The sequence below is a fragment of the Lentibacillus halodurans genome (genome assembly GCF_900112045.1).
Taxonomy (GTDB): Bacteria; Bacillota; Bacilli; order Bacillales; family Amphibacillaceae; genus Lentibacillus; species Lentibacillus halodurans.
Window position 1 is genome coordinate 238,647 of sequence record NZ_FOJW01000002.1, and the last position, 109,772, is coordinate 348,418.

Genomic DNA, 109,772 nt, shown 5'->3' on the forward strand with positions numbered 1-109,772 from the left:
ACATTACAGCCGAAAGGATATTCAAAAACTGATTTGATTGCAGGCTTCTTGAAGAACCATGACAGAATCCATCAACTAAGCACCTATTTCAAGGTTTAGTCATTTATTGGCTAAGCTATTTTTACTGCTTCGTATCTGTTTTTTGCACAAAACAAGCAGGATGTAAACAGTTTTACGTAGAATATTTATAGTGGATAGTCTATTCGAAAATGGGGAGAGGATTATCATGAGATATTATGCTGTTTTTTTGCCAATGAAAGATGTAGAAAAAAGTAAAGAATTCCGGTCACAGCACCTTAAGTTCCTGGAACAAATGAGGCAGGAGAAGAAGGTATTAATGAATGGTAAATTTACAGATGGTTCAGGAGGATTGGTTATTTACGCGGCCGATACTTTAGATCAGGCTGTTTCCTATCTGAAAGAAGATCCTTATATTAAAGAAGGAGCAAGGGACTGGGAAATTCATGAGTGGGCCATGGAGACGAATGCTGAATTTGACTTTTAGGCTGATATGAACGGTCAATCCAACAATCGATACAAAGGGGAGTCAGACATGAAAATAGGCTTTGTCGGACTAGGCATTATGGGGAAACCGATGAGTAAAAATTTACTGAAAGCTGGATATGAATTAGTCATTTCCAGCAGCAAGCCTGAAACCAACAGGGAAATGCGTGAACACGGTGCAGAAGTGGTGGATGCATACATTGACTTAGCTGCTAAAGCGGAAGTTATCATCACGATGCTGCCGAATTCACCCGAAGTGAAAGAAGTTATTTTGGGAGGAGGCGGTTTAATCCATGGTTCGAAACCTGGATCAGTCATCGTTGATATGAGCTCGATTGCACCGATCGTCAGCCAGGAAATTGGTGAAGCACTGAAGAAAAAAGATATCGGATTTCTGGATGCTCCTGTCAGTGGCGGCGAACCCAAAGCCATTGATGGAACGGTTTCAGTGATGGCAGGGGGCGATGAAGAGATTTTTGAAAAGTGTTTGCCAGTTATGGAAGCTATGGCTAGATCGGTTGTCAGAACTGGAGAGGTTGGCTCCGGGAATTCAACGAAGCTTGCTAACCAAATCATCGTTGCACTGAATATTGCAGCTGTTTCAGAAGCATTGGTGCTGACGGAAAAAATGGGCGTTGACAATGAGTTGGTTTATAACGCCATACGGGGCGGCCTTGCCGGCAGTAATGTACTGGATGCGAAAGCGCCGATGATGCTGGAGCGAAACTTTGATCCTGGCTTTAAGATTGACCTTCATCTGAAGGATCTAAATAATGTGATGGAAACTTCCGGTGATATGGATGTCCCGTTGCCATTAACCGCTTCAGTCCGTGAAACATTAAAAGCTTTAAAGGTTGATGGCAATGGTGAGGATGATCATGCTGCGATTGTGAAATATTATGAAAAGCTGGCTAATCTTAATGATTCATCTCAAGGGGTTCGGGATAATCAGGATAGCATGGTTCTCCACCGGGAACAGTAAAACTGAGGGAGGTGAACCATTTGGCTGACAAGAAGAAAAAAGTCAAAGAAAATGTCAATACGGAACTTAACGGTATGGGACTTTACGGAACAACAGGAAACACTGAGGTTGAAGGCTATAGCATGTCAGGTGATATTGAAAACGCCGGAAATCTTGATAAAGGATTTAATAAAGCCGAAAAAGATATGGGGGCAAAGCCATCTTTGAAAGACTCCCCGTAAAAAATCGCTTATGAAAGGCGCATGAAAAGGATACATGCGCCTCCCATCGTTTTTTTAGCCAGCTGCAGAATCTGACTCAATTTGTTGATCCCGCTTTTGTTCAGTCGCATTGATGACAGCCGTCCCTGAAGCATCCCCCGTAATGTTGACTGCTGTTCGGAACATATCCATGAAACGGTCAACACCCGCAATTAATGCAATAGCCTCCAGCGGCAGATTTAATGTTGTCAAAACCAGCGTCAGCATAACCAGGCCTGCCCCCGGTACCCCTGCTGCACCAATTGAACCTAATGTTCCAATCAGAACAACGATCATAATTTGTGTAAAGGTTAATTCAACACCGTAGGCTTGAGCTGTAAAAAGGGTAGCTATACTTAAATAAAGTGATGTTCCATCCATATTAATGGTTGCACCCAAAGGCAAAATAAAGCTAGATATCTTTTTCGATACACCTAAATTATCTTCAGAACATTTGATGGTGACCGGCAGTGTTCCTGAACTGCTTTGTGTGCTGAATGCAACAAGACTTGCCGGTGCAATACCTTTGAAAAACTGAAGCGGATTCATTTTCGCAAATGTCTTGACAGCTATAGAATAAGTGACCAGAGCGTGTATGATACAGGCAATTGCAACGACTGATATTAACTTAATCAGCGGCATTAAAACAGACAGACCGTATTCACCGATGATTGGTGCGAGCAAACCGAATATACCAATCGGAATCAGTTTCATGATGATCCAGGTAATTTTGTACATAATCTCTGCAAATCCTTCAAAGAAGCGTTGTACAGGTTCCGCTTTTTGTCCGACCATCGTAATACCAATACCGATGAAAATGGAAAAGAAGATAATTTGTAAAATATTTGCACTTGATAAACTTTCCATCGGGTTTGTCGGGATAATGTTTAACAATACACTGACCACACCGTCTGTTTCCGTTGCTTCAGGTACTTCCCTTGAAGTGGAAATGTCCACCCCTGTTCCGGGGGAGAACAAAAAGGCAGCAAGCAGCCCGATACTGACGGCAACAAAGGTTGTACTGACATAGTAGAGAAATGTTTTTCCGCCAATTCTTCCCAGTGTTTCCATACTTCCGGTGCTGGCGACACCTGTAATCAGAGATGAAACGATCAAAGGTACAATGATAAATTGAATAAGACGCAGAAATAGGTCACCTAAAGGTTGGACGATTTCAATGCTTGGTCCGAAAATAATTCCGGCCAGGATAGCAATTACAAAAGCAATTAAAATTTGTGACAGCAAGCTAATATTTCTGACCTTCTCAGCCATTGTAAAATTTCCCCCTTAGTAGTGGTAATAAATAAATATGTTGTGTCTATCTAAATGAGAACTATTATAATTCTAATAACTCTATATTATTTGAAAAATGGGGAGAAGGCAAATTTTTTCTGATTTTCTTATTGAATATGTCATGATAGAAGCATCATGAGATCAATTAGAAAGGAGATCATCCTTCCATGAAACTAAGTGTTCTGGATCAGGCACCAATTTCCCGGGGTTTTAGTCCCGAGGAGACATTAAACAACACGCTGAAACTGGCAAAAGTAACTGAAAAATTGGGATATACACGCTATTGGGTGGCAGAGCATCATAATACGAACGGGTTGGCAAGTGTGTCGCCTGAAATCCTGATCGCCCGGATTGCTTCGTATACAAATAAGATCCGTGTCGGGTCCGGCGGGGTGCTGTTACCACAATACAGTCCATATAAGGTAGCAGAAAATTTCAAGCTGCTTGAAGCACTGTTTCCTAGCAGGATTGATTTGGGAATCGGACGTTCTCCCGGAGGTTCACAAGATACACGTATGGCATTGACGGACGGTGCTTATAAGTGTATGAGCGAGTTTCCACGTCAATTACGGGATCTGCAAGGGTTTCTGCACAATTCATTGCCAAAAGATCACGCTTATCGTCTGGTCAAAGCAGCCCCAAGAACCAAAACGGTTCCGCCGATGTGGGTACTCGGGCTGTCCGGAAGAAGTGCTGCAAATGCTGCGGAAATCGGGGCAGGGTTCGTATTTGGCCACTTTATTAACCCGGTCAATGGACAGAAGGCTTTAGAAGCATACAGGAACAGGTTTAAGCCATTCCAACATTTTGAGCAGCCGAAGAGTATCGTCTGTATTTTTGTTGTCTGTGCAGATACCGAAGAAGAGGCAGAAGAACTGGCATTAAGTCAGGACAAGTGGCTGTTGAATGTCGGAAGAGGCTCTGACACGAAGGTTCCATCGATTGAAGAAGTTAAAAAAAGAACGTTTCGGCAGGAAGAACTGGAGGAGATTCATAAAAACCGTAACAGATGTGTGGTCGGCACACCGGATCAAGTCAAACAGGAATTGGAACGGCTAGGTGATGATTACCAGACGGACGAATTTATGGTTATCACGAATATTTATGATTTCGATGCCAAGGTCCATTCATATCGATTACTGGCCGATGTGTTTGATTTAGAATGATTGTACATATAAAAAGGCTGGGATAAAGGAACGTTTATAAAACAACAAATCCGAACAACCAAAGCAAGGGATTACCCCGCTGTGGAAATATACTTGGTGCTCGTCGTGTTGAATGAGATTTCGGAGAATCAGCACTACTCGCAACTCGTAGTTTGCGCTCGTCGCTTTCGCGGGCGGCTAGTGAGCCTCCGCGTGCATTCGCACTGCAGGGTCTCACTTCCTCCCGCTGGCGTCTACGTATATTTCCTCGCTAAAATGGACTATTGGTCGTCTTTTAAGCCCCTTACTTTAGTTATGTCTCAGCCTCTTTAATTTTGTAAACCAAATGACGCCCCAACTGTGACAGCTTCTGCCATATGAAGCGAACACGCAATCCTAATAAATCTTATCCCCGTTAAAAATTGAATTTTTGACGACAACATAATCAACATAACGGATTGCCTGCAATTCTTTGCCTCCTGCATAGGAGATAGCGGACTGCAGATCCTGCTTCATTTCAGTCAGAGTATCTTCCAGTGAACCTTTGTGTTCCACGTACATCTTTTTGCCTTCCACATTCTTCTTTTCACCTTTTTGGAATTCTGAGGCTGAGCCAAAGTATTCTTTATAACGTTTGCCTTCTTGTTCAACTGTTTCGCCCGGTGATTCTTCATGACCGGCGAATAGGGAACCAATCATAACCATCGAAGCACCAAAACGGATTGATTTTGCAATATCACCATGTGTTCGGATGCCACCGTCGGCAATGATCGGTTTGCTTGCTGCTTTGGCACACCATTTGAGCGCAGCCAGCTGCCATCCACCTGTTCCAAAACCTGTTTTAACTTTCGTAATGCATACTTTTCCCGGCCCGATGCCAACTTTTGTCGCATCAGCACCTGCATGTTCCAGCTCTCTTACTGCTTCCGGTGTTCCGACATTTCCTGCGATCACAAATGTCTCAGGCAACTGGTTCTTGATGAACCGGATCATATTGATAACAGAATCAGAGTGGCCATGTGCAATGTCGATGGTAATGAATTCCGGTGTCAGATGTGCATCCGCCAATTGCTCGATAAAGCTGTATTCTTCTTCTTTAACGCCAACACTGATAGAGGCAATCAATCCACGGGCATGCATATCGTTGACAAAACTGAGTCTTGTTTTCGGATCAAAACGGTGCATGATATAGAAATAATTATTTTCTGCCAGATATAGTGCAACCTTCTCGTCGATAATTGTCTGCATATTCGCAGGCACGACAGGCAGGTTGAACGAATACCCGCCTAAAGTAACTGATGTGTCACATTCAGACCTGCTGTTGACAACACACTTGGCTGGTACTAATTGAATATCTTCATAATCAAATACACTTTCCATCGGTTACACCCCTAAAAACGAATGTTAATATTAATTATAAAATAAATGTTCGTCTATCATTCAAGATACATGACTTTTATTTATGTGTCAATCAGCAATTGAAAGAAAGATGCCTATGATAATAAACAGAATATTTTTATATAAATCGGGGTTGTTTTTTTAAATGGACATGCTATAATAGACGGCAATCGAATAGCTGATTTTCATATAATCGCAGGAATAAGGTCTGCAAGTTTCTACCGGTTTACCGTAAATAAACCGACTATGAAAGAAAGCTCGACAAAGGGACGACACTTGTTTGCAAGCGTGTGTCCGCTTTGTGTATTGTTCGGATTTTTCGACCCACAGGACGTGCTAATGCCGGCGTTGCGACAGGACAGGGAAAGCTGTGACAGCGATACATCGCACGAAGAAAAAGTGCTTTCCTTTTTCGAGGACGTCGCGAACTTAGTCGGTGGACGCACAGGACGTGCCAGTGCTCATAATGCGACGGGAGTAGAAAAGCTTTGACAACGATGTGTTGACGAAGAAAAAGGCTTTTCGCGGACCTCGCGTTATAATCGGCTGCCCGAAAAGCAATGCTTTCCTCATAGTTTGAGTGGGAGCTTGTTTTTCGGGTTTTTTATTTCATGAAAGGAGATCAAGATGGAGGCATTAAAACAGACAATTTTATCAGAAGGAAAGGTACTATCCGATTCGGTTATCAAGGTGGATGCGTTCCTGAATCATCAGGTTGATCCAGTTTTAATAAAGGCAATCGGGGAGGAATTTGCCTCTCGTTTTACAGGTGCCGGTATTACGAAAATCCTGACGCTTGAATCATCTGGTATTGCACCGGCTGTTATGGCAGGATTGAGCATGGATGTTCCGGTGATTTTTGCAAGGAAACACAAGTCGCTCACATTGAAGGAAAATCTTTATTCAGCGGATGTTCATTCCTATACAAAAGGACAGACAAATGAAATTTCGGTGTCAAAGGATTACTTGTGCACAGGTGATGTTGTGCTGATTATTGATGACATTATGGCAAATGGACAGGCGGTGCTCGGATTGGTGAATATTGTTCAACAAGCAAATGCTTCCCTGGCAGGTGTTGGGGTTGTGATTGAAAAGGGATTTCAGGAAGGCGGAAGTATGCTACGGGAGCGCGGGATACCTATCGAATCACTGGCGAATATTGCTTCATTGACTGACGGTGTCGTAACGTTTAATGCAGAGGAGGATTCATTACGATGAAAACAGCAGCACTAAGTTTTCAGCATTTGCTTGCCATGTATGCCGGAGCAATTTTAGTACCGCTTATTGTAGGGGAGACACTTGGCTTAACATCGGGACAGTTAACGTATCTTGTTGCGATTGATATCTTCATGTGTGGAGTCGCAACGATATTGCAGATTGTGCGTAATCGGTTCTTCGGGATTGGGCTTCCGGTTGTTTTAGGCTGCACCTTTACAGCAGTTGGCCCCATGATCACAATCGGTGGTGAGTTTGGCATTACGGCCATCTATGGTGCTATTATTGTTTCAGGTGTTTTTGTGCTTTTTATCAGTCGCTTTTTTGGAAAATTGGTGAGGTTTTTCCCGCCGATTGTAACAGGGACGGTGGTTACCATTATCGGTATAACATTGATTCCCACCGCCATCCATAATATGGGCGGGGGAGAAGGTTCCGCCGATTTCGGTTCGATTGCAAATCTTTCGTTAGCATTTGGAACGTTATTGTTTATTATCTTGCTTTACCGATTTACCAAAGGATTCATCCAGTCGATTGCCATTCTGTTTGGTTTGGCTGGCGGTACCATGGCAGCCGTATTTATGGGAAAAGTTGATTTTTCATCAGTTGCGGAGGCATCATACTTTCACATTGCTCAGCCATTATATTTTGGGATGCCGACGTTTGAGTGGTCTGCTATCCTAACAATGATTCTGGTGTCCATGGTATCCCTGGTTGAATCAACAGGTGTGTATTTTGCACTCGGGGATATGACAGAGAAAGATTTACAAGAAAACGATCTGACGAAAGGTTATCGTGCGGAAGGTTTGGCCATTCTGTTTGGCGGCATATTCAATGCATTTCCGTATACAGCTTTTTCACAAAATGTCGGTCTAATGCAAATGACCGGTGTCAAGTCACTCAGGGTTATTATGGTTACGGGACTAATGCTCATGACGCTAGGATTAATTCCCAAGATAGCGGCTGTGACAACAATCATTCCTACTGCGGTGTTGGGTGGCGCCATGATTGCCATGTTCGGGATGGTCATCGCACAGGGTATTAAAATGTTGAGCAGTGTCATCACAAAGTCTGCCGAGAACGCAATGATTGTTGCCTGTTCAGTTGGAATGGGCATGGGTGTGACAGTTGTGCCTGAGCTTTTTAAGCAATTTCCGTCAGGCATTCAGATTTTGACAAGTAATGGCATTGTGGCAGGCAGTGTGACAGCAATTGTCTTGAATATTGTGTTCAATATGACGCCAGTGAAAGCGAAAAAACGAACAACTGTTGTGCACCAGGAAAGTGCCTGATAAGTCAAGGCCAAGTGAGTATGTTTAGATTCAATCGTTTCAATGATTGAAATCGTTATTTGAGGCTGAGATACAATTAAAATTTTCCACGCTATCGACGAACGATGTCAGGGCAGGAAGTGCAGCATTTACTTTTTCAACAGTCACATCTTTATACATGGTTGATACCGACTGCGAACGATTGACAATTTGTCTTGGTGCACCCCTCCTCCAATCAAGATTTTAGTTGCGTGCGATAATCCGGCAGTATACTGCGCTTTCCATGGGCCGGCTTCAGCCTCCTCGGAAAGCAAAGACCTCTTTCCTGCGGGGGTCTTCGGCTCGTGCTCCCGGAAAGGGCTTATATCATTCTCAACAAATTTTCAAACATATCTCAAAAGATAAATCCGAACTGTTCCAATTATAGTGGAATTATCGTTCAGATTTATCTTTGGCTTATATACTTTTTTCCTGCCTTTGTTTTTCTTTGTTTCTGATTCTGGACATCTAATTTCAAATCTTTTTCAAAAAATGTTGATAATCATGCAAGGTTAAGTTCCTTACTGTTTGATGGTTTTGCCAATAATAAGTTGATTATTGAAAGCGTTGTTGTATAATTGGACAAAAATTAGACGGAGGGTTAATAGAATGCTATTTTTAAGCGAAGATAATATTAAGAAAGCTGTCACGATGAAGGATGTAATTGACGCTATTGATAAAACGTACAGTGTTTATGAAGCCGGTCAATTTCAAATGCCGGAACGAATGCAGGTAAAAAATGATGACAATACACTGCTGTTAATGCCTTGTTTCACAGGTGATGCAATTGGAACGAAGCTCGTTACGGTGTTCCCGAATAACCAAACACTTCCGACGTTGCATGGGCTGGTTGTTTTGAATAACAGTGAATCTGGTGAGATTAAAAGTGTTTTAAACGGATCGTTGTTAACCGGCATGCGGACTGGTGCCATTGGCGGCTCTGCCGTTCGTCATTCGGCTGATAAAGGTGCCAGTTCTCTTGCTATTGTTGGAACAGGGGTCCAGGGACTCTACCAGGCAATTGCAGCATGTACGGAAAGACCGATTCAGACGATCAATCTCTTCAATCGTTCACCAAAGAAAATACCTGCCTTCAAGGAATCATTGCAAAAATGGATAGGACCGGACATTTCGATAAAAGCACATGATTTCGTTGAAGAGGCGATCATGGATGTGGATATCGTTATAACGGCTACGACTTCAAACACCCCTGTCCTCCCGAATAATCCAGATCTCCTTAAAAATAAGTTAATTATCGGAGTCGGTTCTTTCCAGCCGACAATGCGTGAATTTCCCGAATCTCTGTACGATATTGCGAAGCATGTAATTGTTGATACGGAACATGCTATCCAAGAATCAGGAGATATTGCTACCCCAATTGAAAAAGGCTGGATTAAAAAAGAATCCATATTGACCATGTCACAACATATACTAAATCATTCACAACTAGCAGCTTATGAAGGAAGGAGTGTTGTGTTTAAAACCACCGGAATGGCGTTATTTGATGTTGTGGTTGCCAATTTGATGTTTCAGAAGGCTCAGGAAAAAGGAGTTGGAACGAAGCTGTCGATGTAGGGTGAATGGTTGATAGTGTTTATGTTTTAGTCATTCTGTCCGGACCGGTTTCACAATAGTTCCCTAATAGTGGAATACGGTTTGATCAAAAATATATACGGCTGTTCAACAGAAACTGATCCTTATAATCCGGAGAAAATATTCAATATAAAAGGCGTCCTTTACGATGGGGCGCTTTTTGCATTTTCGCATTCAACCCGACTTAATAGAGATCGCTTTATAGATCAGATAAAAATATGAATGTAACTTATAAATATACACTTGACATTATATTTATTCATTTTATAATAGGTAGAAATAATATCGTGCGGGAGGTGGAAATGCGTCATGAAAGCAGCTATTGTTGGAGCGACCGGATATGGAGGAGCAGAGCTTATTCGTATTTTACAGCAGCACCCCGAGGTTACCGTCCAGTCATATCATTCATCAAGTCAGTGGGGAGGATCGATTGTAGACAGCTATCCGCATATGCAGGCTGTATCCGGGAAGGAGCTTAAAGCTATTAGCCATGAACAAATTGCACAGGATGCAGACCTTGCCTTTACGGCAACTCCATCCGGGGTCTCATCTAAGCTTGTCCCGGAATTGCTGAAACATGGTATTCGTGTCATTGATTTGTCCGGCGACTTTCGGCTGAAAGATCCCCGGCAGTATGAGGCATGGTATAACAGTAAGGCACCTGATGAAGTAATTCTTGAAGAAGCTGTATACGGACTTGCGGAATGGCTGGATACCGATGTGAGAAATGCACAACTGATTGCCAACCCTGGCTGTTATCCGACGGCAGCATTGCTTGGCCTGGCACCATTAGTTAAACATCTGCCGATTGATCCCGCGTCCATTATCATTGATGCCAAAACCGGTGTCAGCGGCGCTGGAAGAAAGGCTGTGCCAGTAACACACTACACGGAGATGAATGACAATCTGAAAATCTACAAGGTTCTTGAACACCAGCATACCCCCGAAATTGAACAGGTTCTTTCTGGGTGGAATTCCAATGCAGGTACGATAACATTCAGTACACATCTCGTTCCGATGACGAGGGGGATTATGACAACGATTTATATTGATGTACCAGAGAGCATAACGGCAGAGAAGTTATTTGAGTTATATCAGGAGAGTTATAAAGATTGCTATTTTGTTAGAATAAGAAAAAAGGGTACATACCCAAGCACTAAAGAAGTTTATGGCTCGAATTTTTGTGATCTGTCACTGGCATATGATGAACGAACGAACCGGATTATGATCGTATCGGTTATTGATAATCTGGTCAAAGGTGCAGCAGGTCAGGCTGTGCAAAATATGAACCGGATGTTTGGGATTGATGAGAAAACAGGTCTTGACCTGGCACCTGTATATCCATAGCAGGATAAACGAAAGGGGAGAAACAATTGGTGCTGACGACAGAAGGCAGCATTATGAAAATTGACAAAGGGACGATTGTAACACCGGCCGGGTTTCAGGCGGCAGGGATGCACACCGGTATGAAACGGAAACGAAATGATCTTGGCATGATTTATTGTGACGTGCCGGCAAGTGCTGCTGCGTTATATACGCAAAATGTCATCAAGGCAGCACCATTAACGGTTACGAAGGATAGCATTGCTAAAGAAGGAAAACTGCAGGCTGTGATTGTCAACAGCGGCAACGCCAATGCCTGTACAGGAAAACAGGGAGAAAAGGATGCTTATACAATGCGGCGTATCACGGCGGAACAGTTTTCATTACCGGAATATGCTGTGGCAGTCTCTTCAACAGGTATTATAGGTCTTGATATGCCGATGAATAAAATTATTCCGAATATCGAACATCTTCATCCAGAGGCAGGTGAAGAAAACGCATCAGCATTCAATGAAGCGATTTTGACGACAGATACCGTGACAAAATCCATATGCCACCAGATAACAGTCGGCGATAAAACCGTAACCATGGCAGGGTCGGCAAAAGGTTCGGGCATGATTGAGCCGAATATGGGAACGATGCTGGCATTCGTGACAACTGATGCGGCCATTGAACCGGATATGCTTCAGATGGCACTGGAGGATGTAACGGATAAGACGTTCAATTGTATTACGGTTGACGGTGATACTTCGACGAATGACATGGTGCTCGTAATGGCAAGCGGAAAGGCAGGAAATGAAAGTCTGACCCCGGAGCATAATGACTGGGATAAATTTGCCGGGCTGTTAAAACAGACGTGTGAGGATTTAGCGAAAATGATTGCTCGTGATGGTGAAGGTGCCACAAAATTGATTGAAGTTGACGTAACAGGCGCTCGTAATGATGCACAGGCGGTCAAAGTGGCTAAAACAGTTGTCGGTTCCTCGCTGGTCAAAACGGCTGTTTATGGGGCAGACCCAAATTGGGGAAGGCTAATTGCTGCGATTGGCCGCAGCGGGGCAGATATTAATGCTCAAACAATTGATGCATCAATAGGATCCATCCAGCTGTTGCAAAACAGTCAGCCAATGCCATTTTCAGAAGCGGAAGTATCCGATTATCTCATGAATGATGATATCACAATAAAGGTTGATCTGAACGTCGAGAGTGGAGCCGGCAAAGCGTGGGGCTGTGATTTGACATATGATTATGTTCGCATTAATGCCAGCTACCGGACGTGAGGGGGGTGTCATAATGGCTGAAATCGCTGTGATTAAATGCGGCGGCAGTATCGTTGACGGTTTGTCAGAACAATTTTTCCATAACATAGCAACACTGCAGCAAAATGGGGTTAAACCAATTATTGTGCATGGGGGCGGACCTGCGATTCAGAAACTGCTTGATAAACTTGGTGTGCCGTTCACATTCATTAACGGGCTTCGGACGACCTCCGCTGCTGCCATGAATGTCGTTGAGATGGTGCTGTCCGGTCAAATCAATAATACTATCACTCGAAAATTGAATGTGTCCGGCATACAGGCGGTGGGACTTTCCGGTTCTGATGCTAATCTGATCACCGCCGTGCCAAAGAATTTTCAAATATATGGCTATGTTGGTGATGTTGTAGATGTTAATACACTGTTTTTAGAGCGCATACTCGAACAAGAAATCGTACCGGTGATTGCTCCGATTGCTGCTGGCAAAAACGCTGACAGGTATAACGTGAATGCCGATACTGCCGCCGGTGCTATTGCACAGGCTACAGGTGCCGGCAAGCTTATCTTTGTAACAGATGTGCCAGGCATCATCAAAGAAGAGGGATTGCTTCATTCAGCATCAGAAGCTGAAATAGAAGATCTCATTGTCAGAGGGGTCATTCATGGCGGCATGATCCCAAAGGTGAAAGCGGCGATAGCCTGTTTAAATCATAATCTGCATAACGTTATGATCGCCGATGCGAATCAGGTGATCAATGACGCTGGTTTCACCGGAACAATGATTACAAAATCAGGGGAGGCTGTATAACGTGTCAGCACTTTTTCCAACTTATAAGCGATTTGATTTGTCTGCAAAACAGGCATCAGGAACAGTTGTTGAGGATACGGAAGGTAACACTTATCTGGATTTTGGGTCGGGAATTGGTGTCTGTAATCTCGGTCACCGTCATCCGGACGTCCAGCAAGCACTGGAAAATCAGCTGAATCACTACTGGCATGTATCCAACTTATACCATAACCCCATTCAGGAAGAGGTCGCAGATTCCCTCGTTCAGCATAGTGCAGGTGAACATGTGTTTTTCTGTAACAGTGGCACTGAAGCCAATGAAGCTGCGATCAAATTGGCACGCAAGGCAACCGGTAAACATAAAATCATTTCGTTTGAGCAATCGTTTCATGGACGTACGTTAGGGTCTATGGCAGCAACCGGTCAGGAGAAAATTCATTCCGGATTCGGTCCTATGCTTGAGACGTTCAGTTATGTCCCGTTTAACGACAGCAATGCCGTCAAAAAAGCCGTGGACAGTGATACGGCCGCCGTCATGTTGGAATTGATCCAGGGTGAAGGGGGTATTAATATAGCCGATCTCGACTTTGTGCGTGAACTCGCTCATATATGCCAGGAAAGTGATGTGCTGCTGATCGTTGATGAAGTGCAGACGGGTATCGGTCGGACAGGAAAACCATTTGCATACCAGCATTACGGGATCACCCCGGATATTATCACATCAGCTAAAGGACTTGCCAATGGTATTCCAGTTGGAGCCATGATCGCGAAACAGACACTGCGTGATGTTTTGGGGCCCGGAAGCCATGCTGCAACTTTCGGGGGAAATCCCCTTGCTATGGCCGCGGCTCAGGCTGTGTTAAAGCATGTTTCTCAGGATGAATTTTTACAAGAGGTGACGGAGAAAGGCATGTATTTGCTGGCAACCCTGAATGAATCAGTTGGGCAGCTCCCGGTTGTCTCGTCCGTTCGCGGCACAGGATTGATGCTAGGGATTGAATGCAGCCAGGATGTGACTCCGGTTATTGAATTACTCCTTGATAAAGGACTGCTTGTCTTAAGTGCCGGCCCTAATGTCATCCGTCTTTTACCGCCGCTGACTGTGAGTAAAAAGGAGATGGATGCGGCTGTACAATTGATTCGTGAAGTACTGACTGATGAGAAAGCATATATCTCATAAGTACGACTGGGAAAAGAGGTTGGGAGATAACTAAAGTAAAGGGGATTAAAAGACGGCCCAAATAGTCCATTTTAGCAATGTATATTTCTGCAGAAGGGTATACCTTGCTTTGTTTGTCCGATTTTTGTTTTATAAACATTCTTTTGTCCCAGCCTCCTTTTGGTTATTAAATTAATGATAGGGTGTTTTTAGTTAAAGTGACCTAATATAAGAACAACCCAATCAAAAGCCCGGCAACAGACAAGATAATAATTGACGACCATTGCCACTATTTTGCCTATTGTAAAGTAATTCCAACTTAAACATGATTAGCGCGATTAAGCAATATTGCTTTCCAAATTTGTTTTACCTTCTTATGCAACAATTCATTACATCATGTCACTTTTGTTGTATCTGTTGTACTGTGAAATTCCAGTCGCACATCAGGATTCATCAATAACCACCTATATACAGAATTCCAACTATTATAAGGTTTTTACAGATGTTTTGTTGCACATACTAGGATCAGATGATACGAGAAGAGGGAAAAACAGATGTATCAGGATATATTAAACAGTACTGCACATCGTGATTGCCCGCTGCCTCAAGATCCGTGGATTATGATGCAGCAGTGGGATCATTTATTGTTCATACATCGTCCTATCCAGCCGCATGTGCTTGAGGAGTACCTTCCGCAGGGACTTGTACTGGATACGTTTAATAGTAAAGCATGGATCAGCATCATTCCCTTTAAGGTCAGTAAAATACGCTTGCGCAAAATGCCACTCTTCCCTTTTATAGGCTCTTTCTTACAAATAAATGTCCGGACATATGTAAAGCGAAATGGTATAAAAGGTGTTTACTTTTTTAGTGTGGATGAAAATCAACTGCTCATGATTCTAGGTTCAAAAGTAGCAACATTGCCATCTTATTATGCAGACATGTCAATGAAAAGGCGAAATGGTTATATTTGTGTTGACAGTGAACGACGTGGAAAGACTGCTGGAATCCTGAGAGCAAGGTATGAGCCAACCGGTGAATTTTTCCATCCAGAAAAAGGCAGCCTTGAGTATTGGCTGATCGAGCGGTATTTTCTATGGACATACCGGAATGGTTCACTTTATCGGGGAGTAATTCACCATAAACAATGGACTGTCAAAAAGGCGGCAGTGAATATGGAGCAGTCATTGACAACATTATGGCCCAATAACTTTTTAAATTCGGGTTTTCTTGCACACTATGCATTATCCCAAATTGCTTTGATTTGGTTGATCCGAAGAGAAATGATCTAAAAGGTTTTTCCGGAACAAATTTCTATTCCTGCATTGTCCCCAATCCTCCCACTTTCGGATTATCCTGTTGTTTTATGGGCAATTTATGTATTAAATATTCCCATAATTCATAAATTTAATCGTAGGACTTCTTTTAGTCGTGAACTTTATTCTGAAAAGAGTGGTGAAATTGATGGGCACTGATACAGTCATTTGCCGGTGTGAAGAAGTTATGCGAAGTGAGGTTGTTCGTGAACTTGAACATGGAGCTGTCACATCAAAGGCATTGAAACTAAAAACAAGGGTTGGGATGGGGGTATGTCAGGGAAGAATATGTCGTCCACTTCTGGAGCAAGTCATTTCGTTTTATACAGGAGGAACAAGGCTTCCGAGCCCAGATTTGAAGAGTCATCATCCAGTCCGTCCACTCAGTGTGATTGAATTAGCTGAAACTGGAAAGGATCTATGATAATGCGAATAAATGAGCATCCGATACTTGGAAAACAGGATAAGGACGCTGTCACGATCACGTATAACGGTCTCAATTATGAGGCGTATGAAGGAGAGTCAATTGCGGCGGCATTGCTTGCTCATAATATTCGTATTTTACGTTACTCGGAAAAATGTCATGAACCACGCGGAATTTACTGCGGGATCGGCCATTGTTATGAATGTCGCGTAATGGTTGATGGTGAAAGAAGTGTCAGGGCATGTATTACCAATGTAAAAGATGGGATGCACATCCGATACCAAACCGGAGAATTCTTATGACATATGATTTGGTGGTGATTGGTGCAGGACCTGCCGGTATGAGTGCGGCGATTAAGGCTGCATCATATGGTGCAGATGTGGCAATGGTCGATGAAAATCCGGTGGCAGGCGGCAAATTATTAGGGCAATTACATGAAGAACCGCAGTTGGGCTGGTGGATTGGCAGTAAAATTGCCCGGGAAATAGCGGCATCAGCTCAAAAGCTGGATATTGAATTTTTTCCTGAAAAAATTGTCTGGGGGATTTTTCCGCATTGGAAAGTAATGCTGCATAACGGGGAAGAACTGCAGGCCGATAATGTGCTGATTGCAACGGGAGCGGCGGAAAAAGCAATACCTATCCCTGGATGGACGAAACCGGGCGTCATGGCGATCGGGGCGGCACAGACATTGACAAATTACTACCGTGTCAAACCAGGTAATAAAGTTGCAATAATTGGTGTTGACCCCTTGTCACTGGCTGTTGCGCATGAATTAAGTATGGCAGGGGTAACGGTAGCAGGTATTTTTGCTGCTCCATCGAATGAGTTTACTTCCGATCAATCTGCACCAATACATGTAATTGAAGTTTTGTCCCGTATGTCGCATCTTGCACCAAACAGAATGTTGAAGATCGCAGGAAAAATGCTGAAAAATCCATTTATGAAAAATATTGCTGCCAAGTTTTATCCGGGTTTTGGCATGAATGTTTGGGGGATCCCGCTTTACCTTAAAAAAACTGTCCTGACCATCGAGGGTGTTGAGCAGGTTGAACAGATTAAGACAGTCAAAACTGATCAGGAAGGGCAACCCAAAAGAGAGAGTACAAAAACAGTTGATGTGGACTGTGTATGCATTTCAGGAGGCCTTTATCCATTATCAGAACTGGTGGCTGCAGTTGGATGTGAATTTGTATGTATTGAAGAATTGGGAGGGCATATTCCGCTGCACAGTCCGGAAATGGAAACGACACGGGATGGTATTTTTGTAGCAGGCAACATTACCGGGATTGAAGGCGCCAAGGTTGCGATGGCACAGGGGGAGCTTGCCGGAACAACAATCATTGCAAGACTGGGGCTTCTGGAGAACAGTCGGGAATCTATTAAAATAGCACAGGACAAAGTGGAAGCTGCCAGACAGCATGCTCTGATTAAATTTCGGCAAAACATTGAGTATGGCAGGGAAAAGTCGGCACAATTATGGTATGCACATAAGAACAAATGATGGGGGTGGTTGGTTGAACACAGCGGATGCGGTCGTCATCGGCGGTGGTGTCATTGGAACATCGATTGCTTACCGTTTGGCGGAATATAGAAAAGTGGTCCTGATCGAGCAAGGCGAGATTGGTGCGCAAACATCCGGTTCATGTGATAAAGCCATTTTTCTGCAATCCAAGAAACCCGGATTTCCAATTAAACTGGCAAAGGCGAGCCGAGAAATCTATGAAAACCTGGAAGAAGAACTGGGCATGTCCATCGAATTCAAGACAAACGGCGGTATGATTGTTATGGAGTCGGAAGCGCATATGGAGGCCATGAAAAAGTTTGTGAAAGAGCGGCGTAAAGCTGGAATGGATGTAAGATTGTTAGATCGTCAAGAAGTACACGCATGGCAGCCAAGTCTATCATCTCATATCATTGGTGCATCCTGGTGTTCTCAAGATGCAGAAGTGAATCCATTATTATTGAGCCAGGCGTTTGCACGAGCGGCTAAACGGCGTGGCGTCGAGATGCGGACACACACAGAAGTAATCGATATTCTGTGCGAACATCAAAAAGTGGTGGGGGTACAGACTTCGCATGGACATATTGCTACTGGGACCGTTGTCAATGCAGCAGGGCCATTTGCTTCCAAAATTGCCGAAATGGCGGGGGTTGGCCTCACCATTATGCCGCGACGTGGTGCAATTCTTATTACGGAAAAAATGAATCCCATGATTCATGGAAATATACTATGTTCCCAATATATAGCTGCTAAGCATGCTGCCAGTGATACGTATGATATGCCTTCTTATGGCATAGGTCTGTCTTTAGGGCAGACCGCCAGTGGAAATCTATTAATCGGAGGCAGCCGGGAATTTAAAGGGTTTGATAAATCTGTTGGACCTGAAGTGCTTTCGGCAATCGCCAAACATGCAAGCCGAATAGCACCAGTGTTACACAACGTAAAGGTTATCCGTTCCATGGTCGGGTTCAGGCCTTTTACCGGTGACGGCCTGCCGATAATCGATCAAGCAAAGGAAGTGGAAGGGTTTATTATAGCAGCGGGTCATGAAGGGGATGGCATTGCACTTGCGCCGATTACTGGTCATTTGGTTGCAGGTTTACTAGAAAACCAGGAGCAATATCAAGATTTATTAAAGCCTTTACGTCTGGATCGTCTGCAGGCAGTATAGTTTAGTTTTAATAAAACAAGGAGCTGGTATGCTTGATTGAAATTGTCGTACCACTTGTGCTGTTATTTGTCATTGCTTTGGTACAGAAAATTCCCTGGATCGGCGGAGATATACGGATTGCATTGATGGTGGCTGCGGTCTCATCGGCGGTTATATCAGGGCTTAATCCAGGTGAAACTTTGTTTGCGTTCGTTGATGGCATTGATCGTTTGTCCTGGGTCATTATGTTGTCTATTTTCGGAAGTCTCTATGCCGAAGCCCAAGTTAAATTGGGTGCCATGGATACAACTTTGAACAGCTTGCGTGCTGTATTTGGCAACTCACCAAGAGGATTGATTATTGCTATATTTATATCATTGATTATTGGCGGTTCTTTCCTTGGTGACGCAATCGCTGCAGCCACTGTCATTGGATTCCTCGTTATCCATTCACTGACAGAATTGAAATTAAAGCCGGAACAGATCGGTATGATTATCCTGCTGGGTGCTTCCATCGGTTCGATTATGCCTCCCATTACACAAGGTGTCTTTTTGTCAGCCTCTCTCGTAGGTGTTGATCCCAATCCTGTCATAAAGCTTGCATTCATCACGGTTACGCTTGGTGCTACTTTTGCCATTCTGGAATCGTTTCGTTTCGTCCGCGGTAAAAAAATGCCCTCAGAATTAATTCCGGAACAGTCAGTATTTCAAATTTTGAAGGGAAGATGGAAAACATTAATCCCACTTTTTGTATTAATGGTGATTGTAATGGCCAATACGCTGTTTGATTATGATATTTTCACCGAGTTTACCTTCCTTGCTGCTGCCATGGACCAGCTGAAGGGTATACCGATTTTACAGGGGGTCACCTTTCAAGTCGTGAGCGCCATCATTATTGCGATTCTCGTAAGCTTATTGTTCCCTTCTGTCCGAAACGAAACAAAAGGAGTGATTAAAAACGGGCTGGCAAACGTGAACAAGACCGTGCAAATCCAGATTTCTGCGGGGATTATGGTGGGTGTCTTTTACGCATCAGGACTAATTGATAAGGTTGCGCTTATGACCGAGAGTTTGACATCATCCATGGTTAAAGCGGGCGGTGCTTTCGGGATGGTTGTGATCGGAATGCTGACAGGATCACAAACAACCGCACAATCGGTTATCATGACTTTTCTCGGGCCAATGCTGGAAAGTTTGAATACAGACCCAACATTGATTGCTTTAGGCGCATCTCATATTGCGGCGGCGGGTCAGAATATGCCGCCGGTCGGGCTGACAGCATTTGTTGTTTGCGGGCTTATTGGCGGAATTTTAAATCAAAAGGTTGATCCGCTCAAAGTGATGTTTCTGGCGTTGCCCAATTCACTATATTTTTTGGCCATCGGATTAATTGTATGGTTTATCTGACATGTCGGAAGAGAAGATACAAAGGATGCCGTTTATGAACACAACGTCATGTTTGAAGGGGTGACCTGCGTATACAAAGATAAAAAAAGGCAGCTCTGCTGCGGCAGGCTGCTTTAACATGTGAACGAATCGCCTAAGAGGGGACATTATCCTTTATGTATGCTGCGGGTTTTTGTGAGTTGTTCAGGAAATTTTGCAGTGCCTTACTGTTTTTTTCGGCTTCCTGATAGCCCTGATGGTATAATGCTTCCAGCTTTTGTTTGCTATTCTCAATACGACTGGCTGCCAATGGTTCTGCAGGCTGTATAATGAATGCTTCATGGCGCTGTTCCATTGCGCGTAACTTCTTCATCGTATCATTATAGCGCACATGACGGTCACGTAATAATTTAATCAGCTCGGGCTTATCTTGAAAAATTCGTTTAAAGAACCAGTTTAATTTTGTAGGTTTTTTGACATAGCCTTTGTTCCGAGTAAGAATGACGACATGCTTTTTTAATCTGTGTTTCATCAGAGGAAGAATCGGTATCGGGTCTGCAACGCCGCCATCAACTAATTGTTTTCCTTTATAGCCAACGCTTGGAGCTAAAACCGGTAGAGAGCAGGAGGCTCTGATAATGGTTGACAGATCCTCTTGTTTTTGGAATGTATCATAGAAAACGGATCTGCCGGTATTAATGTCGGTTGTTCCGATTATAAATCTGGAACTGGCCTGTGAAAATGACTGAAAATCGAGCGGAAATAAATGGTTTGCCAGTTTATCGAAAATAAAATCCATGCTGAATAATTCCTTATTTCGCAGGAAATGTTTGATCGATATAGCTTTCCGATTTTTTCCAATGCCTGCAAGCAGCTCGGTGTTCCGATCACGCTGTTTGGCAATGTAGGAACTGCCAATCAGTGCGCCTGCCGATGCTGTTGCAACATATGGAAATTCAATCTGGTGATCAAGAAAGTAATCCAGTACGCCTACAGTAAATGCACAGCGCATACCGCCGCCTTCCAGCATGAGGCCTGCATCGTATTCCAAATTCTACACTTCCTTTTTCTCCGATAAGAATAATTATAGCAAGTGTACGAAGGGATAACAATTGATTTGCTTGGGTCATGCGATCTTCTATGTTATTTAAATCAGAATATGAAAAAAGCAACCCCTTAACGGAGGTTGCCTAATATTTGTCACTTCCAAAAAAGCTCCGAAATGATTGAAGTGTGGCTTCTCGGTTGACCGCTGCGATGGATGTCGTTAATGGAATTCCTTTCGGGCAGACTTGGACACAATTTTGGGAGTTGCCGCATCCTTGCAGACCGCCATCTTCCATAAATCCTTCAATTCGCTCTTCCTTGTTCATTTCCCCAGTAGGATGGGCGTTTTTAAGCCGAACCTGAGAAAACACGAACGGACCCAGAAACTCGCTTTTATCATTGACATTTGGACAAGCTTCCAGACAAACGCCGCACGTGAAACATTTGGAAAGTTCATATGCCATCAGACGTTTTTTCTCATTCATGCGAGGGCCAGGGCCGATGTCGTATGTACCGTCGATTGGTATCCATGCTTTGACCTGTTTCATGGAATCAAACATGCTTTCCCGGTCGATGATCAAATCACGAACAACTGGAAATGTGCGCATCGGCTGGATCCGGATGGGCTGTTCAAGTTCATCGACAAGCGTTGAACAGGCTTGACGGGGAACATCATTGATCACCATGGAACAGATGCCGCAAACCTCTTCAAGGCAGCTCATTTCCCATTGGACTGGAATGGTTTCTTCACCAGCCTTATTGACCGGATTTTCCCGGATATACATGAGGGCGGAAATAATATTCATATTCGGGCTGTACGGTATCGAAAATTCTTCTTTGTATGATTCTGACTCAGGGTCCTTTTGTCTTTCAATGATTAAATGAATCGCCTTCTTATCTGTCGCTGTGGCCATTTTGCTTCTCCTTTCTGAGTAAACCACTCATTCAAAGTCAATGGCTGTTTTATTTTCATAAAGCGTTAATAATAGTATAGGAATGTATTTTTGAATTTATACTGTATGAGCAAGGATTATCGGGGAATGAGCCTTGAATCTGGTCGATGACGATCAAGCATTGATTCAGAAACAAAAATCGTCGTACAACTAAAGGAGACTAGCAGTTTATTCGTTAAGAAAGGACCAGAGTTTCCGAAAACGGGTGGCGTTGCACATATTTGGATGATAAATCGAAAAATTTGGTTGATATTCTGTTGCATAAACTAAAAATTCTCTGATTTACATTTGCTTCCAAAATCCCCAGGTCCTGCCGTATTCTGTTTTATCGTGTTAAACAGTACGCATACTTTTTGTCCGAAATACCATCAGCCAGCTGACAATGGTTGTAATCAATAAGACACCTAAGATAAGCATAAACCGTTTCCGGAAAACCTATATTTCCTGCATATTCACAAATGGGGAATCATAGTCAAGTTCACCCTTGATCCGTGTGGCGTGAATCTTGTTACCGTCAAGCCATTTTTTGAAGTTAAAAATCACTGGTTTTCGATCAGGGCCAATCACGAACCAGGCTTTCATCTGATTTGGAAAATAGGCTGCGGTATGAAGTGTTCCGGCTGAGGCGTCATATTTGTCTGAAAAAATGTCTTTATCCGAATCGTTCATGACCCGGAAAGCCTGATATGGATCAGCTGTGTGTTGCTGCTGCTTCCGGATTGACTGTTCCCGCGTGCGGGATTCTTCCTGTCTGTAGCGGTTTTCCTCATCTAACAGATGAAAATGATTGGTGCATACATTGGATTTGCGTACGGCAACTTCTCTTGGGGAAGCTTCAACTACATACGATTCCCCGCTCTTATCCAATAGAACATAGCTGAATGAATGCCGGTGCGGGATTTTTTTCAAAAGGGATATAGCCTCATTTAGATTTGCACATGTTTCCAGCATCATCCGTCCAATCATATTGCACAGAAATCCGTCTTCTGATTGCTTACGATGGGTGAAATTATAACCTATGGCAAGTCCTTTTTCATTCATGCCATCGATCCGGCCGGTTATTTGCATGGACGGTCCGATAATGGCATAACCCTGATCGGTCGGTTGATAAATCATATAACGTCCTTCATAGGAAAGCGGATGACTGTCATAATTACGAATCATGTAATTAGACGCCGTGAAAATTGAACACCCGCTCTTCCCATATTCAAGATAATATCCACCAAATTCGCGTATCGCATCTTCGCGATTCATTGTCAGGGCATCCGCCAGGCCACGGAGTTCATCCCAGATGCCAGAGGCAAATGTCATAATCGCTTCCTTCACTTCATCGGGATTGATCAGAAAGTGACGGTCTCTTTTGGATGCCCATTGTTTTTTGCGGTTCGACAGAATAGGAGAGTAACGCAGCCGTTCCCCCTGCATATAACCAAAATCATAATGGCTTCCTCTATATTGGATAACATCGCTGTAGACCGGTTTCATAAAAGTCAGACCTCTTTCTTTTTCAGCTAATGACAGTTTACGTGATTTGCGATTGAAAGCAAACCATATGCTTGCAACTTCAAAAGGGCAATGATGGCAAATCTTATAAGCGAAATTTCTGCATTTTTAGTGAGATGAGCCTTAAGTTTTTCGAATTATGAAACCTGTTGACTTGGCTGTTGTATAGAATAACGGTACAAAGAAAAACTACTCATATGAATTGACTGACTGAGATGCATCATTTTACAGGGAGGTTAAGTGATATGAAAAATGTAACAATCGTATTTTGGATTACGCTGGCCATAACCGTCATGTTATCAATATTTGGTGCCATCATGCCTGACAGTTTTGAACGTATTTCAGCTGCGGTGATGGGCTATATTTCTAATCATTTTGGATGGTTTTACCTATTAATTGTAACGCTGTTCGTTTTGTTTTGTTTATATTTGGTTTTTAGCCCTTATGGAAAAATCAGATTGGGAAAATCAGGTGAAAAACCGGAATTCAGTTATTCATCGTGGTTTGCTATGCTGTTTAGTGCAGGAATGGGGATTGGCCTTGTTTTTTATGGTGTTGCATCACCGGTTTCCCACTATATCAAAACACCACCGACGGCTGATCCTGGTACTAGGGAGGCACTTGAAGATTCTTTGCGCGTTACATTTTTTCACTACGGTATACATGCATGGGCGATCTATGCAATTATTGCGCTTGTACTTGCCTATTTTATGTTCCGTCACGAAAAGCCCGGACTGGTCAGTTCTTCACTGGAAACATTGCTTGGTGATGCCATGAAGGGACCATGGGGGAAAGCGATTGATGTCATTGCTGTATTCGCCACCATAGTCGGTGTAGCAACGACACTTGGTTTCGGTGCAACACAAATCAATGGCGGTATCGCTTATCTGTTTGATATTCCGATTTCATTCTGGATTCAGCTCGTTATCATTCTGATTGTAACGGTTTTATTTATGATATCGACATATACCGGCCTCAGCAAAGGCATCAGATACTTGAGCAACGCCAATATGGGTTTGGGTGCGATATTATTTGTGGCCACGTTAATACTGGGTCCCACCTTATATATCCTGAATACATTCACAGATACAATCGGTACCTATATTCAGCAATTGCCTTCCGAGAGTTTTCGACTGTCACCTAACGATGAAGATGAACGACAGTGGGTGATGGATTGGACGGTGTTTTTTTGGGCGTGGTGGATTGCCTGGTCCCCATTTGTCGGCATCTTCATCGCCAGAGTATCCAAAGGGCGTTCGATCAGGGAATTTGTTTCTGGTGTTCTGATTGTCCCATCTGTTGTCGGTTTTTTATGGTTTTCGGCATTTGGTATCACCGGTATAGACGCACAAAATCATGGTGCGGATATTGCCGGGCTTCCCGACGAGCAGGCATTGTTCGGTATGTTTGACCAGTTGCCGCTTGGGATGATTTTATCCATTCTGGGCATTCTGCTGATCAGTACGTTTTTTATTACATCTGCGGATTCGGCAACATTTGTCCTTGGTATGCAGACCACGAATGGATCCATGTCTCCGCCGACAACGGTGAAATTCACATGGGGACTGGCACAATCAACGATCGCAGCCGTTCTGTTATACACAGGCGGGCTTCAGGCACTGCAAAATGCGTTAATCTCAGCAGCGCTGCCATTCTCTTTCATCATGCTGCTAATGGTCGTTTCGTTTTTTAAAGCACTGAAGAAGGATAAAGATAAAAATTGGTCCTGAAAAAAGCTTGTAAAACTGTCCTATCTGATCGGATATTCCGGTACGATAAGGCAGTTTTTTGTTCATTTGCAATCAATACGATTTATTTGTATAATAATTTTAAATCATTTTTATATTAGGTTTTTTAGGCGTTAAATCATAAGGGTGGTGTGTCGTTAAAATCATGCAGGAAAGTTTCCCGGCCATTCAGGGAACTTAACAGCATATATAGCTTTAGTGAAAAATTTAAATAGGGAGTGTTTTATAATGGAAGATCTTTATCCTTCGCGAAAAAAGGACCAGCCGGAAATTTTGGAACGGAAGGACCCTGTGATATACACGGATCGATCCAACGATAATCAGGCCCCTATTTCAAAAGAACAGCTTGATTCCTATGAACAAAATGGGTTTTTGCAGATTGAAAATTTCTTCTCCGATGAGGAAGTTAAAGACATGCAGAAAGCCATTTTTGAATTGCAGGATTCGAACAAAGATGTCACTTCCGATAAAGTGATCCGTGAACCGGAAAGTGATGACATCCGTTCTATTTTTCACGTACACAAAGATGACAACTACTTCAAAGATGTTGCAAACGATCAGCGGATACTGGACATCGTGAACCATTTACTGGGAAGTGATGTCTATATACACCAGTCCCGTATCAATTATAAGCCCGGTTTCAAAGGAAAAGAATTTGACTGGCATTCTGACTTTGAAACGTGGCACGTTGAGGATGGCATGCCAAGGATGAGAGCAGTCAGCTTATCGATTGCCTTATCTGATAACTATACATTTAACGGGCCTTTGATGCTTATACCGGGGTCCCAGAACTACTATGTCAGCTGTGTAGGGGAAACGCCCGACAATAACTATAAGGAGTCACTGAAAAAACAAAAAGTCGGCGTACCTGATGAGGAAAGTCTCCGCTGGCTTGCTGAAAAAGGCAGTGGTATATCCGTGCCGACTGGAAAAGCAGGTTCGATTACATTGTTTGAGTGCAACACTATGCACGGTTCAACAAGCAATATCACACCATATCCGCGCAACAATTTATTTATGGTGTACAACAGTGTCGAAAATCGTTTAGTTGATCCATACTCGGGCGGGAAAAAACGTCCGGAATATATTGCTGTACGGGATAGCGGTATCCCAGCAATGAGCTGAAGCTAATAATATAGATATAGCCGGGGAACTTTCCTGATTATAATCCTGGCGTTCAAGCGGCCATCTCTTTTTGGGACGGCCGCTTTTTAATGGAATCCGTTTGACTTTTGGCGGGTGGATATCTGCAGAAGAGCGGGAGAATCAACAGAAGAACAATAGCCCATCCGGGGAATGTGAACATCATTCCCTGAACAAAACCAATCGAAAATGTAAACATTAACCCGAGTACCTATAATCGGTATTGAATTAATTCCATTAAAAAATGCACAGAATCTCATAACGGAAATCCTGTGCATTTCGTCATCATGTTGTCTGATCATACTGATTCACGTCAAACAGATCAATCAGCTGAATATCCGGGTGATGATCCTTGAACCAATTCAGGGAAAATTCATTTTTGAACAGGACAACATAATTGTCGGAGCGGTCTCGGACAAGCATATTACGCTCATCGTACATGGAAGGGTCAACCTGATCGGGTTTCAGCCATCGTGGAACTCGCTCGCCGATTGATTCGAGCATAACCTCGACATTGTATTCATTTTTCATACGATATTGGAAGACCTCATATTGCAGCTCTCCTACGGCTCCCAGTATATACGTTTCAGAACGGTAATGCTTATACAGTTGGATCGCGCCTTCCTGGACAAGCTGTTCAATCCCTTTTTTGAACTGTTTTGCTTTCATAACGTTCTTTGCTGTAACACGCTTGAATTGCTCCGGCGGGAATTGCGGAAGTTCCTGATATTCGAATAAGCTATTGCCTCCCATTAGTGTGTCACCGATTTGATATGCATTTGGATCATAAATGCCGATAATATCTCCGGCATACGCTTCCTGAATGGTATCGCGGGAGGAAGCAACAAATTGCTGGGATTGCGCAAGTTTGATTGGCTTGCCGGTTCGTGCCAGTTTCACGCTCATGCCACGTTCGAATTTGCCTGAACAAACCCTCAGGAATGCAACTCTGTCACGATGAGCAGGATTCATGTTTGCCTGGATTTTGAAAATGAACCCGGAAAAGTCCGGGTTATCCGGTGAAATGACACCTTCCGTTGATTTGCGTGGTGCCGGAGCGGGTGCCATGGAAATGAATGTATCAAAAAAGTTCTGGACACCAAACGGAGCGAGCGCACTACCGAAAAAGACCGGTGTCTGTTTCCCGGAAAGAACGGCATCCAGCGAAAATTTATCACCCGCCTCCTCGACGAGTGCAAACTCATCATTGGCTGCCTGATAAGTTGGCTGTGAAACCAAATCCTCATGTTCCGGTTTTTCCAAAGCTCCATATGGGATATATGTCTCTTCTTCATTCCCGTTATACTGAATAAATTGTTCTCCGTGCCGATCAAAAGTTCCCAGGAACCGTTTGCCCATACCGGCAGGCCAGTTCATCGGATAGGTTTCAATATCGAGCACTTCCTCGATTTCCTCTAGCAGCTCAAGCGGCTCCCGTCCTTCACGGTCCAATTTGTTGATAAATGTAAAAATAGGGATCCCACGCATTTTACATACTTTGAACAGCTTGATTGTCTGCGCTTCAATACCTTTTGTCGCATCAATAATCATGACAACACTGTCAACGGCGGTCAGTGTACGGTACGTATCTTCACTGAAATCTTCGTGACCGGGTGTGTCCAGAATATTGACCTGATAGTCGTTATAAGGAAAGTTGATGACACTTGATGTAACCGAGATACCACGCTGCTTTTCAATTTCCATCCAGTCCGATGTGGCGAATTTACCGGACTTTTTTCCCTTGACAGTTCCGGCTGAGCGGATCAAATTTCCGAACAGAAGCAGTTTTTCCGTCAGTGTTGTTTTCCCGGCGTCCGGGTGCGAAATGATAGCAAAGGTCCGTCGTTTATTTACTTCGTCGCGTATTTCCATAAAAAATCCCTTCCATTTTTAATGTTGTTTTACTGTGGTTTGGTGGGGATTTTCGTTTACATTGGTATGATTCTCCTTATGATTTGTTTGAAAAAGTCGGTTGATACCATCAAAAGATAGCATGTCGGATGGGTTTAGTCAATTAGGATGTGGTGTTTCAAGATAAACATTTTAAGGGGAACGAATGCATAAATGGATATGGATTATGTAATGAAAGAATTGCCTTGAAAAAATATGCGTATGTTGATCCGATAAAACATAAGACATGGTATATAAAATATATATGAAAAGGGAGAGGAATATGCTTGGTCCATATAAATCAATAGGGTATAAACTAGATTCTCTGGCAGTCTGTTCGTTCAGGCCTGTTTTTGATTTGGATTGGTTACTTGCTTGATATTGGAATAGCATCGCTTTTGAGTGCAAAAAATTTGTAGGTAAGGTTGTTTGGACTAGTAAATTTCATTTGTAATAGTGTTTACGTTTATCATTTACCTAACGGGGGTATTGTATTAATAATTAATAAAAAGGAACCATTCTGGGAAATATAGAATAGGTTCAGATAGGAGGGCTCTAAATGGACAACCGTAATGGAAAGAACCATCATACGAATGGCAGAAAAGATCATCAGCATCCCTCTGACCATCGAAGTCATCACGAGCATCATCATGGTGGCGACGCTGAGCACGATCGTGAACATGTTGACGAAGGATATCGCCATCATCAAGATGATCATAGCCATGGCAGTCATGACGGTCATCAGGAGCACAGTCATCATGGTCACCATGATCATGGTGATATGGTCAATGATTTCAAGAAAAGGTTTTATATATCTCTGATAGTAACCATACCCATTTTAGTCTTGTCACCAATGATTCAGGATTTGATAGGTGTTGACTGGCGTTTGCCGGGTGATCCATATATTCTGTTCGCACTTGCGACATTCGTTTTCTTCTATGGCGGCTGGCCGTTCATTACGGGCGGTATCAGTGAACTGAAAGAAAAAAATCCGGGAATGATGACACTGATTGGGCTTGCTATCCTTGTCGCATACGGATATAGTTCTTTGACTGTTTTCGGCTGGGAAGGCAAAGATTTCTTCTGGGAATTGGCTACGTTGATTGACATTATGCTGCTTGGCCATTGGATTGAAATGCGTTCGGTGATGGGTGCCTCGAATGCCTTAGAAGAACTGGTTAAACTCATGCCAAATGAAGCCCATAAGCTCGACGAGAATGGCGACGTGACAGACGTTCAGACATCAGAACTGAAACATGACGACAAAGTGCTTGTCAAACCCGGTGAAAAAATCCCAGTCGACGGAACGATTTTTGAAGGCAATTCAGCGATTGATGAATCGATGCTGACAGGAGAATCAGTTCCGGTTGAGAAGGAAAAAGGTGATGAAGTCATTGGCGGATCGGTTAATAAGGAAGGATCGATCAAAATAAAGGTTGAAAAAACCGGCGAGGATTCTTATCTATCCCAGGTTATCACGCTTGTCCGGGAAGCACAGGAATCGAAGTCAAAAACACAGGATCTGACAAACCGTGCTGCTAAATGGCTGTTTTACATCGCCCTAGCAGCAGGGTTTATCACCTTATTTGTCTGGCTGATGCTTGGATTTACCTTTGACATTGCTCTGGAGCGGATGGTCACAGTCATGGTCATTACGTGCCCACATGCACTCGGACTGGCAGCGCCGCTCGTTATTGCGGTGTCAACGTCCATTTCGGCAAAACAAGGACTGCTTATCCGCAACAGAGCGAATTTTGAAGGGGCAAGAAAACTGAATGCGGTTGTTTTTGATAAAACAGGTACCTTGACGAAAGGTGAGTTCGGGGTAACCAACATTGTACCGCGTGAAGGCTGCAGTGAAGATGACGTATTGACATGGGCCGCCAGTCTTGAACAAAATTCAGAACATCCAATTGCTGCTGGTATTGTCAGTTCTGCAAATGAAAAGGGTTTTGAACTAAAAAAAATCGAGGAATTTGAATCCATCACTGGTAAAGGAATTGAAGGTAAAATCCAGGGTGAAAAAGTAAATGTCGTCAGTCCGGGATATATTGATAACAGCAACATGGATTATGACAAGAATCAGTTCGATAAATTATCGGGAGAAGGCAAAACTGTTGTCTTTGTGCTATTGAATGATGAACTGATCGGCATGATTGCTTTGGCCGATATGGTGCAGGAAACCGCAAAAGAAGCAGTAGCATCGTTAAAAGAAAAAGGTGTTGAATCCATCATGCTGACAGGCGACAACGAAAAGGTAGCCAATTGGGTCGCCAAGAAGCTGGACATTAACGAGGTGTACGCAGAAGTATTGCCTGATGACAAAGCAAATCAAGTGAAGACGATTAAAGGCAAAGGCTGGGAAGTCGCGATGACAGGTGATGGTGTCAATGATGCGCCCGCGCTGGCAACAGCCGATTTGGGTATTGCCATCGGTGCTGGTACAGATGTTGCCATGGAATCAGCCGATGTTGTGCTTGTTAAAAGCAATCCGAATGATGTTGTATCATTGATGGAACTGTCCGGCAAAACGTACCGGAAAATGGTTCAGAACCTTTGGTGGGCAGCCGGCTATAATATCTTTGCGATTCCGCTGGCAGCTGGTGTACTGGCACCAATCGGCATTGTGCTCAGCCCCGCAGTTGGAGCGGTATTGATGAGTTTGAGCACGATTATCGTTGCAATCAACGCAAAACTGTTAAAAGCATCATAAATTTTAAAGGTACACTGCCTGTTAATGACACTTTTAATGAAGAAATCGGTCAATTTGCCGATTTCCTCAATGTCATAACTGTACTTTTAGGACAGAAGAAAGTATTTTACTTTAATAAATGATAAGTCTATGAAAACAGCTAGTTTGATTGACCCAAAGTAATGTAATCCTATGAATATAACCGCAATAATAAGCAAAATGAAAAAAGGGTAACGGAAAAAGGAAAAAATAGCCTGTCCGGATTGTTTACGAATCACATCTTCGGTTGTATATAAGATTAGCAGTAGAATCATCGTCACAACCAATCCCATTATCTGAATAATTTCATCGGGCCTGGCCATAGCGACCATTTCGCCGATCATCGCCCCCATCATGCCGCCCATTAATCCGGAGAGCATACCGTCAATCAAAGCAGGCAAACCAACAGGCATACCAGCCATAAATCCGACTGTCAAACCGATCAGGATGGCGTATACAGTCGATGAGAATAAATTGCCATGGTACAAAACACCCAGGATGGTTCCGGCTAAAATACCTGCCGACATTCCAGCCGACATGGAAATCAGCATCCCATACATTTCTGTTATCCATTGACGATAGTAAGCGACAAAGAAAATGATCGTCGCTATTAGAAGACTGCTCATAACTGTGATTAAAAGTATTCCGATTGACATGAAATCGCTCCTATTATCATTTGTCCAATAAAAATGTATTCCCGTTATGGTTGATCATATGTTATACCATGCAGGGGTATGATATAAAAATGGTTAAGTGTCATATGGATGATCGTATGCATGCATTTCATTATTAAATTTATATAATTTTTTCTGTTGACAAATATACATAAGGGGGGTACCCTATATTTAGAAAATGAAAGGAAGTGAAACAGATGGGCGAGTACTTGCATGATCATCCGGTAACACCACGGACGGATGCTGAGAAGCAATCTGTTGTCAACCGTCTGAAGCGGGTTGAAGGACAGGTGAGGGGTATTCAAAAAATGGTCGAGGAAGATCGGTATTGTGTTGATATATTAGTGCAAATCAGTGCCATCAATTCAGCCTTGAAAAAAGTTGGATTTTCCATCGCAGAACGGCATACAAAGCATTGTGTCAGTGATGCGGTGCAATCCGGCCAAGGAGACGAAGCCATTGAAGAGTTAATGGAAGTCATGAAACAGTTTTCCAAGTAGGGGGGATAAGAAGTGAGTGAATCAGAACATTCAACGCTTGGTGTAACAGGGATGACCTGTGCCGCCTGCTCAAACCGGATTGAAAAAGTGCTAAATAAAATGGACGGTGTTGAAGCGAAAGTCAACTTAACGACTGAGAAAGCATCCGTTGATTATGATCCTTCTGAGGCGTCCGTTGATGATATATCTGCCAAAATTGAAAAATTGGGCTATGGTGTCCAGACTGAAAAAGCGGAGTTCGATGTCTTCGGGATGACGTGTGCCGCCTGTTCGAACCGGATTGAAAAAGTGCTGAATAAACAAAGCGGTATCAAACTGGCCAATGTGAACCTGGCAACCGAAAGCGCTGCTGTTGAATATAATCCGGGCATGATGGAAGAAGCTGATATTGTCGGCAGGATTCAGAAGCTTGGTTATGATGCAAAAGTAAAAGCCGAACAAGAAGATAAACAAACACAAAAGGAGAAACAAATTCAGCAAATGAAAACGAAGCTGGCCATTTCTGCCTTGCTGTCGGTTCCGCTCTTGATGACGATGTTTGATCATTTGTTCGGTGTGAATATGCCTGGTATTTTGATGAATCCATGGTTCCAATTTGCCCTGGCAACACCTATCCAGTTTGTCATCGGCTGGCAGTTTTATGTCGGTGCCTATAAAAATTTGCGCAATGGCGGAGCGAACATGGATGTGCTCGTCGCGCTTGGCACGAGTGCGGCGTATTTTTACAGTTTATATGAAGCATTACGAACCATCGGTAATCCGGGCTATATGCCGCATCTCTATTTTGAAACGAGTGCGATTATCATCACACTCATTTTGTTCGGAAAATATTTGGAAATCAATGCAAAAAGCAAAACAACGGTCGCTCTGTCAAAATTGCTTGATCTGCAGGCAAAACAGGCCCGTGTCATCCGGAATGATGATGAGCTGATGATCCCAATTGAAGAGGTAGCAGTTGGTGATCGTCTGGTGGTTAAACCTGGTGAGAAATTTCCGGTGGACGGCACGGTTGTCAAAGGGAAAACGTCGGTTGATGAATCGATGATCACCGGTGAATCAATTCCAGTTGAAAAAGATGCCCATTCGGATATCATTGGATCGACTATCAATAAAAATGGTACGGTCGAAATGGAAGCAACGAAGGTCGGAAAGGATACGGCACTTGCATCCATTGTGAAAGCCGTTGAGGATGCTCAAGGATCAAAAGCCCCAATTCAGCGGCTTGCTGATGTCATTTCCGGCTATTTCGTCCCGATTGTCGTTGGGATCGCTATCATGACATTCATTGGCTGGATTGCATTCGTTCAGCCTGGTTCATTTGAACCGGCACTGGTAGCCTCGATTGCCGTACTCGTCATCGCATGTCCATGTGCATTAGGATTAGCTACACCGACATCGATTATGGTTGGAACCGGAAAATCTGCAGAAACCGGTATTTTATTCAAAGGCGGCGAGCATCTGGAGCGAACACACCAATTAGATGCCGTGATTTTGGATAAAACGGGTACCATTACAAAAGGTAAACCAGAAGTAACAGATTTTAATGGTGATTCTGAAACTTTGAAACTGTTGGCAAGTGCAGAAAAGGGTTCCGAACATCCGCTGGCAGAAGCGATTGTTGCATACACCACAGAGCAAGATATTACAGCGACAGATGCCGATTCGTTTGAAGCCATACCCGGCCGGGGCATTAAAGCTACGATTTCCGGTAAACAAGTACTAATTGGAACGAGAAAACTGATGATTGAACATGATGTGGCTATCAGCGATGCCGAGGATGATATGGCCGCCTATGAGACTGATGGTAAAACCGCCATGCTGATTGCTGTTAATGGTGAATACCGCTGTATTGTGGCGGTAGCGGATACGATAAAAGAGACAGCCATTGAAGCGATCAGCCAGCTGCATGAACAAGGTTTGGAAACCATTATGCTGACAGGCGATAATGAACGTACGGCTCAAGCCATTGCCAGGCAGGTCGGCATCGATCAAGTTATCGCACAAGTTTTACCTGAAGAAAAAGCGGATAAAGTTAAAGAGATCCAGCTACAGGGCAAAAAAGCAGCTATGGTTGGCGATGGCATTAATGATGCGCCTGCACTGGCCGTGGCAGATATCGGGATTGCTATCGGTACAGGCACAGAAGTTGCGATTGAAGCAGCGGACGTAACCATTCTTGGCGGTGAACTGCTGCTGATACCAAAAGCGATCGGGATTAGTAAAGTAACCATCAAAAATATACGGCAAAATTTATTCTGGGCTTTTGCCTATAACAGCGCCGGCATCCCAATAGCAGCTGTCGGATTACTGGCACCATGGATTGCAGGCGGCGCCATGGCATTAAGCTCTGTTAGTGTTGTGTCGAACTCACTTCGCTTGAAGCGGGTTAAGATATAGTGCAGGAAATTCCTTCTGCGGATCTTATTTCTCCACAGAAGGTTAGTAAACTTTATTATGTTGTTACCGTCTGTAAATCAGATGATAGAAAGGTTACAAACGGTTAACGACGGAAAATATTTTATAAAAGGAGAAATTTTATCATGCAAACAACTTTAGATGTAAGAGGAATGACATGCGGCCACTGCGAGAGTGCCGTAAAAGGTGCACTTGAAGGCTTAAATGGTGTGCAAGGTGTTGAAGTGAATTTGGGCACAGGCAAAGTTGATGTTACGTATAACGATGCCATCACGAATATTGAATCTATGCGCGAGGCAGTGGAAGAGCAAGGCTATGATGTAGTCGTATAATATAGGATAACCGGTTTCCATCATGGAAGCCGGTTTTTTAGGCTGTAGTGGTGCAAAATTTTGATGCATGGTTGTGATATAATCGGAAGATGCTGGGAATGGTTGTTTGTATAGTCTACATAGAATATGGAAAGCTAGAAAAGGAAATTTCTATTTACAAACCAGACAGGGAGGTACATAAATGGCGAAAGACCATGAAAACGAAATCATCAGGAAAACAAGAAAAACAAACAATTGAATCAGTACCGCAAAGACCACAAAAATGCAAAACTTACGACTAATCAGGGGGCAAACGTCTCAAATACCAGTGATTCACTGAAAGCCGGTGAACGTGGACCCACGATCATGGAGGATTTCCATTTCAGGGAAAAAATGATGCATTTTGACCACGAGCGAATTCCTGAACGTGTTGTCCATGCACGGGGATTACGATTTAGTAGCCAACAATATTCCGATTTTCTTCATTCAGGATGCGATAAAATTTCCGGATATAGTACATTCCATCAAGCCGGAACCGCACAATGAGATTCCCCAGGCGACAGCAGCGCACGATACGTTTTGGGATTTCGTTGTCAATAATCCGGAAACGGCACACATGATTATGTGGCTGATGTCAGATAGGGCTATACCGAGAAGTTTCCGTATGATGGAAGGCTTTGGTGTTAATACGTTCAGGCTTGTCAATGCGGAAGGGAAGGCAAGATTTGTCAAGTTTCATTGGAAGCCACTGCTTGGCACCCATTCGCTTACATGGGATGAAGCACAGAAACTGTCCGGCAAAGATCCAGATTTTCACCGCAGGGATTTATGGGACGCGATTAATCTAGGTGATTATCCGGAATTTGAGTTAGGTGTCCAGATTCTGGAGGAAGAAGATGAATTTGCGTTTGATTTTGACATTCTTGATCCAACGAAATTTTGGCCGGAGGAACAGGTTCCTGTTCAAATCATTGGGAAAATGACGTTGAATCAGAATCAGGATAACTTTTTCGCCGAAACAGAACAGGCAGCTTTCCATCCGGGGCATGTCGTACCGGGTATTGACTTCAGCAATGATCCGCTGTTGCAGGGACGTCTTTTCTCGTATCTGGACACACAGCTCCTTCGTTTGGGCGGCCCGAATTTTCACGAGATACCAATCAACCGTTCTGTTTCCCCTGTTAACAATAATCAGCGTGAAGGCTTTCACCGTATGTCGATCGATAAAGGAGCAGTCAGCTATTCGGCCAATTCTTTACGGGCAAACGCACCTGAGCCTGATAGCGCACAAGGCTATAAACACTATGCCGAGAAGGTTGAGGGCAGGAAAACACGTAAACGCAATGATAGCTTTAACGACCATTATCGCCAAGCGACCCTTTTCTGGAATAGTTTGTCACAGCCAGAAAAGCGGCATATTATCAAGGCTTTTCATTTTGAAGTCGGCCATGTAAAGGATAAAGTGGTCAGACAGCGTGTTGTCGACATGTATAACCAGGTGGACGGGCAACTGGCAGCACAAATCGCGATGGGAATCGGTGTTAACCCGCCCCAAAATGCTGGAGGCAGCGGTGAAACAGCTTCATCGCCAGCTGTCAGTCAGGAAAATACGATTAAAGTCGCCACAACACGTAAAGTTGCGATTCTGATCGAAAATGGCTTTGATCTGAATGATGTGGATCAGGTTACGACACATTTGGGCAGTGTCGGAATTCATTCAGATATAATCAGTAAAAATCAGGGCATGGTCACATCTGCGGACGGTCAGCAGATAGAAGCGGTCAAAAGTTATGCGATCAGCAGCTCTGCCATGTATGATGCCCTCTATATCCCAGGAGGCAAAAAATCAACCGATCAGCTGATGATGCACAAAGACGCCAAAACGTTCGTGGATGATGCGTTCATCCATGCCAAAACAATTGGAGCAGTCAATTCCGGCGTTGACCTGCTCATGACTTCAGATATTAAGCAGATTACACAGGCTGATACGAATACAGAAGATAAAGTCGTTACTGATCTGGGAATTATTACAGTAAAGAATACCAACGACTTGAGCAGCTTCTCACATGAGTTGATTGACAATATCGCCCAGCACCGACACTGGGCAAGGGAAAACATAGATGGGAAAATGAGCGGCTGATATCATGAAAAGTTAATGCATCCCTTGGTATGAAGGTCAAGGGGTGCATTAATTTTTGTCGTTTGAGTAACCTATATTCAGGAAGTTATTTTACATTTAGGGGAATTTATATGCACATTTTTATTATCATTTTGGTCATCATAGCAGCATGGCACAGGGGCAATTGGTCCCGTTTCCACAAATTTCATGCAACAATGCTCTATATTATTGCCATGAATTTATTATATTTTTATTTTACGTATAATTACCCTATATGGACGTTCCAATCAAATATGGGCATCCCCGAACGCGTTCTGGACCTCCTGCATGCGTTCATTGTTCTTCCATGTACCGTCATTATTTTCCTGTCTAACTATCCGGATAGATTGTATAACCAAGTGTTATATATTGGAAAATGGAGTTTGATATATATTGTATTTGAATGGACCGGGTTTCATTTAGGCATCATCGAATACAATAATGGCTGGTCACTTGGCTGGTCGTTTCTGTTTGTGCTTGTCATGTTTCCGATGCTGAAACTGCATTACAGCCGGCCATTTATGGCTTATGGACTGTCCATTATCATAATTGCCATTTTGCTTCATTTATTTGAGGTACCTTGGATTTATTAAGTTATCGATTTCATCACAGGAGCTGTTAACATGGAAGTGATCTTACTGTGGCTTTTTCTTATTTTGGGACTAGTGCTTCTATGCATTTCTTTTAAAAAACCACATCTTAAGGATTGGCTGTTATGTTATTTAACAGCCGCATATTTTGCCGCATTTCTAGGTGAGCTCGTTGTTTACTATCAAATGCTTTCCTACCCTGTACGGCTATTTCCTCTATTTCAGTCAAGTGTGCTTTATGAGCATTTGCTGCTGCCGCTTGTTTGTATTTATTACTACCAGAGCTCTTATAACAAAGGTATATTGACTTGTTTGTTGAAGGCTTTACTTTATAGCAGCGTTCTGGCTGCTTTTGAAATTTTATTGGAAAAGAACACGGATCTTATCCATTACATCAGTTGGTATTGGTATTATTCCCTGACCAGCCTGTTTTTGTTTTTATTGCTTGTTCGCTCGCTCATGTGGCTGATGGATGACATTACGGGAAAAAGGGAAAACAGTAGTGGATCGTGAAGAGGCGGTTAAAAAAGGATGTAACTGAAAAAATAACTTTTTTAATATTTTTATAATGATTCAGGATTTGTGGTAAAATATAAGCAATTCGTTTTTTCTAAAGCTTCATGCGCGACTAATTAATGGAGGCAAATGACATGACTGGCCACTATCCGGAAATTGATGGGGTTATCACCTATATTCACCAGCATATAAATGAGGAACTGTCTCTTGAACGGCTGGCTCGTTATACTGCTTATAGTCCATTCCATTTTACACGAATCTTTAAAAAGCAGACGGGGCTGCCACCACATTATTATATTTCCTCTATCCGCCTGCAAAAATCGAAAGATCTGTTGCTGCAGACAAATTTAAGCGTTCGTGATATTGGAATGGAGATAGGTCAACAAAGCTTAGGTACGTTTACAACCCGGTTTACCGAAAGAGTGGGGGTATCGCCAGCGCAATTCAGGAATTCAACACGACAAGTCAGCAGTCATCTGGAATCCTTACAAAAATTGACGAAATGGGAAAAGCTTTATTCGTCTGTATCTGCATACAATTGTGTGCATGGAACCATTCAAGCGCAGGTTCCTTTTTATGGTGTTATTTTAGTTGGTTTATTTTCCAGGCCGATACCTGAAGGACTCCCGCTTTATGGTACATTGCTGTCCTCGCTGGGAGATTTTCATTTTACTGACGTCAAGCCTGGCACCTATTTTTTAATGGCTACAGCAGTGAACTGGGAAATGCGAACGAATGATATTTTGCTCCCCCACACAACGTTGCGGGCCCGGTCCAGGCAACCAATCGTCGTGCAGCGAGATTCAGCCGTGCCTCAGCAGCAGCTGACACTACACAAACCACGTCTGGATGACCCGCCAATTTTAGTTTCTTTACCCCTTTTAATGCATCGTTTTCTTCAGAGCGTCACATCATAATAGCAATCGATAAGAAATGTCTGTTTTCGTTCCATGTTAGAGTTACGTTAAGCATATTAAGGGGGCGTGAACCAAGTTGACCAAAAATCAGGAATTTTTTCAAAAGGTAAATGAGGCTTTTGCTTCGGGTGACGTAGATTTTTTAATGGAAAACTTAGCGGAAGATATTCAGTGGGAGATGGTTGGCAATCAAAAAATTCAAGGAAAAGAGTCAGTTATGGAAATGCTTGAGCCAATGCGGGGAGTAACACTTAAAGACTATGTGACCAACAATATTATCACACACGGGAATGTTGCTGTCATTGAAGGGAAGATGACAGTGCCTGATGATGGAAAGGATAAAACATACGCATTTTGCGATATTTACAAGCTTCATAAGTTTAAAAATGGGAAAATTAAAGAATTGACTGCATTTTTGATAGAAGTGGATGAGGCATAGAGCGTAGAGGGGATTATCAATTGGGAAAGGTTCGTTTTGATATTTCTGGCACTCATTCAGGCAAAAAAGACTGCTGGAGATAATTATGTCTCTATATCGGGTGGGCAAACATAATCCAGCAGTATTTGAAAGCAGGGCTGATTGATGAATTTCAAATTCATATCGTACCATTTTTTATAGGATCCAGGATACGGCTATTTGAATCATTGGATCAGCAAATGGAATTGGAAAAAGTGCGAGTCATTAATTCCGATGATGTAACACATTTAAAATATCGGGTTATTTTATAATGGTATTTGCTCGTAAGAACGTATTCTGATAACATATGACACTTGTGATCACATGATTGAAAAGCCCAATGGAGCTAAAACTGACAGAGGAAACGGCTGCCAAATGAGTCATTATCTCGCACTATAAACCATATTATAAGGGTTGATGAATAGCTCTGATCAAAAATGATCTTATTGTGAAATAGAAGCAATAGAGACCATCCTGACGTTTTACGGATGGTTCTCATATGGTAAATTATTTAGTGTGCGAAATTTTAGCATGCGAATTAAAGGAGGAGGATAATGGAAGATTCTTCGCGGTCGGGAAATCAAATTGCTGGACTGTTACGTGAAATCAATGCGATGCTGAATCAGCAGCTGCGAACGGCATTTCAAGATCTGGGTATAACGCCGTCACAGATGATGATTTTACACTATTTATATAATCATGAGAGCAGCAGGGTCGGTGATATCAGTCAGGAACTTAACTTGGCTGCAAGCACCGTTTCCAGTATTCTGGATCGGTTGGAACGACAGGACCTCGTCGTCCGTAAACGCAAGAAAGAAGATAAACGGATCGTTCAAATTTCATTAACAGAAAAGGCGATTGAACTCAAAGGTTCACTGAAATCCAGTGTAAATGAATTCATGGATGAAATGACATACTATGCCAGTGATCGGGAGCTGGATCAAATCATAAACGGGCTGAAATTATTGAAGGGCATATTAGGGCGAGATAGTCTTGAAAAGGGGGAAGAAACACGTGACGAATATTGTGGAAGTCAATGACCTGAAAAAACGTTATAAAGACTTTGAAGCTGTAAAAGGTGTCAATTTTGCTGTAGATACGGGTGAAATCTTTGGTTTTCTCGGTCCGAACGGGGCTGGCAAAAGCACGACGATAAATATGCTGTCAACCATTAATAAACCAACAAGTGGGGAAGCGGTTATAAATGGATTCAATGTTGCTTCTGAAAAGAATAAAGTACGTGAAAGCATTGGCCTGATTTTTCAAGAATCAACACTCGACGAAAAGCTGACGGCCAATGAAAACCTGATGCTTCATTGCCGTTTTTATAAAGTGCCAAAAGAAAAACGGGAAGAACGGATTAAAGAAGTACTGGAGATCGTTGATTTATCCGATAAACGCAAACAAATTGTTGAGACTTTTTCGGGTGGTATGAAACGCAGGCTTGAGATTGCACGCGGATTACTGCATTACCCACGTGTACTATTTCTTGACGAACCGACTGTCGGCCTTGACCCGCAGACACGAAATCATATTTGGGAATATATTTTGCGATTAAAGGAAAAAGCGGGCATTACCATTTTTTTGACGACGCATTATATGGATGAGGCAGAAATTTGTGATCGTGTCGCTGTCATGGATCACGGTAAAGTAATCGCACTCGATACCCCTGATGCCTTAAAGACAGACGTCGGCGGCGATATAATTGAAATTAGGTCAACTGATAATGAACGGGCCAAAACTGAAATTGAGGTGAATTATCATGTGAATGTTAAACAAGCAAATGATGTGCTCACGTTTCAGGTGAATCGGGGCAGTGAGTTTCTCGTTCAATTTGTCCGGGAGTTTTCGGTGGAAATTTTAACGGTTAATTTGCGCAGGCCAACCTTAAACGATGTTTTTCTGCATTTAACCGGCCGCGAAATTCGTGAAGAAACCGTTTCGAAAAAAGATATGAAACATGTGGGGAGGGGTCATTGATGGAAGCTGTTTTTGCTGTATGGCAGCGTGATGTCATTAAGTTTTTTCGTGATAAAGGCCGTCTGCTCGGTTCGTTTGCCATGCCGTTCATGTTTCTGATCCTTTTCGGGAGTGGTATGAGCGGTGCGATGCAATCGATGCTTGGCAGTGATGCTGATGGCGGACCGCTGGCTGAATTTGACTTTGTTGAATTTATGTTTCCGGGCATTATTGGGATGACGGTTTTCAATACCGCCATTTTCTCCGCGTTATCCGTTGTTCAGGATAAAGAATTCGGCTATATGCGTGAAATATTGGTTTCGCCAATGTCACGGGTTTCGATCGCTGTCGGGAAAGTGCTCGGTGGGACTACGGTAGCGGTCATTCAGGGATTAATGATGCTGATTTTCGTTCCGTTTATCGGTGTTTCGATTGGCTTTGGAATGATCCTGCAGCTGGTTCCGACAATGTTTCTGGTCGCCTTTACGATATCGGCAATCGGATTGTTGATCGCCAGTCTATTAAAAACAGCACAGGGATTTCAAATGGTGGTGCAAATTCTATTGTTCCCGATGCTATTTTTATCCGGTGCCTTATTTCCGTTAAATGGCCTGCCACTATGGATGGATATCATTGTGAAAATTAATCCATTAACGTACTCGGTTGATATGTTCAAAGATATTATTCTGCAGCCGGAAACAATGAGTGCCCCGCTACGGGAGGCAATGGGGCTTGATTTAGAACTGTTCGGTCATGTGATTACATTCATGGAAGAAGTTGTTGTTGTCGGATTGATTGGTGCTGTTTTTGTCGTATTGGCTACGATGAAATTTTCCAGGTCGGAAGCGTAGAAGTTCTGGCTAGCCCAGTGCCCTAGTGCTGCCTAATGATGCTGACGTTCAGCATTTGCCGAAAACCCCCATTCTGACAAATAGATTGTGCCAGCATCAGCAAATCGCCGATAGAAGGGGGAAATGCGCTGATAGAAGTAAGATTTTCGCTGATAAAACGTTTGTGAATTGCTGTATACATATAAAGTGGGATCGATGGAAAGCTATATATGGACCTTTTCTACAATTACTGTCAATTACTGTTACGGAGGCGGCACAGCAGAATTCACATCAGCAATTACAGCAGGCAAGTCGACAAATCCATGATGCACAGGAATCCGCGCGTCTGGCACAGGGGTCAGATGCTCAGCTTCTTGAGCAGGCAGAGCAGCAACTGCAGCAAGCCGAGCAGCAATTAAAGGCTGCTCAACAAGCTGGGATCGAAGCGACAGAGAACCCACAATTTCAGCAAGCCTATGCAGAGCTGCATGATACGCGCCAGCAAATACAGGAAGCACAGCAAAATAACAATGACGTTTTGTAAAAAACGGATCACCTGGTGCGATTTCTTTCATTATCAAATAGGATTAAGCATCAGTATTCTCTGAACGCTTTTTCCGTAAGTAGTAAAGGTATGAATATGGTACAAGAAAGCAAACAAAAAAGACACAGCCTACTATCAGGGAATCACTGATGCTGCTATGATCCGGACCAAACCTGGCCAGAAGTTCAAAAACAATTCCGATTACGACTGAAATGACTACACCGCGGTAATAGGGTCCGGGCTTTTTCTGTTCACTTGCATCATCATATATAAAGTAACGGTATTAAAGCGCTTTTAATTTTTGTTATTGTAAGTCTCCTGATTGCGTTACCAGACATCATACCAAGCATTAATTTTTTGCGAATGGAGCATTAAGATAATATTCTTTCCTACTTTTTTTTGATTTTTAATTGCTTTTTTACAAGAAAAGGATTAAAGATGAACGGTTGACCCTGCAAAACTTAAAGAATATCCGGATTGCTTTTATGGTGCAAAGTGTCGGGATTATCGCTATTTTACTATACGATGTCATAACGAAAGGTTTAAGTACAATGACAGATAACCCACTGTGGTTTGTCTTTATGGTGACGGTAATTGTTTTGACATGGCTGAATCTCAGAATATCAGCACTTAATCATGGACAATTAACCACATAGAAGCATGAGTAAAAGACACCTTTAAAAGAGTGTCTTTATTTATTGGGGTATAATACAGCGAAAATTTTAATGTTTAAAATAAAAAAAATATATTGTAAAACGCTTTCAATTATTATATAATTCTTATAAACCGATTTAGTAAACCGATTTAGTTTAAGGAGAATTTTTCATGACTAAAAAAATTACGATTTCAGATGTAGCTAAAAAAGCTGAAGTATCCAAAAGCACAGTTTCACAATTCTTGAATGAACGTTTTGATTATATGGGGGATGAAACCAGGGCGAGAATTAATAAAGCTATTACAGAATTGGGGTATCAACCAAACGTTGTTGCCAGAAGTTTAAAACTAAAAAGTACATCTACAATAGGTGTTATTGTTGCAAATATATTGCATGCATATTCCACTCAGGTTATAAGGGCTATTGAAAATGTATGTAACGAGAATGGTATTTCTACAATAATTTGTAACGCTGATGATAATCCGCAAAAAGAAAGGAAATATATTGAAACACTTTTAGCTAAACAGGTGGATGGACTTATCGTTGTGCCGCTTAAGGGTAATTTGGAAATCTATAAAAAATTACTTAAGCAAGATTTTCCAATAGTCTTTTTGGATCGTTTAGTTGAAGGGTTAGATGCAGAAACAGTTATCTTGGATAATGAAAGAGCGTCTGAACTTGCTGTCAATCATTTATTGGAGAATGGCTATAAAAAAATAGCTATTGTTACTGCATCACTTACCGATAGTGTTACACCAAGAATTGAAAGAATTAATGGGTATAAGAAGGCTCTTGAAAAAAATGGTATTACAGTTCAGGAGGAATACATTAAAGGAATGGAGCTGGATTCATTTGATCAAGGCCTCGATGAGCTTTTCTCATTGGATATAAAACCCGATGCTATTATATCTGGTAATGATTTATCTCTGATGGAGATTTTAAAATATACATTTGAAAACGATATCAGAGTCGGGAAGGATACTGGGTTGATAACGGTTGATGAAGTGTCGTTTGGTCCGATTCATTCACCACCTTTAACAACAATAGCTCAGCCTACATTCGAGATGGGTATGGAAGTGGCAACTATTCTATTGGATAAAATTAAGGATAAAAAACTTAAACAAGATTCAGTAGTACATCGACATGAACCATCATTGATTATTCGTAATTCAACTAAGAAAGAGGGTGAACCAAGTGAATGATGTGATAACAATTGGTGACGCAATGATTACGTTTAACCCTGATAGAACCGGACCTATGCGTTTTGTGAATACGTTTAACCGAAAAGTTGGCGGGGCAGAATTCAATGTCGCCATTGGGTGTGCCCGTCTTGGGTTGGGAACGGGGTGGATCAGCAGATTAGGTAACGATGAATTTGGCAGATATATATATAATTTTGCCCGAGGAGAAGGTATTGATGTTAGCGAAGTGGAGTTAATGAAGGATCATCCAACATCGATTAATTTTAAAGAAATAAATGGTGATGGGTCTTCAAACACCTATTACTATCGAGAGAAATCTCCTACATTAACACTAAATTCAGAGGCTTTAAACGAAGGGTTCTTTGAACAGGCAAGACTATTGCATATTACTGGGGTTTTTCCAGCAGTTAATGATCACAATATTGGGATTATAGATAAAGCTGTTGAGTTGGCAAAAAAATATGGCTTAAGAATTTCAATGGATCCGAACATCCGACTAAAACTTTGGAATGAAAAAAAAGCTCGTACAACACTATTGCGTTGGATGTGGGATGTCGATTATTTGCTGGCGGGAACCGAAGAATTGGAATTATTATTCGATACCAGTGATATAGAGGAATTACAAGAGGAAATGAAGGGATACGCCGTTTCACACTTATTTGTTAAACAGGGTGAAAATGGTGGAATGCTATGGACTGATAATACATTATACGAACAGTCGCCTGAACACAATGTTAATGCAGTAGATACTGTTGGGGCTGGTGATGGATTCAATACTGGCGCACTTTATGGAATATTAAATAATTGGGATCCTGAGAGGATATTAAGGTTTGCTAACATAATTGGTTCGATGGTTGTTGAAGTGTTTGGTGATAACGAGGGTCTTCCGTATTTGGAAGATGCCCTTAACAGATTAGAGGATAAGAAAGTTGTTGAGAGGTAGGGGTCCCAATGATACAAGTGGCTCTTGACCGAATAAATAAGGAAGAATGCTTTAACGTTGTCTCCGAAATTTACCCTTATATTGATTATATTGAAATTGGAACAGGTGTTATCAAGGAATACGGAATGTCAGTCATTAAGGAAATGAAAGAACGATATTCTGGAACAAAGCTTCTAGCTGATATGAAAACATGTGATGCCGGTAGACATGAAACACTTCAAGCGTTCGAAGCTGGAGCTGATTTGACAACTGTCATGGGGTTTTCGGCAGACCAAACAATAACGGATTCAATACAGGTTGCAAACGAGCATAACAAGCAAATCGTGGTAGATCTAATCGGTATTACATCAAAGCACCGTATATCAAAATTAAGGGATTTTGGCGTAGATGCTGTATCCATGCATATTGGCAAGGACATACAGGGTGAAGCATCACTGGATTATCTATCAAACTATCAGGCTGCTATAGAAGATTTTACCGTTTTTGTGGCTGGTGGAATTGATTCTGAACGTGTACAACATTTTTCAAAATTAAATCCTGATGTATACATTGTAGGAAGCTTTATCACAGGGTCATCAAATCCAAAAGAGTCGGCGAGAATCATGCGGGAGGCGGTTCGAAAGCCATGAAGAAAATTCATTTGAAAATTCTTGAAGAGCTTAAACACGTTGGAGAACAGCTGGAAAATGCAAAAATTGAATCTTTTTCAAGTAAAGTTAATCAAGCAAATCGGATTTTTGTTGCAGGAGAAGGTCGCTCAGGACTAATGGGGAAGACATTTGCCATGCGGTTATTGCATGCTGGCTATAATGTCTTCGTAAAAGGGGAAACAATCACACCCAGCATTCAAGAAGGCGATGTGCTGGTTGCCATTAGCGGATCTGGTAATACGGCTTCAATAAGATCAAACGCAAAACAAGCCAAAAATTCCGGGGCAGGTATATTACTAGTCACGACTGCTGAAAATTCTGATTTAGGGCGATTAGCAGATGAAATGATTCGAATACCTGCTGCAACAAAATATAGACGCCATGAAGAGTTACCGACGATACAGCCGATGGGAAATCAATTTGATCAAAGTGTTCATATTTTACTGGATGCGATTGTCATTGCATTAACGCAAAGTCGAGAAAACATAAATGATTATATGAAGGAGCAGCACGATAATCTTGACTAGAAAGGAAAGATAGCTATGCCAGATGTTGTCGTACAAAAAGATGAACTTACATCACTCGTCATAAAAAAATTAACGGAAGCAAATGTAAGTGAAGAACATGCATCAGTGGTAGCAAAAGTTTTGGTTCATGCTGATTTAAGGGGCGTAAGCTCACATGGCGTTTTGCGAACAGAGCATTATGTTAAGCGAATGAACGAAGGCGGAATGAACCCAAATCCGGAATTCAAAGTTGAAGATCGAGGCAAAACTGCTGCCTTATTCGATGGCGACAATGGAATGGGCCATGTCATTACTAAGGAAGCAATGGATAAGGCTATCGATCTGGCGAAGAAAAATGGAATAGGTATGGTCGGGATCGTTAACAGCAGTCATTGTGGTGCACTATCCTACTTTGCTGAACAAGCTGCTAGAAAAGAAGTTGTCAGTATGGTCATGACACAAACTGACAGTGCAGTTGTTCCTTTTGGCGGTTCCGAGCCTTACTTTGGTACAAATCCAGTAGCATATGGCTTCCCAGCTAATAATCGAAAACCAATTGTGCTGGACATGGCAACGAGTAATGCTGCACTGGGAAAGGTATTTCATGCGAGAGAAATGGGTGAATCGATCCCTGACAATTGGGGTGCTGATGCAAATGGAAGTCCAGTTACAGACCCTAATCTAGTAAAAAGCCTTTTACCCGTTGGTGGTCCAAAAGGGTACGGATTGGGTCTTACAGTTGATGTGCTTTCTGGCATCCTGACGGGCTCTGCATTCGGAAGAAATATCGCAACGATGTATGGTGACTATAACAATTACCGCCGCTTGGGCCATGTTATTTTAACGGTAGACCCTGGATTATTTACAGCAAAAGATGAATTTTTATTTAATATTGACCAAATGATTGAAGAACTGCACCAACTTGAACCTGCAGAAGGATTCAAATCAGTTATGGTACCAGGTGAACCTGAACAATTGAAAGAAGAAGAGCGTCGCATTAATGGCATACCTGTACCCGAAAGTATCTATGAATATTTAACTTTATAGAGGATGTTATTTTTATCACTTTAAGGGGGGATATGTTCAATTCATCATTTAGATTCATTCAACGAGATTGACTATAAATTATATTTTAGGGAGGAATAAGAACATGAAGAAGTTGATTGGTTTACTAATGGGTTTATCACTATTTTTTGTATTAGCAGCCTGTGGCGGAGATGATTCTGCCAGCGGAGACAGCAGTGACAATGACAGTGGTAATGATGGTGAAACGATTACTTGGAAACTCGGTCATTTATCAAATGAGGATCACCAATGGCATAAAACTGCTGAAAAGTTTGCAGAATTAGTTAGTGAAAAAACTGACGGTAAACTGGAAATTGAAATCTATCCTAACGAAGAGTTAGGTAGCGAGACCGATATATTGAATGGAATTGAGGCAGGAACTGTTGACATGACAATCTCTGGTGAAACAATGCAAAACTGGGCGCCTGAAGCTGCATTAATGGCCACTCCATATGCATTTGAAAACGAAGAACATGTTAAAAGTGTTGTAGAAGGGGAAATTGGTACGGAAATTGAAAACGCAATCAAAGAAAAAGTCGGAGTGACACCACTTTATTATCATTTACGTGCACCACGTAACTTGACATCAAACGATCCAATTAAAACGCCGGCTGATTTAGAAGGATTTAAAATGCGTGTACCAAATGTGCCGTTATTCATGGATGCATGGTCAGAAGCAGGGGCAAGTCCACAAGTAATGGCCTTTAGTGAAGTATTCACAGGTTTGCAGCAAAGCGTTATTAACGGACAAGAAAACCCAGTTGATTTAATCCACAGTGCCAGTTTATACGAAGTACAGGATTATGTGAATAGAACGGAGCATGTACGTAGCTGGATTTACGTTGTAGTTGGCAACGAACAACTTAATTCTTTAAGTGAGGATATGCAAGCTGCGGTTAAGGAAGCAGCAAAAGAAGCTCAAGCGTTTGGTATGGATCTTTATGAAACTGAAACTGCCGAATATGAACAAATGCTTAAAGATGAGGGTATGGAATTTGTAGAAGTTGATCAGGATACATTCGCTGAAGCAATGAAACCTGCTGTTGAGAACAGTCTTTCTGAAGAACAACTGGAACTCTATGAGCGAATTATAGACGCAGCAGAATAATAGTGTGGGGCTATTTGAAAGCCCCCCTTAACTCTTTTATTGAGGTGAAGTCATGAAAGCGTTGAAAATTCTTAGCGGAATACTGAAAATACTTACAGTTCTTACATTTTCTGCACTTATGATAGTGGTTCTGATTCAGATTATTGGCAGATTTACACCGTTCTCTTTCGTTTGGACTGAGGAATTAACGCGGTACTTATTCATTTATTCAGTAGCCTTTGGCGCTCCAGTGGCAATGGAAAAAAGAGAGTATATAACTGTGGATCTTCTTATTGGTTTTTTACCTGAAAAAGTAAGGAAGTATTATAACGCATTTATTTATTTTGTGCTGGGAGTCTTTGGCGCAATGCTAATTACACATGCGTACGATTTTGCCTTGTTAGGTGAGGGCCAAACTTCTGCCACACTTGAAATTGAGATGTTTTATGTGCATTTAAGTATGGTCATCACACTTATATTTGTATCCTTATACAGCTTTTTAAATATATATCATATGCTTAGAGATTCCATTAACGAAAGTGAAGAAGGTGTTGAGTAATGATGGCATTATTACTGTTTATATCATTTTTGGCAATGATTTTTATTGGTGTGCCGATAGCTTTTAGTTTAGGGCTGTCTTCGCTATTATACCTTCTATTAGCTGATATATCCATGTCTATTGTACCCCAAAAATTATTTGAAGGTATCAACTCTTTTACGCTGCTATGTATCCCTGGTTTTATTTTGGCAGGCAATCTCATGAATGCAGGTGGTATAACTGATCGAATTATAAAATTTACCAAGGACGTTGTTGGACATATTCGTGGAGGACTGGGATTGGCGAATGTTGGTGCCTCTATGGGATTTGCTGGTATTACTGGAACGGCATTAGCTGATACCGCAAGTTTAGGTGCAGTGTTGATACCATCTATGAAAAAGGAAGGGTATGATGCCTCATTCTCAGTTGCTGTTACATCATCATCTTCTACAATAGGTCCAATCATTCCGCCATCTCTACCTTTGATAATTTTAGGTACGCTGGCGACCGTTTCAATCGGTGATTTATTTATAGCTGGCATTATACCGGGAATTTTGCTGGGAGCCGGCTTAATGGTTGTCACCTACATTATTTCCATGAAGAGGAAATACCCAAAAGCAGAAAGACAGTCTATTTCAGTCGTTTTTAAGTCCTTTTGGGGTGCCTTTTGGGCATTAATGATGACGGTTATTATTTTATTTGGCATTCTGAGTGGGTATTTCACACCTACTGAAGCGTCAATCATTGCAGTAGTTTATGCACTGATAGTTGGCTTGTTTATCTACCGTGATCTAAAAGTTGGTAAGTTACCCAAGATTATTATGGATTCTATGGTAACCGCTGCTGGGATTATGATTTTAGTAGGTTTTGCCAATCTGTTCGGATGGATACTTGTTAGTGAACAAATTCCACAGCTTATTGCTGATACCATTTTATCTATAACTGAGAACCCGATTTTTATAATACTATTAATAAATTTATTGCTGCTATTTGTTGGAACATTTATGGAAACAATTGCAGCAATCGTAATACTTTTCCCGGTACTTTTACCAATAGCAACACAAATAGGTATGGATCCAGTCCATTTCGGTGTAATGATGGTATTGAACCTAATGATTGGTTTATCAACACCACCTGTTGGTGTATGTTTATTCGTCGCATCCAGTATCGGTAAGGTATCAATCGGTCGAGCCTCGAAGGCGTTACTACCGTTTCTTGGCGTCAGTTTAGTTGTCTTATTACTGGTAGCCTTTATACCAGAATTAACAATGTTTTTACCAAGTCTTTTGGATTAAGGAGGAGTAAATGTGAAAGCTTTACAAGTAGCTGAACCACATGATCTGCGTGTTGTTGAAGTGGAAGAGCCTAAAATAACAAGGTTTGATGAAGTGAAGATTCGCATGAAAGCAATGGGTATATGTGGGTCCGATATGCATATATTGCACGGACAGAATCCATTTGCTTCCTATCCTCGTATTATCGGCCATGAAGTGTCGGGGGAGATTGTTGAGGCAGGAGAATCTGTATCCGAGTTAAATGTTGGTGATAAGGTTGTAATTGAACCAATGACATCATGTGGTGAATGCTACGCATGCAAACAGGGCCGTCCAAATGTTTGTGAGCATGTAGAAGTTTATGGTGTGCATAGAGATGGCGGAGGTCGTGAATATACAATTATGCCAAAGAATCTGGTACACCGTGTAGATGATTCACTGGAATGGTCAGTAATTGCCTTAATCGAACCTTTTACGATTGGTGCACAAGCGGCGTATCGCGGACAAATCCGGAATGGTGATATGGTGTATATTACGGGTGCCGGACCAATTGGATTATGCTGCTTGAAAATAGCTCTAAATGCAGGGGCAAAAGTTGCCATTTCTGATTTTAATCAGGAACGGTTGGAATTTGCCCGTAGTTGGGGAGCTGAACTGCCCATTAACCCGCAAAGCCAAAATGTCAGTGAAAAAATTTCTGAGTGGACTAATGGGATGGGTGCTAATGTGGTCATTGATGCTGTCGGAACACCAACAACAGCTGAACAAGCTATAGATGTTACGTCAGTAGCTGCGAGAGTGGTTTTACTTGGATTCCACGTTGAGTTTTCCCGAATTGCACAAGTAAATATCACGAAAAAAGAATTAACAATCTGTGGTTCAAGATTACAGACTCACCGTTTTCCTAAAGTTGTTGAATTGTTTAATTCTAGTGATTTTGATGTGAAAGATTTGATCAGTCACCAATTTGCTTTAGAAGATGCTGAAGAAGCTATTAAATTAATGGAAGAAATGCCATCCGGGGTTCGCAAAGTAATAATCAACCTTTAAAAAAAATATATAGATAAATGGAGGTTATTTTGATGAATGATATGTTTAATTTGCAGGGTAAACTAGCAGTTGTTATGGGAGGAACAAGTACACTTGGTTCCACAATGGCACTAGGCTTAGCTCAAAGTGGTGCTGACATTGTTTTAACGGGGCGAAATGAGGAAAAAGCGAGTTTTATATTAGAGGAAATTAGGCAAAACGGTGTAAGTGCAAATTTTATCAAAACCGATGTACGGGATAACGATTCTATTAAAAATGCAGCTGATGTCATTGATAAAGAATTCGGTGGATGGGATATTTTGATTAATTCTGCTGGTGTTAATAGCTCAACACCTTTCTTTGATATTGACAAGGATGAGTGGGACAGTATTATGGATGTAAACTTAAAATCTGTAATGTTTACCTGTCAGGAATTTGCGCGAAAAAATAAAGTAAGAGAACGTGGAGGCAGTGTCATCAACATTTCTTCTGTTTCATCCATTAAACCACTTACAAAGGTGGTAACATATTCAGCCTCTAAAGCTGGAATTAATAGTATTACAGAATTTATGGCCCAAGAACTTGCTTCGGATAATATAAGAGTGAATGCTATTATTCCGGGTTTCTTCCCGGCAGAGCAAAATCGTAAAATCCTTACCGAAGATCGTGTGAAGGCCATTATGGACCATACACCGATGAAACGATTTGGGAGTCCGGAAGAACTGCAAGGAGCTGTCATTTGGTTGGCGTCCGAAAAAGCTGCCGGATTTGTTACCGGATCAATGGTAACTGTAGATGGTGGATTTGGTGCAACCAAGATCTAGCAGGGAGTGAAGGCTATGCAAATAGTTGATACGTTACAAAAAATAAAAAAATCAAAAATAGTAGCTGTTATTCGTGCAGAGTCCAGCCAGGAAGCAATTGAATTCTCGGAAGCATGTATACGTGGCGGGATAACAAGTATAGAGTTAACTTACACTATCCCCCAGGTGCAGGAAGCAATGATAACATTGTCAGAATGTTATCATGATTGTTTAATTGGAGCAGGAACTGTATTGGACGTAACGACTGCAAGAATGGCAATGCAGGCTGGAGCTAAATACATTGTCAGTCCGGGGTTTGATAATCAAACGGCAGACCTTTGTAACCTTTATCAAATTCCATATATACCCGGATGTATGACGGTTACAGAGATGATGACTGCACTGACATCAGGCTGTTCGATGATTAAATTATTCCCAGGCGGTGTGTTTGGACCGAAAGCAATAAAACAGTTCAAAGCGCCATTACCGCAGCTGTCTATTATGCCTACAGGCGGAGTAGACCTTAATAATATTGGTGATTGGTTTGATAACGGAGCTGAAGTTGTTGGGGTAGGAGGCTCGTTAATTAAGGGAAGTATAGGCGATATTGAAAATAAATCCAGAGATTTTGTTGATAAAGTACGGAGGATAACTATATGAGAATGGTTTTAAGGTGGTTTGGTGAAGGAAATGACACAGTTGGGCTTGAACAAATAAAACAAATACCAGGGGTAGAAGGTGTTGCCTGGTCCCTTCATGATGTTCCTGCAGGTGAAGAATGGCCCGAGGAAAAGATAATAGAAGTTAAAAAACAAGTAGAGAAGAGCGGCCTAAATATTGATGTTGTTGAGAGTGTCAATGTCCATGAAGATATCAAGCTTGGAATGCCTTCACGTAAAAAGTATATCAGCAATTATATTAAAACAATTGAGAGACTCGCAAAGGCCGGTGTGAAAGTTATTTGTTATAATTTTATGCCGGTATTTGACTGGACACGTACAGAATTGTTTAAAAAAATGTATGATGGATCAACGGCGTTATTTTTTGAAAATGAAAAGATTAAAGATATCGATCCTATGAAATTAGTGGAGATGATTTCTCGTAATTCATCGTATACCATGCCCGGTTGGGAGCCTGAGCGGCTTGAGCACTTGTCTAAGCTATTTGAGCAATATAAACAGGTAACAGAGGAGGATCTTTGGGATAATCTTCAATATTTCCTTGAAAGAATTATTCCTGTAGCAAAAGAAAATGACGTTAAGATGGCGATCCATCCTGATGATCCGCCTTGGTCTGTATTTGGTTTGCCTCGAATTATTACAAATAAGAAGAACATCCAAAGGTTTTTAAATCTTGTTGACGACCCTTATAATGGCGTAACATTTTGCAGCGGTTCGCTCGGTGCCAATCCAGATAATGATGTTGCCGATATGGTACGTGAATTTTCTGACCGAATTCATTTTGCTCATATTCGCAATGTAAAAACATATGATAATGGGGACTTTATCGAAACTTCACACCGCACACAGGATGGTTCTGTCGATATACATGATGTCGTAAAAGGTTATCATGATACACAATTTTCGGGTTATACAAGGCCTGATCATGGCAGACATATTTGGGGAGAGAACAGCAGACCAGGATATGGATTATATGACAGGGCAATGGGAGTTATGTATATTTGGGGATTATGGGACGCTTTTGAAAGAAGTAAAAGAAAACGTAGTAATGAAAGTTAGTGAAGCCAGAGCTCATAACCAGTACAGTTGGTCATCAAAGGTAATAATCTAAGAAAATGACAGGGTAGACAAAAAGACATCTTTGGCGACTAGGGATGTCTTTTTGCTTCAAAAGCGGAAATTATTCAACCAATATCCGCATTTAAAGGTAACAAGGGAGTTGCAGGCATTCAATGGTTTTCCGATCGCATTCATGAGAATAAAATCCAAGTACAGATTTTATCGAAAGTTAATGTTCCAATTGGCTACGAATTGATGACCACTTGATATTGCATTATCGAATGAGTATACATATTCGTCAGCGCATAATTCTGCTCTTCTGCACTTGAATAACCGGAAAATGATAAATGCCCTGTAGCTTCTAAGATAATCGCAGGACGACTTTCTGATTGATTCTCAACCTTTTTTAAAACGTCAAAAAAGCTAACTTCCCCAACCCGTTACTTATTATATGTGAAATAACCCCCCCACGTGTCACTAACTTTTCAAATTCAAGAAAATTAGATTGATTCCGGTCTTTTAGATGTTTGTTCATATCATGGACTTTAAATACGGTCAAAAAGACGATGATGTAGCTGCATTACACAAAATTCCAACCCATATAAAACTGTCACCTGAAAGTAAAGAGGCAGCAGCAATTGCTGTAAATAGTCCTGGACCCGCATACATAGCTGAACTAGTGACTAAGCCCAGATCAAGTGACATATTCGTATCTTTCACTATTGTTGGAATTAAAGGGATTGTCACAATCAAATCAAAACCGACTAAAAATGAACATAGGGATAAGACCGGTAAAAACAACTTGTTTTCAGATTTATTTACACTCATAACTTAGCTCTCTTACGATGACAGCTTTCCTTATTTAAAACCGCTCATCTGTTCTTTTAACCGGTATTTTACAGTAGCCAAATGTATTCATCTGGCTATTGATTTACAGCCAACTTTTCTTCGCAGGTCTTAGGACATACTGTAGAATAACGGTTTCAAAACCAAGTAAATTTGAAATAATTAGTACCAATTTAATAGCGGAGATGTGGAGTAAAAGTTTATAATTTGTATGTGTACAATTTTGTGAGAATACTGTAAAAATGAAAGTGTCCATTCTAGTAAAAAGGAGATTAAATGAGATGAATAAAAGTATCGATAATGTTGAGTTTGAATGGGTTCAAAGAACGGTCAAAAACAATTTTAATAACATGAAAGTTGACCATATAATGAAACTTGGTGAGGGTTGGATGAGTCGCGCTTACCTGATCAATGATCAATTGGTTTTTCGATTTCCAAAAGAGAAACAGGGGGCCGTTGATTTGGAGAAAGAAATCAAAGGATTACCCATTTTAAAACAGCACATTTCCCTCTGTATCCCTGAATTCATCTATCACGGAGAACAAATGAACGGATTTCCGTTTGTTGGTTACAGGATCTTGTCAGGGGTACCAATGGATGAACCACAATTTCACACCTTGCCATCCGCAACAAGAGATAGGATCGCTGTTCAAGTGGCTGAGTTTATGGATCAAATGCAATCCTTTGATGTTTTCCAGGCAACTACATTGGACATACCAAATCATGCTTTTCATGATGTGTATGCTGATCTATACGAAGAAGTGAAAAAAAAAGCTTTTCCTGAAATGAATACAGAAATCCAAACCTATCTTTCATCTCGTTTTGATACATACTTGTCGAATCACGAATATGTCAGTTATACAGCTAAACTCCTTCATGCGGATCTATCGTTGGATCATCTCCTCTATGATCCGCACAAGCAAGCACTTACAGGTATCATTGATTTTGGTGATATGAAAATCGGTGATCCAGATTATGAATATCTATACCTCCTGGAAGAATGTGGGGAGACGTTTACACGAAAAGTCATGGAGATTAGAGGGGAGAAAAACATGGACAAAGTATTGGATAAGCTCGCTTTTTTTCTGACAGCAGACAATGTAGTGCTGTTATTGGAAGGTCTCCAACGAAAAAATCAGGATTTGATTGACGAAGCCATTAAAATACTTCAAAACGAAAGTCAGGTAAGTCAAAAATAAAAACAGGGCATGTTTCAATATTGGGTGAGGTCATTCATGTTTAATTTTTCCATTTCCGTAACTTCCAGGAAAATGCTTCTTATCGTATACCGTGTTTACCTTACAATGAATCAAAAACAGCTGCAGAATATATAGAAATAGGTGAAAAAAGCGTTCAGCAAAATTTAAATGGTGACAAACAAATGAGCTTGTTTAGCCATATTGGGAAATGGGATGCAAAGGTACACATGCCTGCTCAAATATTTTTTTAGCATGATCTCGTATCTGCAATATACTTAATATGATATAGTAGAAGGTGTGATGAAGGCAGTACCAAATGCTGTCAACCTTTCTAAACCTTTGGGGCAATTTGATAATGAAATAAGGATCGGAGTGTTTCCTTTATACAAGATCAAAGGAGCTGAGTAAATGCCGACTTGTCAACATTGCAGTGAACAGTGGAACTGGAAGCAAACGATTAAAGCGATGTTCTCCTTAGATGTACGATTGACTTGTCCGTATTGTGGCAGCAAGCAGCATCTTACAGCGAAAGCAAGAAGGCGAATGAATTTGGGCAATTTTTCCATACCAATTGCGATTCCTCTAGGTATTTTGGTTAATACGCCTTTCATGAGTTTTGGTATTTTAATAGGAACATTCATATTAGTAATTACCATTAATCTTTTTTTAATTGAATTGTCTAACGAAGCAGATCCAGGGTGGAAGTGAATGATGATCGCAGAGTAATCGGATAGCCGGCTCCCCATTGTTTCCAGCAACAGTTGAATACGACGGGGAGCTGATCCCAGAGTTATAATTTATACCCCGTCCTGCTTTTGAACCGCTTCAGGATGACACTGCTTTCCACCCTTGTAATCCCTTGTACGGAATATAATTCACTGTTAATAAAATTTTCCAGCTTCATAAAGTCTTCAACCAGCACGTGCATATGTAATGTGCTTGGCCCCGTCATCTGGTATATGCTGGCAACATTCGGATGATCGGCGAGATTCTGCGCCACCTCCTGAAAACGATAAGGTTCCACGTCCACCTCAAAAAAAGCGGATACGGTTTTTCCGAATTTCTCCGAGTTAATGACAACAGTAAACTTTTCAATAATGCCTTTATCCTTCAGATTTTTTATCCGATCTTTTACAGCTACCCGCGAGATACCTACCTTTTCCGACAATTCAACATATGAAGCTCTTCCATCTTCAACTAATTCTTCCAGTAGTTTTTTGTCAATAGCGTCAACCTTCATATGACCCCTCCAAAGTAAAGTCTTAAAAGATTATAACATGTTTCCATTAAATGTAACTAACATAGTGCATATTCTTTATAAATGAAAGTGTTTTTTGATCTGAGTGTGATATTTGTTTTTAAAATATATTGACAACTAACTATTTGTGAAATAAAATAATCTTTAATTTATAATTAATAATGAGAAAATTACATTTAAATTGGAGGTGAGTAAATGATTGGGTTGATCACTCGACGTTTTTTTCAATTAATACTACTTTTGTTCGGTATTTCGTTTCTGGTTTTTATGAGTATGCATATGGCACCGGGTGATCCGGCTACTATCATAGGTGGCCCTAATGCTACGTCTTCGGATCTGGAAGCCATTCGGGAGGAAATGGGACTAAATCGTCCGGTATTAGTCCAATATTTTGACTACCTTGGCAACATACTCCAGGGAGATTTTGGGTATTCGTATCAGACTAACCAAGCTGTTACAGAAGCAATCATTACAAGATTTCCGACGACAGTGAAACTAGCTGCAGCCAGCATGATTGTGGCCGTGATCATTGGAGTAGTGGCTGGAATTATTTCTGCCAGAAAACAAAACTCCTGGATCGATGTGACAAGTACCACTTTTGCATTAGTAGGTGTTTCTATTCCTAACTTTTGGTTGGGAGCTATGCTTATCCTAATATTTGCAGTCAATCTTCAAGTATTGCCTGTAGGAGGTTTGAGTTCACCTGTTTATACAATAGAAGGGATGAAAGAATTAATACTTCCGGCGATAACGCTGGGGACAGCTTCTGCAGCCTTGATTGCCAGGATGACAAGATCTTCTATGCTTGAAGTTATTCGGTCGGACTATATACGAACTGCAAGGGCAAAAGGTGTTAGAAAACGGCCTCTAATATGGGTTCATGCATTAAAAAATGCCTTGATCCCGGTTGTGACAATCATTGGCATTAATTTTGGAACTTTGCTTGGTGGAACGATCATTACTGAACAAGTTTTTGCCATTAATGGTATTGGAAGATTGATGATTGATGCTATTGCAGCACGTGACTTTCCAATTGTTCAAGGAACAGTTCTGTTAGTGGCAGCCATTTTTGTAGTTGTTAATTTGGTCGTCGATATCATATACGCTCTCATTGATCCTAGAATCAGTTATGACTAGAAAGGAGGGATTTTATGCCTTCTGCAGCTGAGGCAACAGGTAAGAATAGTGAAACGGAAAAAAAGAATCATAGTCGTCTTGTTGAAATTGCGAAAAGTCTTTTAAAGAATAAACTATCGGTAATAGGGCTGATAATTATTGCATTAATCGTATTTACAGCAATATTTTCACCTTTTATTACAAGTCACGGTCCATATGAACAAAATTTAGAAAGTACGGAATTAGCTATAGGTTCAGAAGGTCATTTTTTAGGTACAGATAATTATGGTCGGGACATGTGGTCGAGGATTGTACATGGTGCAGTTATTTCCTTGCTGGTGGGGCTTTGTTCGGTTGGTCTGGGATTGATTGGTGGTATTATCCTTGGACTGCTTGCGGGATATTACCGAAAATTGGACGGCATTATAATGAGAATAGTTGACTTACTGTTTGCTTTTCCTGGCATTTTGTTAGCCATGCTGATTATTGCGATGCTCGGGACAAGTCTTGTGAATGTCGTCATTGCTATAAGTATATGGTCGATTCCCGGATGTGCAAGAATTGTCAGAGGCAGTGTGCTGTCGGTTAAAAAACAGGAATATATTCTCGCTATGAAATCTATAGGTGCCAGTGATTGGAGAATACTTTTTAAACATATACTGCCAAACTGTACAGCACCACTGATCGTTTTTGGAACGATGCGAATGGCTACTGCAATTCTGTCAACATCAGCCTTAAGTTATCTTGGTTTAGGTGCCCAGCCTCCAACAGCAGAATGGGGAGCTATGATAGCGGCGGGACAGGATTTCATGTGGGAAGCTCCACACTTAGCCATCATTCCCGGAATAGCTATTATGCTGACAGTTTTTGCCTTTAATGTTGTTGGTGATGGATTGCGGGATGCGTTAGATCCGAATATGGATTTGAATAATTAACAATAAGGAGAGGAGACTTTTCAATGAAGGGATACAAGTTTTTTAGTTTGACTTTATTTTTGATTGCAGGGTTACTGTTCATCTCTGCCTGCAGCAGCGAGGGAAGCGGTGGAGAAGATTCCGGCGATACGAATGTACCGTCCGAAATTACGTATGCTACTACCTCCGATGCAGCAGGTCTGTCACCTATTGACACGAATGATTCTGTATCTTCCAATGTAACTTACCAGGTTTACGAAACATTGTTTAGACAAAACCCGGAAACGCTTGAACCTGAACCATTATTGGCAGAATCATATGAGACACCTGATGAAAATACATGGGTCATTAAATTAAAGGAGGATATTACATTCCATGATGGTACTCCATTTAATGCTGAAGCGGTAAAATATACCTTTGAACAGTTAAAAGACCCTGATAGGGCTGCACCGCGTGCATCATTGTTAGAACCGGTTGAGTCGATTGAAGTGGAGGACGAGTATACAGTCGTCTTAAAAACAGAAGAACCTTATGGACCTATGCTGGCTGCGCTTAGTCACACGAATGCTGCCATTGTGAGTCCAACAGCAGACAAAGAGGGGAATATCAATAAAGAACCAGTGGGTACTGGTCCATTTGTTTTTGAGGAGTGGACTGAAGGAGATCAAATTACATTGAAAAGGAATGAAGACTATTGGCGAGAGACCCCAGAGATTGAAACAGTTACATTTAAAGTAGTTCCGGAAACCTCTACAGCCATTTCAATGCTTGAGACTGGTGAAGTTCAATTTATTGATCAAGTACCTTCCGATCATATTAGCCGAGTAGAGTCACTTAATGGTGTGGAAGTTCAAAAATCGGAAGGAACTCGGGTGTCTTATTTAGGATTTAATATGGAAAAGGAACCATTCAATGACCCGGAATTCCGACAGGCTGTTGCTTACGGGATAAACCAGGAAGCATATGTGTCACAACTTAACGGTCTTGGGATCCATAATGAAAGCATCATTGGTCCGAAGGTATTTGGATACAATGAGGAAGCAACATCATCGGATTATGAGTATGACCCGGAAAAAGCGAAAGAGCTGATTCAGGAAAATGGTTATGAAGGGCAGGAAGTAACACTCCTTGCAGCCAATCGTGATAACTATATGAAAATGGCCGAGATCGTTCAATCACAATTAACGGAGATAGGGATAAATGCTTCTATAGAGACAATGGAATGGGCAAGCTTTTTAGATACTGCCAGACAGGGAGATTACGAGATGACTTTCCTTGGATGGTCTAATAGTACTGCGGATGGAAGTGAACTGCTCTATCCAAATTTACATTCAGATAATATTGGATCATCGAATTATTCCCGTTACAGTAACAATGAATTTGATAATCTAGTGGAGGAATCGAGAACGATTGTGGACCAGGAGCTAAGGAAAGAAAAACTGCACGAGGCTAATTTGTTGGCTATGGAAGATGCTCCATGGGTCGTTATGGATCATGGTATGGTGACTTTAGCCTATGACGAATCGGTTGAAGGACTGGTTGTTGATCCAACTGGTATGTGGTCTCTTTATCCTGTGAGCAGAAAGTAGGTGCTAACATGTCCAGATTACTCAATGTCGATAACTTAGAAACTAAATTTCGGACGGCTGATGGCCATTTACCGGCCGTTCGAAAAATATCTTTTTCTGTTGATAAAGAGGAAACGTTATGTATTGTAGGAGAATCCGGCTGCGGAAAAAGTATTACTTCATTATCTATTATGGGTCTTCTTCCATCGAACGGTGAAATCACTGGTGGCTCCATTCGTTTAGATGATGAGAATTTGATTGGAAAATCTGAAGAAGAAATGGAACAATTAAGAGGGAATGCACTCTCTATGATTTTCCAGGAGCCAATGACTGCATTAAATCCTGTATTAACAATCGGCTACCAGTTAAGAGAGCCATTAACGATTCATAAAAATATGTCTAAAAAAGAAGCCACTAAAGCGAGTATTGAACTATTGGATAAAGTTGGTATACCTGATTCGAAGGAGAAACTGGATCAATATCCACATGAACTGAGCGGAGGAATGAGACAGCGTGTGATGATAGCTATGGCACTGGCGTGTGAACCATCCTTATTGGTTGCAGATGAACCGACTACTGCATTAGATGTAACGATTCAGGCTCAAATACTTGATCTGATTCATGAACTGCAATCTGATATTGGCATGGGAGTCATTTTTGTTACGCATGATATGGGGGTTGTAGCTGATATAGCTGATCGCGTTATGGTGATGTATGCTGGTGAAGTAGTGGAGGTTGCAGATGTTGAAAGTATATTCGAAAACCCCCAGCACCCATACACGAAAGGGCTGCTTGAATCAGTCCCTGATGTGGATGACGTATCGCAGGAACTGCAGGTTATTAAGGGTTCCATGCCGGGCCTTAATGATGAAATCAGCGGCTGCCGGTTTCATCTCCGCTGTCCCTTTGCGACGGAAGTGTGCAAGCATAAAGAACCACCCTCGTTTGAGGTGACCCCTACCCACTACAGTAAATGCTGGCTCCAGGAGGTGAATCAGAGTGGGCAACCAGACACAATTACTTGAAGTTAAAAATGTTAAAAAGCACTTTCCTGTTAAAGGCGGTATTTTTCAAAGACCAAAATCCTTTGTAAAAGCAGTAAATGGTGTAGACTTGACCGTATTTGAAGGAGAAACGTTAGGCATTGTAGGTGAATCCGGGTGTGGGAAGTCCACACTTGGAAGAGTTTTAATAGGATTGGAAAAACTTACAGAAGGCACCATTTACTTTAATGAAGAATCAATTGGAGACCTGCCGGAACGAAAATTAAAAAAATATAAAAAGAATTTACAGATGATTTTCCAAGATCCATTTGCATCACTGAATCCTCGACAGAAAATCGGTGATGCGCTTGAAGAAGTTTTTATTATTCATTCGGAATTGAATAAATCTGAACGTAAGTCGCAGGTTCAATCACTTTTAAAAGAAGTTGGTCTAAAGGAAGAGCATTATGACAGATATCCACGTGAATTCAGTGGCGGACAAAGACAACGGGTAGGGATAGCACGTGCCTTGGCACTTAATCCATCTTTAATTGTTTGTGATGAAGCAGTTTCAGCACTTGATGTGTCTGTCCAGGCTCAGGTTATGAAACTTCTCAAAAGTCTACAGAATAAATATCATTTGACATATCTATTTATCTCTCACGATTTGGGTGTTGTAAGGTATATGAGTGATAGAGTTCTTGTCATGTACTTGGGCGCACAGGTAGAATTGGGTGATTCACAGCAGATTTACAATAATCCGCTCCACCCGTATACGAGAGCATTATTGTCTGCAATTCCCCGATCCAAACCAAAACAAAAGCGGGAAAGGATAAAACTTAAGGGAGATTTGCCAAGTGCTTCTGATTATCCAACAGGGTGTCCATTCCATACTCGCTGTCCAATTGCTCAGGATTACTGTGCAGAGGTTATACCTGAGTGGAGAGAGATTGAAGAAAATCATTTCGTAGCGTGTCATGAAGTTTAAAAAGAAAGGAAGATAGAAATGAAGGCACTTAATCATCTCAATTATCCGTATGCTTCGCCGAGATTATCAACCTTTGCGAAGAACGGTATGGTCACCACGTCACAACCGCTTGCTTCTCAGGCCGGGCTGGATATTTTAAGAAAAGGCGGGAATGCGATTGATGCCGCGATTGCAACGGCTGCCTGTCTGACGGTTGTGGAGCCGACATCGAACGGGATCGGCGGTGATGCATTTGCATTGGTCTGGACAAAAGGTGAACTACACGGTCTGAATGGAAGCGGGCGTGCACCAGAGTCAGTTTCAATCAAAGCTGTCAAAGATACAGGGCACGAGGAAATCCCGAAATATGGCTGGATTCCAGTTACGGTGCCGGGGGTACCGGCTGCCTGGGCTGAGCTTTCCAGAGAATTTGGCAAGCTGCCCTTCCAGGAAGTCTTGCAGCCGGCAATTCATTATGCACGAGAGGGTTTTCCGGTTTCCCCGACACTAAGCAGATTTTGGAAGAAGTCTTTTAATATGTTTAATAAAAATCTCACGGATGAGATATTTTCAGAATGGTTCAGGACATTTGCACCAGAGGGAAGGCCTCCGGAGCCCGGTGAGATCTGGGCTTCGGAAAATCATGCAAAGACACTGGAAAAAATCGCTGAAACAAATGCTGAAGCCTTTTATCACGGTGAACTGGCGGAAAAAATTGCTTCATTTTCAGAAGAAAATGGGGGATTTCTGTCCGCTGATGACTTGGCGGCACATCAATCTGAATGGGTGGAGCCAATTAGCGTCCATTACAGAGGGTATGATGTTTGGGAGATTCCTCCGAATGGTCAGGGTCTAGTTGCGCTGCAGGCTCTTAATATTTTGAAAGAGTTTCATTTCACGGAAAAAGAATCTGTGGATACATACCACAAACAAATCGAAGCAATTAAACTGGCATTCGCTGACGGCCAGGCGCATATTACAGATGAAAATCATATGAGGTATTCAACAGAAGAATTGCTGAGTGAATTGTATGCCAAGAGCAGAAAACAGCTGATCGGCAAGACTGCTCAGCTTCCTGAAGCCGGTGAACCTTCGCAGGGGGGGACGGTATATCTTGCTGCAGCAGACAATGAAGGGAATATGGTATCGTTCATCCAGAGCAATTATATGGGTTTTGGATCTGGCTTGGTTGTTCCGGGGACCGGTATTGCCTTGCAGAACCGCGGACATAACTTTTCAATCGATCCCGAACATATTAATGCTTTAGCAGGCGGCAAGAGAAGCTATCATACGATCATTCCGGGATTCATGACACAAGGGAATCAGCCTGTCGGTCCTTTTGGTGTTATGGGTGGTTTTATGCAGCCACAAGGGCATGTACAGGTCGTCATGAATACGATTGATTTTGGACTGACACCACAGGCTGCATTGGATGCGCCAAGATGGCAATGGTTTAAGGATAAAAAAATAGAAGTGGAGAACCGCTTTCCTCATCATATCGCTCAAGGACTATCGGAAAAAGCGCATGACGTGACGATCCAACTGGAGCCAAACGGTTTTGGAAGGGGTCAAATTATTTGGCGCGATGCTGATACCGGCGTACTTGTCGGTGGCACTGAAACACGGACGGATGGTGGAGTAGCTTGCTGGTGAATAATCAAGACGAAGTAAATGAAGGCCGGAATAAGGGACGCCAGCATCTGCACCTTTTTCTGGCTTTCTTCCGGGTAGGAATCCTTGGATATGGGGGCGGACCCGGATCAATTCCGCTGATTCATAAAGAAGTGGTGGATAAGTATAAATGGGTGAATGATGAGGAATTTGGCGATATTTTAGCATTGGGCAATACGCTTCCCGGGCCGATTGCCACGAAAATGGCCGGCTATATCGGTCATCGTATATCCGGTTTATTGGGGATGATCAGCGCTATAGTGGCTACTATATTGCCGACTATCCTGTTAATGATTGCCCTGTTAATGTCGTTATCGTCCATCAGGGATTTTGATTGGGTGAACGGAATGACAGCCGCTGTTATGCCGGTAGTCGGTGTTATGCTGGCTGTTTTGACGTGGCAATTTTTTGAAAAGGCGGGCAAAGGCATAGGGTGGACACAAACGATTGTTATGAGCGCCATTATCCTAGTTCTATTGGAATTTGCAGGGGTTCATCCGGGAATTGCCATAGCAGCCTTGATCATTATAGCATTATCCAAGCGGGATGCAGGCCGTGCAAAGGAAGGTGAAAGGTCTTGATTCTTTACTGGAACATTTTTATCGCTTTCTTTATTCCGGGAATCCTAGGTTATGGAGGAGGTCCTGCATCGATACCGCTGATTGAGAATGAAGTAGTCCAACGCTATGAATGGATGTCTGTCCAGGAATTCAGTGAAGTGCTTGCACTTGGGAATTCTCTTCCAGGCCCGATTGCCACCAAAATGGCCGGTTATATCGGATATGAAGTTGGAGGGATTCCCGGTGCTATAGTAGCTATTTTAGCCACGGTTGCCCCATCGCTGATCCTGATGATTTTATTAATGGGGATTTTATATAAGTATAAAGATTCCCCGAAAGTCAAACGACTGACATTGTATGTGCGGCCGGTCATTGCCATTTTGCTCGGTCTGATGGCATGGCGGTTTTTCGTTGATTCATATGAAGGGATCGGTATATGGCAGACGGCTTTTCTCATCGGCGTCAGTTATTTATTGCTGGAGCGTTTTAAAATTCATCCGGCCTTTGTGATTATGGGAACGCTCGTGTATGGCGGGTTTGTTTTGTGAGATTGAGTGACTTATTTTAATTTTAAATACAAGCTAACTGCAGCGTATCATGAATACATGTAATGGTCACATTTTACTTAAGGGGGGGGCGTTGCATTTCCGTCCTTGTAGTGTCATGTGTCATGCTATAATGAATGTTGTCTTGTTCGTATTCGAGACACTGGTTTTGATGTTTGCATTGCAACAATTGTTGCAACGATCACGGACCAAAAAAATAGACCTCCCCGGAGTTAACAGGCCGGTGGACGTCTATCCTTACTTGTCCCCCTCTTGAAGGGGGGAATAGCTCATTGCCGGCTGAAGATATGTGAATATCTTCAGCCTTTATTTTTTTAACTAGGAGATTTGCTGCATGCAAGTCTAATCTTTCGTTTAGCGGCATAGAAAGCCCGTTTTTGACTATCATCACACGTTCATTTATAATATGAATACATGCTAATATAATCACATATTTCGAAGCAATCGAATTAATTTTTCAAGGTGAGGGAATTGTAATGGATGAGCACTATGAGAATGATCCATATGAGGACTTGGACGAAGAAACCTTATTTGTCGTATCACAAACATTTAAGGCATTAGGAGATCCAACCAGAATTCGGATTCTCCATTTGCTTTTTCATCATGAACATTCCGTGAATCAAATTGCTGAGAACATACATCTAAGGCAATCAACTGTTTCACATCAGTTACGGTTCCTGAAAAATTTACGGTTGGTAAAAAACCGCAGAGAAGGAACAACGTTGTACTATTCGCATGATGATGAACATGTCATGAATTTGCTGAAACAAACGATTGATCACGCCTATCACAGTTAGTCATATGATTAATATTAATATATGAGCAGCTATGAATGGATGGTATTGGGAGGTTTCCAATTGGGACACAATCACAGTCATGATCATACACATGGTGCAAACAAAAAGGCATTAATGATCAGCTTTATCATTATAACAGCATACATGGTGATCGAGGCAATCGGCGGATTTTTAACAAACAGTTTGGCGCTATTATCCGATGCAGGACATATGTTAAGCGATGCTGTTTCACTTGGCGTTGGGCTCCTGGCATTTAAACTTGGAGAGAAGGTGGCCAGTTATCATAAAACATATGGCTATAAACGATTTGAAATTTTGGCGGCTGTTTTTAATGGTGTAACGCTCATACTCATTTCCTTATACATTTTTTATGAAGCTTATCATCGTTTTATGGATCCACCTGAAGTTGCGTCAACGGGCATGTTAGTCATTGCTTCCATTGGGCTGATCGTAAATATCGTGGTTGCCTGGATTTTAATGCGTGGTGATACCGACGAAAATCTCAATTTACGTGCAGCTTTTCTTCACGTGCTGGGTGATCTATTTGGTTCCATCGGTGCGGTCAGCGCGGCACTCTTGATTATGTTTTTCGGCTGGGGCTGGGCTGATCCGCTAGCGAGTGTGCTTGTTGCAATTCTTGTACTGGTAAGTGGTTGGCGTGTTACAAAAGATGCGGTTCACGTATTAATGGAAGGCACACCTAAAAACGTTGAGCTGGATGATATTATTAACACGATTGAAAAGATCGAGGAAATTATTGCGATCCATGACCTGCATGTGTGGAGTATCACGAGCGGTCAAAATGCGCTCTCCTGTCATGCGGTGGTAGACGGAGAACTCTCAGTACATGAAAGTCAAAAGCTGTTGCGAAGTATTGAGCAAAAACTGGAACATAAAGATATCGGCCACGTAACAGTTCAGATGGAGAGTGAAGAACACCCACATGAGGATTCCCTGTTTTGTCAAAATGATCACGAATCCGTATCACGAAGTCATGATCATTCGAAATAAGTACAACTGCCCTGAGCAAATATCATTCACTCGGGGTCTGTTTGTATTGATTGGATTATATAGGAAAAGCCGATCATTAGACCAAATAAATCGCTGATGAATTTTGAGAAATCCGCTGTTTATCACTTTGATCCATCTCGATTATAAGCAGACAATATGTATTGACTGTTTATTCCACGGCATCATCCTTTTTGTCTACATAAAGCGTACCATCAGGCTGAACTTCTGCGTAAAAAATTTGTGAAAAAGTTTTTGCTCCTGCTTGTCCAACCTGTTGTTCCAACCAGTTCATGTCAAGATTTAATGCTGAGAGATTGTTCGTGTTAACCCTTCCGTCAGATATAACTTCAGTTCCGATTGGGTAAGGAGTCGGAATTGGATTTGTGATATTCATATCACCTTTCGTAACAGTCCGCTTGTTTTCCTTTTTCAGGACTGAGAGTTTGCCGCTGGTTTCAAAAATGGCATAGTTGACATCTGACATAGCAAATATATTTTTCTGTCTTAGTAAGGCGTTAAGCGAATTGATGTCCAGTCGGGCTTTACGGAGCGCATTTTCCATAATTTTTCCATCTTTAACAACGATCAGGGGCTGTCCGGTCATTATTTTTCGCGCACTTTTGGATTTTATGTCTATGAACCCCATAACGATAGTGAACATTGCCCATCCAACCATTGCTATCAAGCCATTTCGAATACTAAGATTTTGACTGACAACAAGGTTGGCTGAAATGGAGCCAATCGCGATTGCGGAAATAAAATTGAAAAATGTCATCTGACTAATTTCTTTCCTGCCCATAATTCTTGCTAAAATAAATAGTACAATAAATGATAATACAATTCGGAGCACTAGTTCGGAAATGTTCATTTACAGCCCAACTTTCCAGGTTTAGAAATAAATCTCATTCATTCTCGCTCGGCTCATACTCATCATAAGATAGCCTTGTAACTTTCGTTGATTCACCCTTTTTTATATCAGTTTCGGATGCTTGTACACCATAAGCATCCTCCGGGTCCATACCTGGAGCAGTAACATCACGGTTTATTGCTGATTTTCGCTTCTTTTTATCCATCGTACCACCTCCATTCATTATTATTGTTTCTTCATGATAAACTTCTATGACAGGCATGTTTTTCCAGTATTCACTCTATCGCCGTGTCAGGATTTTGTTTAGTTATGATCAAAAAATGAGGCTGGGATAAAAGAACCTTTATAAAACAAAAATCCGAACAAACAAAGTAAGGTATCAACGCTGCAGAAATATACTTGCTGCTCGTCGTGTTGAATGAAATTCCGAGAAGCAGCACTCCTCGCAACTCGCGGTTTACTCGGTGGATTTTCGTTCGTCGCTTTCCGCGGGCGGCTGGTGAGCCTCCGCGTGCATTCGCACTGCAGGGTCTCACACATGCCTTTCCTCCCGCTGGAGTCTACGTATATTTCCTCCGCTAAAACGGACTATTGGTCGTCTTTTACTGTGCATTGTTCTGTATGAATCGTTAGTTCGGGGTTGACAGACGGCTCGTAGGTGGAATCGCTTTCGGGGACAATGCCTGCCCCGATTGTTTTGACAACCTCACCTCCGCCTCATAATGCTTCGAGAAACACGCAGATTTTCGATTCCACAAATGAGTAATACCGTTTTTCTTTTTTTGATGCCCCGGATCCGTATGCAAAACCGATTGAAGCTGCTGCCACCGCTTGCACCAATGTTGACAGAAAAAAAGAAAGCCATCATAAATTAAGAGTATTGTGATCAATATAAAAAGTACATAGTTATGTTTGGTGCAGTCCACACTCTTGTTTCGCAAAATTTGCCCATCTCCCTGAACGTATATCTGTTTCGTTTTTTACGGGCAATGTACACATTTCACATCCGATACTTGGATAATGGTTGTCATGTAACGTGTTGTAAGGCAGGTTGTTTAAATTGATATATCTCCAGACATCATCCCAAGTCCAATGAATTAACGGGCAAATTTTAATTCGCTTGAACTTGTCGTCTTGATTAATATATGCGGTGTTTTGTCTGCTGACAGATTGTTCCCGTCTTAATCCGGAAAGCCAGGCATCTGCACTTGCCAGCTCCTGCTGCAATGGTTCGATTTTCCGCATATGACAGCACAGGTTGGGATGACGTTCCCATAATTTGTCCCCGTATTCAGCTGCCTGCTGTTCGACTGTTAAAACAGGTTCAGCCATTTTAATATGAAGTTTTGGATAGTGTTGTTTTACTTTATCAATAAGGGCATACGTTTCTTTAAAATGTAACCCCGTATCTAAAAAAACGATAGTTGCCTGCGGGTTAACCTTTGAGATAAGGTCCAGCAGCACCATTCCTTCTGCCCCAAAGCTGCAGGCATAGACGATCTTATCCTGATACTCCTGAAAGGCCCACTTAATCACATCCATGAAATCGGTTAGTGTATTGTTGAGTCTCTCATGGTCGTGTTCATCCCAGTTATCATAGGTTAATCTGTCTCCCATATTTTCCCCTCGCTTTCTCGTATTGCTTTCATAACACTGACTGGGTGTTTGCCTTAAAGTCAATGTATTCAATGAGCTTGGTGATTGTTAAAGCGAACTAGTCCATTTCCCTGTAACAAAATATATGAATAAAAATAGTAACGAATATCCATTGGGCGAATATACTTTGTATAAGTTGCGTGCCCACTTAACTGGAGTAGCTGTTATGAAACCTTGCCCAACAGATAACGACTTCATTAACGTAAGGAGAATAATCATGTACATCAGCATTTACCAAGGCAGAACAGCCCCATCAACAGTTGCTGATATTACGATTGTCATTGATGTGATTCGGGCATTTACTTTAGCGCATTATGCTTTCCTGCAAGGCGTAAGTCGTATCTATCTTGTCGAGACAGTAGACCAGGCGTTTGAGATAAAGCAGGAAAATCCGGAATACCTTTTAGCAGGGGAAACAGCGGGTTATGCGATTGAAGGTTTTGATATTGATAACTCACCATACCACCTCCAGCAAAAAAACCTTTCCGGAAAAACACTAGTCCAAAAGACGACGAACGGGGTGCGGGCTGCTTTAAACAATCTGCCATCTGATCATGTGTTTGTTACAGGCTTCACAAATGCAAGACAAACGGCAGAATTCGTTAGAGAACGGTTTGCAGATGAAAAAGAAAAAACCGTCCATATCATTGCTTCCCACCCTGATGGGGATGATGACCTTGCCTGTGCAAAGTATATCAAAAGTATATTAGAAAATGCCAATTCTCTTTCAGCACTGGAGGTAAGGGAAAGGATCAAGCGTTCACATGTGGCTGGAAAGTTTTTTGACAAGCGCAATACAGCGTTTATTCAGGAAGATATTGCTTATTGTATCAGGGAACTGGATACCAATTTTGTCATGAAGGTTAATAAGACGACTGAAATACCAATGATTGAGAGGGTTACGGTATGACAGGAACAGCATTAATGCTGCCAAAAAGAGAAGGGAAGCCAAGGAATAAAGGCTTAACGATTTTAATCGATAATGGTGCTCCTATCAACCTATTCATGGATACCATCCGCAGTGCCAGTAAGTATATTGATCTTGTTAAGTTCGGCTGGGGCACATCACTTGTAACTCATTTTCTGTGGCAAAAGATCGATTATTTACGTGAACATGACATTGAATTCTTTTTTGGCGGAACGTTATTTGAAAAATTTTTGGCTCAGGACAAAGTTGAGGCGTTTTATGACTACTGCAAAACCTATCATTGTCATTATGTTGAAATTTCTAACGGAACCGTATCGATTTCCAATCATAAAAAAGCACGCTTCATTGAAGCATTCACACATGATTTTACCGTTTTGAGTGAAGTTGGAAATAAAGATGTTTCATCAGCTGACCATCAGGACTCCAGCGAGTGGCTGGAAAACATTCAGGAGGATCTGGAGGCAGGGGCAGCAAAAGTCATAACGGAGGCAAGAGAAAGTGGTACGAGTGGAATATGCCGGGAAGACGGAAACATTCGCCTGGATATTTTTCAGCCAATTATTGATTCAAATATTCCGATCGAAAGGCTTATTTTTGAAGCACCGACGAAAAAGCTGCAAACGTATTTTATTCAGCAGGCAGGATCGAATGTCAACCTTGCCAATATTGCCTTATCAGATGTCATTTCAGTTGAGACTTTGCGTTTGGGTTTACGTTCCGATACGTTTGATCTTGAGGATAAAAAAGTTTAATAAATTAAGGGGGATTTACATGCGAAATACAAATAAAGTGTTTCATTTAGCAATTCCTTGTAAGGAACTGGATGAAACCGTAGAATTTTATGAAAAACTTGGATGCAAACTTGCCAGAAGGTATTATGATCGGGTAACATTTGATTTTTTCGGTGACCAGGTTGTATGTCATTTAAGTCCGGAAAATATTGATGAACAGCCAAAAATGTACCCGCGTCATTTTGGGATTACGTTTTTGGATAAGGACGAATATGATCAGACGTTGGAATTTGCAACCAGTCAAGAACTTCCGTTTTTTAAAAAGCCAATGGTACGATTTGAAGGAAAGCAGGAAGAGCATATGACGTTTTTCCTGATCGATCCGGCTAATAATCTGCTGGAATTTAAATATTATCACGATATTGATATGGTTTATTAGCTGATAAGCGCATGGCAGCTGGAATAATAAAAAAGAGAACAGACAACGGGCAATACTAATCTGTTCTCTTTTTTGATTATGAAGCTGAATTGTGATTATTCAAGCTGGTCCAGCCTTTATCTGTCCTCTGCCTTACTCTGATGCAAGGGAGGAGGAACCAGCCAGCCTTTCTCTTTATTAAGTCTGAGAACTTTTGCCCCGAGAGTTGCTTTTTGTGTATGGAATTGACCGAACATCATGGCAATGTCTTCCCGTGTTGCTTCACCGATTATTTTACTGCATGACACTAACCCTGCAGCAATTTCACCTGATAGAGCAACTGCAATTTCCGGGTCTTGAAAACGTGCTCCGGGCGGAATATTTTCCAAAGCAGCTTTCGGACGTTCCGCGGGTGTTGGCGGCAGACCGACGCCATTATCTTTTAAGAGTGTTTCAACCTGTTCAATCTGTTGCCGCGCAGTTTGAATTGTTTCTTCAAGCAATTTCCGCAGATCTTCATCGCCGGCATGGTTTAGATGTGTTTGGTTACCTGCAACCATGCCCTTCGCTGCTGTCAGAAAAGTCCATGTTCCGAAGACTTCACCATAGTGCATTGGTTCATCTTTAGGATTACCGCTTAATACTCCCATTGTCAACCTCCTAAATAAATCCTTTATTCGTAACATCCTTCCGCTATTAGATTACCCCGCTTTCGTTGATCCCATTCAGAAAAACTTGCTCAAAAACGTGTTATTGTTCCTGTGTGATATGAAAATGATGATCTTGCAGGTTGCCCACTATTTGCTCATTTGAAATTTTCTTGTCATCATATTCAACTTTAAATTCGCCGTCAACTGTATCTGCTCTAACGCGTTCGATGCCTTCTAACTGGTTTTAGGATTTGCTCAATTTCTGAAGGGCATCCTGGATCTTGCTTGTTCATTAGCCATAGTCATTACTTAAAAAAGCCTTCTCTAACTTTCATATTTCATTCATGAATATCATTGACATCGAATAAGCATAAGGGAAAGTTGTCCAAACCAGGAACGGTAATGAAAAATGTTTGGTCCTATTCAGGAGGAACCCATGAAACTATTCATGAAAAAATGTGGACTGGTAGTAGCGGGAGGAGCTCTGCAAGGATTTGGCATGGGACTGTTTTTATTTCCTCAAGCCATTCCATCCGGTGGTGCAGGCGGAATAGCGGTACTATTAAATCATTGGTTTAACATTAGTATGGGACCCTCTCTTTGGATCGTTAATTTTACTATGCTGATGCTTGGCGTACAGTATTTGGGGAAGCGATTTGCGTTATGGACCTTTGTCGGCATTACGATGACGTCTTTGTCAATTGATTTTTTTGAGAGTACTTTTCCAATCGTTCACAGGAACCTTTTATTGGATCTTGTCATTGGTTCTGTTTTCCTTGGGACCGGAATTGGCATTCTTATGCGCCAGGGTGTTTCCAATGGAGGAGTAGGCGTCGTTGCCTTCATGATCTCTCACGGAAGAAATATTTTGCCGGGGAAACCTTTATTTTTCATAAACATCTCCATCTTCTTCGTAACAGCGGCTGTTATCAGCTGGGAGATCGTTATTCTGGCACTGATCAGTCAATGGATTTCCACCACGATGGTTGATCTTGTATACCGCCTTGATTTTTATCATGTTTATACATTAAGCTGGCGGAAAAAAACATAATGCTTATGCTATAAATAGTTATATCTGACAGGTGTGTTTTTATTCTCCTTTCCATCTTTTCCTTTCACACGTATCAGAAGTAAAACAAGGATTCCGACGATTAGCGTAAATACTGCAAGCGAAATAAACATGCCGGTTCTCGACCAGTCCATTAATCGTGAAAATACCGGGGGTCCTGCTGCAACACCAAGGAACCGGACAGACCCATATAAAGACGTGACAAATCCACGTCGCTCTTTTTTAACGGCCCCGGTGATGATGCTGTTGACACATGGCAGCACCAAACCTGCCCCAACACTGCTGATACCAAGCACGGCAAGGAATGGGACAAGCTTTTCGAAAAAAACGAGCGAACCATATGAAATCGTCATGAGGACAAACCCGATGACAGCTATTTTCTTCATTTTCTCCAGATTCTTGCCGATTTTGCTGCCGGTAATATAAGAGGTTGTGACCATAATAAGCAAAGGGATGGCTAAAATAAGCCCCTTGATGACACCATCAATATGATATTTTTGCTCCAAAACATCTGATAAGAAGAACAGAATGCCAAACAGGGTGAATAAACATGCTCCGCCGGCAAGATAGGTTGTAAATAGCCATCTTCCTTCTTGTTTAAATACATTTAACAAGCCATGGACATATTTGCCAAATGGGGGTGGAGCCTGGCGGTTGCTTTTTTCTTTAACAAAAATCCAGACAAGCAGAATGGCGATTACACAAACGGCAGGGAAAGCAAAAAATACAGCATACCAAACCATTAAGCCCAAAAGTGATCCCAATATGGGTGATAACACTTTTCCCAGCCCGTTTGATGCTTCGAATATTCCAAGTACACGGCTTTGTTCGCTGCCTTTAAACAAGTCACCGGTCAGTGCCATTGCGATTGGTGCGGTTCCGGCTGCTCCGATGCCCTGCAGCGTCCTCCCAATTAAAATCCATACATAGGAATGGGAAAAAGTGGCTGCACCAAACCCTGCCAAAAGTCCTCCAAGTCCATATAATATTAAGGACGGCAGAATAACGATTTTTCTGGAAAAGCGGTCGGAAAGGTATCCGACAAACGGAATAAATATGGCTCCAGCGATCGAGAAAACCGTAATGGTCAGACTAACTTGCATTTGAGATAAATTTAAGGCGGATTTCATGGCCGGAAAAATAGGAATTAACATGGAATTTCCCAGCGTCATAATTAATGGAATGGAACCGATTGCAGTTATCGTCATGCTTTTATTGTTTGATGCCACGTTCTCTCACTCCCAGACACTCATTTAATCTCGCATGTAACAGGCAGTAAAATTTTCACTTCAAATTTGAGGATAAAGCAGGAAAGCTGACAGAGGATTAACTGTCAGGCGGCTAAGTTCGTCACGCGCTATGTGTCGTAAAGGTCCGATTCGGTTCAACTAACATTCAGCGGAAAATACGTCCGCTGAATGAAGTTTCACTTTATCCCGCCATAACAGGCAGTAAGTTCCCGCATTAAAGTTGTAGAAGGACTGAAAAAGCGCAGGAAACAACTGCCTGTAAAGGTCCGATTCGGTTCAACTAACATTCAGCGGAAAATACGTCCGCTGAATGAAGTTTCACTTTATGTTAATGGGCGGGGGTACGATCCAGCCTTTTTCTTTTGTGATCGTTAAAAGTTTACTTTCATACTCAGCTTTTTGTGTATGGAATTCACCAATCATTGTTATGATGTCTTCTCTGATTGAAATGCCCATCATATAGCTGCACAGTATTCGTCCTGTGATCATTTCTTTTTGAACGAGTCCGGCAATTTCATCATCATGAAAACGAGCTCCGGCAGGGATATCCTGTACTTCCACATTCGGACGGTCAGGCGGGGCAGGCGGAAGCCGTATACCCGTTTCTTTTAAAATGGTTTCAACCTGCTGCTCTTCCTGTGTAAAGCTATTTTCCAAAAGGTCTTCCAAAAACGTTTTTAAATCATGATCACCAGTATGATTGATCAAAACCTGCAAAGTTACTAACGTTGCTTTTGTGCTGTATAAGTAGGACCAGAGATGAAAAACCTCTCCGGAATGGAATGGCTCCTCTTGTGGTTTACCGTCTAAGATTCCCATGACATGACACTCCCTTCATGTATTCTGGGTTTAGTTTTCCTTAAAAGATGAAAATTATGTTCATCTTTAAATATACGGGTACGCTGCTTCCGTTATCTATTACGGAAATGTTAAAAGGCTTATGGAGATGCTCCATAAGCCTCACTTGATAAAAACAAGCGTGTTTCGAAAAAAGACTTGCGATGAAAAGCCTCCTTCAGCTTAGTAGCCACCGCCGAAGCCTCCATAGCCGCCACCAACGTAGGCACTGCCAACGATGATGAGCAGAATGAACAATACAACAATCAGGGCAAAGCCACCGCCCCCTGCATATCCTGCACTCATTAAAAAGCACCTCCTTACCATGGATAGTGTTATACTATGCATGAATGAATCCATAGTGTGGACAGAGGAAGCTTTATGTTTAAAAAACATCAAATATCATCACATGTACCATATTATGAATGGTTGAAAAATCAGCAGGATGTCATCCTGGCTTTAATGATTCTAGTTTTATGATAACGAAAACATTTGTATGCTCACTCATAAAAAGGGGTCATATTGACAGCAAAGGGCGAATAAATATGGGAAAAATAAATATCTTGAAGCATTAGCATATATGGGGTTGAAGATGCACATCCCAGGGGTCTTCAGTTAACCAGAAATATGCCTTGGATACGAACAATTGAATAAAGGAATGTCCATTCTGAATCCCGGTTGCGGAACAGGGCATTGCCAAATAACACCAGTGCCGTGTAACACGAGCAGTTAAGTGAAATGTATAATGATATACTTGGTATTCCTTTTCGTTATTTATAGAAATATGATGGTGATGCAAACAAATGTAATATACAAAATTATTGGAAAATAGACAAAGTTTTTGTTAATATTTTCACAGAGGTTTTTCCGTTTAATTGTCAAAAAATCTAGTGAGGGGGGAGATTTCTCATGGCATCAAGATCCAAATTTCAGGATCCCGGCCTTATTTTAACAGTAGTTCTGGTTATGTATTCGGCATTTGTATTTGTCTGGTGGCCGACAGATATTTATTGGCTGGGTATTTCACTGGTTGGATGGTTCATGTTCATCGGTTTATTTTTCTGGTTTTTGTTAGCCATCGTTTATGTTTTATGGATTGAAAACATTGAAAGAAAAAATGATTCATAGAAGTCGTAATAAAGAAGGAGGACATGTCGTATGCAAGTAACTGAAACGATTATTCTGCTAATCTATTTGGTCGTTATGACAGTTATCGGAATATATTTTTACAGACGAGCACGGCAGTCGGAAGCTGATTATTTTACTGCCGGAAAGAGCATTAATACCTTTGTTGGGGCATTTGCCATTTTTGCTGCAGTTGCAAGCTCCAGTTCTCTGATGGGGGCAGTCGGGTCTGGGGTAGCGTTAGGTGTGCCGTACTTTTTCACATATGCGTTTGGTGTTATCGCGATTCTTCCTTTCTCAATGTTTCTCGTTTCCGGCCAAATTCGCCGGTCAGGTGTGAAAACGCTGCCAGAATTTTTCAAACAGCGGTTCGGGAAATCGGTACAAATTGTGGCTGCTGCTGTAGTCGTCATCGGCATGACATTTTATATGGTACCGCAGTTAACAGCTTCCGGGCTGATTGGCTCGCATGTACTGGGCATTGATTACGTGACTGCTGTCATCATTTTAGGTCTGGGATTTACACTTTATGCTGCATTGGGCGGAATGTGGGCGATTACGTATACCGATCTGATTCAGGGTGCTATTATGCTAATAGGAATTGTTATCCTGGCATTATTTATATTGGTTGACCATAATGGTGTTGTGTCACTGATCAATGATGCAATGGCGGTGGATCCGGCATTTGGTGATATCACGCAGCCATGGATGTCTTATTTCGGTTTGTTTATCGCGTTTTTATGGTTTGGAATCATTTCACCATCTGTGGTGATGCGTAATTTTGCTTCCCGTGATGCCAAAACAGCCCGCCGTACCGCCATGTGGGCATGCCTGATTTATTTAACATTATTTATAGCTGGATTTTTTGTTACAGCTGCAGGAGCAAGCATGGGAATTATTGATACACTCGATAACACGGATATGATTTTTGTCTCGGTTATAGAGCAATATCTTCCTGCCATTCTGGGAGGGATCATGCTTGCCGGTCTGATGGCGGCAATTATGTCGTCTGCTGATGCGATGCTTTTGGCCATTTCAGCTGGTATTGCTCATGATATTTACAAGGAACATATTAATCCGAAAGCGAATGAACGTTTTGTAACTGGTCTTGGGTTAGTGGTCATGATTATTGCCAGTATCGCTGGTATCCTGATTGCGATTGATCCGCCTGGATTGATTGCGATTATGGTCGGCTGGGTCGGCGGATTTCTTTTATCGGCCTTTGGATTTCCAATTGTTCTTGGTATATGGTGGAAACGAGCCAATACGATGGGGGCATTGACAGGTATGGTTGGCGGTTCTATTGTATTTCTTGTCCTAATTATCGGTCAGTGGCTGCCAACCAATGCTGAACCGATTATCGCAGCACCTGTGTCATTGATTCTGATGATTGTCGTCAGTTTAATGACCGAACCGCCATCACAAGAGATTCAGGCAAGGGTAGATCACTATCATACTCATTTGGAATAGCAGAAAGAAGAGGTTAGTGTGCAATCAAACAATGTGTCCATTAAACTAATCAGGAATAAAGTCATCGTTTCAGAAAATAATTTATTGAATCATGTTTATAAAGCTGCCGGTTTTAAAGCTCGGCTAAATCGTACAGTAAATGAAAAATATTTACAACAACATGCCAAGGTGTGCAAATTAATTTATCATCCATTCTGGCTTGCCAAAACACTGGTTATCGCTGATCGGCCGCCATTTTCGCCACGCGAACAGCCGAATATGATTTTTGTTGATGCCGTCTCGGGTTACAGGGGGGTGTTTTCCCGAATCCCTCCGATAACAGATCAACAAGTTAATCATGATGACCTTATCCCAATGCGCATATCTAATCAGGATGATGCTGTCAGGTATATCAAATATGTCCAGACAAGGCAGATTAACCGCTCATATGTTTTGAAAAAACCGAGACATGAGATAAACGAGCTTTTCCTAGTGTATCTACCGCTATGGAAGGTCGTTATTCGGAGCGGACTGGTCAATGAGACGTTCTATATCAATGGAAATACAGGTGAGTCAGAAAAATTTATGGCGGATCGCTGGGATGGAGGTAAAGACTTACTATAGATGTTATGGAATCAGCAGGTCATATTGGAATGAATCATTCATTTAATTCGAAAAGCCGGTTTTCCACATCTGTCGAACACCGGCTTTTTTCTGTCGTCAGAACGTATAAAGAGGATGAACCCACATTTTTCTAATCGTCATTTATATCAATATATTCTCTTTCGGATTCTTTTTTTGGAATGACAATTTTCAGTAATCCATCATGAAACGAAGCCTTTGTTTCCCTTTTAAGAATCGGAAATGGCAGTGCAATTGTACGTTCTGATTTTTGAAATGATTGTCTTGTATGGCTGTCATTAGTACTGATATTTTTTGCCTCATGGGTGGAAGTACCTTGTGCGGTGATTCGCAGTTGGTGGCCAACTATTTCCAGTTGGATTTGATCTCGCTTGTATCCTGGCAATTCAGCTGTCACAATTACTTCTGATTCTCGTTCGTCTACATCTACCCAAAATGGCCGCATTTTAAAGAATGAATTCATTTGCTTGAATGATTCATTGAAAAAAGTGTCCATATGACCCATTAAATCCCTGAATGGCGACATATCAATATCAAATCGTCCAGGCTGATTGTTGTTATCTTTTTTTGCGTTCACTTTTCTCACTCCTTCACTTTATTTTTACTAATAAATTATGTGAAAGAAGCAAAGAGTGGTGGGCGGATGAAGCTCTTTTCGGATCTGAAAGTCGCATGAAAGTAAAAGTTTATAAAAATTTTTTCTGCCAATTTTTACTTAGCAGTTCTTGTGCAAACGATATATTTCACAAGCTTCGTAATCGCTTACTTTATTAATTGATTGCACTTTTAATCATCAATTTATTATCCCTCTTCACAAAAATGCATGAACTGTTAATATTGAAACTGTAGAAAAAAGTCAAAAAATGGGGTGGACAAGCAAAAGCTGGAGTGATATAGTGTTGATTAAATTTTTCTGAGGAGGGATTACAAACCATGCTAAGCAATCCACTAATTGCTACTGTTTTAATCTTTGCACTAATCGCACTGGGAGAATGGCTGTCCATCTTATCGAAAGCCAGAATTCCGATGCTGCTTACAGCGATGGTTGGCTTTTTAGTTATGGTGTGGACAGGTATTTTTCCGGAAGATATTCTGGAAAAGTCGACATTTGCTGCACTGGGATCCATTTTAGTCGGTCCTGCCATTCTTCATATGGGTACAATGATTCCCTTCTCAATCCTTAAGAGTCAGTATAAAGCTGTCTTAATCGCTTTAGGCGGGATAACTTCAGCAGCTGTTCTTATTTTGGTCATTGTTCCAATTGTTTTTGACTATGCTACCGCTATTGCAGGAATCGGACCGGTCAGTGGCGGGGTTGTCGCACTTTTAATTACGTCAGAAAGGCTGTCGGAGATCGGAATGACCAGTCTTGTGATCATTCCGGCATTGATTGTCGCATTCCAGGGTGTGTTGGGAATGCCGTTGGCGCTGAATTTTTTGCGAAAGTATGCTAAAAAATTTCAGAACAATTTGGATAATGGCGCAATTATTGCCGATGATCCGATCGATGAAGCTGCAGCAATCACTGATACCGATAAAAAGGCAAGTCCGGTTAAATCAAGTGCAACCATGAAATTATTCTTCGTGTTCGCAGGGGCAGCTGTTGGGGTTGCGCTGGGCGAGGTGACACCAATCCATTACAGTCTGTGGTGTCTAGCAATTGGTATAACAGGTCTTAAAGTTGGACTATTCGAACCAAGAACACTGGAACGATCCAATTCATTCACACTGACAATGGTGGCGATTATTTTCGTTGTAATTGGTACGATGGCGGATGTGACGCCACAGGATGTTTTAAACAATTTACCAGCTATTATAACGATCCTGGTTCTGGGTACATTTGGCTTGGTACTCGGCGGTTTTATTGTCTCGAAACTCGTCAAATGGCATCCGTATAAAGGAATGCCGGTTGCGCTGACAGCTCTGTTTGGATTCCCTGGTGATTATATACTGTGTGAGGAAGTGAGCCGCAGTGTTGCCAGAAATGAGCAGGAGGAAAAGGCCATTTTTAATGAATTAATGGCACCGATGCTGATTGGCGGATTCACAACGGTTACAGTCGCTTCAGTTGTGGTAGCAGGTGTATTGATTGGGACATTGTAAGATAGAAAGGGAGGAATTAAGATGGCAAGAAAATTGATCAAAAATGGACTATTAGTTGACGGTAATGGCGGTGAGCCGCAGAAAGATTCAATTGTGGTAACGGAAAACGATCGTTTGGTTTATGTCGGTCCTGAGCAACATTATATAGCAGAAGGGGATGAGACTGTCGTCGATGCACAAGGCGGAACCATCATGCCGGGTTTGATCGATTCTCATGTGCATATGATGATGGAATACACACCGGTTTCGGAAAAATTAACGACACCATTTTCCTATATGTATTATCAGGCAGCACAGTATTTGGAAACAACGTTACACGCCGGTATTACGACTGTTCGGGATGCACTTGGAACTGATCGTGGCGTGAAAAAAGCGGTTGAGAACGGGCTGATTAAGGGTCCGCGTTTGCAATTAAGCATTAACGCTCTTACGACAACCGGCGGGCATGGTGATGGTTATCAGGTTTCGGGCGATGTAATGGATATCTTGCCATCAGGTTACCGCGGCATGCCTGATGGTCGTTGTGATGGAGTGGAAGAAGTCCGAAAAAAAACGCGTGAAATGCTGCGTGCCGGTGCGGAAGTGATAAAAGTGCATGCAACTGGCGGGGTGCTGAGTCCGACAGACCATCCGGAATTCACCCAGTTTTCTCAGGAGGAACTAAAGGTCATGGTAGAGGAAGGTCATTTTCGCAAAGGGACTAAAGTGATGGCACACGCACAAGGTGCTGAAGGAATCAAAAATGCTGTCAGGGCAGGAATTCATTCCATAGAACATGGTATATTCCTGGATGACGAAGCAATTGAACTGATGCTGGAAAACGGCACATATCTTGTCCCGACATTGCTTGCCCCTGTTGCGGTACTCGAAACAGCCGATGAAAAAGGTATGCCGGCAACAGCTGTTCAAAAATCAAAGGAAGTCATCGAACAGCACAAAGCCAGTATAGCCAAGGCACATAAAGCCGGAGTCAAGATTGCGATGGGAACGGATGCCGGTGTTATGAAACACGGTACAAATCTGCGTGAGTTGGGATTGATGGCTGACATCGGCATGGCGCCAATGGAAACGATCGTGGCTACTACGAAAACGGCTGCTGAATGTCTCGGCTGGGATGATCAAGTCGGGACATTGGAACAAGGTAAGCTTGCCGATGTCGTCGTTGCAAAAGGGAATCCGCTTAACGACATTCATTCGCTGGCAAGTCATGATACGATTCAATTTGTGATGAAAGATGGCCAAACAGTGAAAAATACGTTAAGCTGACATGTTATTGGTGCAGTGAGCATTCATGCATAAACGGTGAAAGCATGATATTATCCGAAGCAGGTGATATCATGTTTTTCATTGTAGTCAGGTTGACCGGCTTTCACGATAGGAACTTGATAACTCTAAGATTTTCTGATATTGCGGAGGTGTTTGCATGGGAATGTTATATGATAAGTTGATGAAAGGTTACGATCCAGCACATCAAACAGATGGAATTTCCGGAGAGCGGCTGGCCAAACGACTGGATGCTATTTCTGAAATTGGGCTTACAGAAGACGACGGCTCACATCGCCCGGGATTTTCAAAAACGGAAAAAGCCGCCAAAGAACTGGTTTCAGACTGGATGCGTGAGGCTGGTCTGGATGTGCGTCAGGATGGAGCCGGAAATATATTTGGACGTATTGCGGGAAAAAATGATGATCATCCGGCTATTTTGAGCGGTTCGCATTTGGACAGTGTTCCAAACGGTGGGCATTTTGACGGTCCATTGGGCGTTTTGTCTGCGCTGGAAGTGGCTGAAGCGTGGCGGGAAACAGGTTATCAGCCGGAAAAACCATATGAGGTTGTTGTATTTACGGATGAAGAAGGTGCCAGGTTTAATGGCGGCCTGCATGGAAGTGAAGCAGTTGTCGGCAAGGGTGATATCGAAGAAAAATTAAAGCTTGTGGATCAGGACGGGATGAACTTTTCGGAAGTATTGGTTGATAGTGGTTTAAGTGTTGACAGTTATGTAAAGGCTAAACGCAGCCCGGAAGAGATCGAAATGTTTGCCGAGGTCCATATTGAACAGGGGAAGCAGCTTGAGCGTGAAGGTTTGCCATGTGGAATTGTCACTGGTATTGCCGGTCCGTGCTGGCTTGAGTTCACATTCACCGGTGAAGCGGGTCATGCCGGCAACACACCTATGAATGACCGGAAAGATACACTTGTAGCTGCAAGTGCGTTTATTGGGCGTGTAAATGAACTTCCGGGCTCGATCAGTGATTCGGCTGTTGCGACAGTTGGAAAAATGCAGGTTGATCCAAATGGCGTAAATGTGATCCCGGGAAGTGTTACGCTTTATGTTGATATCCGTGATATTTATAAGGAAACGCGTGATGAACTTATTGATCGGGTAATGGCATTGGCAAAGAAAGTTGCCGCCAAGCATCAGGTTAACGTCGATCATGTCGAAAAGATGCGGGTAGCGCCAGTACCAATTGAAGAAGAAACGCAACAGTTGCTTGAGGAGTCATTTCATGAGAAGGCCATTAAGCCATACCGCTTGCCAAGCGGTGCGGGGCATGACGCGATGATCATCGGTGAAAAGTGGCCGGTTGCGATGCTGTTTACAAAGAGTAAAAATGGTATCAGCCATAATCCCGCTGAGTGGTCTGATTTAAATGACTGTGTACAAACCGTTCATGTACTGAAGAACTTTTTGGAGAAAGTTTCGGCTAAATGAATTAGAAACTAGATGATAGACACCAGCGTAAAAGTTGGTGTCTATATTTCATTTTATTAGAGACAATTATCAGCATTTTATTGATATGTCAATAAGTGGCTCTATTGAGTTTCCTTCTCGTTAACTTTACCATTCTCAATTTTAATCTTTTCCAATTCCAGTTTCTGCTGTTCCAATTCTATTTCTTTCGCTTTTAGTTCGTATTTTTTCTTTTTTTCGTAACCATAGTAAATAAGGGAAAAAGCCGTAATGATTGTAATATAGAACCAAAAACTCACATTAATCATCTCCCATTCTGCTGAATTGATAACCTAAGTGTACCATAATTGGTGAACATTGCGGCTTTTGACAGATTTGTATTCCGGGCAATTAATTGAAATGCTAAAGAAAAACGCAGGTATATTGTGTATCATTGATTTCACCGCAAATGATGACTTCTTTTTTCTTTCAATTGATTGCGTCACAAAAAACTGCATGTTATGATATTTTAGTGACTTTTGATTCACTTATTGTAACTAAATGGTCATAAAGGGGGGGACAGCCATGGTACAACGGCATGAGGAACTTTTGGATGCGGCTGTTCAGCTGTTTCAAAACAACGGTTTTCACGCTACTTCGGTGGAGGATATTACCAAGGCTTGCGGTATATCAAAGGGTGCATTTTATAAACATTTTGACTCCAAAGAAAACATGATTTTGGAACTTTTGCAGCGCTACTATGATGACATGTTCAGGGAAGCGGACAAGTTTGCCGAAGATCTGCAGCAGTCATCCCTATTGGTACTGAAAAGGAAAATTACGGTCGAACTGGAAAAATCTATTGAATATCGATTCTTTTTTCTTGCTTTAGTGAGCGAATTCCCCCCGTATGTGAAAGGGCCAATTCCTGATTTTCTTGACCGGATACAGGAAACTCATCATGAGTGGCATAAGCAAGCATTGATGGATGCATTTGGTTCAAAGACTAAACGATATTTAAGTGATTTGGCAGTTATTATGGAGGGAATCCTGCACAACTACTTAATGCACATCATTTGGAAAGGAGACGCTTTGCCTCTGGATAGATTAGGGAATTTGATCGCTGAATGCCTTAAATCTATTGCAGAAAATGATGAGGGTATTTTCCCGATTCTTCCGGTTTATAGTAACGAAGGTTCCTGTCATGGGACGATTAAGGAATACATGAACCATGAATTGAATACATTACGCTCAGAACTGAACAATAAAACAGAAAAAAGTCCCGCATTAAAGAAAGATCTGCAAACAATTGATTTGCTGATGGAAGAAATTGCAGAAGAAAAACCTAGAGAATTTCTGGTTGATGCACTGCTTGCTCAGCTGCATCGCCGTTCTTATTTAAAAACTCGAATAACTAAAGTTTTGACAGCGTGGGAAATACGGAAAGGAGATTAACATGAGTGATACAGCAACATCCTGGGACCTGCCGCCAAAGCAAAAAGCATTAATGATAGCTGCTTTGCTGACAGGTGCCTTCATGGGGATTATTAATGAAACATTACTAGCAACTGCACTTCCAACGATTCAGGAGTTTTTTTCCATATCACAGGGAGAAGTACAGTGGATGACAACTGCCTTTTTGATGACAAATGGGATTATGATACCAATATCGGCATTTCTAATTGATAGATTTACAACGAGAGGCTTATTTTTAACTGCAATCGGATTATTTGGAACAGGAACTGCCATTGCAGCTATAGCTACCTCTTATCCAGTACTTTTATTAGCCAGGGTTGTGCAGGCAGCCGGTTCCGGAATCATGCTGCCGCTTTTGATGACAGTTCTTCTGGCTGTTATTTCGGTTGAACGGCGCGGAACCGCTATGGGGATGATCGGAATCGTCATCGCGTTTGGTCCGGCAATCGGCCCGACATTGTCTGGATGGCTGCTGGAACATTTTTCGTGGCGTTCTCTCTTCATTACGGTACTGCCGATTGTCGCCATTACGATTACGATTGCGGCACTTTTTTTACGGAATGTAACGGAATTGCGCAAACCAAAAATAGATGTCTTATCGATCATCCTTTCATCGGTCGGTTTTGGTTCATTCTTGTACGGTTTCAGTATCGCTTCTGAAAACGGATGGGGAAGTCCGATGGTTATCACCGCGATTGTAATCGGCACAGCAGTGATTGGATTATTCATTTGGCGGCAGCTTATTTTGAAAACGCCAATGCTAGAATTCCGTGTCTTTCAATTCCGGATTTTCACCCTGGCAATTGTAATTACGATGACTGTTTTGGTTTCATTGATTGGTGCGGAAACGTTGTTGCCGCTGTTCATGCAAAATGTCCTGCAATTTACGCCGTTGGAATCAGGCTTGATGCTGCTTCCGGGAGCTATCGTGATTGGCATTATGTCCCCAATTACCGGCAGGCTTTTTGATAAGTTCGGTGCCAAATGGCTGGCATTGATCGGCCTGAGTGTCGTGACTGTCACGACGTTTATGTTTACCAGACTATCATTGGAAACATCATTTATGTATTTGACCATTATTTATGCAATCCGTATGTTTGGCTTGTCGTTTACGCTGATGCCGGTGATGACATCTGCGTTGAATCAGCTTCCACCAAAATGGTATGCACATGGGTCAGCTGTGGCCAATACATTACAGCAAATTTCAGCATCGATTGGCACGGCAATACTCGTAACACTTGTTGCAATGGGAACCAATAGCTTTGTACCAGACGCAAATGTTTCTCCGGAACTGATTGGACGGCTTGCGCAAGTTACAGGATTCGAATGGGCGTTTATGGGCAGTACAATCCTTGCATTTGCCGCACTTATTCTGGCTTTGTTCCTTCATCCGCCGAAAAAAGAAAAAGAAATCGTACGGCAGATACATGGTCAGGAAACTGAATAAAGATCATATGAAAAGGGACTGTCTCATTTATTGAGCAGTTCTTTTTTTAGATAGGAACAGCATAACATCAGAAAAGTAACTTAGGCTCCCGGATTCCCGGCAGCCTAAGTTACTATCATATGATATTTTACTGGATGTCATTAAAACCACGCTGCGCCAACGATGATAAGCAGGATGAATAATACGACGATCAGCGCGAATCCGCCGCCGGCACCATAGCCGTATCCAGGCGCTCCGTAACCATATCCGCCGCCATATCCGGCTCCGGCAACAGATCCGCCATATCCGCCGCCATATCCGCCGCCATATCCGGCTCCGGCAACAGATCCGCCATATCCGCATCCCGGTCTAGGTCCAAATCCCATTTATAACCCTCCTAAAAATGGTTGTATTTTAGTGTTTACATTAATATCCAACGTAAGCAACGCCTACAATAATCAACAGGATAAATAGTACTACGATTAAGGCAAATCCTCCACCGTAGCCTGCTCCACCAACATAATCACTCATTCCCTAACACCTCCATAACCGTTTGTTAATAATATATGTAGGTAAATGTAGATTGATATGGGTACTCTCCCAGATTGCAGGAATTGGGCTCATATCAATCTGCTGTAAATTCCATCGTAACCGATGCATTTGCCCTTACCGGAACCCTGCCCGATTCATATAATGTCTTATGTTTTGAATGAATTTGGAGGTGAAAAAATGTCGGTTAGGCACTATTATGATCTATGCTGTAAATATAAAGAAAGACCGGTCAAAATAACAACTCGTGATGGAAGGGTTCACCGTGGTGTCATCAAGCATGTCGATCATCATCGTGTATTTATTCAGCCCATTCAACATGGTAAAGGTTTAGGCGGTTTTGGGTATGGTGGTTTTTATGGTCCAGGATATGGCTACGGTGGATTTGGTCGTGGCTACGGTATTGCGTTGGGTACCATTGCTGCACTGGCTTTGATTCCGTTTTTCTTCTGGTAAAGTTTTTAGTGAAAGAAAAACAAAAAACAGACGGAATCAGGTTTCGTCTGTTTTTTCGATCATTTCTTCTGATTTGATGTGCAGTACGTCCCGTGAAGTCAGATCGTGTGCTGCCATATAATTTTTTATCAGGTAATAGCCGGTGCAGTAGCCTGCCATCTTTGGATAAAGCCCAAGACCATATAGGATTTGTGAATGAGTGGGGCTGGATTTTGGGGTATTTCGATTGGGCCATATGAGGTTCAGGTATATTCTTTTCAATTTTGCATCTGGATAATATGAAGTCCAGTTTGCTGTATAGTGGCTGCCTAACCTTTCTTGGACGGCGTTTTCCGCTAATCCTTCCAGCATCACACTGTCCAGTAATACGTAATCCGTTTCCTTTTTGTTATATTTATATAGTCTGCAGACATGATTGTATTCGTGGGTGAACAGTGCTCTGATTTCCCTTTCCGTATTATCCTCTGAAATGAATAAAAACAGTTTATCGGAAAAAGTCAGCCCTGATTTTCCATTTTGCTCCTGCTTTAACCTACGATTATTGGAATCGGCGGGAAATATAAATATCGGAATATTCGGTCCGTCCCATTCTTTTTGTAAGTGTTTTTCTTCTTGTTGTACAACCTGCCAGATGTTGCGTTTTTGTAATGATTTTATCAATTCATCCCCATTTTTGACCGGTTGGTGGTACATGCCGTGGATGATCATATGCTGATGAATGTCGGTGGATGAAACGTTTTCGTCAAAATGATTTGTCAGTTTTTCACAAAGTTCTGCCGGTTTGTCATAAAAATCCAATAACCATTTGTCGGTTCTTATTACACTCATGTACATTCCCCTAACTTTTTCATCTAATACAATATGATATTGGTGTTGTATAAGTTCTGCATTTATCTGAACTGTTTGGTTGCACCATGTTAGACAAATACCTTTTCACTCCGGTCACCGTTTGAATAGAATATAACAAAATAACGATGAGGGGGTGTTATGATGATATATCTTGGAAGGCCGAGACGTCCGATGCCGCCGCATCCTCCTGTGCGGCAGCCTGGACCGCCAATGCGTGGGCGTCAGCAGCAAACGCCCGGAAAAAATATCCTCAATCAGTTCCGTGATTCAGAAGGGAATTTGGATATTGACAAAATCACCACTACCGCACAGCAAGTAGGTCAATTATACGGTCAGGTAAGCCCGTTGCTTTCGAAGTTCATCAAAAGATAATGCTGAAAATGTTTAGTTCTCTTGAGAGGGGTTGTGATAACGGGTGTCAATTCGGAAAGCAACAAAACGTGAAACACAGCAAATTGTCGGGCATTCACTGCACGTACTGAAAGAAGCAAGTATGGGGCATATTCCGCCTAAAAAAGAAAAGGCATTGCAAATGGTTTCTCCATTTTTATCTGATGGCGGTTATTATTTGGTTTATACGGATACAGATCGTGATGAAATTCGGGGATGGATTGGCATCGGGAGCACAACCGATTATTATACAGATAAACCGGTTGGTATCATTCCGGAACTTTATGTACTGCCGCAATACCGTAAACATGGAATTGCAGAAAAATTATGTACAGAGGCGTTAAAGCATCTGCGGAAATCAGGTTTTAGTGTTGTCCAGCTTAATGTATTCGCAGGCAATGCCATTAAATCTTTTTATCAGAAACTGGGTTTTAAAGAAGTGACCACTTTGATGGAAAAGAATCTGGATTAGGGCTGCTGGCTGATCTGTTAAAGAGGCTGTCGTAACAACGAATTATGGCGGTCTCTTTTAATTGGGAATGAAATCGGAATCAGTTGTGTTTTATTTTTTTTCATGTTATTTTTAATTGACAGAATTTAAAAATACGTATTGTATATGCCGTTTCCGGAACTTGACAGGAAAGATCATTCAAAAGTCCGGTAAGTCGAATAAGGACCTTCTGCTACGTCCTGTCGGCAACGCAGAATCACCACATCATGTGGAGTTAGTTGGCTTGCTTTTTCGCTGCTTATGTTAAAAGCATACACGCTGACGTTCCTTGGAAAAGAAGAACACTTTTTCTGCGTGCGGACTAGTGCCGGGGTTTGCGACAGGACAAGGAAAGCTGTGACAGTGATACATCACACGAAGAAAAAGTGCTTTCCTTTTTCGAATACGTCGCGAATTTAGCCGGTCGGTCCTTTTTATCCTCCTTTTTGAACACGCAATAGAAGGTGATTGAATGGACTATACAGGTCAGAACTGCTGGCAGGTGATTCGATTCGACGGGAAGGATCCGTCATCACTGGATGATGAAGTTGCTGCTGAATTTCCGCTGACTGTTATGTTAAACGGTGAAGAATTTGCAACGATGGTTTGTTCACCAACGGATTTGGAAGAACTTGTGATTGGGTTTCTTGCCTCAGAAGGGATTATTCGTTTTTATGACGAAATAAGCAGTATGTCGGTCGATGAAAAAAGAGGATTTGCATACATTGAAATCACCAAAGATATTGGTTCCCTTCAATACGATCATTCGAAACGTTTTATTGGTTCATGCTGCGGGAAGAGCCGGCAGTTTTATTTTAAAAGTGATGTTAAAACAGCCAAAACGATTTACAGCCGTCTTTCCATATCCGTCGATCAATGTTATGCTTTAATGAGGAAAATGCAAGCAGCGTCAGAACAATTCATAAGGACTGGCGGGGTTCATAATGCTGCCCTGGCCAGCCCTGATGAAATGCTCGCCATTCGAAACGATATTGGCAGGCATAATGCGCTTGATAAAATTTATGGTCATATTTTACAGGAGCGTATTCCGGTAAAAAATAAATTAATTGTATTCAGTGGACGCATGTCTTCTGAAGTTTTGCTGAAGATATCCAAAATAGGTGCAGGAACATTGCTTTCCAAGTCGGCACCAACGGACCTGGCTCTTCAGTTAGCGGACGATTTAGGCATAACTGTCATAGGTTTTGCCAGAAAGGGTAGGCTGAACGTGTATACCCATCCGCACAGGATTGAGGAAGTGAACAGGCAGCATTCGTGATAATTGGAAAAAAGCCGGTGCCCAGTCAATGAAAGGGTTACCGGCTTTTGATATTGATACAAATAATTAGCTGAAGAGCGGGAATATCTGCAGAAGGGAGAGGGGATCAACAGAAGAGGGGGAATATCTGCAGAAGAGAGACGAGAATCAACAGAAGAGCAGTAAGATCAACACAAAAGATTCCCTTTCCAAATAAAGGATAATATAGAACAAAAAATTTTGCATAAGCTAACGATTAAAGATGGAATGGAGGGTTATCAATGTCGAAAAAGCAAAACAAAATTAATCCAAAGGACAGTCGCAATATTGCGGAAAAGGACTATGAACCATCACAATATCGCGGCAGCACACAGTTTGAACAAGGGATGGCAGAAACACATGAACAGGTATCGGACGATTATAAAGAAGGCACAATTGATCGAAAATTAGAAAAATAATAGCCACTCTTTGAACAGGAGGAAAAGTCAATGCAGTTAGCGTCACATGAATTACATGTACTGAGTGAATTGATTGCCGGCTGTTATCATTCGGTCAATACAATGGCCGGTTATATCAGCCAGGCTCAGGATCCAGAACTGAAGGAATTGCTGGAAAGACATTTTCCGCTGCATGTAGAGGATTATAACTTAAAAGTTGAATTTGCTCAAAGTCAGACAACACCAGATATTTCCAAATTCCAGCCGGACAGCCTGAGGCCAAAGCTTCAATCTTATACTGAAGCACCAGTGAGTCAATTTCAATCAACTGTGCCGAGAACAAATGTCCAGCAGCATAATGACCGTGAAATTGCCCTGGCCTATTTGCTGAACCAAAAAGGTTCAGCCAAAAATTACGCCAGTGCGGCTGTTGAGTGTGCCAATCCGGATTTGCGCACGTTTCTCGAAAATGCTTTCTTAAACAGTAATCGGCATGCCTATGAAATTTGGGAGTATATGACCGAAAAAGGTTATTATCCTTTGATGGCCGCGCCGCAAAATGCTATTCAAGCCATCGCTGGGATGTATCAGCCTGTACAACAATAATATGTCCGGTAACGAATAATGAGTCTTCTGCAGCTTGCGGGAGACTTTTCTTTATGACGTCATGTCTTCTCTATTAAAACGAATATCTTCACAGTACTGGTCGTATTATAAAAAGCCGCATAGACGTGCTTGTCGCGTAGCAAGTTGTTTCGGTGAAGCATACGCTCCTCGCAATTCATAGCTTACTCGATCGACGTTCCGCCGCGGGTGATCCAGCTCGGATCAACGCGATGTTGGTCATGGGAGGCGCCCGAACGACATGGCGTTCTTATCCTTTGTCCCTCAATATACGCTGCTGTCTCACTTTGGTTCCTATCCCCGTAGGAGTCTACGAGTGTTCAAAATTTTCAGTGCTTCTAAAATGTTGTTACGTTTTATTCTAAAGGCAACAAACTTTTAGAAAACAGCCTATAAAAAAAGAAGATGGTCAAGAGATTTAAGAAAACAGAAAATCTCTGCAGAAACCACTGACCACCAAGTGAAACCATTATAAACATAGGGAGTTAGCACAATTCTTGTAAATCCCTTGCAAACGCCTTTTCTCTTATAAATTTCGTTCATAGGATAACGTAAACGGCATAAGGGGGGAGACAGTGCATGAGCTTCGCAGGCGGCTATGGACAAAATGGCTTTGTATTGCTGGTCGTCCTATTTATTCTGCTCATTATTGTTGGAAGCAACTATCAAATGGGAGGCGGCTATGGTTACTATTAAAAGCCGGAACCGGTCACACTCCTTTGCGTGGGAGTCCCCATGCAAAGGAGGTTATGATTATTAGCCCAAAAACTGAATTGTAACCCATGATATAACACTCCTTTATTATATCGAGAATCGATTTTGAATAGAAGTATCAGGCTGGGGGTGAACACAATGGATGATATGCTAAAACGTGTTGAACGGAAAACTGGAGTCAAAAGCAATGAGATTATGGATCTCGTTCAGTCATTGAACGGCAAGGATTTGTCAGACGAAAGAAATATAAGAAGACTTGTTAAACAAGTATTGCAAATGGCTAATAAAAAAGTTCCCAAACGAACGGAAGACATGATTGTTGATACGTTAACGAAGAAAAAAGGGAAGATAGATCATTCGACGATTTCCCGGATGCTCTAGTCATAAATAATGCTCTAAACATCGAAATTCCCCTATCTTCATATTATAGGGGAATTTCGACAAGCATATGATAGACGTTTAATCTGCCATGTTCAACAGTTTTAACAGATTTTCTGATGCAGTTTCATAAGATGAATCCATAATATTATCTTTAATCTGTTCAATTGTATCAACTGCATCTGGATTGGTAACTGTCAGGATTTTAACATTGCCATTGAACATACGGTCGATTTCCTGATGGGCCTGATCCAGGTTGTCGTAACTTTCATTTTGATTATCTTCTACCCCTTCAGGCTCCCCTCTTCCGGACATCCCTTCTGTCCCGCTCAATAATTCACGCTGCATATTGTCATATTCATGACTCGTTGTTTCCTCTTTGTTTCGGGCCAGCACAACGGAATCATCAATGACAAAAACCTTAACACCAGTAATGCCTTGTCCCTCCAAAATTGATTCAAAGTAAGAAGAAATGCCACCTTCATGAACACCAGAACTGCCGATGGAACTGTAAATATTTTGGCCTATTCCTTCATTGGTGTCCCCATCTTCACTGGTCGTCAGCCTCTTGTCACCGGTTTCACTCGGGATAAGTGAGGGGTCTTCCAAATGATGATTTGTATTGTCCGCAACGTCATTACCGTTTGCATCGTTATCCCGATCAGCAGCACCCTCCTCTTGTTCATTTGTACAGGCGGAAAATATCATGATGATTCCGACTGCTATAATGGTCAATGCTTTTTTCCGTAGTTTCTTCATAGGTTAACCTCCATTTTTTCAATGTATAGCTTCAGCACCCTAATCAGATACTTACACTTTGTTTTTAGTATGTCCCGGATTTTTTTATGCATGAATGGTTATTTATGGTGCCATACTAAAACAGACAAATGGTCCATGATAGTGAGGTGAGTTTAATGGCAGAAAAAGATCAGGAGAAAAAAGAAGATTTGTCGCGCAGAAGGTTCCTGAAAAACTCAGGTATTGCAGTCGGCAGTCTGGCAGTCGGTGGGGCGCTCGGGAGTATGATCCCGTGGGGTACCGAAGAAAAGGATACAAACCAGGCTGCTAACCAAGGGGCAAACTATAATCAGGCTTTGATGTTTTTCACGCAGGCGGAATTTCAAACCGTTGAGGCAGCTGCTGAACGGATTTTTCCCGAAGATGACAACGGTCCGGGAGCAAGGGATCTAGGTGTTGGCTATTATATAGATCACCAAATGGCCGGTTCCTATGGATTTAATGCAAGGGATTATATGCAGCCGCCATTCTTCCATGGTGAGAAAGAGCAAGGTTATCAGGGAAGATTGAAACGTCGTGAAATTTTTAGAATCGCTTTGCGTGAAGTACAAAATTATAGTCATCAGGAATACGGGGAAGGCTTTGCTGAATTAACAGAAGAACAGCAGGATTCGGTATTGCAGGCCTTTCAGGAGGATAATGTTAACGTAACTACCATTTCCGCGAGTGGTTTTTTTGATTTGCTTCGAAGCATGACGTTGGAGGGTGTTTACAGTGATCCACTCTATGGCGGAAACATTAATATGGATGGCTGGCGAATGAGGAACTACCCGGGGAACCAAATGAACTACACCGATATCATTGATAAGGATTTTCAGGAAATAGAACCTGAAAGCCTCCGCGATCATATGTGATTAGAGAGATTCGGCTGCCCCCTTATCTTTAAGCGGCTGGATGCCGAATGTCGGACGAGCGGAAATCGGCGAAAAAGCCGATTTTTAGATTGTTAGCTTACTTATAAAGAGGTGATAAAATGGTTAAAAAGTTACCAAAAGTGGATGTCGTAATAGCCGGTGTCGGATGGGGCGGCGGTATTATTGCTTCCGAACTTGCAAAACAAGGGCTGAAGGTTGTCGGTCTGGAAAAAGGTGATGAAAGGAAAACAGAAGACTATTACATGGTGCATGATGAATTACGTTACGCGCTCCGCTATGAATTGATGCAAGACTTATCAAAGAATACGATTACCTTTCGCCGCGATCAGAAAATGCGTGCTCTGCCCATGCGTCAATACGGTTCTTTTTTATTCGGTGATGGTATAGGTGGTGCGGGTGTGCACTGGAATGGTCAGACGTTTCGTTTTCTTCCATATGATTTTCAAATACGCAGTCAAACGATTGACCGTTACGGTGAGAATAAAATCCCGACTGACATGACGCTTCAGGATTGGGGTATTACGTACGATGAGATTGAACCATATTATGATAAATTTGAAAAAATGGCCGGTATCTCAGGTGAGGAAAATCCCCTGGGCGGAAAACGTTCCGATAAATACCCGACAGGACCGATGAAACATTCACCACAGATGGAAATGTTTAAAGAAGCATGCGAAAATCTGAATTATCATCCGTACACAATTCCGTCAGCCAATTTATCAGAGCAATATACTAATCCGGATGGTATATCACGGGCAGCCTGTCAGTATTGCGGATTCTGTGAGCGTTTCGGCTGTGAATACGGGGCCAAAGCAGACCCTGTTGTGACGGTTATTCCTGTTGCCAAAGAGACAGGAAATTTTGAACTCCGAACACATTCATGGGTCAGACGGGTTTTGCATCAAGATGGTAAGGCAACAGGGGTCCGCTATACCGACATTACGACGGGGGAAGAAATAGAACAGCCCGCAGATGTTGTTGTATTGACGTCCTATGTTTTTAATAATGTTAAATTACTGCTGAATTCTGACGTGGGCCGTCCTTATGATCCGTCAGACGGCACAGGGGTTATTGGCAAAAATTATGCTTATCAGGTTATAAAAGGTGCAGCAACAGGCTTTTTTGAAGAGCAAAAGTTTAATAATTTCGCTGGTGCTGGTGCACTCGGAATGGTTATCGACGACTTCAATGGTGATAATTTTGACCATTCTGATGTCGATTTTATTCACGGCGGGTATCTTGCGCTGACACAGACAGGTCAGAGGCCGATTCAAAATAATCCGATCCCGAGTGGCACAGCAAATTGGGGCAAAGAATTTAAAGAGAATTCACTTAAGTATGTTAATCGTACATTGTCAGTCGGAGCAATGGGTGCAAGCATGCCTTATAAACAGCATTATCTTGATCTTGATCCGACTTACACAGATGCGTTTGGAGATCCCCTTTTACGTATGACGTACGATTTCAGGGATCAGGATCGTCAGCTGGCAAAATTCACCGCTGAAAAGTCAAGAGAAATTCTGGAGGAAATGGGTGCTGATCAGATCGATTCCATGGATGAACTCGGGCCGTATAATATTACGACCTATCAGTCAACACATAATACAGGCGGTGTAATTATGGGAGCAGACCCTGAAACATCTGCAGTCAATAATTATTTGCAAATGTGGGATATGGAAAACTTGTTTGTCGTCGGGGCGTCTGCATTTCCGCATAATAGCGGCTACAATCCGACAGACACGGTAGGTGCCTTGGCATACCGGGCGGCCGAAGGAATCGTGGAGTACAGTAAAAATGGTGGCATGCTGGCATAATGAACGTTATTGAACTTAAAGCTGCAATTACTGAAAGAAGGTGAAAAAATGCTCTCAAACATTGGCATACCTGGGTTAATCATTATTCTGGTGATTACTTTAATCATATTTGGACCTAAAAAGCTCCCCGAAATCGGATCAGCATTCGGAAAAACGTTGTCAGAATTCAGACAGAGCACGAATCAAATCATGAGTGATGAGGAATCAACTGAATCTGAAAAAAGTCATCCAAAAGGGTGACTTTTTTCATAACTTATTAATACCGTTTGCAAACCTTCATATCCTATTAAATTATTGTATAATCATGGTAATCACAGATTAAGACACTAACTAAAATTAGAGGCTTACTCTTTTTGTATGAGGCGTAGACTTGAATGAGGTGACAGTGATGACCGCAAGAAAGTTTACCTTTGGGCTGGTTTTTCTTTTTTTAGTCATTGGTATGTTCGGTTCTGTTTCGACAAGTACCGATGACTCGTTAAATGGGGGAGGGGAAGAGCAAAATACAATGGCAGAAAACCTGGAAAATTTTATCAAAAATGAACCGAAGCTGCAAAGTGCACTCACGGGAATAAGTATTCGTGATGCATCAACAGGGGAAAAGATTTATAGTCATTTGGGTGATATAAGGCTGCGGCCTGCTTCCAATATGAAATTGCTGACAGCTGCAGCAGCCCTTTCCGCATTGGGTGAGGACTATACGTTTTCAACAGAGCTGCTGACAGATGGTTCAGTGAAAGGTAATCAGCTGAATGGGGATCTTGTTTTGAAGGGAAAAGGTGATCCGACGCTGCTGCCTAAAGACTTTGATACATTTGCCAAGCAAATCAAAGATAGTGGGATTGACGAGGTCAAAGGCGATATTATTGCCGACGATACATGGTATGATGATATGCGATTGTCCCCTGATCTTGTCTGGCGTGATGAGCAATGGTATTACGGAGCGCAAATTTCCGCCTTAACCGCAGCGCCTGATGAGGATTATGATGCCGGGACAGTGACCATTGAAGTAATACCTGGTGAAGCCGGAGAAAAACCAGCCGTAATGGTGACCCCCGACACGAGTTATATGCAGGTGAAAAATAATGCCGCAACAATTGCCGGCGACGAGGAAGAGGATTTGATACTGGAGCGCGTGCATGGCGGAAATACGATTACGATAAATGGTACAATTCCTGCTGCATCGTCAAGTGTAAAAGAATGGATGGCTGTATGGGAGCCGACCGAATATGCGCTGGATTTATTTAAGCAGTCATTGAAAGAGCAAGGCATTACCTGGACTGGTGAAGTCAAAACAGGAACAGCACCAGCGAATGCAGAAATTGTTTATACACATGAATCGATGACGCTTTCTGAGCTGCTCGTGCCGTTTATGAAATTAAGCAACAATACACATGCGGAAATGCTCATAAAGGAAATGGGGAAGGTTATTCATGGTGAAGGCAGCTGGGAGAAAGGCCTGGCAGTCGTTGAAACGGAAATGAACAAGCTTGGAATGAATACAAGTATCCTGAAAATCAAAGATGGCTCGGGCATTTCACATATGAACCTGCTCCCACCCGATGAAATTTCTAAATTATTATATATCGTGCAGGAAAAGCAATGGTTTAATCCTTATGAAAATGCACTCCCTGTCGCTGGGAAATCAGAGCGAATGGCCGGTGGGACATTGCGACAGCGGATGGAAGATCAGAATGTCCGGGCGAAAACCGGAACAATAGATGGTGTCAGTACACTTTCAGGCTATGTCGAATCTAAAAACGGGGACACGCTTATTTTTTCGATCATGCTGAATAACCTGTTCGATGAAGATGACGGACCATCGATAGAGGATAAAATAGTGGAGATGATAGCCACACATGAATAGTGTTTTCAATAAAGGGTAAAAAGGCGTGACAAATTATAAAGATCTTGTGAAAAAGGGAGCCCCAATGTGGCCCCCTTTTTTAAATGCCTGTAAACATTATTGATTGTTGTTTTGTTGCTGTTGTGCTTGGGTAGCTTGCTGGCGAGCCTGTTGCAGCTGCTGCTGTGCCTGTTGAACTTGTTGGTTTTGTTGTCCAGCAGCACCAGCTTGTTGTTGCGCATTTTGTAATTGCTGCTCAGCTTGCTGAACTTGCTGCTGTGCTTGCTGAAGCTGTTGCGGATCCGCGCTTGCCTGTGCTTGCTGTACAGCTTGCTGTGCCTGCTGCGCCTGTTGAACCGCCTGCTGCAGTTGTTGCTGTTGGTTTTGTTGTGCCATAACATATAACCTCCAATTTAAAATTTTGAGCTGCATAACGCTCCGTATTTATCATGTCGCATGTTTAAGAAAATATGTATCATGATTGAAACTTTTTTCCATTTAACAAAAGAAAGAGAGAAAATTGGTGATAAATAGACTGTATACGGGATTCAGCAAAACAAGCCATAACTGGGCCGGCATTTGTATAATAGGGCTTATTTATTCACCAATAAAGTGTTAAGTGAATAGAAAGGTAAAAGGGCTAGGTTTTTACCCAGTTAATCATGAAAAGGAAGTGAGTGTCTTGTTTTATCATGTAAAAGAGTTGCAGTATCATGCAAAGCCGGAAAAACCGGATCCGGTATATGCCAAAAAACTGCAGGAAATTCTGGGCGGTCAGTTTGGTGAGATTTCCGTGGCAATGCAATATTTGTTTCAGGGATGGAATACGCGCGGAAATGGGAAATATAAGGATTTGTTAATGGATACGGGTGCAGAGGAATTAGCGCATATTGAAATGCTGGCGACCATGATTGCCAGGCTGCTGGACGGTGCGCCGGAAGTGGATCTGGCTGACGCAGCAAAAGACCCGGTTGTGGCGGCTATTTTGGGTGGTGAGAATCCGCAGCATACGATTGTTTCGGGTCTTGGTGCGATGCCATCAGACAGTATGGGTAACCGCTGGACGGCTAACTACATTATTGCAAGCGGCAATTTGCTTGCTGATTTCCGGGCGAACTTGAATGCAGAATCACAAGGAAGACTCCAGGCAGTACGGCTATATGAAGAAACAGATGATCGAGGTGTGAAGGATATGCTGTCATGGCTGATCGCCAGAGACACCATGCACCAAAACCAATGGTATGCAGCTATGAGAGAACTGGAAGAGAAAGAAAATATTGTGGTTCCGAGCACCTTCCCGCGTGAATTACAGAAAGAAGAAGTGGCCTATACGTTATTCAATTACTCGCAGGGAAATAAAAGCGCAAAAGGGCGCTGGGCCAATGGCATCAGTATGGATGGCTGCGGTATGTTCAATTATGTGGAGCATCCGGTGCCACACGGTGACAGACCTAAGCTGCGGCCTGCGCCTACTTATGTCCATGATACGCCACTTGCAGCAATGCGGAAATCCGATGATACACCAGACCCTGATATGAAATAGTTGGTTGCAAAGGATGTCTCTCATTGCCTGAGGCATCCTTTAAAATTTATAAAAACTCCTATGTCTCTCTAAATGAAAGGTTTATTGCCCTTCTGAAAATCCCCTGCTGTTTTTTCAAAAACGATCCTTCACTACTGATGAATAATAAATCACGTTTACTTTCATACTAAGGCCATCATATCTGTCTATTTTAAGAGGTTGTTTCCATGAATAAAAAAGTGTCCCGGAAAAAAATGCAAAAGGAATTTGAAAAGCTGTTTAAAACGTTAAAGACCAAAGACGGTTTTATTCATTTAAAGCATGAACACGAACAAGGCAACGTTTATATAGGATATTTAAAAACCGCCATTGATCCTAATAAACTGGAAAAACTGATTATACCGAGGGTGCAAGAGTATATATATAATGATTTAACCGAATTGAACGCGTATATACCGTTTACGAAAACGGAATTAACTGATGATTCAAGTCAGATTCATGAGAAACTGGTCAAAGGATTCTTATTTATTTACATGGAGCATGTCAGTCCAGCATATTTGCTGATACCGCTGCCGCTAGACGAAAAACGTGAAGTATCCGTTCCTGAAGTAGAGTTCAGTGTTGTGGGACCTAAGGAAGCATTTGTTGAGGATATCGACACCAATCTGAATTTAATCCGAAAAAGATTAGCCATTCCAGAATTAAGTGTCAGAAAAATGAAAGTTGGTACGATCACCAAGACGGAAGTAGCCGTTGTCTCGATCGACGGAATAGCTGATAAGGATAATGTTGAAACGGCGATTCAGCGCATCAGAGATGTGCAAATTGATCAGGTAATTGACAGTTCATTTATTCAGCAGACAATCGCCGATAATGAAAACTCACCATTTCCGCAGCTTTTAGATACCGAACGCCCTGACAGGATTGCTGCTATATTGGCGGAAGGAAAAATCGCTATTGTTGTTAATGGTTCGCCGCATGTTTTACTCGGTCCGACGACATTAATCGAATTTTTTTCAGCATTTGAAGATTATTTTCTGAATTGGATGACTGCTTCAGCCTTCCGATTGATTCGCTTAATTGCAGTTTTTTTCTCAATATTAATTACACCGTTGTATGTTGCAGTACTGACGCATCATTTTGAAATCATACCGCACGCTTTACTCGGTACACTCGTTCAGTCAAGAACAGAAGTACCATTCCCGCCGCTTTTAGAAGCGTTTATCCTCGAGTTTGCGATTGAATTGCTGCGTGAGGCCGGTGCCAGACTGCCGACCAAAATCGGTCAAACGATCGGTATTGTCGGTGGTATTGTCATCGGGACGGCGGCTGTTGAGGCTGGGCTAACAAGTAACGTCCTGCTGATTGTTGTTGCACTGGCCGCCTTAGGGTCATTTACAACACCAGTATATAAAATGAGTAACACGATCCGGATTATCCGTTTCCCATTACTTATCGTTGCGCACGTTTACGGGCTAATTGGCATGGCAATTGCTATTGCCTATATTATGGTTCATCTGCTGCGGCTGACGTCTTTGGGAAGGCCATTCTTTGCACCGATTTTTCCGTTCCGCCCGCAGGATTTCAAGGATGCCGTGATCCGTCTTCCGTTTGACATACAAAATAAACGTCCGTTTCAAGTGCGCCCAAGTAAAGTGAACCGCCCCATTAACGACGATCAAAACAAGCAAGGGGGTAGACAATGGTTTCAATAAAAGATAAAGTCCAGCAGCTGATGGTATTATTTCTGATTGCAGCTTCTCAAATAGGTGTAGGTGTACTAGGCTTTCAAAGCATCATTAATAAATATGCCGGCCACGATGCCTGGATGTCAGTCATTGTTGCCGGGGTCAGTGTCAGCGTTATTATATGGCTAATGTATAAGATGCTTCAGCATGATGAAAAAGGGGATATTGTTGCCATTCATCAGTTCACATTTGGTAAATGGCTCGGTGGGCTTTTTTCAATTATTGTTACCCTGTATTTTCTTTTAATGACTGTCGTTGTTTTGCGTACGTATATAGAGATTATTCAAGTATGGATGTTTCCGCATCTGAAGGTTTGGGCATTTTTATTGTTGCTGCTTCCGCTGGTTTATTATACGATATCTGATCAATTCCGGACGGTTGTCGGGGTCTGTTTTCTCGGTGTTGTCTATCCGGCCTTTTTAATTTTTGTGCTAGTTTTTCCGCTGCAATATGCGGATATCACACATATATTGCCGATTATGGACCATTCCTTTAAGGAAATTATCCAATCATCGTCACTGGCTATTTTGGATTTCATGGGTTTTTCAACACTTCTTGTTTTTTATCCATTTATACGTGAAGCTAAACAATCACAAAAATATGCCCAGTATGGCAACCTTTACTCAACACTTCTATATGTGACGATTTGTCTGATCGCATATGTTTATTATAATCAAAGCGAACTGGAAGAAGTGATTTGGGCAACCTTAGGCCTATGGAAAATTATTGAGATGCCATTTATGGAACGGTTTGAATATTTTGGGATTGCAACGTTATTCTTTAGTATTCTGCCAAACGTTGTGCTTTATATGTGGTCGTCCGTACGAATGCTGAATCGTACGTTTGGTTTTGAACATAAAAAAGTGGCTGCATTTCTGTCAGCTGTCTTATTTATAGCCTGTGTCATTTTCAGAGGCAGGGAAGGTGTCAATATTTTAAATGATGTGACAGGAAGAATTGGGCTTATATTTCTATTCATTTATATACCAGTCCTGTTTGTGATTCACTTTATTCGCAGGAAGGTGCAAAAAAATGGTTCTTCTTAAGTATATTCTTTTTTTCGTGTTTGTGATTTCTAGTCTGCTGTTTAATTTTACTATGCCGACTAAAGTGATTGATCAGATCCAAATGATTACGGTAGTGGGGTACGACCCGGCAGAACGTGATCATATCCGGGGTACTGTCGTAACACCTGTATTTCTGCAGCCGGGTGAAGTAGAAGATTTTATCTATACGGATACTGCAGCAACCGTGTATGAAAACCGGGTTCAATTAAATGCGAAAGCTACAGAACAATTACTGAATGGCAAGATAAAGGCTGCCTTTTATAATCAGGAACTGGCAGAACAGGGGATTGAAAACTTTATCGAATATTTGTCACGTGATCCATCGATTGGCGGTGCTGTATATTTGGCTGTTACAGAAGGGTCTGCACTGGAATTGATCAATACAGCTCAATCGAGTAAGGGGAGAGGAATTTATTTTAATGATTTAATCAATCATAACATACAGCACGGAAATTTACCACATATCAATTTGAAGGAGTTTGAATCGAGTTTGCAGAGTGACACGTGTGATCCATTTTTGCCTATGTTTGGGCTCAGTGGCGGAAGAGTGGAATTGCAGTCCATCGCATTCTTTGATGATGATCAATATGTCGATAAATTACCGATTGAAAACGCGGACATATTTAAAATATTATATCAAAATGTGAACGACGGTCAGTACCAATATAAAAATGACACGTATAATGTATCGGTTGAAAATATTGAATCTGCCAAAAATGTGAAGGTTGATCAGAAAAACGGGAATCCAGAGGTTCGTATAAATGTCAGGTTTCGGGGGGTTATCAGAGAGTTTACCGGTGAGCGGGCAACAGATCGCAAGGCAGAAATCGAACGGGTTATTGAACAGGATTTTAAACAAAAAGCTGAGGACCTTATCAACCGATTTCAGGAATTGGACATTGATCCACTTGATATTGAAGGACATGTCAAAAGCAGCAACCGGAATTATGATAAGGAGCAGTTTAAGGCAGCCTATCCGGAGATGTCGATTAACGTAAATACAAACGTCAAACTGACCGAGACAGGAACAAGACGATAAGCGCACATAATTCATATTAATCAGGGCATCTTATGGTTAGTCATTTATGTGAGAGGGTGTTCTTATGCGAGCTGTAACATACCAGGGCAAGTATTCTGTAAGTGTTGAAAATGTTGATTACCCAGCGATACAAGATTCGGAAGATGTCATCATCAGGGTAACCTCAACGGCCATTTGCGGATCCGATTTACATTTATATCAGGGAAATTTCCCATTGCCGATTGGCTATATGATCGGACATGAGCCTATGGGTATTGTGGAGGAAACCGGTCAAAATGTAACCAAGGTGAAGAAAGGCGACCGGGTCGTCATACCGTTTACTGTTGCCTGTGGGGAATGTCCATATTGCCAAACTCATCAGGAATCCCAATGTGATAACGCCAATCCCCATTATGATTCAGGCGGTTATTTCGGCTACTCGGAAAAATTCGGTGATTATCCAGGCGGGCAGGCGGAGTATTTACGGGTCCCATATGGCAATTATACACCTTTTTTAGTGCCGGAAGATTGTGAACTGGATGATGATGCATTGTTATTTTTGTCAGATGTTTTACCGACGGCGTATTGGAGTGTGGAACATGCCGGTGTAAAGGAAGGAGATACGGTAGTCGTGCTCGGCTGCGGCCCGATCGGGTTAATGGCACAGAAGTTTGCCTGGCAGAAAGGGGCGGAGCGGGTGATTGCAGTAGACCATGTTTCCTATCGGCTGCAGCATGCCAGAAAAACGAATAATACCGAAGTTTATAATTTTGAAGCGTATGATGACATGGGTGAAGAACTGAAAGAGAGGACACATGGCGGAGCAGATGTTGTCATCGATTGTGTCGGAATGGATGGAAAAAAATCACCACTGGAGTTCATCGAGCAGAAATTAAAACTGCAGGGCGGGACGCTTGGACCGATTCAAATTGCAACGAAAGCTGTGAAAAAATGTGGTATTGTCCAAATCACCGGTGTTTACGGTGGATTATACAACATGTTCCCTCTTGGGCCATTTTTTACGCGCAACATTACACTGAAAACCGGTCAGGCGCCCGCCCGTTCTTACATGGATAAACTTTACCATCAGGTTGAACGTGGTGATATTGATCCAACTAATATAATTACCCACCATATGCCGCTCAATGATGCTGTCCACGGCTATAAGATGTTTAATGGCAAGGAAGATGATTGTATTAAAGTTGTCCTGCAGCCATGATCCCGGTTGCAACGTTCGTTTATGCGTGCTGATGCTGAAATATGTTGAATTGATACTTTCGAAAAAGTTCACAATGCATTTGCTGAAAGTTCACAGTATAAATGCTGAAGTTTACAATTTCAGCAGTTTTAAGAGAATGGCGGGCAGCCGGTCACGCTTTTGACGTCGGCTGACTCCCGCCTAATTTTTTAGTTCTGAGGCACCGGCACGCTAATCGGTGCATTTTCTCACATTGATAATGCTTTTTTAACCATGTTGATATCACTTTGCAGTAATTGGTTTAAGTTATAGGATGGGTACATCTCATTCCTGTACATATAGTTGTATATGCGTTCATGACATGTGATTGCAGTGTCGAGCTGATTTCTGAGCACTTCCCGTAAAACATCAGATGCTGTTTCTGTAATGGCAATTGCGTAGTTGCGAACCGCTGTTTTTGAAAATGCCAACAAATCCCCTGCATAAAACCCATTGTCAATGCGATATTCATTTGAATTACCGGGCTTTGGCGTGTATGGATAAAATTTGGCCAGTTCACCCAAATCCGCTTCAAGCTCTTGAATGGTCTGTTGATAAATATTTTTTAAATGGTGATCATGAATTTGATTTAATCCCATTTTTGTTTTCATCAGCCCGATTGATTTGAATGCAGTCAGTTCATGCAGTTCCAGTGTTTCATGCCATGCCAGCGTATTTTGTTCCATGTTAAATCCCCTTTGCTTTTTTGTTTTCCATTTAGCTTATGTATGGGCAAATGCATGGGATACATGTCGGTTCGAAAATAGGCGGGTATCATCATGTCACATCATGTCCTCTATCGAGCGATATTTCTTGTCAAGGCCTAAATGGACAACCTCCCATAAATAAAAGCAAGCGATGGTCAGATGTGGCTGCCAGACCGGCTGTTTATCAAGCAATATTTGACGGCGACGAGATTTGTCCACTTCATATAACCATTTCGCCCCGTGCTGGATGCCGATATCGTCAGCTGCCAGCACATTCATTCGTCCGAGTGAAAAAATAAGAAACATTTCAGCTGTCCATTTTCCGATACCTTTAATACTTGTCAGTTGTTTAATCACAGAGGTATTATCCAAGTCACCAATCTGATCAAAATCAATTATTTTTTGATCAACCTTTAATGCCAGATCACGTAAATAAGCAACTTTGCGACCGGATAAACCGGTTGCCCGCAACTGTTCGTCGGATATCTCCAAAATTGCAGCCGGCGTTATTTTATTTTCAAGTAATCCTTCCAGCCGCTCAAAAATAGCCCTTGCAGCCTGAACAGAAATCTGCTGGCCGATTATTGAACGGACCAATGATCTGAAAAAGTCCGGACGCATATTAACGAAAATATCTCCTATGATATTAATTAGTCTCTTCATTCGCTTATCAGCATTGCCCAATTCTGTGACAGCTTGGTCATTTTGGCAAATCACGAATTGTTGCATCATTCACCTCAGCAATTTTTGACAAAATATATTTGTATGCATTGAAATGTTAGCCTAAATCATAAAACTTTGATATCATAATCATGATATCAAATATTTTGCATCTTATACAGAAACGTTTTAATTCGATTCAGGGAAGGTGGATGTTACATGAGTAAACCAAAAATAGTCGTTCTCGGCGCAGGGTATGCCGGAATGATGACAACCAAGCGATTAATGCAAAGACTGCGCCCGGAAGAAGCGGAGTTGGTGCTTGTCAATAAGCATAACTATCACTATCAGACAACGTGGCTTCATGAGGTTGCGGCAGGCACCGTCAATCAGAACCAGGCACGCATGATGATCAGCGACGTAATTAATCCAAATCGTGTCAATCTGATTTATGATGAGGTTGTTGAGGTGAAAAAAAACGACAATCGTGTTGTACTGAAAAATAGTGAAATTACATACGATTACCTCGTGATTTCACTCGGTTTTGAAACAAATACATTCGGTATCAAAGGAATGGAAAAAAATGCATTTTCCATTACCGATATCGAGTCAAGCCGTATGATTCGCGAGCACATTGAGTATCAATTTGCCAAATACAGTACCGCAGTGAGTCCTAAGCCAGAAGACTTGACGATACTTGTTGGCGGCGGCGGATTTACCGGTATTGAGTTTGTTGGTGAACTGACTGAAAAGGTACCGGAGCTTTGCAAAAAATATGATATTGACCGCAGCAATGTTCGCATTGTTAATGTGGAAGCAGCACCGCGTGTTTTACCCGGCTTTGATGACGACTTGGTTGCTTATGCAAAGCAATCTTTGGAAGACCGTGGTGTTGAATTCAGAGAAGGTGCTAAAATCTCCGAATGCAAGAAAAGCAGTTTTGTTATCGGTGAAGGAGACGATACCGAAGAAATCAAAGCCGGAACAATCGTTTGGACTGGTGGTGTAACTGGTAACGGAGTCCTTTCTAAATCCGGATTTGAGCTGACCAAAGGTAAAGTAACGGTTAACGGTGATTTGCGAGCACCTGGTGAGGAAAATATTTTCATCCTTGGTGACTGTGCATGGGTAATGAATGAGGAAGAAGGTAAGCCATTCCCGCCGACTGCACAGGCAGCTATGCAGCATGCTGATACGTGTGCAAATAATATAAAAGCATTGTTGCGCAATGAGCCATTAAATAAATTTGTGTTCGATGATAAAGGAACAGTCGCTTCCCTTGGTGAGACAGATGCAATGGGAACGGTATTCAATGATAATAAACTGTACGGTAAACCTGCAGTTTCCATGAAAAAAGTAATTGATAACCGCTACTTGTTCCTGTTGGGCGGACCGAAGCTTATTTTGAAAAAAGGAAAATTACGTATGTTTTAATCAATTGAGGAGGGACATTTTCATGAAAAATGGACTATTATATGTATTTTTGATTGCGCTGGCAACAATTGCAGGGTATACGGTGGCAACACGTACCCTCGAGGATACAAGAGATTTCCGTTAAACCTAAAAGAAACCTGAATAAAACCATTCTGCCGGACGGCAGGGTGGTTGTTATTTTAATAATCAAATCTGCATATGAATTTACCCATTTCATGCAGACATTCGAAAGAAATAGCAGCTGATAGTTTTCTGGTTTATCTGTGATAATGATCACTGTGCGTATAAAGGAAATCATATATATTAGGGGTAAGAGGAGGGGTATGATGGGTATTGAATTGATAATTCTATTAGTGGTGCTTTTCATTGCTGCCTTGGCGGGAACGCTATATGCTTTTAAACAGGAAGAAAATAAAATGAAGAAGTATGAAGAAGCGGGAGACACAGTTGAAGATCAGTTAAGACGTTCACATGAATATGAATCCTCATCACTGAAATCAAACATACCTTTGCAATTAGTTATATATGGCGTTACGATTACACTTTCACTTGTCATCTTTGCTTTTTATGTATTTTAAGTTTGTTCAATCACTTTGAATACCCATACCATTAACTGCGGAAATATGACTCATGTTTTTAATCGAATATCGAATACTACAAGACAGGAGGTGGTTAGATGATGACCGTTTTCTTGTCTTTTTTATTGGCATCCGCTCCTTTAACGGTTACAGAAGATGATCATGCAATCGACAAACTGGTGAAAGAAGATTTTGAACTGCTATATGTTGACGGCTTACTGATTGATGAAACAAAACTGGAATTGCAGATGGATATTCTTGATCAGAAAATATATCAGGAACCTATTAATGCGAAATTGGATGGGAGTGGAAAAATTATACAGGAAAAGCCTGGTACAACACTTGATCGGATGAAATTCCGCAAACTTTTTCAAGACTATTTTTACGAGGGAAAACCGAATAAAATAGCGTTGCCTGAGCGTAAGACTTATCCGCGAGTTGACAGTGAACTGCTTGCTGAAATCCGTGAACATGAAATTAACCGTTACGTCACCCATTTTAAACCACGCAACAAAGAACGTTCACGTAACATTGAACTGGCAGCAGAGTCAATTAACAATCATGTTGTTTTTCCGGGAGAGCGGTTTTCCTTTAACGATGTCGTTGGCGAACGAACGGAGGAGAAAGGCTACAAACGTGCACCGGTCATTGTAAAGGGAGAATTGGCTGAAGATATCGGCGGCGGTATTTGCCAGGTTTCCTCGACATTATATAATGCAGTCGATTTAAAGGGAATCGAGATCACAGAGCGTTATTCGCACAGCCGCAATGTGCCTTATGTACCGCCAGGGCGTGATGCGACGGTCAGCTGGTACGGACCTGACTTTGTATTTACCAACAAGTACAAACATCCCATTTTAATACGTGCATCAGCTCATAATGGGAATATGCAGATTCAAATTTTGTCTTCAGAATCGCCATGAAAATGTCATGGTTAATGCCGACAATGGATCCCCACTCCTTTTAGGCAACACGTTACCTTCATCAGAGGTTATAGAAAACCCTGAAAAGCATACAGGTACAACTTCCTGGCCGAATAACATGCCGTTGCGCCGCATTACAGGCACTAGTATGTCCTGTAAGTCGAAAAGGTCCCTAACATTCAGCGTAGAGGCCCGTTCCGCTGAATGCAGTTTCACTTTATCCCGCCTTAACGGGCAGTAACCGGTCTAAAAACGCCGGCTAACTGCCCGTAAAGGTCCGATGCT

Annotated in this window: 116 protein-coding genes, 1 pseudogene and 1 riboswitch (1 of these 118 only partly in view); of the genes and pseudogenes, 92 read left to right on the forward strand and 25 right to left on the reverse strand. The window is 42.0% G+C overall.

Annotated features, from left to right (window positions below; genetic code table 11):
- The 4 genes from BM195_RS03805 to BM195_RS03820 form a co-directional block, all read left to right on the forward strand.
- Window positions 1-37, forward strand: partial view of a hypothetical protein gene (locus BM195_RS03805; protein ID WP_244535656.1) — the 3' portion only. It extends 428 nt beyond the left edge of the window; only the last 37 of its 465 coding nucleotides appear in the window; the start codon falls outside the window, past its left edge; the stop codon is at window positions 35-37.
- A 189-nt stretch (window positions 38-226) separates the two neighbouring features.
- The gene (locus BM195_RS03810; protein ID WP_090233848.1) at window positions 227-505 is read left to right on the forward strand and encodes a YciI family protein; all 279 of its coding nucleotides are present in this window, start codon (window positions 227-229) and stop codon (window positions 503-505) included.
- Window positions 506-553: 48 nt separating this feature from the next.
- The gene (garR, locus tag BM195_RS03815) at window positions 554-1,486 is read left to right on the forward strand and encodes a 2-hydroxy-3-oxopropionate reductase (RefSeq protein WP_244535657.1); all 933 of its coding nucleotides are present in this window, start codon (window positions 554-556) and stop codon (window positions 1,484-1,486) included.
- 20 nt (window positions 1,487-1,506) lie between these two features.
- On the forward strand, window positions 1,507-1,707 hold the full coding sequence (locus BM195_RS03820; protein ID WP_090233856.1) for a hypothetical protein: 201 nt from the start codon (window positions 1,507-1,509) through the stop codon (window positions 1,705-1,707).
- Between the two features lie 54 nt (window positions 1,708-1,761).
- Here the strand turns inward: BM195_RS03820 and BM195_RS03825 are convergent, their stop codons facing one another.
- Window positions 1,762-2,997: a dicarboxylate/amino acid:cation symporter gene (locus BM195_RS03825; protein ID WP_090233859.1), complete on the reverse strand. Its 1,236-nt coding sequence runs from the start codon at window positions 2,995-2,997 to the stop codon at window positions 1,762-1,764.
- 188 nt (window positions 2,998-3,185) lie between these two features.
- Between BM195_RS03825 and BM195_RS03830 the strand changes: the two genes are divergently transcribed.
- Window positions 3,186-4,184 carry an LLM class flavin-dependent oxidoreductase gene (locus BM195_RS03830; protein ID WP_090233862.1) on the forward strand — a complete coding sequence of 333 codons (999 nt, stop codon included), beginning with the start codon at window positions 3,186-3,188 and terminating at the stop codon, window positions 4,182-4,184.
- Window positions 4,185-4,559: 375 nt separating this feature from the next.
- Here the strand turns inward: BM195_RS03830 and guaC are convergent, their stop codons facing one another.
- Window positions 4,560-5,543 carry a GMP reductase gene (gene guaC, locus BM195_RS03835; RefSeq protein ID WP_090233865.1) on the reverse strand — a complete coding sequence of 328 codons (984 nt, stop codon included), beginning with the start codon at window positions 5,541-5,543 and terminating at the stop codon, window positions 4,560-4,562.
- 183 nt (window positions 5,544-5,726) lie between these two features.
- Window positions 5,727-5,828: riboswitch (purine riboswitch) on the forward strand.
- Window positions 5,829-5,900: 72 nt separating this feature from the next.
- Here guaC and BM195_RS18205 point away from each other — a divergent pair.
- The 14 genes from BM195_RS18205 (at window position 5,901) to BM195_RS03900 (ending at window position 20,004) form a co-directional block, all read left to right on the forward strand.
- Window positions 5,901-6,053: a hypothetical protein gene (locus tag BM195_RS18205; protein WP_170848139.1), complete on the forward strand. Its 153-nt coding sequence runs from the start codon at window positions 5,901-5,903 to the stop codon at window positions 6,051-6,053.
- Between the two features lie 135 nt (window positions 6,054-6,188).
- Complete coding sequence (locus BM195_RS03840) at window positions 6,189-6,779, forward strand: xanthine phosphoribosyltransferase (protein ID WP_090233868.1); 591 nt, start codon at window positions 6,189-6,191, stop codon at window positions 6,777-6,779.
- Complete coding sequence (locus BM195_RS03845) at window positions 6,776-8,068, forward strand: nucleobase:cation symporter-2 family protein (protein WP_090233870.1); 1,293 nt, start codon at window positions 6,776-6,778, stop codon at window positions 8,066-8,068. The genes BM195_RS03840 and BM195_RS03845 overlap by 4 nt, the downstream gene beginning before the upstream one ends.
- Before the next feature lie 627 nt (window positions 8,069-8,695).
- A complete protein-coding gene (locus tag BM195_RS03850) occupies window positions 8,696-9,661 on the forward strand; it encodes an ornithine cyclodeaminase family protein (protein ID WP_090233873.1) in 966 nt (321 codons plus the stop codon).
- A 327-nt stretch (window positions 9,662-9,988) separates the two neighbouring features.
- Window positions 9,989-11,026 carry an N-acetyl-gamma-glutamyl-phosphate reductase gene (gene argC, locus BM195_RS03855; RefSeq protein ID WP_090233876.1) on the forward strand — a complete coding sequence of 346 codons (1,038 nt, stop codon included), beginning with the start codon at window positions 9,989-9,991 and terminating at the stop codon, window positions 11,024-11,026.
- Window positions 11,027-11,079: 53 nt separating this feature from the next.
- On the forward strand, window positions 11,080-12,282 hold the full coding sequence (argJ, locus tag BM195_RS03860) for a bifunctional glutamate N-acetyltransferase/amino-acid acetyltransferase ArgJ (RefSeq protein ID WP_090234180.1): 1,203 nt from the start codon (window positions 11,080-11,082) through the stop codon (window positions 12,280-12,282).
- Window positions 12,283-12,295: 13 nt separating this feature from the next.
- On the forward strand, window positions 12,296-13,066 hold the full coding sequence (argB, locus tag BM195_RS03865) for an acetylglutamate kinase (protein WP_090233879.1): 771 nt from the start codon (window positions 12,296-12,298) through the stop codon (window positions 13,064-13,066).
- A gap of 1 nt (window position 13,067) precedes the next feature.
- Window positions 13,068-14,225 (forward strand): acetylornithine transaminase, encoded by a 1,158-nt coding sequence (locus BM195_RS03870; protein WP_090233881.1) that lies wholly within the window; start codon window positions 13,068-13,070, stop codon window positions 14,223-14,225.
- A 533-nt stretch (window positions 14,226-14,758) separates the two neighbouring features.
- Entirely contained in the window at window positions 14,759-15,496 is a 738-nt protein-coding gene (locus BM195_RS03875; protein WP_090233885.1) for a YqjF family protein, read from the forward strand.
- Between the two features lie 172 nt (window positions 15,497-15,668).
- Window positions 15,669-15,944 (forward strand): (2Fe-2S)-binding protein, encoded by a 276-nt coding sequence (locus tag BM195_RS03880; RefSeq protein WP_090233888.1) that lies wholly within the window; start codon window positions 15,669-15,671, stop codon window positions 15,942-15,944.
- 2 nt (window positions 15,945-15,946) lie between these two features.
- Window positions 15,947-16,246 (forward strand): (2Fe-2S)-binding protein, encoded by a 300-nt coding sequence (locus tag BM195_RS03885; protein ID WP_342028010.1) that lies wholly within the window; start codon window positions 15,947-15,949, stop codon window positions 16,244-16,246.
- Complete coding sequence (locus BM195_RS03890; RefSeq protein WP_170848140.1) at window positions 16,243-17,448, forward strand: NAD(P)/FAD-dependent oxidoreductase; 1,206 nt, start codon at window positions 16,243-16,245, stop codon at window positions 17,446-17,448. Before BM195_RS03885 ends, BM195_RS03890 begins: the two co-directional genes overlap by 4 nt.
- Window positions 17,449-17,461: 13 nt before the next feature.
- Window positions 17,462-18,619: an NAD(P)/FAD-dependent oxidoreductase gene (locus BM195_RS03895; RefSeq protein WP_170848141.1), complete on the forward strand. Its 1,158-nt coding sequence runs from the start codon at window positions 17,462-17,464 to the stop codon at window positions 18,617-18,619.
- Between the two features lie 32 nt (window positions 18,620-18,651).
- The gene (locus tag BM195_RS03900; RefSeq protein WP_090233902.1) at window positions 18,652-20,004 is read left to right on the forward strand and encodes a hypothetical protein; all 1,353 of its coding nucleotides are present in this window, start codon (window positions 18,652-18,654) and stop codon (window positions 20,002-20,004) included.
- A 133-nt stretch (window positions 20,005-20,137) separates the two neighbouring features.
- Here BM195_RS03900 and BM195_RS03905 read toward each other — a convergent pair whose 3' ends face one another.
- The 3 genes from BM195_RS03905 to BM195_RS03915 form a co-directional block, all read right to left on the reverse strand.
- Window positions 20,138-21,034 carry a patatin-like phospholipase family protein gene (locus tag BM195_RS03905; RefSeq protein WP_090233905.1) on the reverse strand — a complete coding sequence of 299 codons (897 nt, stop codon included), beginning with the start codon at window positions 21,032-21,034 and terminating at the stop codon, window positions 20,138-20,140.
- 139 nt (window positions 21,035-21,173) lie between these two features.
- Complete coding sequence (gene sdhB / locus BM195_RS03910) at window positions 21,174-21,944, reverse strand: succinate dehydrogenase iron-sulfur subunit (RefSeq protein ID WP_090233908.1); 771 nt, start codon at window positions 21,942-21,944, stop codon at window positions 21,174-21,176.
- Window positions 21,945-22,418: 474 nt separating this feature from the next.
- Window positions 22,419-23,468 (reverse strand): C45 family autoproteolytic acyltransferase/hydrolase, encoded by a 1,050-nt coding sequence (locus BM195_RS03915; RefSeq protein ID WP_090233911.1) that lies wholly within the window; start codon window positions 23,466-23,468, stop codon window positions 22,419-22,421.
- A 263-nt stretch (window positions 23,469-23,731) separates the two neighbouring features.
- On the opposite strand from BM195_RS03915, the gene BM195_RS03920 reads away from it, so the two are divergent.
- Window positions 23,732-25,216 (forward strand): glycine betaine uptake BCCT transporter, encoded by a 1,485-nt coding sequence (locus tag BM195_RS03920; protein ID WP_090233914.1) that lies wholly within the window; start codon window positions 23,732-23,734, stop codon window positions 25,214-25,216.
- Window positions 25,217-25,462: 246 nt separating this feature from the next.
- Window positions 25,463-26,359, forward strand: coding sequence for an ectoine hydroxylase (thpD, locus tag BM195_RS03925; protein ID WP_090233916.1), 897 nt, complete (start codon window positions 25,463-25,465; stop codon window positions 26,357-26,359).
- A gap of 303 nt (window positions 26,360-26,662) precedes the next feature.
- Here thpD and BM195_RS03930 read toward each other — a convergent pair whose 3' ends face one another.
- A complete protein-coding gene (locus tag BM195_RS03930; protein WP_090233919.1) occupies window positions 26,663-28,249 on the reverse strand; it encodes a peptide chain release factor 3 in 1,587 nt (528 codons plus the stop codon).
- Window positions 28,250-28,826: 577 nt separating this feature from the next.
- Here BM195_RS03930 and BM195_RS03935 point away from each other — a divergent pair.
- Window positions 28,827-30,980, forward strand: a complete 2,154-nt coding sequence (locus BM195_RS03935; RefSeq protein ID WP_090233921.1) for a heavy metal translocating P-type ATPase — start codon at window positions 28,827-28,829, stop codon at window positions 30,978-30,980.
- Window positions 30,981-31,066: 86 nt separating this feature from the next.
- Here the strand turns inward: BM195_RS03935 and BM195_RS03940 are convergent, their stop codons facing one another.
- A complete protein-coding gene (locus BM195_RS03940; RefSeq protein WP_090233925.1) occupies window positions 31,067-31,654 on the reverse strand; it encodes a hypothetical protein in 588 nt (195 codons plus the stop codon).
- Between the two features lie 215 nt (window positions 31,655-31,869).
- Here BM195_RS03940 and BM195_RS03945 point away from each other — a divergent pair, with 215 nt between their 5' ends.
- From BM195_RS03945 to uxuA, 26 genes and pseudogenes are all read left to right on the forward strand, one after another.
- Entirely contained in the window at window positions 31,870-32,172 is a 303-nt protein-coding gene (locus BM195_RS03945; RefSeq protein ID WP_090233928.1) for a metal-sensing transcriptional repressor, read from the forward strand.
- Between the two features lie 12 nt (window positions 32,173-32,184).
- Window positions 32,185-34,569: a heavy metal translocating P-type ATPase gene (locus BM195_RS03950; RefSeq protein WP_090233930.1), complete on the forward strand. Its 2,385-nt coding sequence runs from the start codon at window positions 32,185-32,187 to the stop codon at window positions 34,567-34,569.
- Window positions 34,570-34,712: 143 nt separating this feature from the next.
- Window positions 34,713-34,919, forward strand: coding sequence for a copper chaperone CopZ (copZ, locus tag BM195_RS03955; protein WP_090233933.1), 207 nt, complete (start codon window positions 34,713-34,715; stop codon window positions 34,917-34,919).
- Window positions 34,920-35,153: 234 nt separating this feature from the next.
- Window positions 35,154-37,038, forward strand: a pseudogene (locus BM195_RS03960) (catalase).
- Window positions 37,039-37,148: 110 nt separating this feature from the next.
- Window positions 37,149-37,649, forward strand: a complete 501-nt coding sequence (locus tag BM195_RS03965; protein ID WP_090233937.1) for a CBO0543 family protein — start codon at window positions 37,149-37,151, stop codon at window positions 37,647-37,649.
- 30 nt (window positions 37,650-37,679) lie between these two features.
- Window positions 37,680-38,159 carry a CBO0543 family protein gene (locus BM195_RS03970; RefSeq protein ID WP_090233940.1) on the forward strand — a complete coding sequence of 160 codons (480 nt, stop codon included), beginning with the start codon at window positions 37,680-37,682 and terminating at the stop codon, window positions 38,157-38,159.
- A 137-nt stretch (window positions 38,160-38,296) separates the two neighbouring features.
- Window positions 38,297-39,079 (forward strand): helix-turn-helix domain-containing protein, encoded by a 783-nt coding sequence (locus BM195_RS03975; protein ID WP_090233943.1) that lies wholly within the window; start codon window positions 38,297-38,299, stop codon window positions 39,077-39,079.
- A gap of 76 nt (window positions 39,080-39,155) precedes the next feature.
- On the forward strand, window positions 39,156-39,518 hold the full coding sequence (locus tag BM195_RS03980) for a nuclear transport factor 2 family protein (RefSeq protein ID WP_090233945.1): 363 nt from the start codon (window positions 39,156-39,158) through the stop codon (window positions 39,516-39,518).
- 113 nt (window positions 39,519-39,631) lie between these two features.
- Window positions 39,632-39,808: a dihydrofolate reductase family protein gene (locus BM195_RS19055; protein WP_425283889.1), complete on the forward strand. Its 177-nt coding sequence runs from the start codon at window positions 39,632-39,634 to the stop codon at window positions 39,806-39,808.
- A gap of 282 nt (window positions 39,809-40,090) precedes the next feature.
- A complete protein-coding gene (locus BM195_RS03990; protein WP_090233951.1) occupies window positions 40,091-40,576 on the forward strand; it encodes a MarR family winged helix-turn-helix transcriptional regulator in 486 nt (161 codons plus the stop codon).
- Window positions 40,551-41,516, forward strand: coding sequence for an ATP-binding cassette domain-containing protein (locus BM195_RS03995; RefSeq protein ID WP_090233954.1), 966 nt, complete (start codon window positions 40,551-40,553; stop codon window positions 41,514-41,516). Before BM195_RS03990 ends, BM195_RS03995 begins: the two co-directional genes overlap by 26 nt.
- Window positions 41,516-42,346, forward strand: coding sequence for an ABC transporter permease (locus BM195_RS04000; RefSeq protein ID WP_090233957.1), 831 nt, complete (start codon window positions 41,516-41,518; stop codon window positions 42,344-42,346). The genes BM195_RS03995 and BM195_RS04000 overlap by 1 nt, the downstream gene beginning before the upstream one ends.
- A 163-nt stretch (window positions 42,347-42,509) precedes the next feature.
- Window positions 42,510-42,869, forward strand: coding sequence for a hypothetical protein (locus BM195_RS04005; protein WP_244535658.1), 360 nt, complete (start codon window positions 42,510-42,512; stop codon window positions 42,867-42,869).
- Between the two features lie 446 nt (window positions 42,870-43,315).
- Window positions 43,316-43,525, forward strand: a complete 210-nt coding sequence (locus BM195_RS04010; RefSeq protein WP_244535659.1) for a hypothetical protein — start codon at window positions 43,316-43,318, stop codon at window positions 43,523-43,525.
- A 169-nt stretch (window positions 43,526-43,694) separates the two neighbouring features.
- A complete protein-coding gene (locus tag BM195_RS04015; RefSeq protein WP_090233960.1) occupies window positions 43,695-44,726 on the forward strand; it encodes a LacI family DNA-binding transcriptional regulator in 1,032 nt (343 codons plus the stop codon).
- Complete coding sequence (locus BM195_RS04020) at window positions 44,719-45,669, forward strand: sugar kinase (RefSeq protein ID WP_090233962.1); 951 nt, start codon at window positions 44,719-44,721, stop codon at window positions 45,667-45,669. Before BM195_RS04015 ends, BM195_RS04020 begins: the two co-directional genes overlap by 8 nt.
- Window positions 45,670-45,677: 8 nt before the next feature.
- A complete protein-coding gene (gene hxlA, locus BM195_RS04025) occupies window positions 45,678-46,298 on the forward strand; it encodes a 3-hexulose-6-phosphate synthase (protein WP_090233965.1) in 621 nt (206 codons plus the stop codon).
- Window positions 46,295-46,846, forward strand: a complete 552-nt coding sequence (gene hxlB, locus BM195_RS04030) for a 6-phospho-3-hexuloisomerase (RefSeq protein ID WP_090233969.1) — start codon at window positions 46,295-46,297, stop codon at window positions 46,844-46,846. Before hxlA ends, hxlB begins: the two co-directional genes overlap by 4 nt.
- A 15-nt stretch (window positions 46,847-46,861) precedes the next feature.
- Complete coding sequence (gene allD / locus BM195_RS04035) at window positions 46,862-47,872, forward strand: ureidoglycolate dehydrogenase (protein WP_090233972.1); 1,011 nt, start codon at window positions 46,862-46,864, stop codon at window positions 47,870-47,872.
- Window positions 47,873-47,975: 103 nt separating this feature from the next.
- The gene (locus BM195_RS04040) at window positions 47,976-48,998 is read left to right on the forward strand and encodes a TRAP transporter substrate-binding protein (RefSeq protein WP_090233974.1); all 1,023 of its coding nucleotides are present in this window, start codon (window positions 47,976-47,978) and stop codon (window positions 48,996-48,998) included.
- Between the two features lie 52 nt (window positions 48,999-49,050).
- Entirely contained in the window at window positions 49,051-49,536 is a 486-nt protein-coding gene (locus BM195_RS04045; RefSeq protein WP_090233977.1) for a TRAP transporter small permease, read from the forward strand.
- Window positions 49,536-50,810 carry a TRAP transporter large permease gene (locus BM195_RS04050; RefSeq protein WP_090233980.1) on the forward strand — a complete coding sequence of 425 codons (1,275 nt, stop codon included), beginning with the start codon at window positions 49,536-49,538 and terminating at the stop codon, window positions 50,808-50,810. The genes BM195_RS04045 and BM195_RS04050 overlap by 1 nt, the downstream gene beginning before the upstream one ends.
- A 12-nt stretch (window positions 50,811-50,822) precedes the next feature.
- Window positions 50,823-51,839, forward strand: a complete 1,017-nt coding sequence (locus BM195_RS04055) for a zinc-binding alcohol dehydrogenase family protein (RefSeq protein WP_090233982.1) — start codon at window positions 50,823-50,825, stop codon at window positions 51,837-51,839.
- Window positions 51,840-51,871: 32 nt separating this feature from the next.
- Window positions 51,872-52,642, forward strand: coding sequence for a glucose 1-dehydrogenase (locus BM195_RS04060; protein ID WP_090233985.1), 771 nt, complete (start codon window positions 51,872-51,874; stop codon window positions 52,640-52,642).
- A gap of 15 nt (window positions 52,643-52,657) precedes the next feature.
- Window positions 52,658-53,281 (forward strand): bifunctional 2-keto-4-hydroxyglutarate aldolase/2-keto-3-deoxy-6-phosphogluconate aldolase, encoded by a 624-nt coding sequence (locus BM195_RS04065; protein ID WP_090233988.1) that lies wholly within the window; start codon window positions 52,658-52,660, stop codon window positions 53,279-53,281.
- On the forward strand, window positions 53,278-54,360 hold the full coding sequence (uxuA, locus tag BM195_RS04070) for a mannonate dehydratase (protein WP_090233991.1): 1,083 nt from the start codon (window positions 53,278-53,280) through the stop codon (window positions 54,358-54,360). Before BM195_RS04065 ends, uxuA begins: the two co-directional genes overlap by 4 nt.
- 555 nt (window positions 54,361-54,915) lie before the next feature.
- Here uxuA and BM195_RS18030 read toward each other — a convergent pair.
- On the reverse strand, window positions 54,916-55,188 hold the full coding sequence (locus BM195_RS18030) for a hypothetical protein (RefSeq protein WP_139223967.1): 273 nt from the start codon (window positions 55,186-55,188) through the stop codon (window positions 54,916-54,918).
- Between the two features lie 299 nt (window positions 55,189-55,487).
- On the opposite strand from BM195_RS18030, the gene BM195_RS04080 reads away from it, so the two are divergent.
- Both BM195_RS04080 and BM195_RS04085 read left to right on the forward strand, forming a co-directional pair.
- The gene (locus BM195_RS04080) at window positions 55,488-56,405 is read left to right on the forward strand and encodes a phosphotransferase family protein (protein WP_090233995.1); all 918 of its coding nucleotides are present in this window, start codon (window positions 55,488-55,490) and stop codon (window positions 56,403-56,405) included.
- 408 nt (window positions 56,406-56,813) lie between these two features.
- On the forward strand, window positions 56,814-57,113 hold the full coding sequence (locus BM195_RS04085; protein WP_090233998.1) for a TIGR04104 family putative zinc finger protein: 300 nt from the start codon (window positions 56,814-56,816) through the stop codon (window positions 57,111-57,113).
- Between the two features lie 82 nt (window positions 57,114-57,195).
- Here the strand turns inward: BM195_RS04085 and BM195_RS04090 are convergent, their stop codons facing one another.
- Complete coding sequence (locus BM195_RS04090) at window positions 57,196-57,645, reverse strand: Lrp/AsnC family transcriptional regulator (protein ID WP_090234001.1); 450 nt, start codon at window positions 57,643-57,645, stop codon at window positions 57,196-57,198.
- A 213-nt stretch (window positions 57,646-57,858) separates the two neighbouring features.
- Between BM195_RS04090 and nikB the strand changes: the two genes are divergently transcribed.
- The 10 genes from nikB to BM195_RS04140 all read left to right on the forward strand — a co-directional run bounded on the left by nikB (window position 57,859) and on the right by BM195_RS04140 (window position 67,816).
- Window positions 57,859-58,800, forward strand: coding sequence for a nickel ABC transporter permease (gene nikB / locus BM195_RS04095; protein ID WP_090234005.1), 942 nt, complete (start codon window positions 57,859-57,861; stop codon window positions 58,798-58,800).
- Window positions 58,801-58,814: 14 nt separating this feature from the next.
- Entirely contained in the window at window positions 58,815-59,714 is a 900-nt protein-coding gene (locus BM195_RS04100; protein ID WP_090234007.1) for an ABC transporter permease, read from the forward strand.
- Window positions 59,715-59,737: 23 nt separating this feature from the next.
- Window positions 59,738-61,282 carry a glutathione ABC transporter substrate-binding protein gene (locus BM195_RS04105; RefSeq protein WP_090234010.1) on the forward strand — a complete coding sequence of 515 codons (1,545 nt, stop codon included), beginning with the start codon at window positions 59,738-59,740 and terminating at the stop codon, window positions 61,280-61,282.
- An 8-nt stretch (window positions 61,283-61,290) separates the two neighbouring features.
- Window positions 61,291-62,286 carry an ABC transporter ATP-binding protein gene (locus tag BM195_RS04110; protein WP_090234013.1) on the forward strand — a complete coding sequence of 332 codons (996 nt, stop codon included), beginning with the start codon at window positions 61,291-61,293 and terminating at the stop codon, window positions 62,284-62,286.
- Window positions 62,255-63,232 (forward strand): ABC transporter ATP-binding protein, encoded by a 978-nt coding sequence (locus BM195_RS04115; protein ID WP_090234015.1) that lies wholly within the window; start codon window positions 62,255-62,257, stop codon window positions 63,230-63,232. The genes BM195_RS04110 and BM195_RS04115 overlap by 32 nt, the downstream gene beginning before the upstream one ends.
- 18 nt (window positions 63,233-63,250) lie before the next feature.
- Window positions 63,251-64,864, forward strand: a complete 1,614-nt coding sequence (gene ggt / locus BM195_RS04120) for a gamma-glutamyltransferase (protein ID WP_090234018.1) — start codon at window positions 63,251-63,253, stop codon at window positions 64,862-64,864.
- Window positions 64,855-65,463 (forward strand): chromate transporter, encoded by a 609-nt coding sequence (locus BM195_RS04125; protein WP_090234022.1) that lies wholly within the window; start codon window positions 64,855-64,857, stop codon window positions 65,461-65,463. Before ggt ends, BM195_RS04125 begins: the two co-directional genes overlap by 10 nt.
- A complete protein-coding gene (locus tag BM195_RS04130) occupies window positions 65,463-65,990 on the forward strand; it encodes a chromate transporter (protein ID WP_090234185.1) in 528 nt (175 codons plus the stop codon). The genes BM195_RS04125 and BM195_RS04130 overlap by 1 nt, the downstream gene beginning before the upstream one ends.
- A 494-nt stretch (window positions 65,991-66,484) precedes the next feature.
- Window positions 66,485-66,805: an ArsR/SmtB family transcription factor gene (locus BM195_RS04135; RefSeq protein ID WP_090234025.1), complete on the forward strand. Its 321-nt coding sequence runs from the start codon at window positions 66,485-66,487 to the stop codon at window positions 66,803-66,805.
- A gap of 60 nt (window positions 66,806-66,865) precedes the next feature.
- Window positions 66,866-67,816 (forward strand): cation diffusion facilitator family transporter, encoded by a 951-nt coding sequence (locus tag BM195_RS04140; protein ID WP_170848143.1) that lies wholly within the window; start codon window positions 66,866-66,868, stop codon window positions 67,814-67,816.
- Window positions 67,817-67,985: 169 nt separating this feature from the next.
- Here the strand turns inward: BM195_RS04140 and BM195_RS04145 are convergent, their stop codons facing one another.
- From BM195_RS04145 to BM195_RS04150, 3 genes are all read right to left on the reverse strand, one after another.
- Window positions 67,986-68,684: a DUF421 domain-containing protein gene (locus tag BM195_RS04145; protein WP_090234031.1), complete on the reverse strand. Its 699-nt coding sequence runs from the start codon at window positions 68,682-68,684 to the stop codon at window positions 67,986-67,988.
- 34 nt (window positions 68,685-68,718) lie between these two features.
- On the reverse strand, window positions 68,719-68,889 hold the full coding sequence (locus BM195_RS18210) for a hypothetical protein (RefSeq protein ID WP_170848144.1): 171 nt from the start codon (window positions 68,887-68,889) through the stop codon (window positions 68,719-68,721).
- 701 nt (window positions 68,890-69,590) lie between these two features.
- Complete coding sequence (locus BM195_RS04150) at window positions 69,591-70,301, reverse strand: phosphoadenylyl-sulfate reductase (RefSeq protein ID WP_090234033.1); 711 nt, start codon at window positions 70,299-70,301, stop codon at window positions 69,591-69,593.
- A gap of 256 nt (window positions 70,302-70,557) precedes the next feature.
- Between BM195_RS04150 and BM195_RS04155 the strand changes: the two genes are divergently transcribed.
- Genes BM195_RS04155 through BM195_RS04165 form a run of 3 tightly spaced genes read left to right on the forward strand, consistent with a single transcriptional unit; the run spans window position 70,558 to window position 72,438 of the window.
- Window positions 70,558-71,250, forward strand: a complete 693-nt coding sequence (locus BM195_RS04155; protein WP_090234036.1) for a 2-phosphosulfolactate phosphatase — start codon at window positions 70,558-70,560, stop codon at window positions 71,248-71,250.
- Window positions 71,247-72,020 (forward strand): phosphosulfolactate synthase, encoded by a 774-nt coding sequence (locus BM195_RS04160; RefSeq protein ID WP_090234038.1) that lies wholly within the window; start codon window positions 71,247-71,249, stop codon window positions 72,018-72,020. The genes BM195_RS04155 and BM195_RS04160 overlap by 4 nt, the downstream gene beginning before the upstream one ends.
- Window positions 72,021-72,039: 19 nt before the next feature.
- The gene (locus tag BM195_RS04165) at window positions 72,040-72,438 is read left to right on the forward strand and encodes a VOC family protein (protein WP_090234041.1); all 399 of its coding nucleotides are present in this window, start codon (window positions 72,040-72,042) and stop codon (window positions 72,436-72,438) included.
- 116 nt (window positions 72,439-72,554) lie between these two features.
- Here the strand turns inward: BM195_RS04165 and BM195_RS04170 are convergent, their stop codons facing one another.
- Window positions 72,555-73,067, reverse strand: a complete 513-nt coding sequence (locus tag BM195_RS04170; RefSeq protein ID WP_090234044.1) for a DUF3231 family protein — start codon at window positions 73,065-73,067, stop codon at window positions 72,555-72,557.
- A 436-nt stretch (window positions 73,068-73,503) separates the two neighbouring features.
- On the opposite strand from BM195_RS04170, the gene BM195_RS04175 reads away from it, so the two are divergent.
- Window positions 73,504-74,118 carry a YitT family protein gene (locus BM195_RS04175; protein ID WP_090234048.1) on the forward strand — a complete coding sequence of 205 codons (615 nt, stop codon included), beginning with the start codon at window positions 73,504-73,506 and terminating at the stop codon, window positions 74,116-74,118.
- A gap of 8 nt (window positions 74,119-74,126) precedes the next feature.
- On the opposite strand, the gene BM195_RS04180 is transcribed toward BM195_RS04175, so the two are convergent.
- The 3 genes from BM195_RS04180 to BM195_RS04190 all read right to left on the reverse strand — a co-directional run bounded on the left by BM195_RS04180 (window position 74,127) and on the right by BM195_RS04190 (window position 76,529).
- Window positions 74,127-75,344, reverse strand: coding sequence for an MFS transporter (locus tag BM195_RS04180; RefSeq protein WP_090234188.1), 1,218 nt, complete (start codon window positions 75,342-75,344; stop codon window positions 74,127-74,129).
- Between the two features lie 360 nt (window positions 75,345-75,704).
- Window positions 75,705-76,205 (reverse strand): DUF3231 family protein, encoded by a 501-nt coding sequence (locus BM195_RS04185; RefSeq protein WP_090234050.1) that lies wholly within the window; start codon window positions 76,203-76,205, stop codon window positions 75,705-75,707.
- Between the two features lie 201 nt (window positions 76,206-76,406).
- Window positions 76,407-76,529 (reverse strand): YjcZ family sporulation protein, encoded by a 123-nt coding sequence (locus BM195_RS04190; protein ID WP_090234054.1) that lies wholly within the window; start codon window positions 76,527-76,529, stop codon window positions 76,407-76,409.
- A gap of 603 nt (window positions 76,530-77,132) precedes the next feature.
- Here BM195_RS04190 and BM195_RS04195 point away from each other — a divergent pair.
- Genes BM195_RS04195 through BM195_RS04205 form a run of 3 tightly spaced genes read left to right on the forward strand, consistent with a single transcriptional unit; the run spans window position 77,133 to window position 79,421 of the window.
- A complete protein-coding gene (locus BM195_RS04195) occupies window positions 77,133-77,351 on the forward strand; it encodes a hypothetical protein (protein WP_090234056.1) in 219 nt (72 codons plus the stop codon).
- Between the two features lie 30 nt (window positions 77,352-77,381).
- Window positions 77,382-78,818 (forward strand): sodium:solute symporter family protein, encoded by a 1,437-nt coding sequence (locus tag BM195_RS04200; protein ID WP_090234059.1) that lies wholly within the window; start codon window positions 77,382-77,384, stop codon window positions 78,816-78,818.
- An 18-nt stretch (window positions 78,819-78,836) separates the two neighbouring features.
- On the forward strand, window positions 78,837-79,421 hold the full coding sequence (locus tag BM195_RS04205) for a hypothetical protein (RefSeq protein WP_090234062.1): 585 nt from the start codon (window positions 78,837-78,839) through the stop codon (window positions 79,419-79,421).
- Between the two features lie 130 nt (window positions 79,422-79,551).
- On the opposite strand, the gene BM195_RS04210 is transcribed toward BM195_RS04205, so the two are convergent.
- On the reverse strand, window positions 79,552-80,016 hold the full coding sequence (locus BM195_RS04210; RefSeq protein WP_090234064.1) for an Hsp20/alpha crystallin family protein: 465 nt from the start codon (window positions 80,014-80,016) through the stop codon (window positions 79,552-79,554).
- 356 nt (window positions 80,017-80,372) lie between these two features.
- On the opposite strand from BM195_RS04210, the gene BM195_RS04215 reads away from it, so the two are divergent.
- The 3 genes from BM195_RS04215 to BM195_RS04225 all read left to right on the forward strand — a co-directional run bounded on the left by BM195_RS04215 (window position 80,373) and on the right by BM195_RS04225 (window position 84,255).
- The gene (locus BM195_RS04215; RefSeq protein ID WP_090234067.1) at window positions 80,373-81,542 is read left to right on the forward strand and encodes a hypothetical protein; all 1,170 of its coding nucleotides are present in this window, start codon (window positions 80,373-80,375) and stop codon (window positions 81,540-81,542) included.
- Window positions 81,543-81,563: 21 nt separating this feature from the next.
- A complete protein-coding gene (locus tag BM195_RS04220; protein ID WP_090234072.1) occupies window positions 81,564-82,808 on the forward strand; it encodes a metal-dependent hydrolase family protein in 1,245 nt (414 codons plus the stop codon).
- Between the two features lie 157 nt (window positions 82,809-82,965).
- Window positions 82,966-84,255 (forward strand): M20 family metallo-hydrolase, encoded by a 1,290-nt coding sequence (locus BM195_RS04225; protein ID WP_090234074.1) that lies wholly within the window; start codon window positions 82,966-82,968, stop codon window positions 84,253-84,255.
- 101 nt (window positions 84,256-84,356) lie between these two features.
- On the opposite strand, the gene BM195_RS18215 is transcribed toward BM195_RS04225, so the two are convergent.
- Complete coding sequence (locus BM195_RS18215) at window positions 84,357-84,533, reverse strand: hypothetical protein (protein ID WP_170848145.1); 177 nt, start codon at window positions 84,531-84,533, stop codon at window positions 84,357-84,359.
- Window positions 84,534-84,798: 265 nt separating this feature from the next.
- Between BM195_RS18215 and BM195_RS18785 the strand changes: the two genes are divergently transcribed.
- Entirely contained in the window at window positions 84,799-85,668 is an 870-nt protein-coding gene (locus BM195_RS18785; protein WP_280141234.1) for a TetR/AcrR family transcriptional regulator, read from the forward strand.
- A 1-nt stretch (window position 85,669) separates the two neighbouring features.
- A complete protein-coding gene (locus tag BM195_RS04235) occupies window positions 85,670-87,136 on the forward strand; it encodes a DHA2 family efflux MFS transporter permease subunit (RefSeq protein ID WP_090234081.1) in 1,467 nt (488 codons plus the stop codon).
- Window positions 87,137-87,276: 140 nt separating this feature from the next.
- Here BM195_RS04235 and BM195_RS04240 read toward each other — a convergent pair whose 3' ends face one another.
- Together BM195_RS04240 and BM195_RS04245 are read right to left on the reverse strand one after the other, a co-directional pair.
- The gene (locus tag BM195_RS04240) at window positions 87,277-87,501 is read right to left on the reverse strand and encodes a YjcZ family sporulation protein (protein ID WP_090234084.1); all 225 of its coding nucleotides are present in this window, start codon (window positions 87,499-87,501) and stop codon (window positions 87,277-87,279) included.
- Between the two features lie 40 nt (window positions 87,502-87,541).
- Window positions 87,542-87,646, reverse strand: coding sequence for a YjcZ family sporulation protein (locus tag BM195_RS04245; RefSeq protein ID WP_090234088.1), 105 nt, complete (start codon window positions 87,644-87,646; stop codon window positions 87,542-87,544).
- Window positions 87,647-87,844: 198 nt separating this feature from the next.
- Here BM195_RS04245 and BM195_RS04250 point away from each other — a divergent pair, with 198 nt between their 5' ends.
- The gene (locus BM195_RS04250; RefSeq protein ID WP_090234090.1) at window positions 87,845-88,120 is read left to right on the forward strand and encodes a hypothetical protein; all 276 of its coding nucleotides are present in this window, start codon (window positions 87,845-87,847) and stop codon (window positions 88,118-88,120) included.
- 36 nt (window positions 88,121-88,156) lie between these two features.
- On the opposite strand, the gene BM195_RS04255 is transcribed toward BM195_RS04250, so the two are convergent.
- Window positions 88,157-88,948, reverse strand: coding sequence for a DUF2268 domain-containing putative Zn-dependent protease (locus BM195_RS04255; protein ID WP_090234092.1), 792 nt, complete (start codon window positions 88,946-88,948; stop codon window positions 88,157-88,159).
- Between the two features lie 162 nt (window positions 88,949-89,110).
- Between BM195_RS04255 and BM195_RS04260 the strand changes: the two genes are divergently transcribed.
- The 7 genes from BM195_RS04260 to BM195_RS04290 all read left to right on the forward strand — a co-directional run bounded on the left by BM195_RS04260 (window position 89,111) and on the right by BM195_RS04290 (window position 93,263).
- On the forward strand, window positions 89,111-89,341 hold the full coding sequence (locus tag BM195_RS04260) for a YppG family protein (RefSeq protein ID WP_170848146.1): 231 nt from the start codon (window positions 89,111-89,113) through the stop codon (window positions 89,339-89,341).
- 43 nt (window positions 89,342-89,384) lie between these two features.
- Window positions 89,385-89,831, forward strand: coding sequence for a GNAT family N-acetyltransferase (locus BM195_RS04265; protein WP_090234096.1), 447 nt, complete (start codon window positions 89,385-89,387; stop codon window positions 89,829-89,831).
- 490 nt (window positions 89,832-90,321) lie between these two features.
- On the forward strand, window positions 90,322-91,128 hold the full coding sequence (gene fdhD / locus BM195_RS04270) for a formate dehydrogenase accessory sulfurtransferase FdhD (RefSeq protein WP_090234098.1): 807 nt from the start codon (window positions 90,322-90,324) through the stop codon (window positions 91,126-91,128).
- Window positions 91,129-91,388: 260 nt separating this feature from the next.
- Window positions 91,389-91,565, forward strand: coding sequence for a YozQ family protein (locus BM195_RS04275; protein ID WP_090234100.1), 177 nt, complete (start codon window positions 91,389-91,391; stop codon window positions 91,563-91,565).
- 30 nt (window positions 91,566-91,595) lie between these two features.
- Window positions 91,596-92,150, forward strand: a complete 555-nt coding sequence (locus BM195_RS04280) for a spore coat protein (RefSeq protein WP_090234102.1) — start codon at window positions 91,596-91,598, stop codon at window positions 92,148-92,150.
- Window positions 92,151-92,747: 597 nt separating this feature from the next.
- On the forward strand, window positions 92,748-92,864 hold the full coding sequence (locus tag BM195_RS04285; protein WP_090234104.1) for a YjcZ family sporulation protein: 117 nt from the start codon (window positions 92,748-92,750) through the stop codon (window positions 92,862-92,864).
- A 156-nt stretch (window positions 92,865-93,020) separates the two neighbouring features.
- Entirely contained in the window at window positions 93,021-93,263 is a 243-nt protein-coding gene (locus BM195_RS04290; protein WP_090234108.1) for a stage VI sporulation protein F, read from the forward strand.
- 78 nt (window positions 93,264-93,341) lie between these two features.
- On the opposite strand, the gene BM195_RS04295 is transcribed toward BM195_RS04290, so the two are convergent.
- The gene (locus tag BM195_RS04295) at window positions 93,342-94,019 is read right to left on the reverse strand and encodes a hypothetical protein (protein ID WP_090234111.1); all 678 of its coding nucleotides are present in this window, start codon (window positions 94,017-94,019) and stop codon (window positions 93,342-93,344) included.
- Window positions 94,020-94,174: 155 nt separating this feature from the next.
- Here BM195_RS04295 and BM195_RS04300 point away from each other — a divergent pair, with 155 nt between their 5' ends.
- The 4 genes from BM195_RS04300 to dacB all read left to right on the forward strand — a co-directional run bounded on the left by BM195_RS04300 (window position 94,175) and on the right by dacB (window position 98,614).
- Window positions 94,175-94,912 carry a gluconate 2-dehydrogenase subunit 3 family protein gene (locus tag BM195_RS04300; RefSeq protein ID WP_090234113.1) on the forward strand — a complete coding sequence of 246 codons (738 nt, stop codon included), beginning with the start codon at window positions 94,175-94,177 and terminating at the stop codon, window positions 94,910-94,912.
- 119 nt (window positions 94,913-95,031) lie between these two features.
- Window positions 95,032-96,747 (forward strand): GMC family oxidoreductase, encoded by a 1,716-nt coding sequence (locus tag BM195_RS04305; protein WP_090234116.1) that lies wholly within the window; start codon window positions 95,032-95,034, stop codon window positions 96,745-96,747.
- 48 nt (window positions 96,748-96,795) lie between these two features.
- Window positions 96,796-96,987, forward strand: coding sequence for a twin-arginine translocase TatA/TatE family subunit (tatA, locus tag BM195_RS04310; protein ID WP_090234190.1), 192 nt, complete (start codon window positions 96,796-96,798; stop codon window positions 96,985-96,987).
- Between the two features lie 202 nt (window positions 96,988-97,189).
- Complete coding sequence (gene dacB / locus BM195_RS04315) at window positions 97,190-98,614, forward strand: D-alanyl-D-alanine carboxypeptidase/D-alanyl-D-alanine endopeptidase (RefSeq protein WP_425283890.1); 1,425 nt, start codon at window positions 97,190-97,192, stop codon at window positions 98,612-98,614.
- A gap of 96 nt (window positions 98,615-98,710) precedes the next feature.
- Here the strand turns inward: dacB and BM195_RS04320 are convergent, their stop codons facing one another.
- Window positions 98,711-98,989: a hypothetical protein gene (locus BM195_RS04320; protein WP_090234121.1), complete on the reverse strand. Its 279-nt coding sequence runs from the start codon at window positions 98,987-98,989 to the stop codon at window positions 98,711-98,713.
- A gap of 286 nt (window positions 98,990-99,275) precedes the next feature.
- Here BM195_RS04320 and BM195_RS04325 point away from each other — a divergent pair, with 286 nt between their 5' ends.
- The 5 genes from BM195_RS04325 to BM195_RS04345 all read left to right on the forward strand — a co-directional run bounded on the left by BM195_RS04325 (window position 99,276) and on the right by BM195_RS04345 (window position 105,167).
- Window positions 99,276-100,136 (forward strand): manganese catalase, encoded by an 861-nt coding sequence (locus tag BM195_RS04325; RefSeq protein WP_090234125.1) that lies wholly within the window; start codon window positions 99,276-99,278, stop codon window positions 100,134-100,136.
- Window positions 100,137-100,342: 206 nt separating this feature from the next.
- Window positions 100,343-101,830 (forward strand): spore germination protein, encoded by a 1,488-nt coding sequence (locus BM195_RS04330; RefSeq protein ID WP_090234128.1) that lies wholly within the window; start codon window positions 100,343-100,345, stop codon window positions 101,828-101,830.
- Complete coding sequence (locus BM195_RS04335) at window positions 101,818-102,909, forward strand: GerAB/ArcD/ProY family transporter (protein ID WP_090234131.1); 1,092 nt, start codon at window positions 101,818-101,820, stop codon at window positions 102,907-102,909. The genes BM195_RS04330 and BM195_RS04335 overlap by 13 nt, the downstream gene beginning before the upstream one ends.
- On the forward strand, window positions 102,896-103,969 hold the full coding sequence (locus BM195_RS04340; protein ID WP_090234135.1) for a Ger(x)C family spore germination protein: 1,074 nt from the start codon (window positions 102,896-102,898) through the stop codon (window positions 103,967-103,969). Before BM195_RS04335 ends, BM195_RS04340 begins: the two co-directional genes overlap by 14 nt.
- Window positions 103,970-104,033: 64 nt before the next feature.
- Window positions 104,034-105,167: a zinc-dependent alcohol dehydrogenase gene (locus tag BM195_RS04345; protein WP_090234139.1), complete on the forward strand. Its 1,134-nt coding sequence runs from the start codon at window positions 104,034-104,036 to the stop codon at window positions 105,165-105,167.
- Window positions 105,168-105,394: 227 nt separating this feature from the next.
- Here the strand turns inward: BM195_RS04345 and BM195_RS04350 are convergent, their stop codons facing one another.
- Window positions 105,395-105,871, reverse strand: coding sequence for a spore coat protein (locus BM195_RS04350; protein WP_090234143.1), 477 nt, complete (start codon window positions 105,869-105,871; stop codon window positions 105,395-105,397).
- A 96-nt stretch (window positions 105,872-105,967) separates the two neighbouring features.
- Entirely contained in the window at window positions 105,968-106,621 is a 654-nt protein-coding gene (locus BM195_RS04355) for a DNA-3-methyladenine glycosylase family protein (RefSeq protein WP_170848147.1), read from the reverse strand.
- Window positions 106,622-106,771: 150 nt separating this feature from the next.
- On the opposite strand from BM195_RS04355, the gene BM195_RS04360 reads away from it, so the two are divergent.
- The 3 genes from BM195_RS04360 to BM195_RS04370 all read left to right on the forward strand — a co-directional run bounded on the left by BM195_RS04360 (window position 106,772) and on the right by BM195_RS04370 (window position 109,487).
- Complete coding sequence (locus BM195_RS04360; RefSeq protein WP_090234150.1) at window positions 106,772-107,986, forward strand: NAD(P)/FAD-dependent oxidoreductase; 1,215 nt, start codon at window positions 106,772-106,774, stop codon at window positions 107,984-107,986.
- 326 nt (window positions 107,987-108,312) lie between these two features.
- Complete coding sequence (locus tag BM195_RS04365; RefSeq protein WP_090234154.1) at window positions 108,313-108,564, forward strand: hypothetical protein; 252 nt, start codon at window positions 108,313-108,315, stop codon at window positions 108,562-108,564.
- Between the two features lie 98 nt (window positions 108,565-108,662).
- A complete protein-coding gene (locus tag BM195_RS04370; RefSeq protein WP_090234157.1) occupies window positions 108,663-109,487 on the forward strand; it encodes a VanW family protein in 825 nt (274 codons plus the stop codon).
- Window positions 109,488-109,772 lie beyond the last annotated feature (285 nt).

What these genes read in the sequence shown, in the direction of transcription:
- BM195_RS03875 (WP_090233885.1), top strand. Translation starts at nt 14,759, where the DNA reads ATGTATCAGGATATATTAAACAGTACTGCACATCGTGATTGCCCGCTG.
- BM195_RS04040 (WP_090233974.1), top strand. Translation starts at nt 47,976, where the DNA reads ATGAAGAAGTTGATTGGTTTACTAATGGGTTTATCACTATTTTTTGTA.
- BM195_RS03930 (WP_090233919.1), bottom strand. Translation starts at nt 28,249, where the DNA reads ATGGAAATACGCGACGAAGTAAATAAACGACGGACCTTTGCTATCATT.
- BM195_RS04235 (WP_090234081.1), top strand. Translation starts at nt 85,670, where the DNA reads ATGAGTGATACAGCAACATCCTGGGACCTGCCGCCAAAGCAAAAAGCA.
- copZ (WP_090233933.1), top strand. Translation starts at nt 34,713, where the DNA reads ATGCAAACAACTTTAGATGTAAGAGGAATGACATGCGGCCACTGCGAG.
- BM195_RS18030 (WP_139223967.1), bottom strand. Translation starts at nt 55,188, where the DNA reads ATGAGTGTAAATAAATCTGAAAACAAGTTGTTTTTACCGGTCTTATCC.
- BM195_RS04105 (WP_090234010.1), top strand. Translation starts at nt 59,738, where the DNA reads ATGAAGGGATACAAGTTTTTTAGTTTGACTTTATTTTTGATTGCAGGG.
- BM195_RS04350 (WP_090234143.1), bottom strand. Translation starts at nt 105,871, where the DNA reads ATGGAACAAAATACGCTGGCATGGCATGAAACACTGGAACTGCATGAA.
- BM195_RS04195 (WP_090234056.1), top strand. Translation starts at nt 77,133, where the DNA reads ATGGCATCAAGATCCAAATTTCAGGATCCCGGCCTTATTTTAACAGTA.
- BM195_RS04135 (WP_090234025.1), top strand. Translation starts at nt 66,485, where the DNA reads ATGGATGAGCACTATGAGAATGATCCATATGAGGACTTGGACGAAGAA.
- argC (WP_090233876.1), top strand. Translation starts at nt 9,989, where the DNA reads ATGAAAGCAGCTATTGTTGGAGCGACCGGATATGGAGGAGCAGAGCTT.
- BM195_RS04080 (WP_090233995.1), top strand. Translation starts at nt 55,488, where the DNA reads ATGAATAAAAGTATCGATAATGTTGAGTTTGAATGGGTTCAAAGAACG.
- thpD (WP_090233916.1), top strand. Translation starts at nt 25,463, where the DNA reads ATGGAAGATCTTTATCCTTCGCGAAAAAAGGACCAGCCGGAAATTTTG.
- BM195_RS04220 (WP_090234072.1), top strand. Translation starts at nt 81,564, where the DNA reads ATGGCAAGAAAATTGATCAAAAATGGACTATTAGTTGACGGTAATGGC.
- BM195_RS03845 (WP_090233870.1), top strand. Translation starts at nt 6,776, where the DNA reads ATGAAAACAGCAGCACTAAGTTTTCAGCATTTGCTTGCCATGTATGCC.
- hxlB (WP_090233969.1), top strand. Translation starts at nt 46,295, where the DNA reads ATGAAGAAAATTCATTTGAAAATTCTTGAAGAGCTTAAACACGTTGGA.
- BM195_RS03940 (WP_090233925.1), bottom strand. Translation starts at nt 31,654, where the DNA reads ATGTCAATCGGAATACTTTTAATCACAGTTATGAGCAGTCTTCTAATA.
- BM195_RS03825 (WP_090233859.1), bottom strand. Translation starts at nt 2,997, where the DNA reads ATGGCTGAGAAGGTCAGAAATATTAGCTTGCTGTCACAAATTTTAATT.
- BM195_RS04320 (WP_090234121.1), bottom strand. Translation starts at nt 98,989, where the DNA reads ATGGCACAACAAAACCAACAGCAACAACTGCAGCAGGCGGTTCAACAG.
- BM195_RS04250 (WP_090234090.1), top strand. Translation starts at nt 87,845, where the DNA reads ATGTCGGTTAGGCACTATTATGATCTATGCTGTAAATATAAAGAAAGA.
- BM195_RS04050 (WP_090233980.1), top strand. Translation starts at nt 49,536, where the DNA reads ATGATGGCATTATTACTGTTTATATCATTTTTGGCAATGATTTTTATT.
- BM195_RS04160 (WP_090234038.1), top strand. Translation starts at nt 71,247, where the DNA reads ATGACAGGAACAGCATTAATGCTGCCAAAAAGAGAAGGGAAGCCAAGG.
- BM195_RS04175 (WP_090234048.1), top strand. Translation starts at nt 73,504, where the DNA reads ATGAAACTATTCATGAAAAAATGTGGACTGGTAGTAGCGGGAGGAGCT.
- BM195_RS03850 (WP_090233873.1), top strand. Translation starts at nt 8,696, where the DNA reads ATGCTATTTTTAAGCGAAGATAATATTAAGAAAGCTGTCACGATGAAG.
- argJ (WP_090234180.1), top strand. Translation starts at nt 11,080, where the DNA reads ATGAAAATTGACAAAGGGACGATTGTAACACCGGCCGGGTTTCAGGCG.
- BM195_RS04370 (WP_090234157.1), top strand. Translation starts at nt 108,663, where the DNA reads ATGATGACCGTTTTCTTGTCTTTTTTATTGGCATCCGCTCCTTTAACG.
- ggt (WP_090234018.1), top strand. Translation starts at nt 63,251, where the DNA reads ATGAAGGCACTTAATCATCTCAATTATCCGTATGCTTCGCCGAGATTA.
- BM195_RS03945 (WP_090233928.1), top strand. Translation starts at nt 31,870, where the DNA reads ATGGGCGAGTACTTGCATGATCATCCGGTAACACCACGGACGGATGCT.
- BM195_RS04060 (WP_090233985.1), top strand. Translation starts at nt 51,872, where the DNA reads ATGAATGATATGTTTAATTTGCAGGGTAAACTAGCAGTTGTTATGGGA.
- BM195_RS03810 (WP_090233848.1), top strand. Translation starts at nt 227, where the DNA reads ATGAGATATTATGCTGTTTTTTTGCCAATGAAAGATGTAGAAAAAAGT.
- BM195_RS04170 (WP_090234044.1), bottom strand. Translation starts at nt 73,067, where the DNA reads ATGGGAGTATTAAGCGGTAATCCTAAAGATGAACCAATGCACTATGGT.
- BM195_RS04275 (WP_090234100.1), top strand. Translation starts at nt 91,389, where the DNA reads ATGTCGAAAAAGCAAAACAAAATTAATCCAAAGGACAGTCGCAATATT.
- BM195_RS04285 (WP_090234104.1), top strand. Translation starts at nt 92,748, where the DNA reads ATGAGCTTCGCAGGCGGCTATGGACAAAATGGCTTTGTATTGCTGGTC.
- allD (WP_090233972.1), top strand. Translation starts at nt 46,862, where the DNA reads ATGCCAGATGTTGTCGTACAAAAAGATGAACTTACATCACTCGTCATA.
- BM195_RS03970 (WP_090233940.1), top strand. Translation starts at nt 37,680, where the DNA reads ATGGAAGTGATCTTACTGTGGCTTTTTCTTATTTTGGGACTAGTGCTT.
- nikB (WP_090234005.1), top strand. Translation starts at nt 57,859, where the DNA reads ATGATTGGGTTGATCACTCGACGTTTTTTTCAATTAATACTACTTTTG.
- BM195_RS04295 (WP_090234111.1), bottom strand. Translation starts at nt 94,019, where the DNA reads ATGAAGAAACTACGGAAAAAAGCATTGACCATTATAGCAGTCGGAATC.
- BM195_RS03885 (WP_342028010.1), top strand. Translation starts at nt 15,947, where the DNA reads ATGCGAATAAATGAGCATCCGATACTTGGAAAACAGGATAAGGACGCT.
- BM195_RS04155 (WP_090234036.1), top strand. Translation starts at nt 70,558, where the DNA reads ATGTACATCAGCATTTACCAAGGCAGAACAGCCCCATCAACAGTTGCT.
- BM195_RS04360 (WP_090234150.1), top strand. Translation starts at nt 106,772, where the DNA reads ATGAGTAAACCAAAAATAGTCGTTCTCGGCGCAGGGTATGCCGGAATG.
- BM195_RS04305 (WP_090234116.1), top strand. Translation starts at nt 95,032, where the DNA reads ATGGTTAAAAAGTTACCAAAAGTGGATGTCGTAATAGCCGGTGTCGGA.
- BM195_RS03920 (WP_090233914.1), top strand. Translation starts at nt 23,732, where the DNA reads ATGAAAAATGTAACAATCGTATTTTGGATTACGCTGGCCATAACCGTC.
- BM195_RS04045 (WP_090233977.1), top strand. Translation starts at nt 49,051, where the DNA reads ATGAAAGCGTTGAAAATTCTTAGCGGAATACTGAAAATACTTACAGTT.
- BM195_RS04215 (WP_090234067.1), top strand. Translation starts at nt 80,373, where the DNA reads ATGCTAAGCAATCCACTAATTGCTACTGTTTTAATCTTTGCACTAATC.
- uxuA (WP_090233991.1), top strand. Translation starts at nt 53,278, where the DNA reads ATGAGAATGGTTTTAAGGTGGTTTGGTGAAGGAAATGACACAGTTGGG.
- BM195_RS04345 (WP_090234139.1), top strand. Translation starts at nt 104,034, where the DNA reads ATGCGAGCTGTAACATACCAGGGCAAGTATTCTGTAAGTGTTGAAAAT.
- fdhD (WP_090234098.1), top strand. Translation starts at nt 90,322, where the DNA reads ATGGACTATACAGGTCAGAACTGCTGGCAGGTGATTCGATTCGACGGG.
- BM195_RS04190 (WP_090234054.1), bottom strand. Translation starts at nt 76,529, where the DNA reads ATGAGTGCAGGATATGCAGGGGGCGGTGGCTTTGCCCTGATTGTTGTA.
- sdhB (WP_090233908.1), bottom strand. Translation starts at nt 21,944, where the DNA reads ATGGCCACAGCGACAGATAAGAAGGCGATTCATTTAATCATTGAAAGA.
- BM195_RS04110 (WP_090234013.1), top strand. Translation starts at nt 61,291, where the DNA reads ATGTCCAGATTACTCAATGTCGATAACTTAGAAACTAAATTTCGGACG.
- BM195_RS04365 (WP_090234154.1), top strand. Translation starts at nt 108,313, where the DNA reads ATGGGTATTGAATTGATAATTCTATTAGTGGTGCTTTTCATTGCTGCC.
- BM195_RS03880 (WP_090233888.1), top strand. Translation starts at nt 15,669, where the DNA reads ATGGGCACTGATACAGTCATTTGCCGGTGTGAAGAAGTTATGCGAAGT.
- BM195_RS04000 (WP_090233957.1), top strand. Translation starts at nt 41,516, where the DNA reads ATGGAAGCTGTTTTTGCTGTATGGCAGCGTGATGTCATTAAGTTTTTT.
- BM195_RS04200 (WP_090234059.1), top strand. Translation starts at nt 77,382, where the DNA reads ATGCAAGTAACTGAAACGATTATTCTGCTAATCTATTTGGTCGTTATG.
- BM195_RS04185 (WP_090234050.1), bottom strand. Translation starts at nt 76,205, where the DNA reads ATGGGAATCTTAGACGGTAAACCACAAGAGGAGCCATTCCATTCCGGA.
- BM195_RS04165 (WP_090234041.1), top strand. Translation starts at nt 72,040, where the DNA reads ATGCGAAATACAAATAAAGTGTTTCATTTAGCAATTCCTTGTAAGGAA.
- BM195_RS04245 (WP_090234088.1), bottom strand. Translation starts at nt 87,646, where the DNA reads ATGAGTGATTATGTTGGTGGAGCAGGCTACGGTGGAGGATTTGCCTTA.
- BM195_RS18210 (WP_170848144.1), bottom strand. Translation starts at nt 68,889, where the DNA reads ATGGATAAAAAGAAGCGAAAATCAGCAATAAACCGTGATGTTACTGCT.
- tatA (WP_090234190.1), top strand. Translation starts at nt 96,796, where the DNA reads ATGCTCTCAAACATTGGCATACCTGGGTTAATCATTATTCTGGTGATT.
- BM195_RS04260 (WP_170848146.1), top strand. Translation starts at nt 89,111, where the DNA reads ATGATATATCTTGGAAGGCCGAGACGTCCGATGCCGCCGCATCCTCCT.
- BM195_RS04330 (WP_090234128.1), top strand. Translation starts at nt 100,343, where the DNA reads ATGAATAAAAAAGTGTCCCGGAAAAAAATGCAAAAGGAATTTGAAAAG.
- garR (WP_244535657.1), top strand. Translation starts at nt 554, where the DNA reads ATGAAAATAGGCTTTGTCGGACTAGGCATTATGGGGAAACCGATGAGT.
- BM195_RS03830 (WP_090233862.1), top strand. Translation starts at nt 3,186, where the DNA reads ATGAAACTAAGTGTTCTGGATCAGGCACCAATTTCCCGGGGTTTTAGT.
- BM195_RS03915 (WP_090233911.1), bottom strand. Translation starts at nt 23,468, where the DNA reads ATGAAACCGGTCTACAGCGATGTTATCCAATATAGAGGAAGCCATTAT.
- BM195_RS18785 (WP_280141234.1), top strand. Translation starts at nt 84,799, where the DNA reads ATGGTACAACGGCATGAGGAACTTTTGGATGCGGCTGTTCAGCTGTTT.
- BM195_RS04145 (WP_090234031.1), bottom strand. Translation starts at nt 68,684, where the DNA reads ATGAACATTTCCGAACTAGTGCTCCGAATTGTATTATCATTTATTGTA.
- BM195_RS04340 (WP_090234135.1), top strand. Translation starts at nt 102,896, where the DNA reads ATGGTTCTTCTTAAGTATATTCTTTTTTTCGTGTTTGTGATTTCTAGT.
- hxlA (WP_090233965.1), top strand. Translation starts at nt 45,678, where the DNA reads ATGATACAAGTGGCTCTTGACCGAATAAATAAGGAAGAATGCTTTAAC.
- BM195_RS04100 (WP_090234007.1), top strand. Translation starts at nt 58,815, where the DNA reads ATGCCTTCTGCAGCTGAGGCAACAGGTAAGAATAGTGAAACGGAAAAA.
- BM195_RS04090 (WP_090234001.1), bottom strand. Translation starts at nt 57,645, where the DNA reads ATGAAGGTTGACGCTATTGACAAAAAACTACTGGAAGAATTAGTTGAA.
- BM195_RS03890 (WP_170848140.1), top strand. Translation starts at nt 16,243, where the DNA reads ATGACATATGATTTGGTGGTGATTGGTGCAGGACCTGCCGGTATGAGT.
- BM195_RS04255 (WP_090234092.1), bottom strand. Translation starts at nt 88,948, where the DNA reads ATGAGTGTAATAAGAACCGACAAATGGTTATTGGATTTTTATGACAAA.
- BM195_RS04240 (WP_090234084.1), bottom strand. Translation starts at nt 87,501, where the DNA reads ATGGGATTTGGACCTAGACCGGGATGCGGATATGGCGGATCTGTTGCC.
- BM195_RS04280 (WP_090234102.1), top strand. Translation starts at nt 91,596, where the DNA reads ATGCAGTTAGCGTCACATGAATTACATGTACTGAGTGAATTGATTGCC.
- dacB (WP_425283890.1), top strand. Translation starts at nt 97,190, where the DNA reads ATGTTCGGTTCTGTTTCGACAAGTACCGATGACTCGTTAAATGGGGGA.
- BM195_RS04355 (WP_170848147.1), bottom strand. Translation starts at nt 106,621, where the DNA reads ATGCAACAATTCGTGATTTGCCAAAATGACCAAGCTGTCACAGAATTG.
- BM195_RS03975 (WP_090233943.1), top strand. Translation starts at nt 38,297, where the DNA reads ATGACTGGCCACTATCCGGAAATTGATGGGGTTATCACCTATATTCAC.
- BM195_RS04180 (WP_090234188.1), bottom strand. Translation starts at nt 75,344, where the DNA reads ATGACGATAACTGCAATCGGTTCCATTCCATTAATTATGACGCTGGGA.
- BM195_RS04300 (WP_090234113.1), top strand. Translation starts at nt 94,175, where the DNA reads ATGGCAGAAAAAGATCAGGAGAAAAAAGAAGATTTGTCGCGCAGAAGG.
- BM195_RS03935 (WP_090233921.1), top strand. Translation starts at nt 28,827, where the DNA reads ATGGACAACCGTAATGGAAAGAACCATCATACGAATGGCAGAAAAGAT.
- BM195_RS04065 (WP_090233988.1), top strand. Translation starts at nt 52,658, where the DNA reads ATGCAAATAGTTGATACGTTACAAAAAATAAAAAAATCAAAAATAGTA.
- BM195_RS03840 (WP_090233868.1), top strand. Translation starts at nt 6,189, where the DNA reads ATGGAGGCATTAAAACAGACAATTTTATCAGAAGGAAAGGTACTATCC.
- BM195_RS04015 (WP_090233960.1), top strand. Translation starts at nt 43,695, where the DNA reads ATGACTAAAAAAATTACGATTTCAGATGTAGCTAAAAAAGCTGAAGTA.
- BM195_RS04225 (WP_090234074.1), top strand. Translation starts at nt 82,966, where the DNA reads ATGGGAATGTTATATGATAAGTTGATGAAAGGTTACGATCCAGCACAT.
- BM195_RS04335 (WP_090234131.1), top strand. Translation starts at nt 101,818, where the DNA reads ATGGTTTCAATAAAAGATAAAGTCCAGCAGCTGATGGTATTATTTCTG.
- BM195_RS04085 (WP_090233998.1), top strand. Translation starts at nt 56,814, where the DNA reads ATGCCGACTTGTCAACATTGCAGTGAACAGTGGAACTGGAAGCAAACG.
- BM195_RS03965 (WP_090233937.1), top strand. Translation starts at nt 37,149, where the DNA reads ATGCACATTTTTATTATCATTTTGGTCATCATAGCAGCATGGCACAGG.
- argB (WP_090233879.1), top strand. Translation starts at nt 12,296, where the DNA reads ATGGCTGAAATCGCTGTGATTAAATGCGGCGGCAGTATCGTTGACGGT.
- BM195_RS04150 (WP_090234033.1), bottom strand. Translation starts at nt 70,301, where the DNA reads ATGGGAGACAGATTAACCTATGATAACTGGGATGAACACGACCATGAG.
- BM195_RS04290 (WP_090234108.1), top strand. Translation starts at nt 93,021, where the DNA reads ATGGATGATATGCTAAAACGTGTTGAACGGAAAACTGGAGTCAAAAGC.
- BM195_RS18205 (WP_170848139.1), top strand. Translation starts at nt 5,901, where the DNA reads ATGCCGGCGTTGCGACAGGACAGGGAAAGCTGTGACAGCGATACATCG.
- guaC (WP_090233865.1), bottom strand. Translation starts at nt 5,543, where the DNA reads ATGGAAAGTGTATTTGATTATGAAGATATTCAATTAGTACCAGCCAAG.
- BM195_RS03990 (WP_090233951.1), top strand. Translation starts at nt 40,091, where the DNA reads ATGGAAGATTCTTCGCGGTCGGGAAATCAAATTGCTGGACTGTTACGT.